This is a genomic window from Sphingomonas panacis (genome assembly GCF_001717955.1).
GTDB classification, from domain to species: Bacteria; Pseudomonadota; Alphaproteobacteria; order Sphingomonadales; family Sphingomonadaceae; genus Sphingomonas; species Sphingomonas panacis.
This window is the reverse complement of the sequence record NZ_CP014168.1, coordinates 340164-455506: the sequence shown is the minus strand read 5'-3', so window position 1 is coordinate 455506 and position 115343 is coordinate 340164. Positions and strand designations below refer to the sequence as shown.

Here is a 115343-nt window from a genome sequence, read left to right as displayed (position 1 = left end):
GACCGACCAGACCGACGAGCACAAATATCGCCCGCTCGAGACGATCCCGCACGGCACGTTCGAAGTGCTCGACAGCCCCTTGAGCGAATATGGCGTGCTCGGCTTCGAATATGGCTATGCGCTGGCCGACCCGAAGACGCTGGTGCTGTGGGAAGCGCAGTTCGGCGATTTCGCCAACGGTGCGCAGATCATGATCGACCAGTTCATCGCGTCGGGCGAGAGCAAGTGGCTTCGCGCCAACGGCCTGGTGATGCTGCTGCCGCACGGCTACGAAGGGCAGGGGCCGGAGCATAGCTCGGCGCGGATCGAGCGGTTCCTCCAGTTGTGCGCGCAGGACAATATCCAGATCGCCAACTGCACCACGCCGGCGAACTATTACCATTTGCTGCGCCGGCAGATGCACCGTCCGTTCCGCAAGCCGTTGGTCGTGTTCACGCCCAAGTCGCTGCTGCGCCACAAGCTTGCGGTGTCGAAGACCGCCGAGTTCCTCGGCGACAGCCACTTCAAGCGGCTGCTGTCCGATCCGTCGGCGCCGGCGGATGCCGATGTCACCCGGCTGGTGCTCTGCACCGGCAAGGTCGCCTATGATCTGATCGAGGCGCGCGACGCGGCCGAGGACAAGAACACCGCGATCGTGCGTGTCGAGCAGCTCTATCCGTTCCCGAGCGAGGCGCTGACCAAGCGGTTCCAGAACCTGCCCAACCTCGAGACGGTGGTGTGGGCGCAGGAAGAGCCGAAGAACAACGGCGCATGGAGCTTCGTCGAGCCGTTCATCGAGGCGAGCCTCGTCGCGGCGGGTGGCCCGGTACAGCGTCCGCGCTACGCCGGCCGCGCGGCGGCGGCGTCGCCGGCGACCGGCCTGATGAAGCGCCATCTCGTCGAGCAGGGTGCGCTCGTCGCCGAGGCGCTCGGCCACAATGTGCGCGGCGAAATCCGTCGCACGCGGAAGACCTGACGCGACTGGCCGCTCCCCTGGGGGGCGGCCTTTCGATGGATGAAGTGCGCACGATACCCCCGGTGCGCGAACTGACCCCGGCCGCAGCCGGGAACGAGGAAGATAGCGATGGCAACCGAAGTCAAAGTCCCCGTTCTGGGCGAATCGATCACCGAAGCGACGTTGGGCGAATGGCTCAAGAAGCCGGGCGAGGCGGTGCAGGCCGATGAGCCGATCGCCAGCCTCGAGACCGACAAGGTCTCGGTCGAAGTGCCGTCGCCGGTCGCCGGCGTGATGGGCGAATGGGCGGTCAAGGTTGGCGACACGGTCGAAGTCGGCGCGATGATCGCGACGATCGAGGCTGGTGACGGCTCGGCCGCCGCCAAGCCTGCCGCTGCACCGGCTGCTGCACCCGCCGCGACCGCTGGCCAGCAGGCGCCCGCGCAGCCGAGCTCGGACACGCCCGCCGCGCTGTCGCCGTCGGTGCGCCGCGCCGTGCTCGAGACGGGGGTCGATCCGTCGAACCTCAAGGGCACCGGCAAGGATGGCCGCCTGACCAAGGACGACGTGCTCGCCGCCAAGCCCGCGCCCGCCGCCGCCGCGCCGGTGCCGGTTGCGCCTTCGGTCGCCGCCGCGACCGGCCGCAAGGAAGAGCGCGTCCGCATGACGCGGCTTCGCCAGACGATCGCCAAGCGCCTCAAGGACGCGCAGAACACCGCCGCGATGCTCACCACCTTCAACGACGTCGACATGACGGCGGTGATCGAGGCGCGTGCCAAGTACAAGGATCTGTTCGAGAAGAAGCATGGCGTCCGGCTGGGCTTCATGGGCTTCTTCACCAAGGCCGCGACGATGGCGCTGAAGGACATCCCCAGCGTCAACGCCTCGATCGAGGGTGACGAGATCGTCTATCACGATTACGCCGATATCTCGGTGGCGGTGTCGGGCCCGGGCGGGCTCGTCGTGCCGGTGATCCGCGATGCCGACCAGATGTCGGTCGCGCAGATCGAGAAGACGATCGGCGATTTCGGCAAGCGCGCCAAGGACGGCACGCTCAAGATGGACGAGATGAAGGGCGGCACCTTCACCATCTCGAACGGCGGCGTGTTCGGCTCGCTGATGTCGACCCCGATCATCAACCCGCCGCAGGCCGCGGTGCTTGGGCTTCACCGCATCGAGGAGCGGCCGGTGGTGCGCGACGGTCAGGTCGTGGTGCGACCGATGATGTACCTCGCGCTCAGCTATGACCATCGCCTGATCGACGGCCGCGAGGCGGTCACGTTCCTCGTCGCGCTGAAGAACGCGATCGAAGACCCGACGCGCATTTTGATCGACCTGTAACTATATATTCCGTGTGCTCCCGCGAAGGCGGGAGCCCAGTCTGGGCTCCCGCCTTCGCGGGAGCACAAAAAGGCGTTAGACAATGGCTGAATTCGACTTTGACGTTCTGGTGATCGGCTCCGGCCCCGGCGGCTATGTCGCGGCGATCCGCGCGGCGCAGCTCGGGCTTCGCACCGCGTGCGTCGAGAGCCGCGAGACGCTGGGTGGTACGTGCCTCAACGTCGGCTGCATCCCGTCCAAGGCGATGCTGCACGCGTCGGAATATTTCGACGCGGCCGCCAATGGCACGATGGCCAAGATGGGCATCAAGGTCACGCCCGAGCTTGATCTGCCGGCGATGCACGCGCAGCGAATCGATGCCGTCACGCAGCTCACCGGCGGGATCGCCTATCTGTTCAAGAAGAACAAGGTGACGTGGCTGAAGGGCCGTGGCGCGTTCGTCGATGCGCATACCGTTCAGGTCGGCGAGCAGACCGTCACCGCCAAGGATATCGTGATCGCCACCGGATCGTCGGTGACGCCGCTGCCGGGTGTCACCGTCGACCAGACGGTCGTGGTCGATTCGACCGGCGCGCTCGAACTCGGCAAGGTGCCCGAGCATATGGTCGTGATCGGCGGCGGCGTGATCGGGCTCGAACTCGGCAGCGTGTGGCGCCGGCTCGGCGCCAAGGTGACGTGCATCGAATATCTCGACCAGATCCTGCCCGGCTTCGACGGCGATATCCGCAAGGAAGCCAACAAGATCTTCAAGAAGCAGGGCATCGAGTTCAAGCTGTCGACCAAGGTGACCGGCGTTTCGGTGAGCGGCGATACCGCCAGCATCACCGTCGAACCCGCTGCCGGTGGCGAGGCCGAGACGATCACCGCCGATTGCGTGCTGGTGGCGATCGGGCGCCGTCCCAACACCGATGGCCTCGCGCTCGACAAGGCCGGGCTTTCGGTCAACGCGCGCGGCCAGATCGACACCGATCACCGCTTCCAGACGACCGTCCCCGGCATCTGGGCGATCGGTGACGTCATCCCCGGCCCGATGCTCGCGCACAAGGCCGAGGACGAAGGTATCGCTGTCGCCGAGAATATCGGCGGGCTGACCGGCATCGTGAACCACAATGTCATCCCAAGCGTGGTCTACACCTGGCCCGAAATCGCCGGCGTCGGGCTGACCGAGGAAGCCGCCAAGGAAAAGGGCGAGATCAAGGTCGGCAAGTTCCCGATGGCGGGCAACAGCCGCGCGAAGACCAACCACGAGCCGGACGGCTTCGTGAAGATCATCGCCGATGCCAAATCGGACCGCGTGATCGGCGTCTGGGCGATCGCCGTCCCGGCCGGCACGATGATCGCGGAAGCCGCGCTCGGCATGGAAATGGGCGCGACCAGCGAGGACATCGCCTACACCTGCCATGCGCATCCGACGCATTCGGAAGCGATCAAGGAGGCGGCGATGGCAGTGCGCGGCAAGGCCATTCACATTTAAGCTGGGCTTAAATGTGAATCCAAAGGCCTTGCCCGGCCGGTGGCGCTTCGGCGCCGGCCGACGCGGGCTTTGCCCGCGGCGCTGACCGATCTCGAGGTTGCCCCGGCGGAGGCCGGTTCTTGGCGGCTGGTTTGCGCCAAACATAGCGGCCCCGGCCTTCGCCGGGGCGACGGGTGGTGGCGCGGTGCCTTGCTCGCGTATAAGCCACACCCCATGCAACCAGCACTTCCCTGGCAGGTCGGATCGATCCTTCCGTGGCTCGATCTGTTCGGCATCGCGGTGTTCGCCAGCACCGGCGCGCTGGCGGCGACTCAGCGCAACCAGACGCTCGTCACTGCGACCTTCTTCGCGCTGATAACGGGTGTGGGTGGCGGATCGGTGCGCGATCTGCTGATCGGCGTGCCGGTGTTCTGGGTGCATGATCCGCTGGTCGCGGGGGTGTGTCTCGGCGTCGCGGTGCTGGTGTGGTGGACGCCGGTGCGGTGGTGGCGGGGCGCGACGCTGGCGTGGCTCGATGCGGTCGGGCTGGCGGCCTATGCGGTGTTCGGCGCGGCCAAGGCGCTCGCGTTCGGGGTGCCGCCGATCCCGGCGGCGCTGATGGGAGTCGTAACCGCCTGCGTCGGCGGGATCATCCGCGATGTGCTGGCGGGCGAGCCGTCGATCCTGATGCGGCCCGAACTGTATGTGACGGCGGCGGCGCTGGCGGCGGGATCGCATGTCGCGCTGGTCGCGCTCGGCGTGCCGCCGACGATGGCGGCGCCGATCGCGGCGATCGCCGGCTTTGCGCTGCGGGCGGCGGCGATCCGGTGGCGGATCGCACTACCGGCGTACGGACGCAGCGACGATCAGGCGACGCCGACGCCGCCCGCCAGATAATCCATCTTGCCGATGCCGACGCCCTTCATGCGCAGCAGCGCATAGGCGGTGGTGACGTGGAAGAAGAAGTTGGGTAGCGCGAAATCGGTGATGTAGCTGGCGCCGGTGAAGGTCAGCTCGGTTTTGGGCAGCTTGAGGATCACCTCGGCATCCTCGCGCCCGTCGAAGCCGGCGGGATCGACGCTCTCGAGATAGGCGACCGTCTTGGCAATCCGCGCGCGCAACTCGGCGAGCGTGGTCTCGTCATCGGCCATCGGCAGCGCCGGAGCATTGCCGACCCGCATCGCGGCGAACTTGGCAGTGTCGCAGGCGATCTGCACCTGGCGGGTGAGCGGCTGCATGTCCTCGATCAGCCGCGCCTCGGCCAAAGACTGCGCGTCGATGCCGCAATCGATCGCCTTGGCGAGCAGGTGATCGAGGTTCTTCAGGCCACGGACGAAGATCGGCACGGACACGCTATAGAGGCTGGGCACGGATCGCTTTTCCCTTCTTCGCGCGCTCCGGGACCGTCCGGCGGCGCCGCGCCGACATGGGCGCGTGCCGCCGGGCCGGCAAGTGCCTATCGCTGGTCGTGGCGCGGGTTTTCGGGGCGTGCGGGGTGAGGCGGCTGCGGCGGGTGTGGCGGGTGCGCCTGCGCACGCTGCGCCAGCGCCTGCTGCCGCGCGGCCTGCGCCTGTTGCTGGGCGGCGGCGTGGGCTTGCGCACGTTGCGCCTGTTGCGCAGCGCGCGCCTGGGCGGCGCGCTGCTCGCCTTGCGCGCGTTGCTGCTCGGCGGCCTGCTGGCGGGCGGCTTGCGCCTGCTGGCGCTGCCGCTGGAGATCGTCGCGACGCTGCTCGACTGCCTGCCGGCGATCGGCCTGTGCCTGTTGCCGCTGCTGCGCCATCGCCTGGTGGCGGGCGGCCTGGGCTTGCTGGCGCGTGATGTCGCGCTGGTGTTCGGTCTGTTGGCGCTCCGCTTGCGCCCGTTGGCTGGCGGCCTCGCGCTGCTGGCGGATCGCCTGCTGGCGGGCTGCGACGGCTTGCTGACGTTGCACCTGGGCCTGCTGCTCCGCCTGCCGGCGCTGGTCGAGACGTGCGCGCTGCTGATCGTCGCGCTGGCGGGCGGCCTGCTGTTCGGCGAAGCGCTGTTGCTGGGCGTGTTGCTCGGCGGCGTGTTGCCGCTGCTGCTGGACGACGATGGCCTGTTGCTGCTGCACGCGCTGTTGCTGCTGGAACTGCGCGTCGCGCGCGAATGCGGCATTGCGTTGCTGGTCGATGCGCGCCTGTTGGCGGAAGGCGGCCTGCTGCGCGTAAAGCTGTGGTGGCGCATCGCGACCGCCCTGCTGTTGCCAGCGATCGAAGCGTTGCGCGGCTTGCGCGCGCCGATCGCGTTCGGCGGCGAGCTCGGCGGCGGCTTCGGCATCGTGGCCGGCGCGATAGGCGCGCCACTGCGCATCGTCCTCGCGCGCGCGGTCCCAAGCGGCGCGCTGGCGGGCGATCTGCTCGCGGCGTTCGGCCCATTGCGCGGCGACGACACCGCGCCGTTCGCGCTGGCCCGCCGCCACATACAAGGCGCGCGCGCGGGCATAATAGCGCGCGGCATCGTCCGCGCGCTGCTGCGCCTGGGCGGCGGCAAGCGCGCGGCCATTCTGATAGACCGTCACGACCCGTCCGTCGGAATAGCCGTAACTGTAATAGGGATCGCGCACGAGATACGGTGCGTCGTCGCCGGGCTGGTAGTAATAATAGCGGTAGCCGTCATCGACCGGCTCGGCATAGGTGCGATAGCCGCCCGCCAGTTCCCAGCCATAGGGCTGGACGCCGCCGTCATAATCGAACGCATAGTCGGGCGGTGCGTCGCCGATCGTGTCGCTGATCCGGTCGGCGCGGTCGATCCAGGCATAGGTGTCCGCCCGCGGCGCCGGCGTGTACGCGATCCGCCGTGTCAACGGCAGCGCGGCGGCGGCGGGGGCGGTGCGGACCGGCGCGGCTGGGCCGCCGACGAGCGGCTGGACCTGCGGCAGCGGGGGCAGCGCCGCGTCGTTGCCGATCGCGACGGCGGTGTTGCCGGTCGCGGCCTGCTCGTTCTGGGCGGCCTGCTGGCCGCACGCGGCGAGCGCCAGCGCGCTGACGGTGATGAACATGGCTCGCGCTCGAAACATCGCTCGTGCTCCTTCGAAGGTCGAAACGGCCTCGCAACGTCGCACAACGCGTCTGAACGCGATCTGGCTTCATCGTTCATGCCGCGTTTGGGTAGAGCGCGCTTTGCTAGGCGCGTATTTTGGACATAGGATCGGGTGATGACTCCTGCACTTTCCGCCCGCGGCGCGTTGCGCACCGCGACAGCGGCGCATCACGACCGGGTCGACGCCGTCTTTTCGCGCGCCGACCTGGCCAACCGCGATCACTATGCCCGCTTCCTGCAAGCGCAGGCGGGGGCGTATTTGCCGGTCGAAGCGGCGCTTGAGCGCGCCGGTGCGGCGCGGCTGGTGCCCGATTGGGAGGCACGCCGCCGCTCGCACCGGCTCCGCGCCGATCTGGCGGCGCTCGGCATCGCCGTGCCCGATGACGGCGCAGACATCGCGTTCGACGACGATGCGGCGGTGCTCGGCGGGGTATATGTGCTGGAAGGGTCTCGGCTGGGCGGGGCGATGCTAGCGCGCGGCGTACCGGCGGCGTTTCCGAAGAGCTTCCTTACTCCAGATCAATCCGCCAGTTGGCGGCATCTGCTAGACCTCCTGGAACATAAGGTAATTGGGCCCGCCGAACGATCGTCGGCGATCGAATCGGCGTCTCGAGTGTTCTTGCTCTTCGAAAGCAACGGGCTACGCTATCTGAGGGCGGACTGAGTGGACGAAAACGAACGGGTCGATCTGACCAATTGCGATCGCGAGCCGATCCATATCCTTGGTGCGATCCAGCCGATCGGCTTCCTGCTCGCGCTCACTGCCGACTGGATCGTCGCGCGGACATCGGCGAACACCGCCGACTTCATCGGTTTCGCGCCCGCCGATCTGATCGGCCGCCCGGTGGCCGAGATCTTCGAGGCGCGCGTCGTCCACGATCTGCGCAATCGCGCCGCGATGCTGCGCGGCGTCGACGCGGTCGAGCGGATGTTCGATTGCGAGATCGTGCGCGGCGGGCGCGGCTTCGACGTGGCGATTCACCTATCGGGCGGGCAGATCGTGATCGAGGCCGAGCCGGCGTCGAGCGAACATGGCGATGCCACCGGCATGGTCCGCTCGATGATCGCGCGGCTCGACCAATGCGCGGATTTCCCCGCGTTCTTCCGCGAAGGCGCGCGCCAGATCCGCGCGTTGACCGGGTTTGACCGGGTGATGGTGTACCGCTTCTCGGCCGACGGCGCGGGCGAAGTGGTGGCGGAGGCGGTGCGCGCCGGCATCGGCCGCTTCCTCGGGCTGCGCTATCCGGCGAGCGACATCCCGGCGCAGGCGCGCGAACTCTACAAGCGCAATCTGCTGCGCATCATCGCCGATGTGAACGCGACGCCGGTGCCGATCGTACCGACCCGCGACGCGGCGGGTGCGCCGCTCGACCTGTCGCTGTCGGTGCTGCGATCGGTGTCGCCGATCCACATCGAATATCTCAAGAACATGGGCGTCGAGGCGTCGATGTCGGTGTCGATCATCGTCGACGGCGCATTGTGGGGGCTGTTCGCCTGCCACCATTATGCGCCGCTATGCCCCTCGTTCGAGCGGCGATCGGTGAGCGAATTGTTCGCGCAGATGTTCGCGATGCGGCTGGAGAGCCGGGAGCGGCAGGCGACGGTCGAATACGAACGGCGCGCGCGCGATATCTCCGATCAGTTGCTCGGCGCGGTCGCGTCGGACGAGACGTTGCTCAAAGACCCCGACTGGCTCGGCGATATCCTGACGCATGCGATTCCCGCAGACGGTGTCGGCGTGTGGATCGCGGGCAACCATGCGTTTTCGGGGACGACGCCGCCGCTCGACGATTTCCGCCGGATCATCCGTGCGCTCAACGGCACCGCGGCGGGCAAGGTCTATGCGACCGACCATATCGCCGGGCTGGTGCCGGGCGCGGAAAGCTTCGCGTTCGATGCGGCGGGGCTGCTGGCGATCCCGATCTCGCGTTCGCCGCGCGATTACGTCGTGCTGTTCCGCTCGGAACTGGTGCGCTCGGTGCGGTGGGCGGGCGACCCGCACAAGCCGGTCGAATACGGCCCCAACGGCCCGCGGCTCACCCCCCGGCGGAGCTTCGAGGAGTGGAAGGAGCATGTCGAGGGGCGTTCGCAGCCCTTCACCGCTTCGGAAATCCGCGTCGCGGAGACGCTGCGGGCGACGCTGATCGAGGTGGTGTTGCGGCTCGCCGACGAAGCCTCGGCCGAGCGGCAGCAGGCGGGCGCTCGGCAGGAATTGCTGATCGCCGAACTCAACCACCGCGTTCGCAATATCCTCGGCGTGATCCGGGGGTTGATCCGGCAGTCGCAGCCGTCCGACGATGCGGTCAAGGATTACGTCAAGATGGTCGACGGGCGAATCCACGCGCTCGCGCGCGCGCACAACCAGATCACCGACGACCATTGGGGGCCGGCGCCGATCCAGGCGCTGATCGATGCCGAAGCCGCCGCCTTCGTCGACGAGTATGAGCGCGTGATTTCGGAAGGGGCGCCGGTGCTGCTCAATCCGCAAGCCTATTCGACGATGGCTTTGGTGATCCACGAACTCGTCACCAACTCGACCAAATACGGCAGCCTGTCGGTGCCCGAAGGACGGGTGCGGATCGACTGGCGTCGCAACGACGACAACGATCTCGTGCTGACCTGGCGGGAAAGCGGCGGGCCGCCGGTGCAGGCGCCGACGCGCAAGGGCTTCGGCACGACGATCATCGACCGGTCGGTGCCCTATGACCTCGGCGGGGCGGCGAAGGTCGTGTACGAATCCGATGGGGTGGAGGCGTTTTTCCGCATCCCGGCGCGGCATGTCTCGCAGGCGAAGAGCGTCGCGGGGCTGGCGATCCGCTATCCGCGCCCGTCGCCCGGCCACCCGCAGCCGCTGCCGCACAAGGTGTTGGCCGGGCTCGACGTGTTGCTGGTCGAGGACAGCCTCATCATCGCGCTCGACGCCGAGGATATCGCGACTCGGCTGGGGGCCGAGACCGTGACGACGGTGGCGACGGTCGAGGGCGCGCTCGACGCGATCGAGCAGCATATGCCGGGCGTGGCGATGCTCGACATCAACCTCGGCGACCGCAACAGCTTCGCGATCGCCGACCGGCTGATGACGCTCGGCGTGCCGTTCGTGTTCGCGACCGGCTATGGCGAGCAGGCGCAACTGCCGGCGGACCATCGCGGGCGGACCGTCGTGCAGAAGCCGTATACGCTGGAGAATGTCGCGCGCGCGCTCGACGCGCTGATCGGCAGCCATCGGGGCGTGGGCGACTAAGCGCCCTCCCTCTCCCGATGGGAGAGGGAGGGTTGTAGCGTACCGATCAGAACGCCGCGCTGACCGAGAACAGCACCTTGCCCGAGGCGATCGACTTGCCGTCCTTGGTGCTGGAGAAGTTCGGCTGGAGGTACAGCGAATCGCGCCACTTGATGTCGGTGCCGACGAAGGCGATGCCGAGCGTGACCGGCGACAGCACATAGTCCGCGCCGACGAGGTAATCGACATAGCTGCCGGTCGGCGTGACGCTGGTGCCGTTGGGGCCGAGGCCGGGGTTGCCGCTCGAATAGCCGACATGGCCCTTCACGGTGAGCGCGGTGCCGGGCACGCCGGCGGCGGCATCGCCCCAGACGTAGAGATTGTCTTCCTTGTCGCCGATCCGGCTTTCGGGGGTGTTGCTCCAATTGCCGAGCGCCTGCTGTTCGGGCGCATAGGCGACGCCGGCGAGCAGCGAGACCGGCCCGAGCGTGTGGCTGAGCTTGACGTAAGGTTCGGCGAAGTCGGTCTTGTCGCTGCCGCCCGGATACATGTACCAGGTGAGGCCGACATCGACGGTGGTGCCGCCGAAGCTGTGCTTGTAGCCGCCGACCACGTCGAGTTCCATGTTGGCGCCGCCGAACTGGCCCCAGCCGGCGAGGTTCGATCCCCACAGCGCCGCGTAAAAGCCGCTCTCATGCGTGGCGGTGAGGCCGCCCTGGATGGCCATCTGCTTGTCGGTCTGCGAGACGCCGCGGAAGCGATAGTCGCTGACCAAGGCGACACTGCCCGAGACGGTGATCGGCTTGGGCGGCGCTTCTTCCTGCGCGAGGGCAGGGGTGGCCGCGCCCAAAGCTACCGTGAGTAGCGAGCCGACGAGCGCGATTGCGTATTTCATTGGAAGACCTTCCCCTTTGTCGGTGAACGTCCCCGCCTGCGCCCGCGCGGTGCGCGCCTCTCGGTTCGTTGACCGGGGCGGCATCCACTGCGGGAGGCTTAAATGTGGCAGGCCAGCTTGGCTCAAGCGTTGCCGGTTCGTGACAAAACGTGTCTGGGGGAGGCGGCCCGCATGGACCACCTCCCCCAGAGTGCTTCCGAAGTTGTGTTCGGAGTGTCGCCTACGCGGCGAGCCGGTGCAGGTGCGCCGAGGAGCCGAGCAGTTCGACCTCGTAGCCACGCTTGCGCTGGCGGCCGAGCCACTCGCGCAGCAGTTCGGCGCAGCTATGATCGATCGCCGGCACGCCGTGGAGTTCGAGCGTCAGCGGCTTGCCTTCGGGCAGTGCGTCGAGCGTCTTGTTGAGCTTCGGCACGCTGAGGAAGGTCGCCGCGCCGTCGAGCCGGACGTGGCTGCGTTCGGCGCTGTGGTTGGTATCGACCTTCAGGTTCAAGCGACGGACATGCGGCGCGAGTTCGATCAGCGAGAGCGCCAGGCCAGCGAGCACGCCGGTCAGCAGATCGGTCGTCACCACCAGCACGAAGGTCGCCGCCCAGATCAGCGCGGGCAGCACGCCGTAGTGCGCGAACAGATGCGTCACATGCTTGAGGCTGATGAGCCGTGCGCCCGTCACCACCAGCACGCCGCCGAGCGCGGCCATCGGGATCTCGCGCAGCAGCCACGGCAGCAGCGCGACGAAACCGAGAATCCAGACGCCGTGCAACACGGTCGACAGCCGCGTGGTCGCGCCGGCCTGAACGTTGGCCGAGCTGCGCACGATCACGCCGGTCATCGGCAGAGCGCCGGCGGCGCCGCACAGCAGGTTGCCGATGCCCTGAGCACGAAGCTCCTTGTTATAGTCGGTGCGGACGCCGTCGTGCATGCGATCGACCGCCGCCGCCGACAGCAACGTCTCGGCGCTGGCGATGAAGGCGATGGCGACCGCGCTGAGCAGGAGCGCCGGGTTGGTCAGCGGGGCGAGGAAGCCGGCGTCGGGCACCGCGACCGCCGCCGCGATCGATTCGGGGACGCTCACGCGCACCACGTTGAGGCTGGCGAGCCATGCGACGAGCGTCGCGCCGACCACGCCGATCAGCGCGCCGGGAACGAGCTTCATCGAGGTCGGGCGGAGTTTCTCCCAGCCGATCATCAGCGCGATGGTGAGCAGGCCGATGCCGAGCGCGATCTCGGTGCCGGCGATGTTGCTCGGATCGAGACCCATCACGCGGCCGGGGACGGCAGCGAGGTTGGCGAGGCCGCTCGACAGCGGCTTGGCGTCGAACAGGGTGTGGAACTGCCCGACCACGATCAGCGCGCCGATGCCGGCGAGCATGCCATGGACCACCGCCGGCGAAATCGCGCGGAACCAGCCGCCGAGCCTGAAGATGCCGGCGGTGAGCTGGAACAGCCCGGCCAGCACGAGGATCGGGCCGAGCGCGGACAGGCCGTGATCGCGCACCAGTTCGAACACGATGACGGCGAGGCCCGCCGCCGGGCCGCTCACCTGGAGCGGCGATCCGGCGAACAGACCGACGACGAGGCCGCCGATGATGCCCGTGACGAGGCCCTTTTCAGGCGGCACGCCCGACGCGATCGCGATGCCCATGCAGAGCGGCATCGCGACGAGAAAGACGACGACCGATGCGGCGATGTCGCGGGTCATCCAGCCCTTGGGCTTATCGGCGGCGGTGGTCATTCCGCTGCCTCAGGCAGAGCGAAGTCGGCGGCGAGCCGCTGGGTGGCGGCATGCGCGATCGGCAGTGGCGAACCTTCGCGCATCGGCACGAAGCGACCGCTCGCGCCGTCGAGGCCGAGCACGAGGCCGGCATGGATATCGACCAGCCAGCCGTGCAGCGAAATCTGGCCACGCGCGACGCCGGCGGCGACCGAGGGATGCGTGCGCAGATGCGCGATCTGCGCGACGACGTTCTCCAGCGCGATCGCATGGACACGCTCGCTTGGCGACAGTTCGGGATAGCCGCCCGACACGACGCTTTCCGCCGCCGCCGAATGCTTCAGCCACGAGGCGACGTTGGGCATCGCATCAAGCCCCTTGGGGTTGGCGACCGCCTTCATCGCGCCGCAGTCCGAATGGCCGCACACGATGATGTCGCGCACGCCGAGCGCCATGACGGCATATTCGACCGTCGCCGACACGCCGCCGAGCATCTCGCCGTAAGGCGGCACGATGTTGCCGGCGTTGCGGCAGACGAACAGGTCGCCCGGATTCGCCTGAAGCACCTGTTCGGGCACGATGCGCGAATCGGCACAGGAGATCATCAGCGCCTTGGGGCTCTGCCCGTCGCGGATCAACTGCGAGAAGAGGGCGCTCTGGTTGGGGAAGACGGTCTTTTCAAAACTGAAAACGCGCCCGATCAATTCGTTCATTGCCGCACTCCTTTTGGAACGCGCACACACGGAGGTGCGCTAGATTTCCAATATACGGAGGCTATCTTGCTGCGACGCAGCGGCGACGTGACAAAGTGTTTCCGGGTGGAAATGGGGGAGTCGTGGTCGCCAAAAAGCAAAAACCCCGGCCGCGCGGGGCGACCGGGGTTTTGTCGAATCTCCAGCTTGCATCGCCGAAGGTTCCGCCGGATCGCTCCGGACTCAAGCCTGATATCCGTCGTTGCCGGACAGCGCAGGAACACAGTGAATATAGCGCACGAGCGGCGATTTTCAATAAGCGATGCCAAGTGCGGATCGTATCGCGTCAAGCACCGCAGTAACATCATCGTGCGAGATCGCGACCTGCACATATTGCCGTGACCCGGTCACCGGATGTCGCGTGTGTGGCAAGTTAAGGCGTGCATAGCCAACCGTCGAGAGCATGTCACACTTGGCCCATCGTGGACCGTCGCCCCACGGCGGGGGAAGCAACAGTTCCAGTTTGTGATGCCACTTCTCTTCAGGGTTCGGCGCTGTGGTCGAGAGTGGAACGATTGTAACAAGATCGCTTCGCCGCTTCAGCTTCGGCGAGATCGTGACAGCAAGCCGGCGCTTGACCATCTCCGGTTCGCGAAAGCCGGTTGAATAGTCGCAAACGACGATAGTGCCGGGCTTGGGATGAAAAGGCAGAGACATTGCCAAAACGTAACGGTTCACCGATTTACGGTAAATCCTCGGACCAAACGCGTTTATTCGGGCCGTTTCAACATGATCGTCGCCGTCAGTCCGCCCTCCGCACGGTTCGCGAGCGTGAGCGTGCCGCCTTCGGCTTCGACCGCGCTCGCGACGATGGCGAGGCCGAGGCCCATGCCCTTGGTGTTGCGCGCGCGCGCTTCGTCGAGGCGGACGAAGGGGGTGAGGACGTCGCGGATCCGCTCCGGCGGGATGCCGGGGCCGTCGTCCTCGACGATGACGCACACGCGCGCGCCGTCGGCTTCGAGCCGCACGCGCGCGCGATCGCCATAATGGAGCGCGTTCTCGATGAGGTTGGCGATCGCGCGGCGCATCGCCGACGCACGGACGCGCAGTTCGAGATGGTCGGGGCCTTCGTAGGTCGCGTCGAGACCGCGGTCGGCGGCATTGTCCACCAGCGTCGCGACCAGCACGGCGAGATCGGCGAGCGCCGGCTTTTCAGGATCGCTCTGCCCGCCGAAGAAGGCGAGCAGCGAGCCGAGCATCTCGCTCATCTCGGCGACATCCTCGGCGAGTTCGGCGCGCAGGGCGGCATCGTCGATGCCTTCGAGCCGCAAGTGCAGCCGTGCGAGCGGGGTGCGCAGATCGTGGCCGACCGCGGCCAGCGCCTGCGTGCGGCTCTCGATCAGTTCGTGGATGCGATCCTGCATTTCGTTGAAGGCGTGGATCAGGCTGCGGATCTCGGCCGAGCCTTCTTCCGCGATCGGCGCGCGCAGGCCGAGGCCGACGTGGTGCGACGCGCGGATTAGCCCGCGCAGCGGCCTGAGCGTCGAGCGGATCAGCAGACCGGCCAGCATGGCGAGCAGGATCGCGGGGAGCAGCGCGCGCAGGATACGGTCGTAGGAGGGATTGAACGCGCTGGTGATGCCGCGCATCTGGAAGGTCATCCAGCTCCCGTCCGCGAGTTGCAGATCGCCGAGTACGGTCGATCCGTCCTGGTGAAGCGCGGGCAGCCGCAGCCGCAGGTTCGAGCGGGCGAGATCCGGCTCCCACGCGAGGATCTGGCCCTGCATGCTGCCGAGCTGCGGGCGGAACGCGCTGGTGTTGGGATCGACCGGACTCCAGCCGATCCGGTAGCGATCGGTTTCCAGTTCGCGCGCGATCCGCACGCGCTGATCGGCCGGCCATTCGTTGAGCAATTTGCGCGAGACGACGAGATGTTCGGCGAGGCGGTTGGCCTCGTCCTCGCGCAGCGACAGTTCGGATGCGCGTTCGTACAGCAAGGTGCTCGCGCCGAATTCGACGACGATCGTCAGCAGCAGGATGACGAGCAGCCGGCCGAGCAGCCCGAGCGAGATGCGCCGCGCGAGGTTCAGGACCGGGTCACCGCAGAGCGCAACATGTAGCCGATGCCGCGTACCGTTACGATCGGTGCGTCCTGCCCGGTCGCCGAGAGCTTGCGGCGCAAGCGGCTGACCAGCACGTCGATGCTGCGATCCGAGCTTTCGCCGAGCCGCGTGCGCGACAATTCGATCAGCCGCTCGCGCGCGATCACGCGTTGCGGCTGGGCGATGAAGGTGGCGAGCAGATCGAACTCCGCGCCGGTCAGCTCGACCGTGGCGCCGCTTTCGGCGCGAAGTTCGCGGCGCGGGAAGTTGACCGTCCAGCCGTCGAAATGCGCTTCGTCCTGACGCTCGACCCCGCCCAGGCTCTCGCTGCCCGAGCGGCGGCGCAGCACCGCGCGCACCCGCGCGATCAGCTCGCGCGTGCCGAACGGCTTGGCGAGATAATCGTCGGCGCCGAGTTCGAGGCCCATCACGCGGTCCTCTTCGCTGCCGCGCGCGCTGACGAAGATGATCGGCACGTCGCTCTTGCGGCGGATCTGGCGGCACAGGTCGATGCCGTTGGTGCCTGGCAACATGATGTCGAGCACAATCAGATCGGCGGGGACGTTGTCGAACGCGATCCACAGTTCGGGCGCGGAGCCGGCGGTGTGGACGGCATAGCCGTTCTCACGCAGCGCGCGCGCGGTGAGGGTGCGCAGCGGCGGGTCGTCTTCGACGAGGATGATGACGGGTTCGCTCACGCGGCGGCGGGTCGTTGAAACGCAAACATGGCGCAAGGTCTAGGCGCAGCGGCGCCTACGATCAACGGCTACGCTGCCGCCGATGCGCAGGGTACGACGCCGGGCAATACTTTGACACGATAGCGAAACCAATCGGAACGGCAGCCGTCACGTTTCAACACGAAGCAGACAGGTGCGGGCAAAGTCGCCGGGCTACCTTGGTATCATGATCTGATATGAGAGGAACGCCCGTGATTTCGATGAAGTTCGCCCTGCTCCCGCTTGCGTTGCTTGCCGCCCCCGTCGCGGCGCAGTCGCTGTCCGACACGCACCAGATGCGCTGGGCGCCCGCCGGCAAGACCACGCCGCTGGTGAGCTATCACCCCAACAAGCGCGGCTGCACGCAAGCCGCCCCGCTGCACCTGTCGGGCAAGACCCCGCACATGAGCGCGACGCCGACGGCATGCGGCGCGACACTCGCCAGCGCTGAGCGCAAGACCGAGATCGCCGCGACGAACTGATCGCGCCGAGCTTCGAAGGTTCGTGAACGCGTCGGCCGCATCAGCGCGCTGGCGCGTTTTGCCGTGCGTCAGGCGTCCGTGCCCTTTTCCAGCAATTCGGGGCGGATGTGAATCGCGATCAGCGACATATGCACTTCGACGAGGAACGAGATCAGCCCGGCGATGAGCAGGATCATCGCGAGGATGAACGACAGCGCGACCGCCGTGCCGATGTGCAGCTTGAGCAGCACCGCGACGAACAGGATCGCGACGACCGCGCAGGTCATCACCGCGCTCGACACGGTGAGCACCAGCGCGCGGTTGATGACGTTGATGCGCCTGTCGAGGATGCGCAATTCCCACACGTGACGATCGTGTTCCGGCCCGGCGGAGCGCGGGTGAAGCGCTTCGAGATCGCGCGCGCGATCGACCACGCGCGACAGCCGCCCGGCGAGCACGTTGAGCAGTGACCCGATGCCCGCCAGCATGAAGATCGGCGAGAGCGAAAGCTGGATCGCCTGCGCGATCGTCTGGATCGCAGGCAGCGTTTGGGGCAGGGAATTCATGGTGCCGCTTTGTGCAAGCCGCGTGCGTTATGTGCAAGCGCGGTTGCACGAAATGGTTTGCCGCGCGCGTTGCCTGTGCCGCTGGACAAGCAGGCGTGCATCCGCCGGTGCGTTCGTATCCAGCCGACCGCCGCCGAACCGACGCCGTCTCGGTTGTGGAAAATATTTCCGTTTCGGACCCGTCTCACCCGCGTCTCTCTTAAAATGGGAGGGTGAGGGAGCGCGATGCAGGGCTCCGGAAGGAAAGATCATGACGAAATGGTATCGTGAAATCGCGCCGATCCGACAGAAGCTGTTCGTGACGTTTTGCGTGATGACCGCGCTGGTAGGACTGGCCGCGCTGACCGCGAGTCTGGCGACATGGTTTGGCGGCATGGCGATGGGGCTGTTGGCCGGCGCGGCGATCGCAATGTTTACCGCCTTTGTCGGCGCATGGTGCCGTGCCGCCATTGCCGATCCCTACGTCATCACTGTCGTGCGCATGGAGGGGCTCGCCGCCGGCGACCTGTCGAGCCCGATCCTGTTTACGGACAACGAAGACTGCGTCGGCCGCCTGACGAAGGCGATGTTCACCTTCCGCGACGCCGCCGTGGCGCAAAACGCCAATGCGACCGAGCAGAAAATGGTGGTGGACACCGTATCGACGCATCTGGCGGAATTGTCGGCGGGCGACCTGATGGCCGCGATCCGTGCCGATTTCCCAACCGAATATATCGCGCTCAAGACCAACTTCAACGATGCGCTCGACAGCTTGCGCGCGCTCATCACCTCGGTCAGCGACAGCGCGGCGATGATCGAAACGGGGTCCGGCGAAATCGCCGACGCCTCGGAGGATCTCGCGCGCCGCACCGAAGGCAACGCCGCCAGCCTGGAACAGACCGCGGCCGCGGTCACGCAGATGGACAGCCGCCTGAAAGCGACCGCCGCTGCGGCGACCAGCACGGTCGAACGCGCCGACCTGGCGATCGAGACGGTGGGCAGCGGACGCGCGATCGCCGCCGAGGCGGTTCAGTCGATGGGGCGCGTGTCCGAAAGCGCCAAGGGCATCGACAGCGTGATCGAGGGACTCGACAAGATCGCGTTCCAGACTCGCGTGCTGGCGATGAACGCCGCGGTCGAGGCGGGACGCGCCGGCGACGCGGGTCGCGGGTTCGCTGTGGTGGCCGATCTTGTCTCGGCGCTGGCGATGCGCGCCGAGGAAGAGGCGAAGCGCGCGCGCGACCAATTGACCGCGACTCAGAACGAGATCGTGGTCGCGGTCAATGCCGTTCAGAAGGTGGACGGAGCGCTGGAGGGCATCTCCGGCGATGTCGGACACGTCCACGAACTGCTGGCGACGATCGCGAGCGACAATCAGGCGCAGTCGGTCGCCATCACGCAGATTTCGGCGGCGATCCATACGATGGATTCATCGACGCAGCAGAATGCCGCGATGGTCGAACAGACGTCGGCCGCAGCGCGCAATTTGACCGGCGAGGTCGGTTCGCTCACCGAGGCGGCGAGCCGGTTCAACATCCACGATACCGGGGATCGCGGCAAGGCGCGCCGCGCAACTGGAGCGGCACATGCCGCAACACCGGGTCGCGCGGCCTGACCGACATCGGCGCGTGATCGCGCTACCATATCGCGAACGGGGCGGGGTCTCGCCCCATTCGGACCAGAAAATCCGTCCACCAAAGATCGCGGGTGCGCAAGTCCGGGGCGGATCGGCGCGCGCGGCGGAAATTCGCCTAACAGTCTGGCTTTCGCTGAAAAAATCCTTGCGGATGGCGCCTATTGGCGTAGCAAAGAGATGGTTCCGCCGGGGGGCAAGTATTTTGCAGCGCAGCGAAAACATCTGTTTTGAGTACATTTTGGTAGAATGCGCCAGAGTATTGACTCTGTGATCGATACCGTCATTCGGCACGGCCTGCTGAACCTGCGGCTATTGCTGATCGCCTCGATCGGCTTCGGGATTGTGGCGCTGCTCGGCGTGCTGCTTTCGGATTACGCTTTGAGCGGGTTCGGCGCCGAGCGTCCGGTTCGCCCGTTGGCGGCGCTCGGGTACATCGCGCTCGCCGCCGCGCTGCTTGTTCCGCCGCGTTTCAACGCGTCGATCGCGGCGATGTTTCTGGCCATTCCGATCCTTATACTCGGTTCATCGATCCTGGGGATCGCGATCACTCCGCCGCTCGCAAGCGGTGGGCGGACAGCCTATCTCGCCTCGCCATATCTCGGGACGCTGGTCTGTCAGGGCATGCTGACCGTAGCCGTGGCGTTCGCCCGTCATCAGGGTCACGTGTTCAGCCGGGTGGCCGCGGGGCTCGCGAGCGTGACGTTCGGCATCTCGGTCATGTCGGGTGTCATCGTCCTGTTCGAGATCGGGCCGCTGGCGAATAATGTCGGCGATTTCCTGCCGTCGCTGCCCGCGACGGCGCAGGCGATCACCCTGTCGGCGGCGGTGCTGGCGTGGGGGGGGTGGCCGAAATGGCCCGACCTTCCCGGGCGCGGGCAGCAGCAGACCAAGATCCTGCAGCGCGCGTTTCCCATCATCCTGCTGTTACCCGCGATCAATGCGCTGGTGGAACTGGAGGCGGACGAGAGAGGGGTGTCGTCTGACATCGTGATCGAGATCATCTCGGCTGGCGTCAACATCGCGGTTCTTGCGGCGCTGATCTTCTGGGCGATGACCCGACTGGCCGCCGAACATGCGGCATTGTGGGAAACGACGAATGCGATGGAATCGGCGCCGATCGCGCTCACGTCCGTCACGGGGGAAATCCTGCATTGGTCGCGCGGGTGTGAAGAACTCTTCGGCTGGACCGCCGGGCAGGTGGTGGGCCGGGACAAGAACACCGTGTTGCGGTCGCGCGGTGTGGGTTCGACCGATCTCACGCCCAACATCGGCGCGGCGATCGAACAGCAGCGCGAGGTGATCGAGCACCGGCGCGATGGCACACCGGTTCACATCCTCGAACGCGCGCGCATCGTCCAGGCCGAAGGGCGCGAGCCGGTGCTCGTGTACAAGATGACCGACATCTCGGCGCGCGTGCAGATGGAAGCCGCGCTCAAGGAAAGCGACGCCAATCTGTTGCTCGCGCTCAACGCACATCAGATCGGAATCTCCGATTGGGATGTCGTTTCGGGCACGGTGGTGGTCGATCCCGGGATGGAGCAAAGGCTGGGGCTTCAGCCGGGAGAATTGTCGAGTCTGTCGGGATGGGCGGCGCGGATTGTGCCCGCGGATTACAGCGGCGTCCGGGCGACGATCGAGGCCGCCGCCGCCAACCATGCCGAACGCTACAATTTCACATACCAGATGAACGTGCCGAACGGCGGACTGCGCTCGCTCGAAGGCTCGGGCCGGCTGGTGTACGATGCGGAAGGAAAGCTCGCCAGGGTCATCGGCATTCATATCGACGTGACCAACCGCAACGAGCGCGAGGCGGCGCTGCTGGCCGAGCAGGAGCAGCTTCGGCTGGTGTTGAAGACCGTGCCGACGGCAATGGTGATTTTCGACGAACGCGGCATCATCAGGGCGTTCAGCGCCTCCGCGGAACGCATGTTCGGCTATACCGCCAAGGATGCGGTGGGCCGCAACGTGGAGATGCTTGCGCCAAACCCCAGTACCGACCCTACCACCTCTTTCATCAGCCGGTATCTGGCGGGCGGGGTGAGCCTCGTCACCAATGGCACGCCGGTTACCTATGCCCGGCACAGCGACGGCAGTGCCGTGCCGATCGCACTCTGGATGGGGGACATGCACGTCGGCGACAAACGGCTCTTCACCGGCTTTGCCGAAGACCTCACCGAGCGGCTGACGTCGGAGGCGCGCCTTGCGAAGATGCGCGATGAATTGCTCCACGCCTCGCGGCTCAGCACGATGGGAGAAATGGCGGCCGGTATCGCCCACGAGCTCAACCAGCCGCTTGCCGCGGCGACCTATTTTCTCGGTGCGGCCGATCTGATCCTCAAGGACGAGGCCAATCGCGAGCAGGGGCGATCGTTGCTGCGGCTCGGCGGCGAACAGGCGCTGCGCGCGGGCGAGATTATCCGGCGCATGCGCGACTTCGCGACGATGGGCAGCATGGAGATGCAGGCGGTTCAGATCGGCACGATCATCGAAGACGCTGTCTCGCTCGCCTTTGTCGGTGACGCACGCTACGAGATCAAGCTCGTCTACGATCTCGACCCGGCGGTCGACACGATTCTGGCCGATCGGGTCCAGATCGGGCAGGTGTTCGTCAACCTGTTGCGCAACGCCATCGAGGAACTGCGCAAATGCCCCCCGGATACCCGCCGGATCACGATCAGCACGCGTGACCAGGACGCGGAGATGATCGAGGTGACCGTGGCGGACAGCGGCCCGGGCCTCGACCGCAAGATGCTCGACGAACTCTATATGCCCTTCGTCTCGACCAAGCGCGACAAGGGCATGGGCCTCGGCCTTTCGATTTGCCGCCGCGTCATCAAGGCGCATGGCGGCACGTTCGAAGCCGTGAACGGCGATGATGGCGGCGCGCTCTTCCGCTTTACCCTCTCGAAAATTCCCGTGATGTCGGAGACCACCGCATGACCACGCGCAGCGTTTATGTCGTTGATGACGACCTGCCCGTTCGCACCGCGCTGCAAAGCCTGTTGTCGACACAGCCCAATCTGATGGTGTTCGGCTATCGGTCCGGCGACGATTTCCTCGCCGAGATCGCAACGCTCGAGCCGGGCTGTATCCTGCTCGACTATGATATGCCTGGCCGGAACGGGCTCAGCGTCCTGCGCGAGATCGGCAGCCTTGCTCCCAAATTCGGTGCGATCATCCTGACGGGCCAGGGCGCCACGTCGATCGCGGTGCAAGCCTGGAAGCTGGGCGCGCTGGATTTCCTCGAAAAGCCGTGCGACCCGGCTGTGCTGCTCGATGTGGTCAACAAGGCCTTCTCGCAGATCGAGCGGGATCAATTGGCGATCTCGTTCGCGGAACATGCGCGCAGCGCGATCGCGAGTCTGTCGGCGCGCGAACGGGATGTCCTCACCGGCCTTATCGACGGGCGGGCGAACAAGGTGATCGCCTATGATCTCAATCTGAGCCCCAGGACGGTCGAGATCTATCGCGCCAACCTGATGGCCAAACTGAACGTGCGCAGCCTGTCCGAAGCGTTGCGCATCGCATTTGCCGCGGGGCTTATTCCGATGAACTGAGGCGCTTGCCACGCTCGGCCTGCCAGAGCTGGACCAGCGCCGGAATCGCCGTACCCGCATCGCGGGGAGCGACCATCACCGTATCATCCGTCTCCGCCAGACCCAGCACCGCGTTGGAGATGATGATGATCCGCCCCGCCCAGCATTGGTTGCGCAGCGTCTCGACCCATTCCGCCAGCGGCGCTTCGATCATCGACTCCTCGATGATCAACAGCGCCGTCGCGCGGATCGCTTCGCCCAGCGTGGGATCGAGGTGATCGACCGTCGAGATCGGCATTTCCCCCGCCATGCCAAGCCGCGCCGCGAGCAAGCTGCGCAGGCCCGGGTCCCTGATTGCGAGGATAAGGTGTGAGTTGGTCCCACTCATCGAAGAAAATCCTTGAGAGCGGCCATAACTCCATATGGCATCCTTATATCGAGCGACGCCGAAAAGGTGGCCTACGGAGTTTTACCTATGGACAGCGCCTGCGGCGCCGAAGCGGTGGCTGGCGCGAGCCGGTTGCGCCGCCCGGCCATGAAGCGTCGAACACCTTCAGATGCCGCCGACGACCAAGGCCGCCGCGCACGAAAAATCGGGGCATTCCGAACGCATAGGTGAACCACGCTCTACAATGACGATATGCACGCGCCCTGAATCCGGGCGTGCGTCGTACATCTGGAGCCACCATGCGCATTTTCGAAAGCACCAAGATCGCCACGAAGATAGTCAGCCTGTTAGCGATGCTGGGGGCGCTCACGATCGCCGTCGCCTGGGTCGGCTCGGACAGGTTACGCAAGAGCGATGCCACCTATTCCGCCCTGGTGAATAATCTCACGGGTCTGGTCAAGCTGACTCAGGTCAATCGCCGCATCGCGGTGATGGACGGTTCGGCCTATCAGACGATGGCCTATGATGGCCAAAGCCGCCAGGCCAAGGCGGCTGCGCTGGCGGAACAGGAAGCCTATGACAGTGCGCTGGTGCGTTTGTCTTTCACTGAAAAGCTCGTTCCGGAGTGGGCCCCGCAGATCGCGAGGTTCCGCAATGCGTTGAAAGCGTTGCACGCCCTGACCCAGGAGGCCGCGAAATACGGCCTTGCAAATCGCAATGACGAGGCGCGGAGGGTTCTCGTAATGGCGGATGCGGTTGCGGCGGATTTTTCGAAAGATCTGACGGCCTTCAACGAAGGCAAAATCGCCAGCTCTGGAGCCACGAGCGATACACTGAGCGCAGATTCGGTAACCACCTCGTGGACCTTGCTGGTCGCAAGCATCGCCGGTGCTGTCTTCGGCATGGCGATCAGTTTTCTGGTCGCGCGGGTTGGCATCATCGCCCCGCTCAACACGCTGCGCGCAACGATGGCGCGACTGGCCTCGGGTGAGAATCGCGTCGAGGTGCCCGGTGTCAGCCGTGGCGACGAGGTTGGCGCGATGGCGCAGACGGTATTGGTGTTTCGTGACGCGGCGATCGCGCAGGAGGCCGCCGCCGCCGCCAAGCTCGAAAGCGATTCACAGCAGCAGGAGGTGGTCGAAATCGTATCGGCCAGCCTCGCGAGCCTGTCCGACGGCGACCTGACCGCCGAGATCGAGCGCGCATTCCCTCGTCAGTTCGAAGAGCTCAAGAGCAACTTCAACACGGCGCTGACCAAATTGCGCGCGTTGATCAGCGGCGTCACCACCAGCGCCGACGGCATCCGCACCGGTTCGCAAGAAATCGCGCAGGCATCCGAAGACCTTGCGCGTCGCACCGAGAGCAATGCCGCGAGCCTTGAGGAAACCAGCGCCGCGCTGGTGCAGATCGATACGCGCCTGAAGGCGACCGCTTTGTCCTCCGGGCAGACGGTGGTCCGCGCCGACCAGGCGATCGCGACGGTCGGCGGCGGTCGTGCCACCGCCGAGGAAGCGGTCGCGGCGATGGGGCGCGTCTCGGACAGCGCCAAGGGCATCGACAGCGTGATCGAAGGTCTCGACAAGATCGCCTTCCAGACGCGGGTGCTGGCGATGAACGCCGCGGTCGAAGCCGGTCGTGCCGGCGATGCGGGGCGTGGCTTCGCGGTTGTCGCCGATCTCGTCTCGGCACTGGCGATGCGCGCCGAGGAAGAGGCCAAGCGCGCGCGCGACCAGTTGACGGTGACGCAGACCGACATCGTCACCGCCGTGGACGCGGTGCAACGGGTGGATGGCGCGCTCGTCAATATTTCGAGCGACGTCGGCGAAGTCCACGCGCTGCTCGGCACGATGGCCGACGACGCCAGCGCGCAATCCTCGGCGATCACGCAGATCAGCGCGGCGATCGGCGCGATGGACCAGTCGACCCAGCAGAATGCCGCGATGGTCGAAGAGACATCGGCGGCGGCGCGTAACCTTACCGCCGAGGTGACCTCGCTTGCTGAGCAGACCGCGATGTTCAAGACCGAAGATGCCGGTCCCGTGCGCCGCGCGTCGTCCGCGCCCGCCCTGTCAGCCCATGCAAGGGGCAAGCAGAAGGCCGCAGCCCCCGCCGTGCCGCGCAACACGCCGCCGGTAATGGCGATGGCCAGCAACGGCGCTTCGGATGACTGGAATGCGTTCTGACGCGCCCTGCGCTCCCAAAGCGTAATTGTAACCGCGTACAAGCATAGAGGAATAGAGAATGGCGATCCACGAAGACGTGCGTTCACGTCTGAAGTTCATGGGTATCGGCGCGCGCGACCAGACGACCCTGGCGGAAATCCAGCCGACGATCGCCGCGCTGATCGGGCGCGCGCTCGATCGCTTTTACACCACCGCGCGCGCGACGCCGGAAACCGCCGCTTTCTTCCGCGACGACGAGCATATGAAGCGGGCGAAGGCGTCGCAGGAAGCGCATTGGCTCAGGATCGCGAGCGGCACGTTCGACGGCGATTTCCATTCGAGTGTCCGCCGGATCGGCGCCGTCCACGCCCGGATCGGGCTTGAGCCGCGCTGGTATGTCGGCGCCTATGCGCTGGTCCTCGAAGAATTGATGCGCGGCGTGGCCAAGCGCTACTCGCCGTGGCGGCGGCTGCTCGCGCTGTTTCGCACGCCCAGCGCGAGCGAAGCGAACATCGCGGTCGTCAAGGCCGCGCTGCTCGATCTCGAAATGTCGATCTCCATCTATTTCGAGCAAAACCAGATCGAACGCGACCAGGCGATCGCGCGCCTCGGCACCGCGTTGCACGCGCTTTCGCAAGGCGATCTGGTTTTCGAACTCGACGCGCTGCCTGCCAATTTCGCCGCGCTGGAGCGCGGGTATAGCGAGACGCTGCAGTCGGTACGCCGCATGATCCTTGCCGTGACCCAAAGCGCGAACGGCATCCGCACCGGATCGCAGGAGATCGCGCAAGCCTCGGAAGATCTCGCGCGGCGCACCGAGAGCAATGCCGCGAGCCTTGAGGAGACCAGCGCGGCGTTGGTGCAGATCGATACACGGTTGCAGGCGACGGCTTTGTCCTCCGGGAGGACCGTCGCGCGCGCCGACCAGGCGATCACCACGGTCGGCGGCGGTCGCGCCACCGCCGACGAAGCGGTGCAGGCGATGGGGCGCGTGTCCGACAGCGCCAAGGGCATCGACAGCGTGATCGAGGGACTCGACAAGATCGCGTTCCAAACGCGGGTGCTGGCGATGAACGCCGCGGTCGAAGCGGGACGTGCCGGCGACGCGGGGCGCGGTTTCGCGGTTGTCGCCGATCTCGTCTCGGCGCTGGCGATGCGCGCCGAGGAAGAGGCCAAGCGCGCGCGCGACCAGCTGACGCTGACGCAGACCGACATCGTTACCGCGGTGCATGCGGTGCAACGCGTGGATGGCGCGCTCGCGAATATTTCGAGCGACGTCGGCGAAGTCCACGCGCTGCTCGGCACGATGGCCGACGACGCCAGCGCGCAATCCTCGGCGATCACGCAGATCAGCGCGGCGATCAGCGCGATGGACCAGTCAACCCAGCAGAATGCCGCAATGGTCGAACAGACGTCTGCGGCGGCGCGCAACCTCACCACCGAGGTGCGCTCGCTGGCTGAACAGGCCGCGTTGTTCAACACCGGGGAGAGCGTTCCCGTGCCGACGGTCGAGCTGGCCGCGCCGCCGCGCAGCGCCGTGCCAAAGGCGCGGAAGACGGCGCCGGCTACGTATCAGCCGCCGGTCAAGGCGCTGCCGGCGATGGCTGGCGGTGACGGCGGTCATGATGACTGGAATGCGTTCTGATCGATGAGGCGCGCACCGCCAATCCACGCGACGCGGGTTGGCGGTGAGCGTTGTGATCCGGCCCCCATCACCTGGACCCAAACAAAACCGCCGCGGCACGTGCGAGTGCCGCGGCGGTTTTGTTTTGGCGAGACGCGGGCGGGGACGGCCTCAACCGGGCAGGCCGGTTCCCGAGAGGCCGTCGATGATGTCGCGGTTGACCGCGATGAGATCGTCGATCGATTCCCGCCCGGCGACGACGTCGCTGGTGAACTGATCGACCCACAAGGCGAGCGAGATGATCCCGGCCCGGGCATCCGCCGGGAGCTGGTTGCCGGCGGTGCCGCAGACCGCCGAAAAGGTGCTCCACACCTCGCGGTTGCGATGCAGTGCCGGCATCAGCGCGGCGCGGACGTGGCCGGCGTCGCGCGCGTGAATCATCTCGCCGGTGACTTCGCACATCAGGCGGCGTTCGGTCTGGCGCGGAGTTTCGATGATGTTGCGGGTGCGCTGATAGGCTGCGAGCGACATGCGGTTTCCTTTGGCTGATTTTCCATTTTAGACGGTTTCGCGTGCGAGCAGCGCCAACCGATCGTCGCGCCTCATCCTATAATGAAAGGCCCGTCGCTTGCGGGCGCTGCATTTGGGGACGACCGCGCATGAACGACACCATTCTGGCCGATGCGCTGCCGACCGCGCTGGACGGCCAGCCCGGTATCACGATCCTGTCGCTCGATTGTTTCGACACGTTGTTGTGGCGCGATACCCATGCGCCGAGCGACGTGTTTCGCGCGCTCGGCAGCCCGGTGCTCCAGCAGCGCATCTGGGCCGAGCAGCGCGCGCGCACCGCCGCGGCGGTGCGCGCGCGACGAAACGAGGTCGGCATCGCCGAGATCTACGCACAGCTTCTGCCCAATGCGACGCCGGCCGAGCGCGCGGCGATGGTCGCGGCCGAGCTTGCCGCCGAGGCGGCGCATTGCTTCGCGTTCCTGCCGACGGTCGAGCTGATGCGCGCGGCGCGCGCACGCGGGCTCGGCATCATCGTGATCAGCGACACCTATCTCGATGCGGCACAGCTCGGCGCGTTGATCTCCGACAGCGCTGGCGCCGACGTGCGCGCGTTGATCGACCGGATTTTCTGTTCGTCCGAATACGGGCTGTCGAAAGGCGAGGGGCTGATCGGCGACGTCATCAAGGAGCTCGGTGTGCGCGCGGACACGGTGCTCCACATCGGCGACAACCGCGCGGCCGATCTGGTCGCCGGCCGCGCGGCGGGGGTGCGCGCGCTGCATCTCAAGCAGTTCACCGCGACCACCGAGCAGCGGCTGCGGCTCGAGGCGGCGACCAGCGCGATGATTCATGCCGGTGCCGCAAGCAACCGCAACAGCCAGCCGCATCGCGCCGCGTTGTCGATCGCCGAGCCGGGGATCGACGACGCCGCCGAACGGCTCGGCTTCACCGCGATCGGCCCGGTGCTGCATGGCTTCGCCCGCTGGCTCGCGCGCGAGGCGGACGCATTGCGAACGGCGAGCGCTGGCCAGGTCCATACCCTGTTCCTCATGCGCGACGGCTATCTTCCGCGTCTCGTCTTCGACGCGATCGAGCCGAACGCGACGACCCATGCGATCGAGATCAGCCGCTTCACCGCCACCGCCGCGTCGTTCGCGACCGAAGCGGACGTGCTGCGCTACCTCGATGCCGAGACCACCACGCCCGCCCGGGTGATTCTCGCGCAATTGCTGTTCGAGCCGCAGGAGATCGCGGTGATGCTGCGTGCGCTGCCCGAGCGGAATAGCCATGCCGCACTCGTGCGGACGATCCGCGCCGGGCCGCGCATGACGCGGGTACTGGCGCGGTCGCGCGCCTGTGCCGAACGCCTGATCGGCTATCTGCGCACCACGATCGCGCCCGCGCCGGGCGATACGCTGATGCTGGTTGACCTTGGCTATAACGGATCGGTGCAGAACCAGATCGATCCGCTGTTGCGCCGCGCGTTGTCGGTCACGGTTGCGGGCCGCTATCTGTTGCTGCGCGAGCAGGATATTTCGGGGTTCGACAAGGCCGGCTTCATCGGCGCCGACAATTACGACGCCAACACGCTCGACGCGATGTGCGGCAATGTCGCGGTGCTCGAACAGGTGTGTACGGCGGCGCAAGGCTCGGTCGTGGATTACACCGCCGATGGCGTGCCGGTGCGCGCGGTCAATGCGATCAAGGGCGGGCAGAGCGCGGTGCGCGACGCGATCCAGCGCGGCGCGGTCCATTTCGCGCAGGTCGCCGATCGTCCGATCGTCCGATCGGCGCCGCCGGCCGATCCTGACGCGCGCCGCAGCGCGGCGGTCGCGACGCTGGCGCGATTGATGTTCCTGCCGATGCCCGAGGAACTCGCCGTGCTCGACAACTTCCAGCACGACGTGAACCTCGGCGTCGGCGACACCGTACCGCTGTTCGACTCCGCGGTGGCGCAGCGTGGCTTGCGCCGGCGCGGCCTGTTCTACATGCGCGGCGAGGAGCGGATGTACCTGCCCGCGGAACTGAATGGCGAGGGGCTTGCGGTCAAGCTGACATTGCTCGCGCACAAGCGCTTCGGGCTGGCGCTGAAATATGCCGATTTCATCGATCGCACGATCACGCTTCCCGTGCTGATAGCCGATGGCCGCACCGTCGAAACCGGGACGGTCACCGCGACGCCGACGCACGATGGCTATTACATCGCGCCGATTCCGATCGACGATTGCCGGTTCTCGATCGGGCTGCAATTCGGGCGGCTGTATGAATGGCTTCAGGTCGAAAGCGCGGTCTTCATGCCGGTCGACCGTTTCCTCAGCGACCAGCAACGCGCCGGACTCGAAGAGGTCGCGGGGGTGCCGACGCTTGAGGGCATGGAGCAGACCGCGGCGCATCTGTATCGCTGCGAGGACGCGGGCGCCTTCATGATGATCCCGCCGCCGCCCCGGCGCGACGCGCGCGCGATGATGCTCGCGGTCGTGTTCCGGCCGATCGCGGCGCGCGCGGACGCCCCGGTGCGGCCTGCGCAGTCCGCCGAGCAGGTACGATGACCGACTTGCTGATCCATTCGATGGCGGAATTCTCCGACCTGATCTTCGCCAGTCTCGAACGCGCCCGTGCGCGCCATATCGTCGAGATCGGTGCCGAGCATGGCGGGATGTCGCATCTGCTCGCCGATTATGCGCGCGCGGTCGAGGGCCATCTCACCAGCATAGACCCAGCGCCGCAGCCCGCTTTCACCGCATGGGCCGCCGCCACGCCGGTCGTGACGCACATCGCCGCGCCCAGCCTCGACGTGATCGACGATGTGCGCGATGTCGATGCGTGGATCATCGACGGCGACCATAATTATTACACGGTCTTCCACGAGCTTCTTGCGATCGATGCGGCCTGCACGCGCGACGGCAAGCCGCTGCTCGCGTTCCTGCACGACGTTAGCTGGCCGACCGGGCGGCGCGACATGTATTATGCGCCCGATCGCATTCCCGCCGCGTTTCGCCACCCGCATGAATTCGGCGCGGGCGCGATGCTCGATCGGGTCGAGCTCGTTCCCGGCCAGGGCTTTCGCGGCGACCGGCACTGGGCGATGGCAAACCGGTCGGGCGGGCCGCGCAACGGCGTGCTGACCGCGGTCGAGGATTACATCGCGCATGTGGGAAGCGCGGGGCGCACGCTCGCTTTCGCGCATATCCCTGCGGTGTTCGGGTTGGGCGTGGTGTTCGATGTCGATGCGGCGTGGAGCGCCGATGTCGCCGCGATCGTGGCGCCGTTCCACGATAACGCGCTGCTTGCCGCGGTCGAGCACAACCGCCTGCGCAATTACCTGAAGGTGATCGAATGGCAGGACCGGGCGGCGCGGGATCGTGCGTTTCGCCAATAGAATGTGTGGGTTGTGACGCCAGGCGGCGCGCTCCTCCTATAAAGTAATATGATCCTCGTCTCGGAAAAGCAAAGCGCGTCATGGTGAACGGTGTCGGATTTCTCCTCATCCTGGGATGCGTGTTCGGCAGCTTCCTGATGTCGGGCGGCAAGATGGCGGTGATCCTCGAGGCGCTGCCGCACGAGTTGATGGCGATCGTCGGCGCCGCGATCGGCGCGTTCGTCGTCGGCAATTCGTTCGCCACGGTCAAGAACGCGGGCAAAGGCATCCTCCGCTCGTTCAAGGGGCCGCGCTGGAAGGACAGCGACTTTCGCGATCTGCTGACGCTGCTGTTCCGGCTGCTCAGTACGTTCAAAAAGGGTGGCGCGACCGGCATCGAGCCGCATCTCGACGATCCCAAATCGAGCAAGCTTTTCGCGCCCTATCCGCGCCTGCTCGCCGACCACCATCTGATCGAGTTCATCTGTGATTATGATCCAACCAAGGCGCAGTTCACGACCTTCATAAACTGGCAGATCCGCGGCGAGTTGCAGAGCCTGCGCTTCCGGGTGATGACCGACCAGCGGCCTTCCGCCAAGAAGGTCGATGCGACGACCGTCTCGCTGCACGCCATCACCACCGGCGACGACGGCGGCGAGGCAAGCCTGGAAGCGATGCTCGAGGACGGTGGCGCACTGGCGCGCACCGAGGCGGGCGCCTCCGACTATCTCGCCCAGGCGGCAGCCGCGTCGCTGATCGAGGCCTATATCGACCAGGAACGCGCCGCCGGCATCGCGCAATTGCGCAAGCGCCCGCGGCCCAAGCGCGCGCTGCGCTCCGAGCCGCTCGATTCCGCCGCCATTGCCGCGCAGGTGCCGCGTGCGCGCGCGCGCGGCCTGTGCCCGATCGAGCTCGAGAAGCTGGAACAGAAGCTTTTGCGAGACAAGGAGATCGTCGAGCGTCGTGTCTTCGATGTGACGACGCTCGATGATCTGGGCACCGATACCGGAGTCACCAAGGAGCGCGTGCGGCAGATTACCAAGCGCGCCGCGCGGAGCATTGCCGAGCTCGCCAGCGCCGACCCGCGCTTCGCGATGATGGCGGACTATCGCCGGCCCAAGGCGCCCGACGCGCGAAGCCGCAACGCGAAGCCGCAGATCGCCGCCACGCAGATCCTGCCGCCGCTCGGCCAACCGCATAACGTGCTTTCGCGACTTGTCGCGATCACGGCGCCGGCCAACGGTACGATGGCGTCGATGCGGCGCGACGAGGAACCGCAGGACGATATCGCGGATGCGATGATCGCCGACGCCAGCCGGACCGACAGCGGCGTGCCCGGCAGCCGGGTGTGGCACTGAGCCGCCGGCGCAAGATCGCCAGTTCGGCAAGATTGAACATCCCGGGCTTATCCCATAACGATCGGGTGGGGCAGATGATGGCGCCCCGCCTCGATGGTGAAGGATAGCATGGCGCGGACTCGATCATCACCATCAGAAGCCAAGCAGGGGCGCGACACCGCCGCCAAGAGGCGCCGGGGCATCCCGGCAGATCCTGCGCCGATCGTGCCCGACCGCTATCGTGCCTTTGTCTTTCCCAATCGCGTTCGCGAGCAGCGCCGCGCCCACGGCCTGCAGAAGCTGATGGCGTTGGGCGAGTGCGTGCCCGACATTCCCTATATCCGCCTGTCCAAGATCGAGCGTGGCGAAGTCGTCGCGCGCGCGGATGAACTGCGGCAGATCGCGCGCGCGCTCGACGTGGCGCCAGCCGATTTGCTGATCGATCTGGCCGACCCGGCTTTCGATATCGCCGCCTGGGCGCTGCCGTTTCAGGATACTAGCGCGATTTCGCCGGAGGAAGAGCGCTTCGCCATTCAACTCGCCGCCGCGTTGCGAGCGCTCCGCAATGCCGATGCGACGCTGACGATTGCCGCGCTCGACAAGGAGTTCGGGTTGCCGCCGGTCATCCTGTCGCGTCTCGAAAACGCGCACAAGACGTTTGATCGCTGGAATGCCGCGACCGTGGCGGCGGTGTGCCGCGTGTTCGGCGTCGCCGACGAGAATGCGTTGCGCGCCAAAGTCGCCGACCAGTATCGCCGCGGTGACCTCGACGCCGCGATCGGGCGGATCGTCGATCCGGCCGACCGCGAGCGGCGCGCGCGCGAGCGCACTGCGGCGCTGTCGGCTGAACTCGCGAGCGTGGCGAAGCCGGTGGGACGCAAAGCCGCCGCGCGCGCGCCGAGGGCCGTGGCGACAGCCGCGCACCCGCCCGAGCCTGCGCACGTGCTGCCCGTGTTCGGCGCGCCGCTGGCGGACGGCTTGATCGCCTTTACCCCCACCGACGCGGTTGTCCCGGCGCCGCGCGATGCCGGTCCGGCGGCGTTTGCCCTGCGCGTGTGCCGTGCCACGCTCGGCCCCGGGCTGCCCGCCAGCGCGGTCGTGGTGGCGGACCCCGATCGCCCGGTGACCGCCGGTGGCCTCGCCGTGGTCCGCGGCGGCGACGGCTACCGGATCGTTACGGTGACCTTCGATCGATGGGGCGCCAGGAAAGGGTATAGCAGCACCCCCGATCTGGAACTGGACCTCGACATATGCTCACCGGCCGACGTCGTCGCGGTCATTGCGGCGGTGTTCGTCTAGGCGGCGCGGGGACGAAGAGCGCGGCTCGGGGCACCATCGGACATTCGACAGGTTGCGGCGCCAGTTGCCTCGCGGCGGGGAAGAGTGTGTTCCAGCGCCTGGCCCGTAGGCTTCTCAAGGCCGGAATACTCTCGCGCAGAAATGGAAAGCAAGGGGGGCGTCAACGCGCCTTCGGCGCCGCTCCGTGGTCAGTATATCAAAAGCGCGCGGTGCCAGTCCATTCGGGTCGTTGTGGACGTGCCGGTGATGGGCCAAATCCGGTCGCACAAGAACCAACGATGGAGAGCGAAGTGTCGGTCCCGAACTCTAATGGCGCTCTGCCGGAAACCCGCATGCGTTTGTACGATTCGCATGCCCATTTGGTTTCTGACGATATCGCGCGCTATCCGCGCAACCCCATCAAGCTTGCCCCGACCGAGAATGTGTCGGGAACGTATACGCCCTTCGGCCCCGGCACCATCGGCAAGCCCGGCGGCATGCATGGCCCTGATCCGATCAACGAAAAGCCGACTGCCGAGCAGATGCATGCCTGGATGGAAGAAGAAAATGTCGTGGGTATCGCGGCCGTGCAGAAAGGGATGATCTACCGCACCGACAATAGCTATATCGTCGATGCCGCCGATATTTTCCCGGATCAGATGCGCGCCGTCATCATCGTCGATCCGCAGGCGCCTGAAACGCCGGGCATGGTACAGGATCTGGCGAAACGCGGAATAGTGGGCATCCGCTTCTTCGGCGTCGGCATCAAGGACAAGAAAAGCTGGTTGAGTGCGCCCGAATCGATCGAGGTCTGGTCGCTTGCCGACCAGCTCGGCTTGGTCGTCGATATCGAAGCACCAGGGGTCGGGGGAGAGATCCTGATCCCCGTGATCGAGGCGATGGCCGATCGCTTCCCCAGCCTACCGATCGTGCTGGACCATCTTTTCATGCCCGTCGTGACCGACGCGGATTTTGGGTTGGGCGAGAACTTCGCCGGCTTTACCAAGCGCGATAACATTTCCGTAAAATTCACCTCGCTCAGCATGGATGTAATCCGTGAACAAGGCATCTCGCCGGAGGAGGTCTTGCGCCGCGCGGTCGATCTCTATGGCCCGGACAAGGTGATGTGGGGTTCCGACATTGGCACTTCGTCTGGCACCTATAAGGAAATGATCGCGCGCGCGATTGCCTCCACCGCGTTGCTGAACGAGGATGAGCGACGCAAAGTTCTGCATGACACCGGACGACGCATCTTCACCGGGTGGCACCGCGACGACTGAAGCTGCGGTTGCCGGTGGCGAGCCAAGTGTCAGCGCACTCGGCTTTCCACCAGCCTTCGCGCGCGCTGCCCTGTAGGTGGTGTCGATAGCGGCGCGAACGTCACGCCGTCCAACGCCGTCAACGCGCCGGATTGAACACAGTGGTCAGAGACCGCCCACGCACAGATACTTGACGTGCAGGAACTCCTCGATGCCAAGGCTCGATCCCTCACGGCCGATGCCGCTGTCCTTCACGCCGCCGAACGGCGCGACCTCACTGGTGATGATGCCTTCGTTGATGCCGACCATCCCCGCCTCCAGAGCGCGCGCGACGCGAAATGTGCGGGCGAGATCGCGCGTGTAGAAATATGCGGCAAGCCCGAATTCGGTGGCATTGGCGGCATCGATGCCGTCCTGTTCGTGCGTGAAGCGGAACAGCGCAGCCAGCGGCCCGAACGTCTCTTCATGCGCGACGAGCATGTCCTTGGTCGCATCGCGGATGACGGTCGGCTCGTAGAACGTGCCGCCCAGCGCGTGCGGCTTGCCGCCGGTCAGCACCACGCCGCCTTTCGCCACCGCATCGGCGACATGCGCCGCGACCTTTGCCACGGCAGCATCGTTGATGAGCGGACCCTGCTGGACATCGGCCGCGAAGCCGTCGCCGACCTTGAGCGCTTTAACCCGCTCGGTGAAACGCGCGGCGAACGCGTCGTAGATGCCGTCCTGGATGTAGAAGCGGTTGGTGCAGACGCAGGTCTGCCCGCTGTTGCGGTATTTCGAGGCGATCGCGCCTTCGACCGCCTTCTCAAGATCGGCATCGTCGAAGACGAGGAACGGCGCGTTGCCGCCAAGTTCCATCGACAGCTTCTTCATCGTCGCGCCCGACTGCTCGTAGAGAAGCTTGCCGACCCGAGTCGAGCCGGTGAAGGTCAGCTTGCGCACCAGCGGACTGGCTGTGAGCGCGCCGCCGATCGCGACTGCATCGCCGGTGACGACGTTGACGACACCGGCGGGGATGCCTGCCTGTTCGGCGAGCACCGCCCACAGCAGCCCGCAATAGGGCGTGAATTCGGACGGCTTGACGACGACGGTGCAGCCCGCCGCAAGCGCCGGCGCAATCTTGCGTGACAGCATAGAGAAGGGAAAGTTCCACGGCGAGATCGCCGCGACCACCCCCACGGGCTCGCGCGTGACGAGGACCTGGCGGCCCGGCCACGGCGAGGGCACGACCGAGCCGTTGATGCGGCGCGCTTCTTCCGCGAACCATTGCACATACTGCGCGCCGAGCAGGATTTCCGCACGGGCTTCCGCCAACGGCTTGCCCTGTTCGAGCGTCAACATCGCCGCGAGCGGCTCGGCGTGCTCGCGGATGACTGCGGCCATGCGGTGCAGTGCGGCGGCGCGCTCGGCCGCGAGCGTCATCGACCAGGTCTTGAACGCGGCTTGTGCGGCATCGATCGCCGCGTTCGTCTCGACAGCGCCCGCCCAGGCGATCGTGCCGATCACCGCGCCCGTCGCCGGGTTGGTGACGTCCAGGGTCTCGCCCGTGTCGGCGGCTCGCCACACGCCACCGATCGCGTTCGTCTCGCGCAGCCAGCCGTCCGCCTTGAGCGTGTCGAGAATGGTATCGGTCATGCGTTCTCCGTGGCACCGAGCGAATAGCCAACTCCGTTCGCTCAGTACGAACGGGCTAAGGCATCTTATTAAGATCTAGGAACCGATCGGCTCCAGATCCAGCCGCACCACGTCGGCGAGATCCGCGCGGACCACGGGATAGCGGGCGAGCACGAGCGGATCGTGGCCGGGTATGATGTGGCGGATCGAACTCGATAGCCGCCGCATCGTATCATAGCCGGCAAGCATGTCGGACACGCTCTCGACCACCGGGAACGGGCGATATTGCTCGAAATTCGCGTAGAAATGCGACGCGTCCGACCCGATCACCACCCAGCCGCGCTTCGTCTTGACGCGCACGATCTGAAGCCCGCGCGTGTGCCCGCCAACGCGGTGGACGCTCAGTCCCGGTTCGATCTCGCTGTCGCCGTCGTGGAAATGCACCCGGCCCGCGAACACCTTGCCGACCATCGATTGCACGTCCTCCACCGCGAAGGAATGGTTGAGGAACGGCTGGCACATGCACCGCCCGGTGCAGAACGCCATCTCGACATCCTGCAAGTGGTACGTCGCTGCGGGGAACAGGTCGCGGTTGCCGGCATGGTCGAAATGCATGTGCGAGATGATGACGTCGCTCACGTTCGCCGGCTCGATGCCGATCGCGCGCAAGCCATCCTCGACCGGACGGACGAGCTGGCGGTTGCGCACGCGGCTGGTGGTCGCGTCGAAGCCCGTATCGACGACATAGGTCTTCTCTGCCCCGACGATCGCCCAGACGAAATAGTCGAGCGCCATCGGTTGATCGTGCGGATCGCCGCCGATGAAATTGGCGGCGGCGTTGCGATCATGATGGCCGTAGCGGACCGCGTAGATTTCGAAGGTCGACTCCATCTCCGGCTCCCGTCACTTGCCGCCGATTTCGACGCCGGCCCATTGTTCGACCACCTTGGCCATCTCGGTAAAGTCCGACGCGCCGCCGAAGCGCGCCTGCGTGATGTTGAGCATGGTGCGCGCGGTGGTGCTCATCATCATCGGTACGCCCATCGCCTCGGCTTCGTCGAGGCACAGCCGCATGTCCTTCAACGACAATTGGGTCGCGAAGCCGAAGTCGAAGGTCCGCGGGAGCACCGCGCGCGGGAATTTGTCGGTCGTGGCGCTGTTGCGGCCGCTGGAGGCGTTGAACACGTCGAGCATCACCTGCGGATCGAGCCCCGCCTTCACCCCCATCGCCATGCCCTCGCAGGTCGCGGCGAGCGCGGCGACCGACAGCGCGTTGTTGACGAGTTTCATCGTCTGGGCCTGGCCGGGGGTCTCGCCGACGTGGAATGTCTTGCCGAACGTCGCGAGCAGCGGCGCCACCTCGTCCCACACCGTTTTCGGGCACGCTACCATCAACGACAGCTTGCCGGCGAGCGCGCCGCCACGCCCGCCGCTCACCGGCGCATCGACCAAGGTGATCCCAGCCTCGCCCAGCGCGTCGGCGACGGCCTTCGACATGCGTGGGCCAGTCGTGGACAAGTCTATGACGATCCTGGGTTTGCCGGGCACCAATGCGAGCGCGACGTCCTGCACGATTTGCGGGGAGGGAAGGCTGATGAAGACGATACCGGCCTGCTCGGCCACCGCCGTAGCCGAATCCGCGCGGCGACCGCCGGCGTCCGTAAACGCGGCGAGCGCGGTCTCGGCCGTGTCGAACGCCACCACGTCATGCCCGGCCGTAACCAGATGCGGCGCCATCGCGCTTCCCATGCTGCCAAGGCCGACGAAGCCCAGCACCGAAGTATCCGTCATGTCGATTTCTCCACCTATCGGGGTCAGCCCCGCGCCAGCCATCCGCCTTCGATGGGAAGGATGGCCCCATTCATATCCTCGCCGACCGGCCCGCACAGCATCAGCAGCACTTCGGCGACGCTATCTTCCTCGATGAAGCGGCCGCTCGGCTGTTTTCCGTCAAGGAAGCGTTGTTCGGCCTCTTCGCGGCTGATGCCTTCGCGCGCTACCGTTTCGTCGATCCGCTCGCCCCAGATCGGCGTGCGTACCGATCCGGGCGTGAGCGCGTGGCACGTCACCCCGCTGCCGGCGGTTTCGAGCGCAATCGCGCGGGTCATGCCCTGAATCGCGGTCTTGGTCGTGACATAGTCGATGCGATTGACCGTCCCGCGCGAGCCGTACACCGAAGTCATGTTAAAGACGCGGCCATAGTTGCGCGCCCGCATCCCCGGCAGAACGAGCTGCGTGGCAAGCAGCGCGGCGGTGAGATTGACCGCGAGCGCGCGATTCCAATCCTCCAGCGCGAGATCGCAGACCGGCGCGAAATGCCGGACCACCGCGTTGTTGACGAGAATGTCGATCGGCGCGCCGTCGCTCGCGCGCGCGACCAAGGTTCGGATCGCGTCGGGGTCGGTCAGGTCGGCCTCAACATAGCGCGCCGCCACGCCGAACTCCGTGGTGATCTGCTGGCGCACGCTCTCGATGTTTTCCGCTGGATCGAGTCCGGTGAGAACGACCGACACCCCCGCCGATGCGAGCGCACGCGCCATCGCCAGACCCAGTCCGCCAACCGACCCGGTGATGAGCGCGCTACGCCCGGCAAGCGAAACCGGCTCACGCATGCGCGGGCGCCATCAGGCCGGTGAGCGCTGACACATTCTCCAGCGTTTCGAGCCGCGCGACCGCATCGATCACCGCGTCCGCCTGCCGCATGTCGAGGACGTTCGTGACGTTCTCGCGGAACTTGCCCTCGATCTCTCCGCGCGACATCGGGTTGGCGGCCGATCCGCGATTATGCTCCTCGATCTCCTCGAAGCGCTGCCCATCCGCCGTTTCGACGATCACCACGCCCTTGAACCGCTCGCTGCCCGGCATCGTCGGATCGACGACGAACTCGACGCGGTCGGCGAGCGCAAGGATGGTCGGGTCGCGCAAGGACGCCGGCGCATACGCGTCCTTACTGATCCGCCCCAGCACGAAGGCTTCGGCGAGCGTATATTGCAGACTGACTCGACCATGCGAGTCGGTCAGCGGCCGGCGTTTCTCGGCGAGCGGCTCGCAGACGATGCCGACGATATAGGCCGCGACCGGGCAGATCACGCGCGCGATGCGCTCGGGTGTCAGCCGCTCGCGCACCCGCAGCCGCAGGGCCGCGTCGATATAGGGGTGGATGACGTGCGCGACGGGGAACGGCTTGAACGAGGCGTTGCGGCTGTCCCACACGCTGCCGAGGTTATCGGTCAGCCGTCCGAACGCCGGCGCGGGCTCCGCCGCCTGCAGATGCGAGGCGAAAAGCCCGAAGCGTCCCTCGAAGACTTCGCCCGGCCCAGTCACGCCAGATTGGCCGAGCACGGCGGCGGTGATGCCGCTTTGCGCCGCCCAGCCGGGGTGAAGGAATTTGGATTGGGTGCCGTCGACCCAGCATTGGATCAGCCCGGCCGCGAAACTGCCGGTGATGCCGGCGGCGGCGACCATCTGCGCCGGCGCGAGCCGCAACAGGCTCGCCGCCAGCCAGCACACCCCAAACGGGGCGAACAGTCCTGACGGATGGAAGCCGCGCTTGTGGAATTGCTGCGGCGTGACGCTGCCGACCCGTGCGCTGATCTCGTTACCGATCGCGACCGCGGTGAGGACGTCGCGGCCGCTCGCCCCGGTCCGCTCACCGAGCGCGAGCGCTGCGGCAACCGCCGGACTGCTCATGTGGACGATCGATTCGTTGTGGGTGTCGTCATATTCGAGCGCCTGCGACAGCGCGCCGTTGATGAAGGCGGCACCGATCGCGCTCGCTCGCCGGGCCGTGCCCCACACCGCCGCCTCGTCGCCAGGATAGAGCGTCGCCGCCTCGCTGACCGACGCGCCGAACGGAGTCCGGCTTCCCGCGATCGACAGGCCGATCACGTCGAGCACGCGGAAGCGTGTGCTCGCCACGACATCCTCCGGCACGTCGGCGAACGTCATGCCGGCCACCCATTCCGATATCGTCTGCGACGCCCCTATCACGAATTCTCCACCTTTTTGAAAATCTAGGTACCGGTATCAAATATCTACGATGCAATAGCTAGGGTGGCAAGCCCCACAATTGGCCGTTCGATCGTCGAACCACGTAGGATTTTGGGATCGATCCCAAAATTCTGCCGGTATGTCTGTCGTGTGGCGCGGCGCCATAGACCGCGGATCACGATTTGCTACACTGTCACAAACAACGAAGGGATCATCGGTGCGAGACGGCAATTCGTCTTCAAGGGGCGGCGGCGGAATCCGCATGCGCGAGGTCGCCAAACTCGCTGGCGTGTCGCGAATGACGGTATCGCGCGCGCTCAACCAGCCCGAGAAGGTCAAGGAAGCGCTTCGCACGCGCGTGCAGGAGGCGGTCGCCGAACTCGGCTACGTTCACAATCACCTCGCGCGCAGCCTGTCGTCGAGCCGCTCTACCGTGATCGGGCTGATCCTGCCGAGCCTCGAAAACTCGATCTTCTCGCAGACGGTAAAGGGCATTTCGGACGTGCTTCGCCCGGCCGGCTTCCAGTTGATGCTGGCGGAAAGCTCGGATGATCCCGAAGAGGAGGAGCGCGTCATCGCCGCGTTCCTCGCGCAGCGTGTCAGCGGTCTCGTGCTGCATTCGACTCGCCATAGCGCCGCCGCGATCAAGATGCTGCGTGGCGCGGCGATTCCCGTCGTCGAGAACGGCGACATGCCCGCCGATCCGGTCGACATGGTGGTGAGCTATTCGAATCGGGGTGCGGCGAAGGCGATGACGTTGCATCTCGCGCGGCTCGGCTATTCGCGGATCGCCTTTGCCGGCCTGGTGCGCAACCCGCGCGCGTCGGAACGGCAAGTGGGATTTCGCGAGGCGATCGAGGAAGCGGGGCTGCCGTTCGATCCGCGCGCGATGGTTGGCGTGTCTCGCGGTTTCGTCGGCGGCGCGGAGGCAATTTCCTATATCGAGCAGAGCCGGCCCGACACCGACGCGCTGTTCTGCGCGGGTGACGTGCTCGCGGCGGGCGCACTGTTCGATTGCGACCGACGCGGCTGGGCGGTGCCGGGGCGGCTCGCGCTGGCGAGCTTCGACGATCTCGACCTGATGCGCTTCGTCAATCCGGCGATCACCGCCTTGCGCTTGCCGCGCTATGAGATCGGCCGCCGAAGCGCGGAGATGCTGCTGGCGCGCCTGCTCGGTCGCGAGCTGCCGCTGCGATCGGTCGATCTCGGCTTCGAAATCCTCCACCGCGCCAGCGCCTGAGCCTCGGCGCGATTGCGCGCCGTCTCGCGCCTCATTATAGGGACCGGTAACAAGGTTTTCGGGGAGAATGCCCGTGTCAATGGCGCATTCGGCGCGTGCGACCGCGTGCAGCCTGGCTTTCATCGCAGCCGGCGTCAGTGCCGCGGGGCGGATCGACTCGCTCGCCGATCTCTGCGGGAATTGTCATCCGGTGCTGTACGCCCATTGCGGTGGTTTCCTCGAAGGGCCGAACTTCGATTCCAACGGGCATTTGTGGAGCGTCGATTACAAGGGCGGCAACATTGTCGAGGTGGCGGGCGGTGCCTGTCGCATTGTCGCCAATACCGGCGGCATGCCCAACGGCTCGCGCTTCCATCCCGATGGCCGGCTGTTCATTGCCGATGCCAGGCGCGGGCTGCTGATCTTCGATCCGCACGATCGATCGATCACCGTTCGCGCCGCCACGGTGGCAGGCAAGCCGATCGTCGGCGCGAACGATCTCGTGTTCGACAAGGCGGGCGGCCTCTATATGACAGTCGTCGCTGGCGCGAGCGCGCTACGCCCCACCGGCATGGTGGTGTATCTCGCACCGGGCGAGCGCGGCGAGCCACAGATTTTAGCGGACGGACTCGCCTTTCCCAACGGCCTGGCGCTGTCTCCGGATGGCACGCGGCTGTACGTCGGCCTCTATGCCGAGAAGACGATCCTCGTCCTTCCGCCTGCCGATCGCGCGCCGCCCTATCTCACGTCCTGGGTGTTCGCGCGCACCGAGAGCGGCGTTGGGCCGGACGGGATGATGGCCGATGTGCGCGGCCGGCTGTGGTGGGCGAATTTCGGCGACGGCACGATCAGCGTGGCCGGCTCGACCGGGCGCGTGATCGGCCGGATCGCATTGTCCGAAGGCGCTGGCCCCGGCACCACCAACATGACCGTCCACGACGGTGCGCTCTACATCACCGAGGCTTCGCACGGCGACATCTGGCGGGTGCCACTCACGGGCGCGGTAACGGCGCCCGCCGGCAGGCGGGCGCCGAGCGGTCACTTGCCCGCGTCGATTTCGGCGAACGCCTCGCGCGCGATGCGCGTCGAATCGAGTCCTGCCGGCACGCCGCAATAGATGGCGACCTGGAGTAGCGCCTCGCGGATCTCGTCGCGCGACAGGCCGTTGGTGAGGGCCGCCTTGACGTGCAGCTTGAGTTCGTTGGGGCGGTTGAGCGCGCTGATCATGCCGATGTTGAGCAAGCTGCGGTCGCGCCGCGACAGCCCGTCGCGGCTCCAGACGTTCCCCCAGCAATATTCGGTCGAAAGCTCCTGCATAGGACGGCTGAAATCGTCGGCATTGGCGAACGAACGGGCGACATATTCCTCGCCGAGCACGTCCTTGCGCAGCGCCAGGCCGCGTTCATATGTTTCGTTGGTCACTTCATACCCTTCCATGATGTGGTGAGGAATCGCGGCGTCCAAGTCACGCCGCGCGCTTGCTCCGCTTACGAGAAACAGGTACCGGTAACAAGAAATTTGAAGACGGAGAGACGCATGAGCCTGAACGGACGGATCGCGCTGGTCACGGGTGGCGCGCGGGGTATCGGACGGGCCATCGCGGTGGCGCTTGCGGACGCGGGCGCGCAGATCGTCATCGTCGATCTGAATGGCGACGATGCTGCCCGCGCCGCGCGCGATATCGGTGCGGACGCCAGCGGCCGCGCTCTCGACGTGTCCGATGCGGCGGCGTGCGAGGCACTCGCCGGCGAGATCGGCCCGGTCGCGATCCTCGTGAACAATGCCGGCATCATCCGCCCCGGCAAGATTATTGATGCGGACGCGGTGGCGAACTGGCAGCGCACGCTGGCGATCAATCTCGGCGGGCCGTTCAATATGTGCCGCGCCTTTCATCGTCAGCTTCGTGAGACGCGAGGGTGCGTCATCAATCTCGCCTCGATCCGCTCGTTCGTTGCGGCGGGCAACGCCGCCGCTTATGCCGCGTCGAAGGGCGGCGTCATGCAGTTTACCAAGGCGCTGGCGGTGGAATGGGGCGACGACGGCATCCGCGTCAACGCGATCGCGCCCGGCTTCGTCGAAACCCCGCTGGTGCCCGACGCGGAAAAGACCGCAGCACGCGAAGCGGCGATCATGTTGCGCACGCCGCTCAAGCGGATCGGCGATCCGGCCGAGGTCGGCGGCGCGGCGGTGTTCCTCGCCTCGGAGGCGGCACGCTTCGTTACCGGCGTAACGCTGCCGGTCGATGGCGGTTATCTCGCGGGCTGAGCTCAGCCGCGGATAGCGGCGATGATCGACTCATATTGCGCCGGGTCGATCGCGACGTCGATCAGCGCCGGGCCGGGGGCCGCCAGCGCCCGCGCGAAGGCGGCGGCGAGATCGGCCTCGTGCGCGACGCGAATGCCGCACCAGCCGAACGCATCCGCTGCCTGCGCGAAATCGGCGGGGGTGAAATCGACGCCCGCCGCCGCCATCTGCCTACGCTTCTGCTTCTCGCCGATCAGCGTCAGCGAGGCGTCGTTGAACACCACCACGATGGGCTTCGATCCCGATTGCACCGCCGTGCCCAGTTCGCCGAGGCACATCATCAGCCCGCCGTCGCCGGTGAACGCAACCGTCGTCCGGCCCGGCTCGGCCAGGCTCGCGGCGATCGCGGCGGGCAGCGCGAACCCCATGGTCGATAACCCGCGCGAGATCAGCGAGCGGTTTGGCTCGGCGGCCCGCCAGAGATGCAGCACCGGTAGCATGTGCGCGCCGGCGTCGATCGTGATGCGGCTATCGGTGGGCAGCGCCGCAATCGCGGCATCGACCAGCCGTGAAGGCGCGATGCCGTCGCCGGTGCTGGCGGTACGCGCCGCCGACCACAACCGGGTCTTGGCGGCGACCAGTTGCTCCGCGCTCCAGCCGGGGGCTGGCATCGCGTCGGCCAGCGCGGCAAGCCCGGCGGGCAGGTCGCCGATCAGCAGCGCGTCGGGTCCGATCAGCATGTGCGCATGCGCATGCTCGCTGAGTTCCACGGTCGGAATATCCGCATAGCGCCACGGCTGCGGCGGGCCTTCTACCGGATCGAAACCATAGAGCAGGATGAGATCGGCGGAGCGCAGGATCGGCTCCTCCGCCACGCCGCCGGCATACAGGCCAAGCCCGAGCGGCTCGTGCTCGGAGACGACACCCTTCGCCTTGTAGGTGGTGAGCGCGGGGCAGCCGGTCGCCGCCACGAACGCGCGCACCGCGTCGCTCGCCGCCGGGGAGCGCGCCTGCAGCCCCGCGATCAGGATCGGCCGCTTCGCCGCCGCGAGCAATCGCCGCGCCACCGCGATCGCATCGTCGTCGGCGCGGCGAGGCGCCGCGATGGGCGGCGCGTCCGGTACCGCGCCGATGGCGCCGCGAATATAAGAGCCGGCGACCTCGAGATACGCCGGCCCCTTGGGATGCGCTTCCATCGCCGCGAGCAGCCGGTCGAGTTCGGCGACTGGCTCGACATCGCGCAGGTTGGAGCCGGCGCGCAGCATCGGCGCGAGGAGCGCGGCCTGATCGACGCGTTGGTGGCTGATATACGCCTGCGCGTCCTCATAGCCATCGGCGATCACCAGCAGCGGGACTCGGTCGAGATCGGCATAGGCCACCCCGTTGGCGACGGCGGCGAGGCCAGGGCCGCGCGTCGTCATGACCACGCCTGGCGTGCCGGTCAGTTCGGCGGTGACGCAGGCCATCATCGCGGCGGCGGTCTCGGTGCGGGTCAGCACGAACTGCATGCCGACGGCTTCGGCGGCGGCGATGAAGTCGAGATTACACTCTCCCCCAGGCAGGCCGAAAATCCGTTCGACCCCGCGTGCTTGCAAGCGCGCCACCAAAGCTTCGGTTACGGTACGGCTCGTCAAGGCACACTTCCCCCATCCGCGCGAGCGGGGCTGCGCGGTCTTTCAAATCAAGATCGTGAAGAGCGGCTTCCCGGCGGCTCAGGCGGCCTGTGCGAGCGTCGGCGCGACGTCTTCGAGCGTCACCCGGCGCAGGTCGCGCGGATAGCGTTTGTCGTCGTAGCGCAGGCCACGGTGCATCGTGACGCGATTGTCCCAGATCACCAGATCATGAACGCTCCACTGATGCGTGTAGACGAACTGGCGCTGCGTCGCGAACTCGGTCAGTTCGCGGATCAGCATCATCGCCTCGGGTGCTTCCCAGCCCTGGATGCGGCCGGCATGCGCCGACAGGTACAAGGCCAGCCGACCCGTTTCCGGCTGCCGCCGGACGAGACGCTGCGGCACCGGCTTGCACCGCGCGATCTCGGCCGCGCTGAACGCGTCGAAGCCGAGTTGCGCGCGCGAGAAGATCAGCGAATGCTCCGCCACCAGATCGCGCACCACCGCCTTGGTCGCTTCGGGCAGATGGTCCCACGCGACGCGCGTATCGACATATTCGGTCTGGCCGCCTTCGGGCGGGATCACGCGCGCCTGCAGCATCGACCAATAGGCTGGCGTCGCCTTGAAGCTGCTGTCGCTATGCCACAGCATGTTGCCGAGGTTGAACATTCGCCGGCGATCGTCCGCCGCCAGGATCTTGCCGTCGGCGCCGAGGTTGGAGATGTCGTTGATCTTCATGTTCGCCAATCGGCGACGTTCCTGGTCCACCAGCGTCGGCGTGTCCTCGATCGTGCCGAACTGCTGCGCGAAGCGCGCCTGCTCCTCATCGGTCAAATCCTGGCCCGGCAACACCAGCACGCCATAGTGATCCATCGCCCTGCGCAGTTCGTCGATCTGTGCGGGCGTGAGCGGTTCGCGCAGGTCGAACCCTTCCGCACGCGCGCCGAAATGCGGGTTGATCGGGGTGAAGCGCAGCGTGGCGTCTTCTTGGGTGGTGAGCGTGCTCGCGGATCGCGCGGACATAATCGTCTCCTGGCCGGGATCGCCCCGATGGGCGGCGTCGCCGGACGATGGGTTTTCGGCCCCGAGCGGATCGGGGATCTTCAGGCGGAGCTTTACGGGTATAACCAGTCGCGCAGCAATCCCTCCGGCCGATCATGATTTGTCATACCGCGATGCCTGCCAGCTATGCACCGCCGCTATTCGCTTCGCGTCTGCACGATGTCGCGACATGATTGTGCGCCGGCTTGGCCGCCCGGTAGGACGGCGGACATATGATGCCCGATGGGAGACACCGATGTCCAAGTTCGATCCAGCCGCGCCGCTGTCGGCGAACCCGCCGCTGGTCGATTCGCACGCGCATATCTGGGGGCCGGGCATGCCCTTCGCGAATCATGCCTGGGCGCGGCCGGCTTATGCCTTTCCGGTCGAAGAGTATCTCGCGCTGCTCGACGCGAATGGTGTGCAATACGGCGTGATCGCGGCGGCGAGCCTGTTCGGCACGTACAACGATTACACGATCCGCGCGCTGCGCCGCTTTCCCCGGTTGCGGGGTACGGCGATCGTTGATCCCGACATCGGCTTCTATGATCTCGAGCGGATGCGCGCGGAGGGCATCGTCGGCATCCGGTTGCAGCTTTTCCACGTCGATCCGCTGCCGGATTTCACCACCGACGCCTATGTCCGGTTGTTCCACCGGCTGCGCGACCTCGGCATGCACGTTCACGTCAATGTCGAGGCGGCGCGGCTGGCGCCGGTGCTCGCCGCGCTCGCGCCGAGCGAGGTCGCCATCGTCATCGATCATTTCGGCTGGCCGGAAGAGCAGTTCGGGCTCGACTGCCCCGGTTTCACGCTCAGCGTCGATGCCTGCCAAAGCGGGCGAGCGTGGGTGAAACTCTCGTCGGGCTTCCGTCGCGCCGATCAGGACGTGCCGCGTGCGCTCGCGCAAGCGTATGTCGAACAGGTCGGTACCGAGCGCCTGTTCTGGGGCAGCGACGCACCGTTCGTCGGGATGGAGGGCAAGGTCGCCTACGCTGACACGATCCGCCAATATGAATATTGGCTCCCCGACGATGCGGTGCGCGCCGCGATTTCGCGCAACACCTACGCTTTCTACTTCGATCGCTAACGGTCAGCCGGCGGGGAAGGTGAGCACGCGGCGGAGCGTCTCACCGAACAGCTTGCGCTTGTCGGCATCGCCGATGCGGTCGCTGTCGAGCAGATAGCGCAGACTGTCGGCATAGCTCAGCCCGCGCCGGCGCGGCCGCGCGCCACGCGGCAGGTCGGCCTGGCGCATCCGCGTATAGTCGCTGCCCCACATCACGCGATCGAACCCGAACGCGTCAAAAAGTTGGTCGAGCTTGGGCCATACATCCGCGAACGGATACGCCTGTTCGGAGAGCAGTGGCGCGCCGCACAGCTTGACGTACACATTGGGATATTTCGCCAGTGCGAGCAGATCCGGGAAGCGCCCCCACGGATCGTCGTTGGGCGGCGAGACCGGGTGCTGACTGACGCCGATATGGTCGATGATGAGCGTCAGGGCGGGGTGGCGCACCGCGACCGCCTCCATTGCCTTGGCCCAGCCGTGAGTCGAGACGAAGATCGGCAGGCCGACCTGCTCGGCGGCGGCGAAGATCGGGTCGAACGCCCCCTCCTCGAACGCGGGGCGCAACGTCGCGTCGCGCCAGTCGCCGACCAGCGCTCGCCCGGCGATCACGCCCGGGAGCGCGCGCACCCGCGCGACGTCGGCGACGAGATCGGGATGCGCATGATCGAACGTCACCACACCCGCGAACCGTTCCGGGTAGAGGTTCCGCGCGGCGGTGATGAACGGCTCCCCGGTCACGGCCAGCGCGATATCGATGCCGGCTGCGTCCATCGCCTCGCGCGCCAGTTCGACATTGATGGCGGCGGCGGCGACGGGATCGATGCCCGGAATCGCGGTTTGCGGCACCGGCTCATGGATTTGCGCGTCGATGATCTCGATCGAGTCGTTGATGGCCATGTGTCTGATCCTCCTCCTTGTCCGGCACACCATTCGTCAGCGCGATCCGGCTCGGACTAGGCAAGCTCTAAAGATACCGGTACCAAAATGCAAAGCGACATATCGAGGAGAGCCGTAATGGACACGACACCCGCGGCGATGCCGCCGGATGCAGGCTGGCAAGTCTGGGAACACGACGATCCGTTCGAGGCCGCGAACACGCGGATCTTCCGTGCGACCGCCTTTACGCCGAGCGAAGAGGAACTGGTGCGGATCGGCTGTCGGGTGCTGCCGGCGAATTGCAATTTCCTCGGCGGCGGCCATGGCGGCTTCATCGCCACGCTGCTCGATATCGCAATGGGCCGCAACGTCCTCGCCGCCACGGGTACCCAGGGTGCACCGACGGTATCGATGACGGTCGATTTCCTGCGCGGCGCGGTCGCCGGCGACTGGCTGGAGAGCCGCGCGCGGCTGCTGCGACGGACGCGACGGCTCGCGTTCAGCGATGCGATCCTCGTCGGCCCCAAGGGTATCGTCGCGCGCGGCAACGGCGTGTTCGCGATTCCGCAGCCCGGCACATGATCGCAAAAAGATATACCGACCCGAAAATTCGTATTTTTTCGTTCACCTGGATTGCGCCAGTCTTAACCCGCCGAACCCCGATGGGGCGCGCATACCGAGCCGGACGGCATCGACCGTTCGCCAAAACACGCTGGCGGCCCTGCCATAGCGCCACATCGAACGATGCGGCTGGGACGGCGCACGCCTGACACACGGGAGAGGGCGATGTTGAAGAAACTTCTGATTGGCACATGCGTGATGGCATTGGCGACGGGTACGGCACACGCCGCCGATGGGGCGCCACAGCAGGAGGCGCCGCAAACGGGTGCGCCTGCCGCGCCGCTCAGCGAGGCGACGCAACAGGACATCATCGTCACGGCATCGAAGCGCGCGCAGAACGTACAGGACGTGCCGGTCGCGGTCACGGCGGTGGCGGAAGAGAAATTCCAGTCGCTCAACATCACCAACACCGCCAACCTCGCGGCGCTCGCGCCAGGCATCGTCTTCGTGCCCGCGCCCAACCCCAACAATCTGCAATTCGTGGTGCGCGGCATCGGCACCTATTCGACCGTCGATACGCTCGAACAGTCGGTCGGCGTGGCGATCGACGGCATTCCGCTCGGGCGAATCGCCGGTGCTATCGTTGATGCGGTCGATGTCGCGCGGGTCGAGGTACTACGCGGGCCGCAAGGCACGCTCTTCGGTAAGAGCGCGACCGCCGGCCTGGTCAGCGTCGTCACCAACAAGGCCAAGCTCGGCCAGACCGAAGCGATCGGTCGTGTGTACTACGGCGAGAACGACGAGTTCCGTGTGCAGGGCACGGTCAACCTCCCGATCGGCGACAAGGTTGCGCTTCGCCTGAGCGCGTGGGATTTCAGCCGCGACGGCTATATCATCGCGCCCAAGCAGGCCGATGGCAATATCGGCGACTTCCACAATTGGGGCGTGCGCGCGCGACTCGCCCTCGAGGTGACGCCGAACTGGCGGATCGATGCCAACGCCGAATATAGCCGCAACACCAACGATGGCGTGCTCCAGACGACGCGCGCCTATATGCCCAACGATTTCATCGCGCTCCCCGGCGCACGCACCATCGCGCAGATCAACGCGAGCATGGGAATCGTGCCGGGGCCGCTCAACAAGGCGGTCGGTTCCGAAGTGCCGATCGGCGGGTTCGTCACGCCCGAATTCTACCATGTCGAATCCAACTGGGATTTCGGCGACGTCACGCTGACGTCGATCACCGGCTATCGCCACATCCGGTCGAGCCAGGTCAGCGAATATGATTACAGCGCGAGCGAGCCGGGCAGCTTCACCACCTATCTGCACTACAAGTCCGATACCGATCAGTTCACCAGCGAGCTTCGCCTCGCAAATGGCAGCGGCAACGCGTTCAAATACACGCTCGGGCTGTTTTATTATAACCTAGACGTCAACAACAGTTCGTTCGAGCAGACCGCGCGCAACGTGCCGAGCTTGCCGGGACCGTACTTCGCCACCGGCCGCTTTCCGGTCTCGACGATGAACACCAAGAACTATGCCGCTTTTGCCGATCTCAATTACGATATCGGCCCGGTGACGCTGATCGGCGGCGCGCGGCTGTCGCACGAGGTGAGCTATGGCACGTTCAACCGCACGCTGCCGCGCGACGGCGCGGCAGCGGAGGGCGGCGCGGACACCAGCATCTACATCCCCGGCCAGACAGTGGCGGGCTATACGCCGTTGTCGGTGGCATCCTCCATCACGTACGACGATTTCTCGTGGCGCGGGGGCGCGCAGTTCAAGGCGAGCAAGGACATCATGTTCTACGCCACCGCGAGCCGCGCCTATAAGGGGCCGGGCTTCAACTTCGCGTCCGATCTGACGCCGGTCATTTTCGCGCAGACCCGTTCGATCGTGAAGCCGGAGATCGCGCATTCCTACGAGATCGGCATGCGTAGCCAGTTCTTCGACCGACAGGTCACGTTCAATCTCACCGGCTATTACGCGCCGTACAAGGATTTCCAGATCACCGCCGCGCTGCCCGGTACCGGCGGCAACGGCCTGAGCTACACGATCATCAACGCCGGCGAGATCGTCGCAAAGGGCATCGAGGCCGAATTCGCGTTCAACCCGCGTGGTGCGCTGCAAGGCTTCTCGCTCAATGGCGACATCACCTGGAACGACACCAAATACACCGATTTCGCCAACGCGCCTTGTTATGCGCTCCAGCCGCGCAACCCGACGCCGACATCGACGCCGGGGGTGTGCGCGCCGCCGTCGGTCGGCTCGACCGCGTCGGTTCAGTCGGTCAACGGGCTGCGCACCGTCGGAAACCCGGAATGGAAGCTCAACGCCTTCGCCGGCTACGATCGGCCTGTCAGCGAGCGGCTCAACGCCTTCGGGCAACTGCATTATTATTATCAGTCGGCGGTGCAATATGGCGTCGGCGCCAATCCGGCGACTCAGGCGCCCGGCTACAATACGGTCGATCTGACACTCGGTATCCGCGCCGACGACAATCGCTGGAAACTCAGCGCGATCGGCAAGAACATCTTCGGGCAACGGTTCGTGTCGCGTCTCGTCACGAACAATCCGGGGCTGGAGCAGGTCGTTCCTTATGAGGCGTTCTCGTCCTGGGGCGCGGCGCTCGACGTGAGATTCTAGGAGGGGAAGTTGAAGCGCATGGCGATACCAGAAGGCCCTGTAGGGGCCGCCGCGACCGGTTCGAACACCGATGCGCTGAACGCCTGGACGGCGGCCTTCGCCGCCGCGTTCAACGCCGCCGATGCCGACGGTGTCGGGGCGCTGTTCGCGGACGACGAAAGCTACTGGCGCGATCTCGTCGCAATCTCGTGGAACATCGTCACCGTCGAAGGGCGGAGCGGCGTCGCCGCGCTGGTGGGCGCGCAGGCGGCGAAGATCGGGCCGGTCACAATCGGTGCGGTCAGGGTCGAATCCGCCACCGCGCAGCAGCTCGACGGCTGGTTTGATTTCACCACACGCGACCTTCGTGGCCGCGCCTATGTCCGGCTGCGCGATGGCGCCTGCTGGACCTTGCTGACGGCGGCGCAGGCGCTCACCGAATTCGAGGAGCCGGCCGGCCGCAGCCGGATCGAGGGGGCGATCCACAAGGCCACCAAGGCGCGCCGGACCTGGACCGACGAGCGCGATGCGACCGCCGCCACGCTCGGCCATTCGGTGCAGCCGTACTGCCTCATCATCGGCGGCGGCCAAGGCGGCCTCGCGCTCGGCGCGCGACTCAAGCGGCTCGACGTGCCGACGCTGATCATCGACGCGCTGGAGCGGCCCGGCGATTCGTGGCGCAGCCGCTACAAGTCGCTGTGCCTGCACGATCCGGTCTGGATCGATCACCTGCCGTACCTGCCGTTTCCCGATCACTGGCCGGTTTATACCCCCAAGGACAAGATGGGCGATTGGCTGGAAGCCTATGCCAAGGTGATGGAACTCGACATCTGGAGTTCCACGACCTGTCGTGGCGCGAGCTACGACGCGCAGGCGCGCTGCTGGACGGTGATCGTCGAGCGCGGCGGCGAGACGATCACGCTGCGCCCGCGCCAGCTCGTTCTCGCCACCGGCCTCTCGGGAATCAAGACCGTGCCGGCGATACCGGGCGCGGAAACCTTCCAGGGCACGCAGTTCCATTCGAGCGATCATCCCGGCGGTGCCGCGTTCGCGGGCAAGCGTTGCGTCGTGATCGGCGCCAACAATTCCGCGCACGATATCGCCGCCGATCTGTGGGAGAATGGTGCCGACGTCACCATGATCCAGCGCTCGCCGACGACCGTCATCAAGGCGACCGCGCTGCGTCGGCTTCAGGATGCCGGCTATTATTCGGAACACGCGGTCGAATCCGGCCTCTCCACCGAAGATGCCGATCTGCTCGTCAACTCGATGCCGTTCCGCGCGCGCGAGCCGCAGGACCAGCGCACCTGCCTCGCCATCCAGGATGCCGATGCGCCAGTCTACGATCGGCTGCGCGCACGCGGCTTCCTGCTCGATTTCGCCGAGGACGATACCGGCATCGCCGGCAAATATCCGCGCCGCGCCTCGGGCTATTATATCGATGTCGGCGCGTCCGACCTGATCGCCGACGGCGAGATCAAGTTGCGCAGCGGCGTGGGCGTCGCCGGGATCGAGGGCAATGCCGTCATTCTGTCGAGCGGCGAGCGGCTGCCCGCCGACGTCATCGTTTATGCGACCGGCTACGGCCCGATGAACGGCTGGGCGGAGATGCTGATATCGAAGGAAGTCGCCGACCGGATCGGCCCCTGCTGGGGCCTTGGTTCGGCCACGGCGATGGACCCCGGCCCTTGGGAGGGCGAGTTGCGCAACATGTGGAAGCCCACTGCACAGGAGGGATTGTGGTTCCACGGCGGCAACCTCGCCCAGTCGCGGTTCCATTCGCTTCACCTGGCGCTCCAGCTAAAAGCGCGGATGGAGGGCATTGCGATGCCGGTGTTCCACGCGCCGACGATCGAGCGCGCGCCGCTCAAGCCGGCAAGGGCGCTGGAAACGACCGCATGACCGCCGTCGCCATGGCGGCGAACGTGGTCCCGGCGGGCATCGTCGCGCCGCCGCGCGAGGAACGGCCGGACAGCCCCTACGCCTGGTACGTGCTGTTCGTGCTGGTCGTCGTGTACACGTTCAATGCGATGGATCGCACGATCCTGTCGATCCTCGCGGAGGACATCAAACATACCTTCGCGATGTCTGACAGCCAGCTCGGCTTCCTCCACGGCACCGCGTTCGGCGTGTTCTACGCGCTGTTCGGCTATCCGATGGGGCGGCTGATAGACCGCTGGCGGCGCACCAAGCTGCTCGCGATCGGGCTGGCGATGTGGTCGGCGATGACGGTGATCTGCGGCCTCTCGGCGAACATGGTCCAGCTCGTCGGCTCGCGCATCGGCGTCGGCATTGGCGAGGCGACCGCGAGTCCGGCCGGGTTTTCGCTCACCTCCGACTGGTTCACCAAAAAACGCCGCGCGACCGCGCTCGGCCTTTTCATCGGCGGGCTGTATCTCGGCCAAGGCCTCGCGCTCGCGGTCGGCGGGACGGTCGCGAGCCGTTGGCAGGCGGCGTTTCCGGGCGAGAAGCCGTTCGGCCTGCTCGGCTGGCAGGTCGCGTTCGTCGGTGTCGGCCTGCCCGGGCTGCTGCTCGCGGTCTGGGTATGGACCTTGCGCGAACCACGCCGGGGGCTGAGCGACGGAATCACCCGGCCGGCCGAGACCAATATCTGGCCGCGCTTCTTTGGCGATGTCGCCAGCGTCATCCCGCCGCTGACGCTGCTCCAGGCGGCGCGTTCGGGGCGCGGGCCGTTGCTGTGGAACCTCACGGTCGCGCTGCTCGCCACCGCCTGCGCGGTTCTGTTGACCCGCCTGACCGGCGACGCGATGCAATGGTGGACGATCGCGGTCGGGTATTACGCCGCTTTTTCCTCCGCGCAGTCGATGAAGCACCGCGACAAGCCCACGTTCGCACTCACCTGGGGCACGCCGACCTTCCTGATGGCGATGATCGGCTTCGGCAGCGTGTCGATGGTCAACATCATCATGGGCTTCTGGGTCGCGCCGCTGGCGCTGCGCGGCATGGCGGTCGACAAGGCGTCGATCGGGCTGATCCTCGGTGCGACCACCGCCATCGCCGGTGTGCTGGGCGTGATCGTCGGCGGCAAACTCTCCGACATGCTGCTCAAGTACAGCCAGCGGGGCCGCATCTGGGTGGGCATCGGCGCGACGGTCCTGCCCGCGCCGTTCATCCTCGTCATGTGCCACACGCACACGCCCTGGCTGTTCTTCCTGTGCAACGCGCCGGTCGCGTTCCTCGGCAATTGCTGGCTTGCGGCGGGCGCAGCGACGATCCAGGAGCTTGTCCTGCCGCGGATGCGCGGCACCGCCACCACCACCTATTTCCTCGCCTCGACAATGATCGGCTCGGGGCTGGGTCCGTACCTCGTCGGCAAGATCTCCGCGCTGACCGGAGATCTCGCCACCGGCGTTCAATGCGGGTTGATCGCGGTGCCGATCGCGACGCTTGCGCTGTGGCTGTGCGCGCGCGGCGTGGAAGCGGCCGAAGCGACCAAGTGGCAGCGCGCTCATGCGGCGGGTGAGCCTGCGTGAATGCCGAAAGCGGCCTGATCGCGCCGGCGGCGGCGCGACCGCCGCGCAACTACCGGATCATCGCCGTGGTCGCCGCGCTCGCGCTGACGATGGAGACGATCGACGCCACCGCGCTGGTCTCGGCACTCCCGACGATCGCGCGCGATTTCGGGGTTCCGGCCACCAACCTGAGCGCGCTTATCACCGCCTATCTGCTGTCGCTCGCGATCTTTATCCCGCTGAGCGGTCGGCTCGCCGACCGGTTCGGATCCCGAACCGTGTTCCAGGCGGCGATCCTTTTGTTCATGGCAAGTTCGCTGGTCTGCGCCGCCGCGCCGTCGATCGACGGGATGATCGCGGCGCGCTTCGTTCAGGGCATGGCGGGCGCGATGATGAACCCGATCGCCCGGCTGGTCGTGTTGCGCTCGGCGCCGCGCCACCAGATGGTCTCGGCCAATTCGTGGCTGATCCTGCCTTCGACTCTCGGCCCCATCCTCGGACCGCCGCTGGGCGGGTTCCTCGTCACTTATGTCGGCTGGCGCTGGATCTTCTACATCAACCTGCCGATCGGGCTCGCCGCCGTGATGCTGGTGTCGCTGCTGTTCGATCAGCACCGCGCGCCACACCGGGCGCGGCTGGATCTCGCCGGGTTCATGCTGTCGAGTCTGTCGATCGCGTTGCTGCTGTTCGGCCTGCAAGCGGCGACGCGTGATGGCGAAGCCGCGCTTGCTGCGATGCTGCTGCTGGTGGGCGCCACGTTCGGCGCGGCCTATTTGCGTCACGCCCGCACGCGTGAACATCCGATTCTCGACATGCGGTTGCTCGGCCTGCGCCAGTTCCGCCTGTCGCTGGTGGGTGGATCGCTGACCCGCATCACGCAGGGCGCGCAGCCGTATCTGTTGCCACTGATGTTCCAGCTCGGCTTCGGCATGAGCGCGGCGGCGGCGGGCACGATCGTGCTCGCCACCGCGGCCGGGGCGCTCGTCACCAAGCTGTTCGCAGCGCCGGTGCTCAAGCGCGCGGGGTTCCGCACCGCGCTGCTCGTCAACGGCGTACTTGCGAGCGCCGGTTACGCGGCGGCCGGGCTGTTCCGGCCGGGTTGGCCGTGGGGGTCGATGGTGGCGATCCTGTTCGTGAGCGGGGTCGCCATGTCGTTCCAGTTCTCGGCGTACAACGTCCTCGTCTATGAGGAGATACCGCCCGAACGGATGAGCGCGGCAACCAGCTTCCACACCACCTTCCAGCAATTGCTGCTCTCGGTCGGCGTAAGCCTCGCCGCCGTCGTGCTGCATGGCGCGATGACGGCGGGGGGGCGGCGCATCCCCGCATTCGGCGATTTCACGATAGCATTCGCGGTTGTTTGCGCGATCTCGGCTACGGCGACCGTGGTCAACTGGCGCTTCCCGTCCGGCGCGGGCGCGAAGATCGGTGGGCGCGATGCTTGAACCCGTCCACCGGCCGCTCGCCGGCATCCGCGTCGTCGATTTTTCGACGCTCATTCCAGGCCCGATCGCCACGCTTCTGCTCGCCGAGGCGGGTGCCACCGTTATCAAGATCGAGCGTAAGGGCGATGGCGACGATCTACGCGGTTTCGCGCCCCGGCTCGGCGGGGATAGCTGGCAGTTCGCGATGCTCAATCGCGGCAAGCAAAGCCTGTTCCTCGACCTGAAGGCACCTGCCGACCGCGATACCGCGCTTGCGTTGATCGACGGCGCGGATATCGTCGTCGAGCAATTTCGGCCCGGCGTGATGGCGCGGCTCGGGCTCGGTTATGAGGCGGTTGCCGAGCGCAACCCGCGCATCATCTATTGCTCGATCACCGGCTACGGCCAGAGCGGTGTGCGCGCGCAGAAAGCCGGACACGACATCAACTATCTCGCCGAGGCGGGCGTGTTGTCGCTGGTCGCCGACGCCGCCGGCAGGCCGATGCTGCCCCCGGTCGCGATGGCTGATCTGGGTGGCGGCACCTATCCCGCGCTGCTCAACATCCTGCTCGCGCTGATCGAGCGCGGCGCGAGCGGGCGGGGGCGGCATCTCGATATCGCGATGGCCGACAACGTCTTCCCGTTGCTGTCCTGGGCGCTGGCGGCGACCGCTGCGGGCGCGCCGCCGCAACCGTCGCAAAGCCTCATCACCGGCGCGTCGCCGCGCTACGCGATCTACCCGACCCGCGATGGCCGGCACATCGCCGCCGCGCCGCTCGAAGACAAATTCTGGCGCACCTTCTGCGCTCTGGTCGGCATCGCCGAGGACGCCGACACCGAAGCGGTCGGCGCGGCGATGCGCGCGCGCGACGCCGCCGAATGGCTGGCGGTGTTCGCGCGCCATGACGTCTGTTGCTCGCTGGTCCGTTCGGTCGAGGAAGCGATGGTCGACCCCGATTTCGCGGCGCGCGGCGTGTTCGATCATATCGTCGAGTCGCCGGCCGGTGAGGTGCCGGCGCTGCCGACCCCGCTGGTGGCGGCGTTCCGCGATCCTGAGGCGAGCCGCCCGATGCCGGTCAGGACGTCCACCCCGTAACCGGCACCGCATCCAACTCGACCCCGCCCAGCGCGGCGACGCGCGCCGTCAGCATATACCCGCCGATCAGCACCAGCATCTCAAACAGCAAGGGAATCCCGAACGCAGCGCGCGCCGCCGCCAGCGTCGCGTCGCTCGGCGATACATCACGCACCACTTCGGTCACGAAATCGGTCAGCGTGCGCTCGTCGGGGGTCAACGCGGACAGGTCGCCGGTGCGCATCGCGTCGGCCTGCGCCGGCGTAACCCCCGCCGTCTCGGCGATCCTCAGGTGATGGAACAGCTCGTATTCGGAGTTGGACAGATAGGCGACGCGCAGGATCAGCAGCTCGCGCAGCCGCGCGTCGAGCGTCGCCTCGTACACCGTCGCGCGCCCGAGTCGACGCTGCGCCGACCAGAGCGGATCGGGCGCGTGCATCGCCATCCTCGATACGTTGAGGACACGCCCCGACGCACCGCTCAGCACCTCGCGCTTTTCGGCGGAGAGCGTGTCGGGGTCGGGGTAGGGGATGCGCGTCATCAGGGTCTCCACGGCGGCGGGCAGGTGATCTGGTGGTCGCTCATCACTTCGATAAGCGTCGGGCGGTGCTCGGCCAGCGCGGCGCGCAGCGCCGGACGCAGATCGGCAGGCTTCTCGACATGATAGGTTTTGAGCCCGAACCCTTTGGCCACGCGTGTGTAAGACACTGGCGAGAAGCGCCAGTTCTCGTCGAGCGCGGCGCTTTCCCGCCACACCGGTCGTTCCTGGCTGAAGCCCTGATTGTTGTTGACGATCGTGACGGTGTTGATCCCGTAGCGCATCGCGGTTTCCATCTCGGCGAAATGGTAGAGGAAAGCGCCGTCGCCGTTGAAGCACACCACTGGTCGGTCCGGCTGCGCGCATTTCGCGCCCAGCGCCGCCGGATACGACCAGCCGAGCGAGCCCGCCGCGCGCAGCAGCCCTTGCCCCGGTCGGTCGAGATAGAGGTTGCGCGCCGCCCAGGTGCCCGAATGGCCGGTATCGACCACCACCAGCGCGCCTTCGGGCAAGCTCTCCGAAAGGTCGCGGCACAGCCGTTGTGGCGCGATCGGCAGCGCATCGGATCGCTCGTCGGCCTCGGCCATTATGCGCCACTGGAGTTTGAGAGCTGCGATGCGATCGTGCCAGGCGCTCCGATTGGTGGTGCGCGCCACGTCCGCGAGCTGGTCAAGCACCGTCGCCGGATCGCCGGCAAGGCCGACATCGAGCGGGAAATTCCGACCCAGTTCACGCGGATCGATGTCGATCTGGATCGTGGGCGTGCCGGGACGCGCCACGTTCCAGTCACTCGTCGCCATACTGCCCGTGGTCGAGCCGGCGAACACGATCAGGTCAGCTTCGGCGACGGCCATGTTGGCGGTGTCGCGGGCGTAATTGCCGGTCACGCCGGCGTTGAGCGGATGCGCGTCGGGCAACGCCGCCTTGGCGTCGAGTGAGGTGGCCAGCGGGAGCTGCCAACGCTCGACGAAGCGGGCGAGCGCCGCCTCGGCGCGGCCGGCGCGGACGCCCGATCCGGCGATGACGATCGGACGGCGCGCGTGCGCGATCCGGTCGGCGGCGCGGGAGACGTCGGCCGCATCGGCCGGGAACCGCAGCGCCGGGGCGATGGCGAAGCGCGGATCAGGGCGGTGGATCGACACCGCCTCACCGTCGAGCACTCCGCCGGTGAAGCCGCCCAGTTCCAGATGCACCGGCCCCGGCGTGCCGGTGGTCGCCGCGCGCATCGCTTGGTTGAGCAGGTCGGGCAGGCGATGCGCCGCATCGACGCGGGCGGAAAACTTGGTCAGCCCAGCATAGATCGGGCGCTGATCGATCTCCTGATAGGTGTTGCGGTCACGCGTTTCGGTCGATCCACCGCCGGTCAACGCGAGCACCGGCGAACGCGCCATCAGCGCATCGAGCAGCCCGGCGGCGAGGTTGGCCGCGCCGATCGCCTGCGCGCCGCACACCCCCAGCCGGCCCGATGCCCGCGCATAGCCGTCGGCCATATAAGCGGCGGCTTTCTCGGAGTGCGTCGCCACCGGCTGCACGCCGAGCGCCGGCATCGCCTTGATCGCCGGCGGCAACAAGAGCGGCATGTGGAAGAAGTGCGTGACGCCGCACACGGCGAAACTCTCGGCGAGATAGCGCTGGCCGGAGCTGTGCGCGGCCTGGCTGGATGCTGCGTACAGACCTAGTCCTCCAGCCGCATCACCGCGCGGGCGCCCGACACGGGTTGATCGTTGCCGATTCGAACCGCGCTCATTCGGCGAGCGCGGCGCGCGTGTCGCCGATCAACGCCTTGGCGGCGTTGGCGAACAGCGATGTGTCGGCGCTGATCATGCAATAGGAATAGCCCACCTGCTTGCAGCGCAGCGCATCCGCTGGAGTCTGCACGGCGGTGCCGCAGGGAATGCCGCGCGCGTTGGCGGCGGCGAGCACCTTGGTCTCCAGCGCGCGCAGCGTCGGGTGTGAACCGGGCAGGCCGGAGCTGAGCGCGAGATCGCCGAAGCCGATGAACACGCCGTTAAGCGCGGGCGCCGCCAGGATCGCATCGATCGCTTCGAGCGAACCGATGTCCTCGAGCTGCACTGCGCGCAGCACATGCTCGCGGCCATGCGCGAGATAGTCGGCGGCGCTGTCCAACCCCCAGCGCGCGGCACGCGAGGTATAGCCCATGCCGCGATGCCCCATCGGCGGAAACGCCATGGACGCGGTCGCTTCGGCAGCCTGTTCTGGCGTCTCGACGCGTGGCACGAGAATGCCGTCAGCACCCGCGTCGAGAATGCGCTGAATCGCGCTGCCGCTGCGATCGGGCGCCCGGATCAGCGCGGACATGCCGCTCGCCTGCGCGTGCGCGATCGCGCTGTATGCGCTCTGGAAACTGTGCGGAGCATGCTCCATGTCGATCACCGCGAAGTCGAAGCCGACATGGCCGAGCAGCTCGACGGTTTCCAGCGCCGCGATCTTGGCCCAGGTACCGACGAGGAACTCGCCGCCGCGCAGACGATCTATCATAGGTTTTCTCACGCGTCGCTCTCCTAAGTTCCGTTCATTTTCAAATGCGGCCATCGTCTGGATAGACCGTTTAGATACTCTTTAGCAACGGCATAACAATGTTGCGCCGGCCTATCATAACGATAGAACATCGTCGTTAAGACGATCAGTATCGAAGATGTACTTGAAGAGCGTTGATCTGTTCTTCATTATGTCTTTCGCGGCATCGCTTTGCGGTGCCGTCGCGCGCGGCCACATTGGTCGTGCCGCGTCCGGGCCGCCAATACGAAAGCGGCATGTAGAATAAGGAGAGGACATAGCCGCTTCGGGCGCGGCCGCACCGCCCGATCCGTTTCGCGCGCGCTTGCGCGCCACAGTCACGCCATCAAGGATCACACCATGTCTCCCGAAGAAAAGATCATCCTGACTCAAGTTCTCCTCGCGAACGCGACCGATTATTGGTATGAGGTCGATCACAATTACGGCCTCGGCGCCTCAGAATATTTCCTTGAGAACGCCACCTTCGCGAGCTGGCAGGGCAAGGCCGCGATCCACGATTTCTACGTCTGGCGCAAATCGCGCGGCGATCGGCTCGCCAGGCACTTGATCTCCAACTTCCGTGCGCAGTTCGAAACGCCAAGGCTCGCGCACACCAACAACGTGATGTGCCTCTACGCCGCGGACGGCGTCGCGCCCTTGCCCTCGGCCGCGCCAATCCAGATCGCGGAGCAGGAGGATGTCGTCGTGCTGTGCGACGATGGCCGCTGGCGCTTCCAGTCGCGCACGTTCACCAATCTCTTCACCGGCGACACCCCGACGACGGTGCCTCCCGCCGACTGGTTCGAAAAACATGGCCAGGCCAAGCCATAATGACGACGGGCGGCCTGCACGGGCCGCCCGCCTCCTTTAAAACTTCACGTCGAGCGCGAGAGCCCAGGACGACTGGGCTTCGTAGGGGATGATCTGCACCAGCCCCGGATTGCTCGTCACCGCGCGCACCGTGTACATCTGGTCGAGGATGTTCTTGCCGATCACGCTCAGCTTCCAGCGGTCGTCGCGGTCGCGAATGCCGACCGAGAGATCGACCGTGTCATAGCCACCGACCAACGTACCCGGATTGGCGCCCACGCCATATTGGATCGACGTCTGGTGGAACCAGTGCGTGCGCAGGAACGCACTCAGCCCATCCGTGACGGGGTGCTCGTAGCCACCGAACAGGTTGATCTGCCATTCCGGCGACCCCACCGTGCGCTGCCCGTTGACCGATTGCTTGGTCGCGCCGCTGCCGATCGCGATCGGCGCGCAGATGCCCGGCGTGTCGGTCGGCGCGGCGGCGACCGTCTGACCGCTGAAGCACGGCGCATTGGCGAAATCGGTGTATTTGGTGTCGTTATAGGCGAAATTGCCGTCGAGCGAAAAGCCGTGCAGCGCTCCGCGCGGATGCCAACTGAAATCCCCCTCGACACCCTTGGCGACGATCTGCCCGGCGTTGATGATCGTATAGGTGAGTCCGCCGAGCGCATTGGGAATGCCCGCGGTGATCTGGAAATTGTCGAACGGCGAGCGATACGCCGAGGCGTTGAGCGTCAGCGTGTGGTCGAACAATTGCGCGCGCACGCCGACTTCGTAGGAATGCGCGATCTCCTGCTTCACCACCGCGTTGTTGAGCGCGAAGGTCGACGCGGTGAGATCGTTCGAGAAGTTGAACCCCGGCCCCTTGTAGGCCCGGCTGGCGGTGACATAGGCCATGACGTCCGACGTGACGTGATATTGCCCGCCGACCTTCCAAGAGAAATCGGTGTATTTGACCGAGGTCGCGACGAAATACGGCGGGAAGCCCACTGCGGTCGAGCCCGGGAGAAAGATCGAGAGATCCTGCCCGTTTGCACCGGCGGCATATTGCGGACTGACCCGGTTGAACGTGCCCGTGCTTTCCTCGCGCGATAGCCGCGCACCGGCGAGCAGGTTGAACTTGCCGAGCCGCAGGTTGGTATCCGCAAATGCTGCGTAGTTCTTGGTGTTCATCGTTACCTGGATCTGCCGACCGCGCGCGTAATAAGGCGGCGGGAAGGTGGGTACGTTGAGCGTGTCCTGTTCGATCGAACTCTGCGGCACGTTCAGATCGTAGTAGAACAGCCCGAGCGTATATTGAAACTTCTGGTTTCCGGCGTTGGCGAGCCGCAGTTCCTGCGTCAATTGCGTGGTGGTCGACCGGTAATTCTGATACGTGCGATAGCTGTTCGCCTGGCTCGCGCTGTAATCGTAATCGGCGATCTGGTCCGACTTTACCCGGCGATAGGCGGTCAGCGACGTCAGCGTCACCGCACCAAGATCCAGATTGCCTTCGAACTGATAGAATTGCGGCTTCACATGCCCGCCAATTCCTTGAAGCTCGACCCCGATGGTACGGTTGTTCGGGCCGGGCACGATCCCCATGCTCGCGTTGATCTGCGCGATCGTCGGCCCACCCTTGTACGACAGGAAATCGTTGGCGAGATACGAGCGCGTCGTCGTGGTCGTGCCGTCGTTCCAATTGCTCGAAATCTCCGCCGACGCGTCGAACCGCAAGGTCGGCGTCGCCTGCCACGCGAGCCGTGCGCGCACGCCCATGTTGTGGAAGTCGCCGATATTGCCGTCGGGCTGTTTCGGCGCGTTGAGATAGCCATCGCGGCTGAAATCCCAGCCGCTGACGCGCAGCGCGAGCACGTCCTGGATCAGCGGCACGTTGACCGTTCCCTGTACGCGCAATTCCTCATTCTCGCCGTACAGCGCGCGGCCGGTGAAGGAGGTGGTGTGCAAATTGGGCTTGTTGTTGACGATGCTGATGAGACCGGCGGTCGCGCTCTTGCCGAACAGCGTGCCCTGTGGCCCGCGCAACACCTCGATCCGGGAGATGTCGACCGCATCGACCACAGCGCCCGCGACGCGGCCGAGCGGCACGCCATCGATCGCGACGCCGACCGATTGTTCGAGCGTGTCGGCGAACGCGAAGGTGCCGACGCCGCGGACGACGAACTGGACGACGTTGGGGTTGGGGGCGGGGACGAAGACGATGCCGGGCGCCACTGCCGAGATGTTGGCGGTGCTCGTGACGTTGAGCGTCTGCAAACGCTCCTCGCTCACCGCCGTCACCGAGATCGGCACGTTCTGCAAATTCTGCTCGCGCTTGGCGGCGGTGACGATAATGTCCTGCACGCCGCCCTGATCGGCGGCCGGTGCGGGTGTGGGTGTGGGCGCCGCGACTGGCGGCGCAGGCTGCTGTTGGGCCTGAGCGGCGAACGGCACGATCACGCCGAGCGACACCCCGGCCAGCAAAAGATTACGCATAAACCTCCCCTGTCGGCAGGACGTGATCCGTCCGCCTGATTCTGGAATGTGACGACTGCGGCCGTCCTATGGGCCGCTGCCCATCACCTGACCTGATGGGCTATTCGAGCGGCGAAGTTGAATGCTGATTGGCACACCGCGATTGCCGCAGAGCATACTGGAAGTGCCCTGCCTGCCTCATCCGCGATCCTCGACCGGCCGCGCCATCACCCGCGCTGGCGCGCCGTCACCGTTGACGATCGGCAATGCCGCGACCTGGAACTCCACGCGCCGCCCCGCGAGCGCTGCATGGCCGGTGAGATGTTCGCAGATCAGGATGCCGCGCGAGAGCAGCGCGCGGTGGACCGGCCAATCGAAGCCGGGCTGGCGAAGGTGATAAACCAGGTCGGGCGTCGCGAAATCGCAGGCGAGCAGCTTGATCCGCCGCTCGACCAGCCACGCCGCCGCTTCGACATCGAGGCTCGGGTGGCGCTCATAGTCGGGCGTGCCGAAGCGGGCCGCCCAACCGGTATCGAGCGCGAGCATGTCGCCGGCGCGCAGCAGCGGTCGGCACGCCGCCAGCACATCGGCGCCGATCACCTGATCGGGTTCGGCCTCGATCCGCCACACCACGCCCGCCCCCCGCAACCGATCGAGCGGAATCGCGGCCATGTCGGGCGACTGGGCGAAATAGTGCAGCGGCGCGTCCACATGCGTGCCGCTATGCGCGACCATGCGGATTTCGGTGACGTTGAACGGATCGTCGGGGAGCGACCGTAGCCGCTGGAAGCTCGGCTTGGGGAAGATCGAGGCGCAGGGCATCTCGGCGCTGACCGGATAGGTCAGGTCGATCCAGTCGCCGGTGGGCACGACCGGAGCGGGCGGCGGAAGCTCGATCCAGCCGAGCCATCCGTCCGCCGCCTTGGGGCATTGATCGCACATTGGGCGCCCTTTACAGGTTGATCGCGTCGCGGCCCTTCAGGCCCAGCATCTGCCGCGCTTCGGCGGGCGTCGCGATTTCGAGGCCGAGTTCCTCAAGGATACGGCGGATCTTGAGCACCTGCTCGGCGTTGGTGCTGGCGAGCTGGCCACGCGAGATGAAAAGGCTGTCCTCCAGTCCGACCCGCACGCTCGATCCCATCAGCGCGCCCATCGTGCAGACCGGCATCTGGTGGCGGCCGGCGCCGAACAGCGACCAGATATACTCCTTGCCGAACAGCCGGTCGGCGGTCTGGCGCATATAGAAGATGCTGTCCGGGTCGGCGCTCAGCCCGCCGGTCACGCCGAGCACCGACTGGATGAGCAGCGGCCCCTTCAGCAGCCCGCGATCGACGAAATGCGCGATGGTGTAGAGATGGCCGATCTCATAGCATTCCATCTCGAAGCGCGTGCCGCCGGGCGCGAGCGCCTCGATGATCTCGCGGATGTCGCGGAAGGTGTTTTTCGACACCAGATCCTCGGTCGCCTCAAGGAACGGGCGCTCCCAATCGTGCTGGAAATCGTATTTGTCGGCGAGCTGGAACAGGCCGGGATTGATGCAGCCCATGTTGAGCGAGCACAGTTCGGGGCTGATCGCCACCGGGGCCTGGAGTCGCTCGGCGATGGTCATGCCGGGGCCGCCGCCGGTGGTGATGTTGATGATCGCGTCGGTCGCCGCGTGGATCTGCGGCAGGAACTGCCGGAACACATCGACCGAGGGCGTGGGGCGCCCATTCTGCGGGTCCCGCGCGTGGAGGTGGAGGATCGCCGCGCCCGCCTTCGCCGCCGCGATCGAATGGTCGGCGATCTGCTGGGGCGTGATCGGCAGGAATTGCGACATCGAGGGAGTATGCATGCTGCCGGTGACGGCGCAGCTTATGATGACCTTGTTCATGATCTCTCCGATGTCGCTTTGTCTTGTTTAGGTACCGGTATCAAATATCGCACGCATTGCAATCGCAGGCGTGACGATCAGGTCTGCACCGCGAACGGGTCGCGATCCTCTTCCGAAAGGTTTATCATCACGTTTTTGGTGGTCAGGAATTCCATCAACCCCTCCTGGCCGCGTTCGCGCCCGACGCCGCTCTCCTTGACGCCGCCGAACGGCGTCTGCGCGGCAACCGCGCGGTAGGTGTTGACCCACACCATCCCGGCCTTGAGCGCCGCCGAGACGCGGTGCATGCGGTTGAGGTTCTGAGTCCAGATGCCCGAAGCCAGCCCGAAGCGCGTATCGTTGGCGACGCGGATCGCCTCGTCTTCGTCATCGAACGGAATGATCGACAATACGGGGCCGAAAATCTCCTCGCGTGCCAGCGGCATAGCATTGTCGACGTCGGCGAAGATCGTCGGCTGGACGAACAGCCCATGCTTCAGGTCACCGGCGGTTGCCGCCGCGCCACCCGCAACGAGCCGCGCGCCGTCGTGCTTCGCCGAGTCGATGAACGACAGGATACGCTCGAATTGCGGGCGGTTGGCGGCAGTGCCCATCTCCGTGGTGAGGTCGAGTGGATTGCCGAGCCGGATTCTGCCCGCCCGCTCGGCCAGCGCGGCGACGATGCCGGGATAGACCGAGCGTTGCACCAGCAGGCGCGATCCGGCGATGCAGGTCTGCCCGGTTGCCGCGAAGATGCCCGCCAGCGCGCCGACCGTGGCTTTGGCGATATCCGCATCCTCGAAGATGATGTTGGGCGATTTGCCGCCGAGCTCGAGCACCACCGGCGTCAGCGTGCGGCCGGCGGCGGCCGCGATCTCGCGCCCGCCGTGCCCGCTGCCGGTGAAGCTGATCTTGTCGAGTCCGCCGCCGCTCACCAGCGCCTGCCCGGTTCGCACGTCGCCCGTCACGACGTTGAACACGCCCGGCGGGAAGCCCGCTTCCTCGACCAGCCGCGCGAACTCCAGAGTCGTCACCGAGGCATGTTCGGACGGTTTGGCCACCACGCAATTGCCGGCGGCGAGTGCGGCGGGCAGCTTGTTGCCGAGCAGCGCGATCGGCGAGTTCCACGCGGTAATGAGCCCAATCACGCCGAGCGGCTCCAGCGTCGCGTAGTCGAACACGTCGCGGCGATCGAGCGGGATCACCTTGCCCCACAGCTTGTCGGCATAGCCGGCGAAGAAACGGATCGTGCGCGCGACGAAGCGCATCTGGCTGCGCGTCTCGCGCACGATCTTGCCGTTGTCGGTCGATTCGAGCGTCCCCATCCGATCGGCGTCGCGCTCGAGCAGGTCGGCGAGGCGGTGCATCAACTGCGCCCGCTCAAGTCCCGACGTGCGCGACCAATTCGTCTCGAAGGCCTCGCGCGCGGCGGCGACGGCGCGTGCCACGTCGCGCGCGTCGGCTTGCGCGATCATCGCCCAGGGCTGCTGGTTGAACGGATTATAGGTGGCGAAGACCTCCCCGGATTCGGGCGCGATCCATTCGCCGCCGATATAGAGCCGGTGCGTGGGAATGGTGCCGGACACGGGAGCCTCTCTCGTAGGCCGTCGCGCGGCCGGTTGGTCGCGGCTGTAAAGCGTACCGGGCACGATGCCTGCCAATACCGTTTCCCCGCCCGGTATATCCTCAGCGCATCGTGAGGGGCAAAATCATATTGGTCTTGCAATGCCCGGGCGTCCTAGCTGCGTGTCATCAGGATCGATCGTGGAGAGAGACATGGCTGGCTCGCACAGCGCGCTGGATGGCGATTACGACTTCATCGTGGTGGGGGCGGGATCGGCCGGGTGCGCGGTGGCGGCGCGTCTGTCGGAGGATGGCCGCGAGCGTGTGCTGCTGATCGAGGCCGGTCCGCGCGACACCAGCATCAACATTCACATTCCGCTGATGGTGGTGAATCTCCTCAAAGACCCGGCGCACACCTGGCCGTTGGTGACCGAGCCACAAGCCGCGCTCAACGATCGCACCCAGCTCTGGACGCGCGGGCGCATGCTCGGCGGATCGAGTTCGCTCAACGGTTGCGTTTATGTGCGCGGCGACCCCGGCGAGTTCGATTCGTGGGCGGAGATGGGCCTGCCCGGCTGGGGCTGGGCGGATATGCTGCCCTATTTCAAACGGATGGAGAGCTACCGCCCGGGCGATCCGGCGACCCGCGGGCGTGACGGGCCGATCGGCGTCACCAGCCTCAAGAATTTCGACGCGCTCGCCGATGCCTATGTCACCGCGAGCGGGGAAGCCGGCTTCGACATCATCGAGGATTACAACGACGGCCATTACGAGGGCACCGCCTATCTGCAATATTCGACCAAACGCGGCTTTCGGTCGTCGGCGGCGGTGGGGTATCTCAAGCCCGCGCGCAACCGCGCCAACCTCACGGTGCTGACTGACGTGCTCGTCACGCGCGTCGTCATCGAGGACGGCGTTGCGACTGGCGTCGAGCTCCGTGAGGACGGTACGCTGCGCCGAGTCGCCGCGCGCAAGGAAGTGATCCTGTCGGCCGGGCCGGTCCATTCGCCCGCTCTGCTCGAACATTCGGGCATCGGTCAGGCGGAGCGGCTGCGCGATCTCGGAATCGCCGTGGTGCGCGACCTGCCCGGCGTCGGCGAGAACCTCAGCGACCATCCCAACACCCGGCTGACGTTCGAATGCACCAAGCCGATCACGATCAACGATGCGCTCCAGCGGCCGACCGTCAAGGTCAGGGAGGGGCTGAAGTTCGCGCTGTTCGGCAAGGGACTGTTGTCGATCTGCTCGGCGGTCGCGCACACCGTCATGCGCTCATCGCCCGATGAGCCGCGCCCCGATCTCAAGCTCCAGCTCCAGCCGTTTTCGGGCAAGGACCGTTACGCGCGCCGCCCGCAGGACGGGCTTGACGCGCATTCGGGCTTCACGATCGGGGTGATGGGGCTGCGCCCGCGTGCGCGCGGCTGGACTCACATCCGCTCGCGCGACGCCGCCGAGCATCCCAGGATCGATCCCAAATATCTCGACGATCCGCATGACGCACAGGTGCTGCTCGCCGGCATCAAGGCGGTGCGTCGCATCGCGTCCTTCCCGGCGATGCAACGCATGATCGTGCGCGAGACCCGTCCCGGCGCGGAGACCGCCACCGACGCCGAGATCCTCGACTATATCCGCGAGACCACGCAGACGACGTGGCACATCGTCGGCAGTTGCAAGGCCGGCACCGACGACATGGCGGTTGTCGATCCCGAACTGCGCGTGCGCGGCGTCAGCGGGCTGCGCGTGATCGACTCCTCGATCTTCCCGACCATCCCTTCGTCCAATACCAACGCTCCGACCATCGCGCTCGGCGAACGCGGCGCGGAACTGGTGCTGCGGAGCTGGCGCAACACCGAAAAGGCCGCCGCCTGATGCCTATCGACCGGATCGAGATCTTCGTCACGCAATTGCCGGGCCGCTTGCAGCGCACCTTTTCGAGCGGCAGCTACGACACCGGCCCGCCCGAGCAGCTGCTCGGCAAGCCCGTACTGGTCAAGATCCACGCCGACGGCGTCGTCGGCGTGGCGCAGGTGCGGCCGATCAGCCCGGGCCATTTTGTTGCCGATACGGTGCATAGCGTCGTCGCCGCGATCCGCGACATCTACGGCCCGCTGTTGATCGGCCGCCGGCTCGCTGATTTCGAAGCCAACGACGTGCTGATGTCTTCGCGCCTCGCCGGCAATCCGGCGGCGCGCGCTGTACTCGACATCGCGCTGCACGATGCGCTCGGCAAGGCGCTCGGCGTACCCGTTCATGATCTGATTGGTGGGCGTTCGAACGACGTGATCCCGCTCGAATGGTCGGTCAGCCTGTATGACGACGCCCAGCGCATCGTCGATGATGCGCGCCGCGCGACTGATGAGTTCGGCATCCGCGTGCTGTGCATCAAGGCGGCGGGCCGCGAGGGCTGGCGCAAGGACGTCAGCAATTTCGCCGCGGTGCGCGCGGCGGTCGGCCCCGACGTGGTGATCGGCGTCGATCCCAACACCGGCTGGAGCGTGGCCGAATCGGTCCTCGCGCTCGATGCGATGCGCGACATGCATGTCGGCTATTGCGAGCAGCCGGTCGAACGGCGCAATCTGCGCGGTCTCGCGGCGATCCGCGCGCAGGCACGGGGCGTGCCGATCATGGCCGACGAAAGCCTGTTCACCGTGCAGGATGCCGCCGCGCTTGCGCACGAAGGCGCGGTCGATGTGTTCTGCATCAAGCTCTACAAGGTGGGCGGTCTCACGCCCGCGCGACGCATGCTGGCGATCGCCGATGCGTTCGATATCGGCATCAACTGCGGCGGGCTCGCGGTCGCGTCGCAGTTCGAGGCGGCGGCGGCGGCGCATTTCTGCGCAGCGGTCCCCGCAGGGCGGACCTTCGGCGCAGCCGAGTTCGTGTTCGGGGCAGGGGTGATGGGGCCGGACCCGCTGGTCGCGGACGGCGGCTTCACCATCATCGATGGCGCGGTGCGCGTGCCGACCGCGCCCGGCCTCGGACTGACGCTCGACGAGGATGCGCTGAAACGGATGACGCTGCTGCACGTCGAAGTGGCGGCATAGCGCGGCGGCCGGCGCGGCGCGTAACGTCGCTCTCGCATCCGTTCGTCCCGAGCGAAGCGCAGGTGTCTCGACTGCGCTCGGCACGAACGGCTTCAATGTGCCCAGAACACGACGGGATTCCGGCTTTCACTCGCGCGAATTCTGGTAGCTCTGCACCGTCTGCCGCACAACGCCCGGCGTAAGCTGTGGCGCGACTGCCTTGATGAATTCGAGCAGGAATGGGCGCAGATAGGTGTTCGAGCGCAGCACGATCTGCACCGTGCTCGGCAAGAGCAGGTCGCCGAGGCCGCGCGTAGCGATGCCGGTGTCATGCTCGGGATCGAACGCCATCGTCGCGAGGATCGCGATGCCGAGTCCCAGTGCGACATAGGTCTTGCAGACGTCGGCATCGATGCCGCTCATGATGATCTTGGGCTCGACTCCAGCATCGGCGAACGCCTTCATCACCTTCCATCGGCCGCTGTAGCGCGTGTCGTATGTGATGATCGGGTATTTGGCGACTTCCGCCAGCGTCAGGTCGGGCACGGTCAGGATCGGGTGGCCGATCTGCGCGACGATGACGCGCCGGATTTCGAAACAGTCGAGCTTCACGAGGTTGGGAAACTGGCGCACCGTCTCGGTGCCGATCGCGAGATCGACTTCGCCGGCCTCGACCATCTGGCAGATTTCTTCCGGGTCGCCCTGGCGCAACACCAGCTTCACGTCCGGGTAGCGCTTGACGAACTGCTCGACCACCGGGGGTAGCGTGTAACGCGCCTGGAAATGCGTCGTGCCGATCGTGAAGACGCCGCTGTTGCCGGAGTTCATGTCGCTCTTCAGCCGCTTCAGCGCGGCGACATCGGTCGCGATCCGCTGCGCGATCGCGAACACCACTTCGCCGGGTTCGGTCAGGCCGATGATGCGGTTGCGCGTGCGGATAAAGATTTCGAAGCCGAGTTCGAGTTCGAGGAGCTGGATCTGGCGGCTGACGCCGGGCTGTGAGGTGTTGAGCGCGTCGGCCGCCGCCGACAGATGATTGCCGTGGCGGACGATCTCGACAACGTATCGAAGTTGTTGGAGCTTCACCGTTTTTGCATCCTCACCATGTTTTCATTGCATGCTAGGATGCCGTAATATTTCGTGTAAGTATAGCCAGCTTCGGTACAACACCTCTCGTTCGCAGCTTGAAACGACCGGTTAGCGTTGAAAACGCGGGGAAATCCCGTTTTCGGCGACGATGGCGCGCGGCTGCTGCCCGTAGCGAGATGGGGATGCCATTGTCCGAAGAGAGTTCATACGACGTCATCGTCGTGGGTGGGGGTAACGCGGCCCTGTGTGCGGCGCTCAGCGCGTCGGACGCCGGCGCGCGCGTGCTGGTGTTGGAGCGTTCGCCGGTCGAGGAGCGCGGTGGCAACACCTCGTACACCGACGGGCTGATGCGTACCGTTTACGACGGCGCGGACGATATCCGCGCCTTCTGCCCAGATCTCACCGACGCGGAATGCGAGGTCAGCGATTTCGGATCGTACACCGAAGGCAAGTTCTTCGAGGATATGGGCGAGATCACTCAATATCGCACCGATCCCGAACTCTGCGATCTTCTCGTCACGCGCAGCCGCGACACGATCCTGTGGATGCGCGATCAGGGTGTGCGTTTCTTCCCCAATTTCGGGCGGCAGGCTTACCGGGTCGAGGGACGCTTCAAATTCTGGGGCGGTGCCACCATCGCGGTGCAGGCCGGCGGCCCAGGTCTGGTCGATGCATTGTACCGTGCCGCCGGCAAGCGCGGCGTCGAGGTGATCTATGATGCCTGGGTGCGCGACCTGATCCGCACCGAAGCCGGGGTCACCGGCGTCCGCGTCATCATCGACGGCGAACTGCGTGAGCTTTCGGCGAGCGCGGTGGTGCTGGCGTGCGGCGGGTTCGAGGCAAATACCGAGTGGCGCGCGCGCTATCTCGGGCCGGGTTGGGATCTCGCGAAGGTGCGCGGCTCGCGCTACAACACCGGCGACGGCCTCCAGATGGCGCTTGATGCCGGTGCGCAGGCGTTTGGGCATTGGTCGGGCTGTCACGCGGTCTCATGGGAACGCAACGCGCTCGATTTCGGCGATCTCGCGCTCACCCCGCAATATCAGCGGCATAGCTACCCGCTATGTGTGATGGTCAATCGCGATGGCCGGCGCTTCGTCGACGAGGGCGCCGACTTCCGCAACTACACCTATGCCAAATACGGGCAGGCGGTGCTGGCGCAGCCGGGGCAGGTCGCGTGGCAGGTCTATGATTCCAAGGTGTCGCACCTGCTGCGCGACGAATATCGCACCCGCAACGTCACCAAGGTGCGCGCCGACACGCTCGAGGAGTTGGCCGACAAGATCGGCGAAATCGACAAGGTGCAGTTCCTCGCGACGGTCGCGGAGTTCAACGCCTCGATCAACACCGATGCGGCGTTCGATCCCAACGTCAAGGACGGGCGCAGCGCCATCAGCACCGGCGTACCGCGCAGCAACTGGGCGAGCGCGATCGATACCGGACCGTTTGAAGCCTATGCCGTCACTTGCGGCGTCACCTTCACCTTCGGCGGGGTCAAGATCTCGACCGAGGACGGCGCGGTCGTCAACACCAACGGCCAGCCGATCCCCGGGCTGTTCGCGGCCGGCGAGATGGTCGGCGGGATTTTCTACTTCAACTACCCCGGCGCGAGCGGGCTCACCAGCGGCGCGGTGTTCGGCCGCCTCGCCGGCACCGGCGCCGCCGCCTTCGCGGCGGCTGCGACGTCGGCTGTGGCCCTTCAGGCCTGATCTTCTCCTTTTTTAAAGAGGCTCTTCGATGAACGCTCCGACCGAATTCGTCGTTCCCGGCGCCACGCGCGACATCGCCGCGTTCGCCGCCGATCTGCAATATGGCGACATCCCCGACGACCTGATCCTCAACGCGAAACAGTGCATTCGCGACAGTCTGGCCTGTGGCGTGTTCGGCGCGCCGACGCCGTGGGTGCAGGCGGTGGCGCGCACCATTACGCTGCTCGGCCAGAAACCGACGGCGAGCGCATGGGGCATGAAGCTCAAGGTCGATCCGCTCGGTGCCGCCTTCATCAACGGCACCGCCGCGCAGGGTTATGAACTCGACGATTGCCACGACCAGTCGATGTCGCATTACGGGGCGGGCGTGGTCCCGGCGGTGGTCGCCTGTTCGGAAGGCGCGTTCGGCGCGTTCGACGGCAAGGACATGATCCGCGCCACCGTAGCCGGCTACGAACTCGGCACACGGATCGGCAACATCGTCAGCCCCTCGGCCTTCCACCGCGGCTTCCACCCGTGCGGCCTCACCTCCACGTTCGGCTCGGCGGCGGCGATCGCCAAGCTGCTCGATCTCGATACCGATCACTATGTCAGCGCGCTCGGTCTGGCCGGTTCGCAGGCGGCGGGGCTGATGGCGGCGCAGTTCGGCGCGATGGCGAAGCGGTTCCACTCGGGCAAGGCCTCGCAGAACGGCATCATCGCCGCTTTGTGCGCGCGCGAGGGGCTGACCGGCGTGCGCGACGTGCTGGAGGCGCCGTATGGCGGCTTCTGCTCGACCTACTCGTCCGAATACGACCTGAGCTTCGCCACCAACGGCCTCGGCACCGATTGGGAGATGCGCCGCAACGGCTTCAAGCGCTATTCCTCGCTGGCCAGCAGCCAGACCTCGGTCGATGCGCTCCGCGCCATCCGCGAACAGCACGGCATCCGCGGCGAGGATGTCGCCAAGGTCCGCGTCGGCACGACCGATATGGTCTATGTCCATTGCGGCTGGCCCTATGTGCCCAATGGCGAGACGATCAGCGCGCAGATGAACCTACCCTACACCGGCGCGGTGACATTGCTGTACGGCAACGCCTTCATCGACGAATATACCGATGACAAATTGGTCGATCCCAAGATCATCGATCTCGCCAATCGCATCGAAGTCTACGTCGATCCCGAACTCGACGCGCGCGAGAAGCACCAGATGCGCGCGGTGCGAGTCACCGTCACGATGAACGACGGCACCGAGCATTTTCACGAACAGACCTATCGCAGCGGCCATTGGCGCAACCCGATGTCGGAGGAGGCGCTGCGCGACAAGTTCCGCGATCTCGCCGGCCGCGCGCTGCTGCCCGAGGCGGTGCGCGAGATCGAGGAGATCATCGACAATCTCGAAAACGAGACCCAACCCGCGCAACGCCTCGGCGCCGCGCTGCAAAAGGTGCGCTGAGCCATGACCGCAACGCTGTCCCAAGCCTTCGCGACCTACGCGATCGACCTCAAGCGCGAGGCGATCCCTGCCGCCGTGCGTGAGGCCGCGCTGTGGCACATCGTCGACTCGGTCGGCGTCTGCGTCGCCGGCGCCAACCCGAAGGAGGAAAGCGGTGCCGCCGCGCAGAAGCTCGCCAAGGTCTGGCGCGGCGGCGAGGGGGCGACATTGTTCGGCTTGAACGCCAAGGCGCGGCCCGAACTGGCGGCGCTGCTCAACGGATCGCTCGCGCAGGCGCTGGAGATGGACGACAAGCACGGTTCGTCACTGGCGCGGCCGGGCTCGACCGTGGTGCCGGCGGTACTCGCGTTCGGCGAGGCGCACGGCGCCACGCTCGCCGACGTGATCGACGCCACCGTGGTCGGCTATGAGGTGATGATCCGCCTCGGTTTCGTCGCCGGCGACCGCTTCCTCGAACGCGGCTATCACACCTCGTCGCTGATCGGGTCGTTCGGTGTCGCGGTCGCGATCGGCCGGCTGGCGGGCGCGACCCCCGCGCAGATCGCCGACGCGCTCGGCATCTGCGGCACCTTCGCGAGCGGCATCCAGGAATCGACCCGTACCGGATCGACCGCCAAGATCCTTCACGGCGGCTGGGGCGCACATGCCGGCATCCTCGCCACCGACATCGCGGTGGCGGGCATCACCGGCCCCGACACGGTGTTCGAGGGCAAGTTCGGCTTCTTCGAGACGCATCTGACGCCGATCACGGGTACGCTCGATTTCGCCAAGGCGGGCGATTCGCTCGGCAGCCGCTGGTACATCCCGGAGACCGCGTACAAGCCCTATCCGTGCTGCCAGCTCCTCCACGCCTTCATCGAGGCGGCCAAACAGGTGCTCGCTGATTTCGCGCGCGACGGCGTCAGCATCGATCAGATCACCGCGATTTCGTGCGAACTCGCCGAGCCCGGCCTGACGCTCGTCACTCAGCCGCGCGATCGCAAGAAAGCGCCCAGCACCCCTCACGAGGCGCGCTTCAGCCTGTTCTTCGGGGTTGCGGCGGCGCTGGTCGATGGCGACGTCGGGCTGGAGACCTTCCTGCCCGAGCGGCTCAACGACCCGAAAATATTGCGGCTCGCGCAGCGCGTCGAGGCGGCGGTCGATCCGCTCTCCGATTATCCGCAGCATTGCCCGGCGCGGCTCACCGTCGAGGCGGCGGGCCGCAGCTATTTCAAGCACGTGCCCTATCACCCCGGCTCGCCCGAAGCGGCGTTGTCGCGAGACGATGTGCTCGACAAGTTCGAGCGCAACACGCGCTGGTATTTCGGTGAGGGAGCCCGCGAAGCCGGCGCGGCGATGGGCGCCGAGGCCGAGGATCAGCCGGTCGCGGCTTTGGTCGCGCGTGTCGCTTCGGGCACACCGCGGATGCTGAGCGCGTCGTGAGCACGCTGGGCGCAACGCCGCGCTACGATCGGCTGCTGATCGGCGGCGAATGGGTCGCGCCGCATTCGCAGCACGCGATCCGCAGCATCGACCCCTCGACCGAGGAGGTTTGGATCGAAGTCGCGACCGCGGACGACCACGACGTCGATGCCGCCGTCGCGGCGGCGCGCGCGGCGCTGCGTGGCGCATGGGGCAAGACTACACCGACCGCGCGCGGCGCATTGCTCGCGCGCTTCGCGGATCTCGTCCGCCGCGACGCCGCCGCGCTCGCCGAGATCGAGAGCCGCGACAATGGCAAGCCGCTGCGCGACACGCTCGGCGAGGTTCAGCGTGCCGCCGATTGGCTGACCTTCTTCGCGGGCGCGGCCGACAAGTTCAACGGCCTGCAAATTCCCTACCGCCCAGACGCGCTCGCGTATACGCGCAACGAACCGGTCGGCGTGGTCGCGGCGATCTTGCCGTGGAACTCGCCGATTTCGCTCGCGAGCTGGAAGCTCGGCCCCGCGCTCGCCACCGGCAACGCGGTCATCCTCAAGCCCGCCGAACAGACCCCGGCGAGCATGGTCGCGCTCGCCGCGCTCGCGCACGAAGCGGGCTTTCCGGCGGGCGTCGTCGCCGCGCTGCCCGGCGACGGCAGCGTCGGCGCGGCGCTCGCCGGGCATCGCGGCGTCGACAAGGTCTCCTTCACCGGCTCGCACGCGACGGCACAGCGCATCATGCAGGCGGCGAGCGTCAACCTGAAGCGCTGCTCGTTCGAATGCGGCGGCAAGTCGCCGTATATCGTCTTCGCCGATGCCGATCTCGACAAGGCGCTGTCGGTGGCGGTTCACAGTGCGTTCCGCTCGACTGGCCAGTCGTGCTCGGCCGCGTCTCGCATGTTCGTCGAGCGACCGGTGTACGATCGTTTCGCCGGGATGCTGGCCGAGCGCGCCGCGCGCATCCGCGTCGGCGGCGCGCTCGATCCCAAGACACACATCGGCCCGCACACGTCGGCCGAGCAGCGTGACAAGACCGAACGCTATATCGCGCTTGGCCGGGAGAGCGGGGCGCGGCTGCTGACCGGCGGCGCGCGCCCGGACGGGCTGGAGCGCGGCTATTTCGTCTCTCCGACGGTGTTCGCCGACGTCGATAACCGCTCGCAGCTCGCGCAGGAGGAAGTGTTCGGTCCTGTCGTCGCGGTGATGCCGTTCGAGAACGAGGACGAGGCGGTCGCGCTCGCCAACGACAGCGATTACGGGCTGGTCGGCGGACTATGGACCTCGGACGTCACGCGCGCGCACCGCGTCTCGGCGCGGATCGAGACCGGGCTGGTGTCGGTAAACACCTTCCGCCCGGTCCATTTCATGCTGCCCTATGGCGGCTACAAGCTCAGCGGCATCGGTCGCGAGAACGGCTTCGATGCGATGCGCGAATTCGTCGAGACCAAGACGGTCGTGATCGACCTGTCCAGCGAGACCCCGCCCGATCCCTTCGCGGATTGAGCGGGGCGGTGGCGCGCTATTGCGCGACCACGCCGCCGTCGATCGAGATGATCGCCCCCGTCACATAGGACGAGGCGTTCGAGGCGAGCCACACCACAGCGCCGCCCATCTCCTCGGGCTGCGCGATCCGGTCCATCGGCACCTTGGCTGGCGAGGATTGCACGATGGTCTGCCGACCGGCGCGCATCGTGTGGAGCAGGCCCGTATCGACTGGCCCTGGCGCGATCGCGTTGACGCGGATGTTCTGCGGACCGAGTTCGAGCGCGGCGGAACGCGTCAGCCCGGCGACGGCATGCTTGCTGGCCGCATAAAGCGAGACGAAGCCAAGTCCGGTCAGTGCCGCAGTCGAGGCGAGATTGATGATCGAGCCGCTGCCGCCCTTCAGCATATGCGGCACCTGATACTTCATGCCCAGCCACGCACCGCGCACGTTGATCGCGAACAATGTGTCGAAATCCTTCGCGTCGAGATCTTGCAAAGGGCCGGCCGGGCCGGGGATGCCGGCATTGTTCATCGCGATATCGAGCCCGCCGAGCCGCCCCACCGCCGTCTCGACCCCGGCGGCGACCTGGTCCTCCACGGTGACGTCGATCGGGACATAGCTGACCTCCGTCCCACTCGCCGCCGCGATCTCGCGCGCGAGCGAGTCGCCTTTGGCCGCATCCAGCCCGGCGATGACGAGATCGGCCCCCGCTATCGCGAGCGCGCGTGCGCAGGCCAGACCGATTCCGGAATCCGCGCCGATCACGAGCGCCTTGCGGCCAGTCAGCGAAAAGCTTGCGTCGGTCACTATGTTCTCTCCTTATGGTGGCCGCGTTTCCGGTCTTGGAACTCGTTCCTCGCGACTCCTAAACCGTCTCGTAAATCCACGGCTCGGGACGTGGCAAGAAAAGAGACGTGACGAAACCAATCGATATACTGGGTTTCGATGCGACATACCAAAAGGTCGTCGGCAAGGCGTCAGTATATACGCGGGGAGGGTCGGATTTTGTCAGATATCCATAGGAAATTGAAAGCTCAGGTGGAAGCGTCCGGTGGGCCGTATCCCATGCCGACCTCGTCGAGCCGCATTCCCTATCCGTCGATCGATGATCTTTCGCCGGCCAAACATGATCGTATCTTCGATCCGTCGCGAAACGTCTTGCTCAACGTGTCGCGCATGGCTCTGCACGCCAGTGACGGATTGTGGGGCGCGCAGGCTGCGCTCGGTCGGGCGACGATTGACGCCGATCTCGATTCCCGGCTGCGCGAGATGGTGATCCTGCGCGTCGCGCATTTGCAGAATTCCGAATACGAGCTGTTCCATCATCGCTCGATCGCCCGCCATCTCGGCGTCGGCGAGGCCGAGATGGCGGCGATCGAGGGCGAAGACCACGCCGCGCTCTTGCCCGCCGAACGCGCGTTGATCGCGTTCGTCAGCGCCGTCGTGCGCGATGTCTCGCCGGACGACGCGACGCTCGCGGCGATGCGGTCGCACTATGACGACCGGTTTCTGTTCGACATCGTCGTGGTGATCGGCAGCTACATGCTCACCGCACGGCTTGCCGCCGTCGGTGGCGTAGCAATCGAGGACCAGCCGGTCGCGGGCTGGTGACGACATACAACCGAGGGAGGCGAGCTAGACCCGAGATGCAAGACGCACTTTTCGATACCCACGCCCATCTGATCGCCGACGATCCCGTCGCCTATCCGCCGTCGCCGATGCGCGGCACCACCGCAGTCACCAAGATGACCTATACCGCCACAGCCGAATGGCTGATCGGCCAGATGGACGCGCTGGGCGTCGCGCAGGCGTGCATCGTCCAGCGCGGCCATGTCTATGGCTATGACAACAGCTACATCATCGATTCGGGCAAGCGCTTCCCCGACCGGTTCGTACCGGTCGTCATCCTCGACGCCCAGAACCCGGCGACTCCCGCGATTCTGACCAGGATGGTCAGGGAAGACGGCGTGCGCGGTGTCCGTTTCGCGCAGACCTTGTTCGAAGATTACAGCACCGGCTGGATGAACTCGCCGACCGCGATGGACTGCTGGCGCACGGCGGCGGACCTCGACATCCCGGTCGCGATCATCTTCTACCGGTTGCATCTGCCGTGGGCGCTGCCCGCGCTGAAATTCATTGCCCAGCAAGTGCCGACGCTTCGCATCATCATCGATCACGTCGGCACCGCGCACACCGCCTCGACCCCGGAGATGCGCAAATATGTCGCGGCGGGCTTCGATCCGACGCTGCCGGGCGCGCCCGATTACGGGATAGACACCACCATCGCCATGTTCGATGCGATGCCGCAGGTGCATTTCAAAATCACCGAAATCGTGCTCGATCGACTGGCCGACCAGCGCCTCGAACCCGCCACGTTCGTGCGGTTGCTCGCCGACCGGTTCGGCGCGGAGCGGCTGATGTGGGGTTCCGATCTCGGCCAGAGCGAGAAGAGCTACGACGTCAAGGCGGCGATGGCGCGCGATGCCGCCACCGCGCTGAGCGCCGACGAGCGGCACCAGTTTTTCCACGGCACGGCGGCAAGGATCTACAAACGATGAGCGGCATGGTAATCGAGCCCGCCCTGGGCAGGATCAGCGCGGTCGAGGCCGCCGTCGGCGGTGTCCTCGATGATCTGCGCACGGTGCGCGCGCGCTTCGTCGCGCCGCTGCTGCTCGGCTTCATCATGCTGTTCGATTCGTGGGACAGTGTGGCGATCGCCTATGTCATGCCTTCGCTGGTCGCAGAGTGGCATCTCACACCAGTGGCGATGGGATCGCTGATGTCGGCGGGCTATGCCGGCCAGTTCGTCGGCGCGATCCTGCTCGGCATCCTCGCCGAGCGCTTCGGCCGAATGCCGGTGTTCCTCGTCTCGATGGCGATCATGTGCCTGCTGGCGATCGGGTGTGCGCTCAGCCCCGATTACCACACCTTGTTCGTGCTGCGCTTCCTCCAGGGCATCATGATCGGCGGCGCGCTGCCGGTCTCGATCACCTATATCAACGAACTCGCACCGACGCGCATTCGCGGGCGGTACTTCGCGACCTTCCAGTTCATCTGCATGTCGGGCTATGCCGCCGCCTCGCTGTCGAGCACCTATGTCATTCCGCATCTCGGTTGGCGCTGGCTGTTCGGGCTGGGCGCGACGCCGCTCGTGCTGCTCCCGTTGGTGGTGCTGCTGCTCCCGGAATCGCCCCGCTGGCTCGCGCGGATCGGCCGCATCGCCGATGCCAATCGTGCGCTGGTCAAGCTCGGCGGCGCGCCCGTTACGGTCGCGGCCGCAGGGGAGAAAGCCGCGATCCTGCCGCCGCTCAAGGTCGCGCCGACCCGGATGACGTCGCTGTTCGGCGGCGAATATCGCAATCGCACGCTTATCATCATCGGGCTGTGGTTCTTCACCGCCTTCGCCAATTTCGGGCTGACGACCTGGGTGCCGTCGATCTACGTGACGGTGTTCCATATCCCCGTCGCCGAGGCGCTGCGCTATTCGGCGACCGCGAGCACCCTGTTCCTGTTCGTGGCCCCGACGATCGCGGTGGTGATCGATCATGTCGGCCGCCGCCCGCTCGCACTTGGCGGCACCCTGGTGGCGTCGATCGCGCTTCTCGGCCTCGCGATCTACCCGCCCGACGCGCGGCTGCTGCTCGTCGGGATGGTCATCACCGGCCAGGTCGCGATCTCGATCGGCTCGGTGGTGGTTTGGCCGTATACTGCGGAAAACTACCCGACGCGCCTACGCGCGCTCGGCCTCGGCGCCGCCAGTTCGACCGCGCGCGGCGCTTCGATGCTGACTCCGCTCGCGGTCGGCGGCATCCTCGGCAGCGGCGGATCGGTCTCGATCGTGTTCGCGGTGTTCGGCTGCTGCGCGCTCGCCGCCTTCACGCTCTGGCTCACGGCGACCCGCGAGACCGCCCGCAAGAGCCTCGACGACCTGTAAGGGCGGGACAACGAAAACCGGGCGCCGCTGCGGCGGCGCCCGGTTTTTCGTGTCTGTCCTACACTGCGCGTCGCCTGCTATGTTCGGTGGCGCTCTTCCGTTCGTGGCGGTCCACTCTGTCTTGACCGTGGTCTACGTGGACAACCTTAACGATGTTCAGGGCGCGGGATACTCGTCGGCATTGAGCACCCAGCCGGGCTGTTTCGAAAAATCTGCGCGCGGCGGCGAGAAGATATCGACGAGCTGATTGCGCCCCGCCGAATGCCACGTCGATGTATGGATCACCTGCGCCGGGATGACCGTCACCGAAGGCGAGTCCACCTCGGCATGCACGTCGTCGCGCCAGTCGTTCATATCGACCGACCACGGCCAGCGCATATGGTGCGCCCACTGCCCCTCCAGCGCGAGCGAGCATTGCTCGAAATCGTCATGATGGTGCGGCGAAACCTTGGTCGCATCGCGCGGCCCGGTCTGTGCCGACGGGATGTTGACCATCATGTTGGTGCTGCGCCAGATTCGCCCGAACCGTCCGGGCTGTGGCGCCACGTCGAGCGAATAGACGCGGATGCGGAACCCGCCCACCGGCGCCGGCCAATCGACCAGCGGCGGGATGTTGGTGTGCTGTTCGGCATAGCCCGCCGCATTGGCGCACCGTGCGACGAGATCGTCCGACCGCGTGGTGAAGATGCGCACGATCGTGCCGCCTTCGGGCAGCACGATCCGGCTGTCGCCGGGCGGGATGATCGCCAGCGCATAGCCCGGCATGGTCTCGCGCTGATCGCTCGCGGAAAGCTCAGCCGGCGTGTCCGCATATGGGATCAGCAGCATGAACTCGTCGACTTGTCCCGTGCGCTCGAACACCGCGCCGGGCTTCGCTTCGCTATAGGCGATGATGAAGTTCTGCCCGCGCGTATACCAGGTTCGCCCGTTGGCATCGTCCTCCGCGGGCGACTCCTTGTAGAACAGGCCGTATTCGGCATCGAACAGGCGGCTTGCGGCCGGCTTCGCTGCGGCCGCAGGGGCCAAAGCGGAACGGAGATCGGTCTTGTCGTACACGCGCTCACTCCTTCGTGACTGATGCAGGTCTGCCCGTTTTCGCGCCGCGATCACAATATCGTTAGGTGCGGGCACGATACCGAAATGTTGGACCGGCGGATCAGAAGTTCGCCCGCACGCCGACCTTGAATGCGCGTCCGATCGGATCGAACAGCAGCGGATTGCCGAACAGCCGGAGCGTCGAGGGCGGGTCGGAATCAATGACGTTGTTGACCACGAAATAGACCTGCATCTTCGACTTGGCCGGCCCTGCGATGTTGAAGCGCGCAGAGAAGTCCAGGTAAAAGCGTGCGGCGATGAAATTGTCGCTGATGCTGTTCGACAGCGCGGGGCGGTAGCCAGTCTGGCCGGGGCCGATCTTGGTCGGATCGAGCAGCCCGCGCGGAATGTAACGCCCTTCCGCCGTCACGCCGAACGTGTCCTGCGAGTAGGACAGCACGGTGTTGGCGCGCCAGCGCGGTACGCCGAGCAGGTTCTGGATCGAGCCGGGATTGCCGGTCCAGTTCGAGAATTCCTGTTTGGTGCCCGCCGCATCGATCGTCGTGAGGTGATCGACGTAATTGGCGTTGAGGCTTAGATTGACTCGGCCTTTGCCCACGTCGATCCGGTAGTCGGCGGACAATTCGTATCCGGCTGCGTTGAGCGTGCTGAGGTTCTGATAGGATGAGGTCACGGCCGTGATGAGGCCGGTCGGTCCATCCCGCGTGACGAACTGGCAAAGCGACGTGTTGCCGCTTGCGCAGAGGTTGATTGTCGCCTGCGCGGCGAGGATGTCGATCGCTTGGCGAATCTTGATGTTGTAATAGTCGAGCGACAGCGAGAAGCGCGGCAGGAAGTGCGGCTGGAACACGCCGCCGGCTGTGAAGGTCGATGCCTTTTCCAGCTTCAGTTTGGGGTTGCCGCTGGTGATGACGTTCATGAAATAGGTCGAGCGGTTGGTAGGGTCGGTCAGCGGTAGCCCGCTCAGCGACGACAACGGGCTGAGTTCGGCGGGCGCGGGCGCGCGGATGTCTTCCGAGCGGGTAACGCGGAACAGGAATTGCGCGTCGGGGCGATAGACCACGCCGACCTTCCACGTCGGTGCCGAGCCGGTGATGCTGTAATTGGTGTAGCGGAACGCGCCATCGACATCGAGCGATTTGCCGAGCGGTGAATCCTTGAGCAGCGGCAAATTCGCCTCGACATACCCTTCGGCGACGTTCTGCCCGCCGGCCGGCAGCGCGACGGCATAGTTCTGAATAAAGCCGATCGATTGGGAGATTGGATCGGCATCGCCGCGATAGGTGAAGCGGCGGAACTCACCGCCCACCGCCAGCGCGACCGGCCCTGCCCATGTATCGAACAGGCTGCCCCGGACGTTGAGCGCCGCGTCGTGCTGCTCGAACCGGCGCGACTGCCATGCGTCGGGCATCGTATAGGCGATGGCCGCAGCCGAGGGCTGGTTGATGCCGAAGAAATTGACCGGCGCGCAGCCGTTGGTGGGATTGGTAAGTGTGGAGCGGCACACGATGTTGCCGCCCGGCCCCACCACAGCATCCACCGCCTGCGACCAGCGCGTGGCGACACGGTTGCGCAGCAGCTTCACATAGCCGTCGGTGCGGCCGTAGTCGTAATGGCCGTCCCATTTCCAGGTCCCGAAGATCGTGCCGTTCAGCCCGACCATCACGCGGTACGTCTTGTTGTCGCTGGTGCCGATCTGCTGTGCGCCATATTCGGAACTCAGCCGGCTGACCGGAATGCTGGTCACGCCGGCTGCGACCATCGCCGCGCGCGTCGCGGCGGGCAGATATGCGTTGTCGATCGCGATCGACTTGCTGAAATCATATGGGTCGGCACCGGCGACCGGCCCGCCCTGTACACTGGCGAAGGAGAGTTCGAGCACGGCGTTCAGATCCGGCGTGATCTCGAAATCGCTGTGGCTGAATGCTGAGAAATGTTGGTTTGGCGACGATAACGGGACGTTGCCGATAATATACGCGGCGTCGATCACCGGGTCGCCGCCGATCATCAGCGTGCCGCCCACCGGATTGCCGAACTGGAACGGGACCGGTTGTCCCGCTGCGTTGAACTGCGTGCCTTTCAACGGTCCAGACGGGATCAGGCCGCCTTTGGTGAGAACGAACACCGCGTTCGGCGATACGATCGTCGCGGGTTGGCCGTTGCCCGGCCAGCCTGGGTTCGACACGTAATTCTCATGCCGGCGGCCCCAGTCGCGATCCTCGATATCACCCACGCCATATTCCTTGGCGAATTCGAGACCGAGCACGGTATGTCCGCGACCTCCAGCGAAGTCGGTGCCGCCGGCGATGGCGGCGTAGAAATTGCGCCCGTCCCCCTGCTGGCTGATCCCGCTGTTGATATCGGCCTTGATGCCCTTCAACTTCGTGTCGAGGATGATGTTGACCACACCCGCCACCGCATCCGCGCCGTAGGCGGCGGAGGCACCGCCCGTCACGACTTCACTGCGCGAGACCAACAGCGAGGGGATCGCATTGAGATCGATCGTGCCGAGATCGCTGCTCGGCGTGAAACGTCGACCGTCGACGAGAGTCAGCGTGCGCGTGGGACCGAGCCCGCGCAGATCGAGCGTGCGCGCGGCGACGCTCGCCTGAACGCGAAACAAATTGGCGGTGGGTGAGGTGGCGGCGCGGAAGGCGGGGAGTTGGTTGAGGCCGTCGGCGACATTCGAGATGCCGAGATCGGCGAGCCGCTCCGCACCGATCACATTGACCGGCGTTGGCGACGTGTAGCTCGACCGGCCGAGGCGCGAGCCGGTGACGATGATGTCTTTGCCTGGCGACGCCTCGGGTTCAGCCGAGGCGACCTGGCCCGCGCCCTCGCTCACCGCTGGCGGCGTTTCTCCCGATGGCTGCGCGAGCGGCGCGGCGGTCTGCGCGAGTGCCGTCGAAGCGCACAACATGCAGGCCAGCGCCATCGTGGAGCCGGATGCGTGGCGCAAAAGTGCGAGCTTGGTGATCCCCATGTCGATCCTCCCCGGAATGCGAGTGCGAGTCGCCTTCTTCGTAGGCGATCTTCAACTTTCCGATTGGGACCGGTAACTTTATGCTGAATTTGTGTCAATGGTCGTGATGGGATTTTGCCCACCACACCCGTTGCCGTGTTTGACGTGTGCGTTGGCGTGCAAACGCGGCCCGCCTGAGGGAAAGTGGCGCGGAGATCCTACGCAGTTGGCCAAATGGCCTCCATTATGATGCCTGAGAGATATGATGCAGGCCGAAATTCTATCGACGTCTTATGCTCGTTGTGAATGCCCCACTTGCACTCTCATTGCATCGGAATGTAGATACCGGTCACAATTTGAGAGGATCGCACGGCGTCGCCGCAGCGGGATTGGGAGAGCGATGAAACTTTTGCGTGTTGGACCGCAAGGTGCGGAAAAGCCGGCCGTGCTGGATAGTGCGGGCAAGCTGCGAGACTTGTCGGGGCATGCCCGCGATATCGATGGCGAAACCCTGTCGCCCGCCGGCCTCGCCGCGCTCGCCGCGATCGATGTCGCTTCGTTGCCGGTGATCGAAGGCATGCCACGCATCGGCGCCTGCATCGCGCGGCCGGTCAACTTCCTCTGCATCGGGCTCAACTATGCGGATCACGCCGCCGAGTCCGGCGTGCCGCTTCCCAAGGAACCCATCATGTTCCTCAAATCGCTTGGTGCGATCTGCGGGCCGAACGACGATGTGCTGATCCCGCGCGGCTCGACCAAGACCGATTGGGAAGTGGAACTCGGCGTCGTGATCGGGACGAAGGCGAGCTACATCTCCGAGGCCGAGGCGATGGACCATGTCGCTGGTTATTGCGTCGTCAACGACGTCAGCGAACGCGCGTTTCAGGTCGAACGCGAAGGCACCTGGGACAAGGGCAAGGGTTGCGATACGTTCGGCCCGATCGGACCCTGGCTCGTCACCGCCGACGAGGTGGGTGATCCGCAGAACTTGCAGATGTGGTGTGATGTCGATGAGGTGCGCATGCAGAACGGCAACACTCGCACCATGATCTTCGACGTCCGCGCGGTCGTCTCGTATGCGAGCCAGTTCATGACGCTCTATCCGGGTGACATCATCGCCACCGGCACGCCCCCCGGCGTCGCGTTCGGCATGAAGCCGGAGCCGCGCTATCTGAGAGCGGGACAGGCAATGCGCGCCGGCATCGCCGGGCTTGGCGAGCAGAGCCAGCGGCTGGTGGCGGCATGACGCTCGATCCCTCCAGAGTCGCGGTGATCGCGGGGGTCGGCGAAACACCGGTCGGGCGGCTGCCCGACACCAATTCGATCGAACTGCATGTGCAGGCGGCCAAGGCGGCGATCGACGACGCCGGGATCGACAAGGGGCTGATCGACGGCTTGCTGACCTCGGGGGCGTTCCTCGACGATAATATCCGCCATCACATCATCATCGCCGAAAATCTCGGCATTTATCGCAAGACCTTGTGCGACACGCTGCGTACCGGCGGACAAAGCTGGTGCCACGGCCTGCAAATGGCGCAATGGGCGATTCAGGCGGGCCGGTGCCGCGCCGTCCTGTTGGTCGGTGGCGATACGTTGCTGAGTTCGATCCCGACCGGCAAGGGCCTCGGTGCCTATACCGATTACGGCGCGCATTCGATGGAGTTCGAGACTCCGTTCGGGGTGCATGTTCCCGGCTTCTACGCGTTGCTCGCCGCACGGCACATGCACGAGTTCGGAACGACGTCGGAACAACTCGCGGCAATCGCGGTCGCGTGCCGCAAACATGCCTCGCTTAACCCGGCGGCGCAGAAACGCGATCCGATCACCATCGAAGATGTGCTCGCGTCTCGGATGGTGGCGACGCCGTTGCACCTGCTCGATTGTTCGCTGATCTCCGATGGCGGCCATGCGGTGCTGGTCACGTCGCTCGAAGTGGCGCGCGATCTGAAGCCGACCCCGATCCGGCTCGCCGGACTTGGTCAGGCGCAATCTTATTATCACATGGGCCATCTCGCGAAGGCGGTCGGCGCCCCTCCCGAGATCGCGCGCACGCACGACCTGACGCATACCGTGCAAACGCTCGCGGCGGAGCAGGCGTTCGGAGAGGCCGGCGTAACTCCGGCCGATGTCGACGTGGCCGAGCTTTACGACAGCTTCACGATCACCGCGTTGTTGCAGCTCGAGGATCTCGGCTTCTGCAAGAAGGGCGAAGCCGGCGCGTTCGCCGAAGGTGGGCGGCTCGAACTGGGGGGCGGATTGCCGATCAACACGCACGGCGGCATGCTCTCCTATGCACATCCCGGCGCGACCGGCGGCATGGCGCATATCGTCGAGGCGGTCCGCCAGCTTCGCGGCGAATGCGGCCCGCGCCAAGTCGCCGACTGCGAGGTCGCGGTCGCGACCAACGTCAGCGCGGTCAGCTCCACGCATTCGGTCGCCGTTCTGACCCGTTGAGGATATCCTATGTCCCGGACCTTTCCCCGCCCGACCAAGATTTCGGCACCGTTCTGGGCCGCATGTCACGATCGTGTCTTCCAGATGCAGCGTTGCGGCGCTTGCACGCGCTTCGTGTGGTTCCCGATGTACATCTGCCCGCACTGCGCGAGCACCGACCTGCACTGGACCGCTTTGAGCGGTGACGGCACGGTCTATTCGCGCAGCCTCGTGATCGATCCGGTCAGTGCGGCATCGGCACCGCCCGGCCCCTTGCTGGTCGCCCTGATCGAGCTCGACGAGGGGCCGGTGATGATGAGCAATGTAATCGGCGACGGAGCCGAGGATGTCGTGATCGGCGATCGGGTGCGCGTGGTGTTCCAGCAGGTCAGCGACGATGTCACCTTGCCGGTGTTCGAACGCGTGAACGCGGAGTCGTAACGATGCGGAAGATCGAAACCGTGCGCCTGCATGAGGAGTGTCTTGGCGAGGCGATCGACGCCGCTGCCGAGCGCTGGGGCGATGCGATCGGCTGGGTGTTCGAGGACCGCGCCGTTTCGTTCGCGGAAATGCGTGCGGGCACCGATGCGGCGGCATTGGCGCTGATCGCAGATGGCGTGGAAGAAGGAGACGTCGTCGCGCTCTGGATGCCCAATCGCCTCGAATTTGCACAGGTGCAGTTCGCCTGTGCGAAGATCGGCGCGATTGCCGTAGCGATCAACACGCGCTTTCGTGATTTCGAGGTCGCGCACATGTTGCGCGAATGCGAGGCAACCGTCGTCGTCATGGTCGAGCGCTTCCTCAAGCACGATTACGTCGCCTTGCTCGATGAGATCGGCGCCAACCCCGCCGACCCTGCTGCCGGCCAGTTCCCACGGTTGCGTACCATCGTCAGCATCTCGGACGATCCCGATCCGCGGCTCACCGCCTGGGCAAATTTTCTCGCAGGGCAGGCTGCCGTGTCAGCCGACGCGCTCGAACAGCGCACGCGAAGGCGGCGCCACGACGAACCGATCCTGATCCAATATACCTCGGGCACGACCGCCGCGCCGAAGGGCGCGCTGCTCAACCATCGCTACGTCCTAAACGTCGGCAACGAGCTGTTCGCGAACATGGGGGTGGGTGAGGGCGATCCGGTGCTCAACACGCAGCCGTTCTACCATATCGGCGGGTCGTGTGGCGCGCTGCCGACGCCCCTGACGCTCGGTTGCCGCATGGTGATCCCCGAATTTTACGACGCCGAACGCGTGATGCAATTGATCGAACGCGAACGCTGCATCGCGCGCACCGGCTTCGCGGCGATGTACATCATGGAGATGGCGCATCCGAGCTTCGGCACATATGATCTCAGCAGCGTGCAATCGGGCTGGTGCAGCGGCACGCAGGAAATGCTCGAAAAGGTGCGCGAGGCGATGGGCATACCCGGGCTGATGCTGACCTACAGCTCGACTGAAGTCGGCGGCACGGCAAGCCGCGCGACCGATAGCTGGGAGCAACGCTCGACCTCCGCCGGGCGTCCGCTCGTCGGGACCGAACTCAAAATCATCGATCCCGAGACCGGAGAAACGCTGCCGCCCGAGACGCAGGGCGAAATCCTGATGCGCGGCTGGTGGCAGATGAACGGCTATCTCAAGCAGCCCGAACAAACCGCCAAGGCACTCGATGCCGAAGGCTGGTCGCACACCGGTGACCGTGGTTTCGTAGATAAGCAGGGATGCCTGCATTTCGTCGGACGCTACAAGGACATGCTCAAGGTGGGCGGCGAGAATGTGTCGGCCGAAGAGGTCGAGGGGTTCTTGCTGACCCATTCCGCCATCAAGCAAGTCGCCGTGATCGGCGTGCCCGACGCCCGGCTCGACGAAGTGCCGATGGCGATCGTCGAACTCGCCGAGGGCGAGAGCCTGTCCGCAGAAGATTTGATCGCCTATTGCGCGAGCCGAATGGCCAATTTCCGTGTGCCGCGCCATGTCCGTTTCATCACGGACTGGCCGATGACCGGCAGCGGGAAGATCATGAAGCCAAAGCTGCGCGAAGAGTATGCGGCGGAGATGGCGCTTTGACCGTGCGCGCTTCGCCGACGGATATTCTCGACGGACTGCTCGCGCAGCTCGGTCTGCCGATTGACGCCGGCGGCGGGCAGGTCGCGATCGACGGCGACGACCCGATCGTCGACAGCCGGCACAGGCCTGCTGCCGCCGCCGCCGCTGCGCTGGCCGCGCAAGGGTTGGGCGTCGCCGCGATCTGGAAAGCGCGTTCGGGGCAGGGGCAGGACGTTCGCGTCGAGGCGCGCCGTGCGGCGGTGCCGGGGTTGCAGACGATCAACTTCATGCGCCAGAACGGCCACGCGCACGATCTCTTTCCGCGCTCGACCAAGTCGTTCACCGACTTCTTTCGTACCAAGGATGGCAAGCAGATCTATTTGCTGCGCACCACCCTCTATGTCGAAAATTTGATCGGCACGCTCGAACTGCTCGGCTGTTCCTACGAAGCCGAGTCGATGGCGCGCGCGGTCGCCAGATGGGATGCGCTCGAGCTTGAGGAAGCGCTGGCCGAGCGGCGGCTGATCGGCGTAATCGCCCGCCCGCGCGACGAATGGCTCGCGCATCCGCAAGGCCAGTGGCTGGCGGCGCGGCCCCCGGTCGAGATCGAGAAGATCGGGGATAGCGCACCCGAGCCGCTGTTGCCCGCCGCGCGTCCGCTCGCCGGCGTGCGCGTGCTCGATTTCACGCATATCCTAGCCGGGCCGGTAACGGCGCGAATGCTGGCGGAGCAGGGGGCGGATACGCTTCACGTCTCGGCGCAGCATCAGATGGACCCGATGCGGCTCGCGATCGACACCGGCGCGGGCAAACGATCGACGCATCTCGATATCGACCATCCCGGTGATCTCGCGACGCTGCGCAGGCTCGCCGACGAGGCCGATATCTTCACGCAATCCTGGCGGCCGGGCAGTCTCGACAGGCACGGGCTGTCGGCCGAAGCCCTGGCCGAGCGTCGTCCCGGCATCATCTACGTTTCGGTCAGCGCCTACGGGTCCGGCGGCCCGTGGGCGACGCGCGCGGGGTACGAGCCGGTCGGGCAGGCGGCGTGCGGGCTGGTGCTCGACGAGGGTTCGGCCGACAAGCCCAAGCTCGCCGTCACGGGCACGCTCAACGATTATCTCGCCGCCTATCTCGGTTCGGCGGGGGTGATGGCGGCGCTGCTGCGGCGCGCGCGTGAAGGCGGCAGCTATCATGTCAAAGTGTCGCTTACCCGCACCTCGATGTGGATACAGGAGCTTGGCCGGCTGCCCGAGGCGGAATGGCCCGAACGCCACATCCCGATGCTCGCGCGCGACAGCGATCTGATGACGATCCAAAGTCCGTTCGGCGCGGTCACGATCCCGGCGCCGATCACGCGATACTCGGTGACACCGGGCTATTTCGACCGCCCGCCCGAGCCGTTCGGCGCGTCACTGCCCGGCTGGCTGCCGCAAGCGCGCGGATGAGCCGATGCGGCGCCTGACGATCAGCTTCGACAACGGCCCGACGCCTGGTGACACAGAAAAGGTGCTCGATGCGCTGGCTTCGCGCGATGTGCTGGCGAGCTTCTTCGTGGTCGGCGACGAAATGGCGAAGCCAGGCGCGCGCGAGACGCTGGAGCGAGTGCATGCGGCTGGCCATTGGCTGTGCAACCACACGCTGACTCACGGCGCGCCGCTGGGGCGAGACGAGGATGCCGCGCGGGTCGCGCGCGAGATCGGTATGGCGCAAGACCTGCTCGGCCCGCTCTCGCATCCAGACCGCTTCTTCCGGCCCAACGGCGAAGGCCATTTCGGCAAGCACCTGCTTAGCGCGGCGGCGGTCGCCTATCTGGCTGCGGGCGGCTACACGGTCGTGACGTGGAACAATGTGCCGGGTGACTGGATCGAACCGCGCGATGCATGGCCGGACCGTGCGCTGGCGACGATGGAAAACCAAGCCTGGTCGTTGCTTGTCATCCACGATTTTTTGGTGGGTCCGATGGCCGATACGCTCACTCGCTTTATCGATACGGCGCGCGCACGCGGGTTCGAGATTGTGCAGGATTTTCCGCCGAGCTGCACGCCGATGGTCCGCGGCACCTGCGGCGCACATATCGTCGACGTTGCGATGATCGAAGCTGCACCATGACGCGGACCATCGATCCTGATTCGCAGGCGATCCTAGACTTCATCATCGCATCGGGGCGGCCGCCGATTGCCGAGGCGGGGCTGGAAGCGGCGCGCGCCGGGATGCGTGCCTCGCGTCTGCTGTTCGGCGCGCTCCCGCCGCCGACGCGAAACCGCGATGTCGCTGCGTCCGGACCCGCCGGAGCGATCCCGATCCGGCTTTACCGTCCGCTCGACGCGCCCGTCGAGCGACCGCTGCCCTTGCTCGTCTATTTTCACGGCGGCGGCTGGGTGCTCGGCGATATCGAGACGGGTGACGCGTTGTGCGCCACGCTTGCGCAATCGGTCGGGATCGCGGTGGCGGCGGTGGACTACCGGCTCGCGCCGGAATTCCCGTTTCCCGCCGGGCTCGAAGATTGCTTCGCGGCGCTCGACTGGCTGACGGCGCAGGCCGGCGATCTCGGGATTTCCGCGGCTCGCGTTGCGGTCGCAGGGGATTCTGCGGGCGGCAATCTGGCAGCGGTCTGCGCCCTGCGCGCGCGTGACCGGGGCGAGCCGCTGTGTGCGCAAATCCTGCTCTATCCCGTCACGGACCTCACGATGACGAGCGACTCATACCAGCGCAACGCAAGCGGTTACATGCTGACGGCTGAGACGATGCGCTGGTTTCGTGACCAGTATCTCGGCGACGCCAATGCGTTGGACTGGCGGGTCTCGCCCCTCCACGCCGAACGGCTCGACGATGTCGCCCCGGCGTTGATCGTGACTAGCGGGTTAGATCCACTGTGCGACGAGGGCGCGGCCTATGCCGCCCGGCTGGTCACGGCAGGAGTGCAGGTGCGGTATCTGCCGTATCCGCGCCAGCTCCACGGTTTCGCGTTGTGGGGCAAAACCGTGCGCGACGCGGCAGCGGTGCTGGCGCAGGTCGCGGACGAACTGCGCCAGCGGCTGCTGTAGTCGGGATTCAGTCCGGCTCCCCGGCTGCGCTCGCGCGCTGCCACTTGGTCGTTTCGGCACGCTCGACGCCGCGTGCGCACAGGAACAGGCACGTCGCGGCGATCGGTACGGCGACGAGGCCCGACATGATACCGACCGCGAGACTTCCCTGGATCGCCGAGATCTTGCCGACGAGGTATGGCCCCAGTCCCGAACCGATCATGGTACTCGCCAGGAAATAGGTGGTGGTCGCCGTGCCGCGCATGCGCGGGAGCACCAGCTCCTGAATCGTCGCAGCGCCCGCGGCGAGCCAACAATTCCCGAGGAAGGCGACTGGGATGTTGCAGCCGTAGAAGACCCAGGGATCGTGCGTGTTGCACATCACGATGATGAACGGCGCGGGCAACAACGACGAACCGATCCCCACCCACAGCCGCCCTGCCTGACTGAAGCGCAGCATCATGTCGGACAGGCGCCCGCCGCTGATGACGCCGGCCACGCCGCAGATCGCGGTGGTCGCGCCGAGGATCAGGCCGGTGGTGCCCTTGTCGATCGCAAAGCTGCGCAAGGAGAGCGGCGCCACCCAGAAGGAAACGACGATGTTGACCATCGAAACCGCACCGAAGCCAACCATCGCCAGCACAAAGGTCGGCGTGCCCCAAGTCAATGCGAACGTCGGGCGATCACGGTGGTACATCGACTGAGCGGAGGAGAAAGCCGCGTAATAGCCGAAGCCGATGACAGCCCATTGCATCACGTCACCGGTGAGTTGGATCAAGAACCAGGCGGTGCCGCCGGCAGTCGCCGCGGCCACGAGGTTGTACGCCAGCGCCCGCATGCCACACCGCGCGGCTTGTACCAGCGTCAGTGGCGGGATGACGCTGGCGACGTCGTTTGCGAATTTGCTCCAGATCCGCGTTTCTCCGGGCCTCACCACATCGTCGGAAAGCCCGCGGCGCGGCTCGCGCAGCGTCCATACCCAGACGGCGAGCAGTATCCCGGGCAGGCCCACCGCGAGGAACGCCGCCTGCCAGCCGAGCAGACCAAATGGCCGCTGCTGCGGAAACGCCAGTTCCCATCGCAGCGCGATCGCGCCGCCAATCGCCAGTGCGATGCCAGCGCCGAGATAAAGGCCGCCGATGAACAGGCCGAGCGCGGTCGCGCGCCGCTTCTTGGTGAACCAGTCCGATGTCAGCGAGAAACCGGCTGGACTCGCCGTCGCTTCGCCGATGCCGACACCCATGCGCGAGACGACGAGTTGGGTGACCGAACTCGAGAGACCGCAGACCACGGTCATCACCGACCACAGCGCCAAGCCAATCGCGAGCAGCTTGGTGCGCCGCCAGCGATCGATCAGCCGGCCCATCGGATAACCGAACAACGCATAGAACACACCGAACGCGGTACCGTGCAGGAAGCCAAGCTGGCTGTCGGGCATATGGAACGTGCGCTTGATGTCTTCGGCGAGGATCGACAGGATCGATCGATCCATCGCGTTAAACATGTAGACCAGGATCAGGACGGCCAGAGCGTACCACGCGTAGGGGCTGTCGGGGCGGTCGGTCGCCGAATCGCCGGCCGGCGCTGGGACTGTCGCCGCTGGCGTCATATTGTTCATGTCATCCGCTCCCGTATCGTGAGCGTCGCCGCCGACGCTCATTTTGGTCGCGCCTCTACTTGGGAGCGATCCCAGACAGACTTTATAAGGTGACGATCGCACTTTGGAAGCATGCTGCGCTTTTCGGGGCAGAGTTCTCGCATTTTGTGGGCAGAATCCCACCGGTATAGTCTCGGTAGACCTTGCATTATCGCGTCTCCATCCAATGTTTTCTTGTTGTTACCGGTATCTCTATGCGCTAATACAATCCTGTGGTTCGCGCATAGGCGCGCGCCGTTAATGAGCAGCCGCGCGCCGGGACGTGTCTTTCCGGGAAGCCGGCGCGAGAACCGGAGAGGCGCATGGCATCGAACGCGAGCATCCCACATTGCATCGAACGGGTTCGCCCGTGCGCGGGGAACAGCGCATGACCGTCGCTCCGCAATTCGATGTCGCCACCGATTGGGAGCGCCTTCCCGCGCATCTTCACCACCGCGATGTCGCGGGCGTGGGGGTGGATTCGCAAGACCGCGTCTATCTCTACACCCGCTACGACAAGCAGGTGCTCGTCTACGAGCGCGACGGCACGTTCGTGAAGGTGTGGGGGCAGGATGTCTTCACCGCCGCGCACGGGCTGACGGTCGGACCGGACGACCGCGTCTATTGCGTCGATATGGGCGATCACACCGTTCGCGCCTTCGATACCGACGGCACGCTGCTGATGACGCTCGGGATTCCGGGGCAGCCATCCGATACCGGCTTCGATCCAAAGGCCGCCTGGGCCGTCCATTCCTGCGAATGCGTGCTGCACGGCGCGGGGCCATTCAACCGCTGCACCAACCTCGCGGTTGCGCCGAACGGCGATCTTTATGTGTCGGATGGATATGGCAATTGCCGGGTCCATCACTTCACGCACGATGGCGAACTCATTCGCTCGTGGGGCGAGCCGGGATCGGGGCCGGGACAATTCTACCTGCCGCACGGCATAACCGTCGCACCCGATGGCCGCGTGCTGGTCGCCGACCGCGAGAATGATCGCATCCAGATTTTCGATCCCGCCGGCGCGTATCTGTCCGAATGGAACAACGTCAATCGACCGTGCGATCTGAAGGTCGGCAAGGATGGCCTCGTCTATGTCGCCGAGTTGTGGCGGCCACAGGGCAAGAAATCGTTCGTTCATGGCACCGCTGCCGAGGATCAGCCGGGGCGCGTGACGATCCTGACGCTCGACGGCGAACTGGTCGATCGCTGGGGCGGCGTGTCCGAAGGACGCGAACAGCCCGGCAATTTTATCGCGCCGCACGCCATCGCGATCGATTCGCACGGTGACGTCTACGTCGCTGAAGTAACCTACACTTTCGCAATCACGCCCGGCTGGGTCGGGCCGGAGCATGCCGGACATCAACTGCAGAAGTTCGTCCGTCGTCCCGATTCCAATGCATCTTGAGAAAGGCCGGAACATGAAACGCTCGACCGATCATATCCTGACGACGCACGGCGGCAATCTGCCGCGCCCCGCTGCCTTCGAGCTGCTGCTCGCCGATCCGGTCGGTAACGCGGAAGAGCTGGAGCGCGGGCTTCCCGACGCGGTCCAATATGTAATCGACAAGCAGATCGCATGCGGTGTCGATATCCTCAACGATGGCGAATATGTGAAGGCGGCGGTGGCCTATGCGGGGTATATCCGCTCGCGCGTGTCGGGCTGGGAAGACCTGCCGATAGATGCCAATATCCCACCCAAACGCGCCGGCGTTGGTGAGCGCGACCGCCGCGACTTTCCAGGCTTCTACGAATCCGGCCTTTGGCTCTCCGGCGCGGGCGGCCCGGTGCGCCCCGGCTTCTTCAAACCTGGCGCGCCGGCCGTGCCGACGCGGGAGCGCGTCTGCACCGCTCCCATCACCTATATCGGCCAGCGTGCGATCGCGCAGGATATCGAGGCGTTGCAGCGTGGCATTGCGGGTAAGCCGGACGTTGAAGGCTTCATCGCCGCGCTCGGGCCGCTCAGCGCCGGAGCCGGCGCGCGCAACGCGCATTATGCCGACGAGCGCGATTACATGATGGCCGTCGCGGACGCGATGCGCGAGGAATACAAGGCGATTACCGATGCCGGGCTGATCGTACAGATCGACGAACCCGAATTCGCGACGAGTTGGATGTTCTATCCCGATTGGAGCGTCGACGAGTATCGGCGCTGGCTCGAATTCGCCGTCGAGGTCATCAACCATGGCCTGCGCGATCTGCCGCAGGAGCAGATCCGTTTCCACATGTGCTGGGGCAGTGGCCACCGTCCGCACGTTCACGACATCGAGTTCCGCCATATCGCCGATCTGCTGCTCAAGGTGAACGCGCAGGCCTATTCGTTCGAGGCGAGCAACGTCCGGCACGGTCACGAATGGCGCGTGTGGGAAGATCTCAAGCTGCCCGATGGCAAGATCCTCGTCCCCGGCGTGGTCGGGCATGCGACCGATCTGGTCGAGCATCCCGAACTCGTCGCCGAGCGGCTGCTCAACTTCGCATCTTTGGTCGGGATGGAGAACGTGCAAGCGGGCACCGATTGCGGGATCGGCTCGCGTGTCGGCCATGAGGAGATCGTCTGGGCGAAGCTCAAGGCGATGTCCGACGGCGCTGCGCTCGCCACCCGGCGCCTAAAGGGGAAATAACGTTCAGCGCAGGGCGGGTGCCGTGAACAGCACCCGTCCGCAATGTTCGCAGGCGATATCCTCATCGGGAAGTGGGCGGGGATGCTCGGCGGACGCCTCGACGCGGCTTACGCAGCAGGCGCAGCCCGCTGGCCCAGTCGCCGCGTCGAGCCGCGCGAGCATCGCCTCACTCCACGGTGCATGGCAGAATGGGCAAGCTGGTCCTTCTTCGCGCATGTCGCTCCCTTTTCATCTGAGCGCGACGGGCCGGCAAGGCCCGTCGCGCGTTGGCGTCAGAACTTGAAATCGAGTGCGGCGCCGAACGTCCGCAACGCCTCATACGGCACGGTCTGGCCGATGCCGGGGTTGGCAATGGCGATGCGTCCCACATAGGATTGGTTGAACAGGTTGCGGACGTAGAGCGAGAGCGTCCAGTTGCGATCGGCCTTGCCGAAACCGGCGGTCAGATCGACCAGGCTATAGGCTTTCTGAACGGTCGCGGGGTTGTTGCCGACCGCGAACTGAGTGTCGTCGTTGAAGACGTAATGAAGCTGCCCAAATGCCCGGAAGTTGTCGCCGACCGCATGGTCGTAAAGCGCGGTGACGTTCGCCTGCCATGGCGGCGCGCCGACCGCCTGCAGCCCGGAGACATTCTGTTGCGACACCGTGCTGCCGAGCGCGATCGGCGAGCAGATGCCCGGCGTCATGGTCGGCGTCACCGACTGGACCTGCCCGACGAAGCATGGCGCGTTCTTGAAGTCGGTATATTTGGTGGCGTTGAAGACAACGCTGCCGTCGAGCCGGAAGCCGCGAAGCACTGCATCCGGCGCATAGGAGAATTCCAGCTCGACCCCCTTCGCCGTCAGCTTGTTGGCGTTGACGGTGGTGTAAGTCGCGGGAACGGTCGGCAGCAACGCCGTCACCTGGAAATTGGTGTAGGGCGCGTAGAAGCCGGTCAGGTTCAGCGTCAACTGCCGATCGAAGAATTGCGAGCGCACACCAATCTCGTAGGAATGCGCGATTTCCGCTTTGACGATGCCCTGATTGAGCGCGAATTGCGCCGGCGTGAGTGTCGAGACGTAGTTGAACCCGGGCCCCTTGTAGGCGCGGCTGGCAGTGCCGTAGATCATGATGTCCTTGGCGGGCCGGACCTGTAGACCGACGCGGTAGGAGAAATCCTGAAAGATGCGTTCTGGATTGGTGACATCGAGCGGTCCGTTGAGGATCGCCGTCGGTTTAGGAAATTCGAGTGACTTGGATCGGACATAACTGCCGCTCGTCCCTTCGTGCGAATAGCGGCCGCCGGCGATGAAGCGAACCGGGCCGACATCGTAGCTCACGTCGCCGAACGCGGCGTAGGTTCGGGTGCGGACGTTGAAGAGATTGTCGGCTGCCGTGAACGGAGCGACGAAGCGCAAATTCTGCCCGTTCTGATGCGATTTGATGTTGAACGCATAATAGAACAGCCCCAGCGTATATTGAAGCCGGTGCTGCCCGGTGCTCGCCAGACGCAGCTCACCGGTGGTTTGCCTCAAATAGGAGAAGTAATGCGAGATGCTCGGCTGCGGGATCTTGCGACTGTCGGTGTAATCGAAATCGAACAGATTGTTCTGGAACGTATCCACGTACCCGAAAATGCCTGTTAGGCTTGCCGGACCGAGATCGAGCACTGATTTCGCGACTGCGCGCGCCTGGTGAATCAGCCCTGGTTCGGGCTGCTCCTTGGCGCTGGTGATGTTTTTCGGCCCGGCGATGACGCCTTGTGCGATGTCGAAGGGCTGGATCGTGTCGGTCGGCAGATAGGCGCGGGTGGTTACGACGGCGCCGTTGTTGTGATTGTTGTCATATTCGCCGGTCAGGTCGATCCGCCAATTCGGGGTGAACAGGATGGCGACCTTCGCGCGAACGCCCTGATTGTGAAACCCGCCGAGCGCGCCATCGGGTTGGAGCGGCGCCTGGAGATAGCCATCGCGAGAAAAATCCCACGCCGAAAGCCGAACTGCCAGGCGCTGATCGACCAGCGGGATGTTGACCGTGCCCTGAAAACGCCGCTCGTCATAGGAGCCGAAAAACGCCCGGCCCGAAACGCTCTGCGTGAAGTTCGCATCGTTGAAGGCGACGTCGATGACGCCAGCCGTAGCGTTCTTGCCGAAGATCGTGCCCTGTGGTCCACGCAACACCTGGACTTGCGAAACATCGACCGTGTCGGTCAGGGATCCGACGAGACGCGCCAGTGGAATGCCATCGACCTGCACGCCGACCGATTGTTCGAGGCTGTCGTTGAACGCGAACGTGCCGACGCCGCGGATGACGAATTGAGTTGCTTGCGGCGAAGGGGGTTGGAGGAAGTTTAGGCTTGGCGCCACGCTCATCAACTCGGCGATTGAGACGATGTTGAGCGCCTTCAGCCGCTCTTGCGACACTGCGGTGACGGCGACCGGAGTTTCCTGCAAACGCTGCTCGCGCTTGTTCGCGGTAACGATGATGTCTTTGATGGTATCATCCCGAACCCGCTCCTGCACGACACTTGGCGACGGAACGGCGATCTGCTCGGCATAGCCGGGAGTAGCAATAAATACGGACAGAGCTACGCCGCTGCCCAACGAAAGAATCGCTTTCATGGCACTCTCCCAATATATGTATTTTGTTTTGTGTAATGCTTACGGGTGTCGTCTTGGGTAAGAGGATATAATTAGCTTCCGAGATGATATTTTCTGGAAATTAAGTAAACTTCGTCGTTGAACCAAAGTCCCTTGTGGCGACGCAGCGCATCGCGGGTGACATCGAGATATTTGGTGTCCGTCATCGCGCGCGAGAGCCGGGCGTCGTCGATCTGGCCGACGTAGGTCGCGGCGTTCCAGGTCGCCCACAATGTCGAACTGCCGATGTCGTTCTGCCCGTCGATCTCGTCGGGCAGTGTGTGGATGTCGTACCGGAACACCGCGTTCGCATCGGACAGTTTGTGGAAGTGAAAGTCGCGCGACGTGCCACCCAAATCGGCGCGCACCGCCTGCATCAACGCGGTGCGGCCGGTATCGAAGGGGTTTTCGCCGGGCCAGACCGCCCGAAGGATCTCCATGCCGGGATCCTGCCCGTGCGAATGGACGCCCATCAGCTTGCCGCCTGCACGCAGGCTGCGCACCAGCGGGGCGACTACCCGGCGGCTCTTGAAATCCAGCGGCGCACGGGCGCGATAAGGTTGCGACAACAACACGAAATCGAAATCGGCCCTGGCCGCGCCGCGCTGCGGCAGAACAGCGTCGAGCGGGAAGCGATTGTCCTTGCGGTGGATCACCAGCACAACTGGAGTGCGGTAGACCGGCTTGCCGGTTCGGACGCTGACGCGAGCCTGCCAATGCTGCGACAGGAATGGCGTCAGTGCGCCGAGTTGCTCCTCGAAGTCGCCCGCCGTGGTTCCCTCCAGCGCCACCTCGCGCCACACCATCGCGCTCGCCGCTTCGGCGGTGTCGGGCGCCAGCCACGGCGCTTCGCAATAGCGCAGGTTCGTCATCACCAACACCGTGGCGGGATGCTCCTGCAGACGATCGGGCATCTTCTCGAGCGCCAGTCGCACATTCTCCATGCTGATCTCTTTGGCGACGACGTAGAATGGCAACCATGGGTAATGTCGGTGCGCGCCGCGCAGCAGGCGGGCGAGGGCAGTGCCGTCGCCTGCGCCGCCATCAAACAGGCGCAAGGCTGGCGGTAACGGACTGGTGCCGGCCAGTTCCTTGATCGCGCGATCCGCGATGATCTGCTTTTCCGACGACGTGTTAACGAACATCAGATATTTCTGGCGATTGTCGTAGAAGCGAAAGCCTTGCTCCGGCGCGCCGGGGTTGCCGAATGGGTTTTGCAACGCCGCGCGCAGCGCTATCTCAGAACTGCCTTCGCGTTCCGCGATAAAGCGGTGAACGCGCTCGACCGTCTTCAAGGTGACACGTCCGCCCTGTTGTAGCCGTGTGACGAACTTCCCGTCGTTGACCGCCTGCCGGCCGAAGGTCGTCTGCGCGATATTCAGGCGTCGGCAGGCGCTGTCTATCTGGTTGAGCAAAATGTCCGAATTCATGCTCATCGCACCACGCTGCCGCGAAACGGCGGTCCTCCGGCGAAACGATCGGTCCAATGCTGGCCCATGCTATCCTCTCCCGGGCGCACGCTTTTTGCGCACGCCTCATGGGACCGGTACCACTTCCGAGGCCGAAAACAACCTGCCCACGCGCACCGACGCCTTCCGGTGGAAGGCCGTATGCGCGCGGGGACAGGCGCTGGCTCGGTCATGCCGCGCCAGCGCGATCCTTGCGCCCGAACGCGCGGCCGGCAAGGGCGAAGCGCAGCCCCGACGGCAGAAGCCGCGTGATATCGGCCTGCGGGCGTGCGCCGAGATGGCCGATCACCTCGCCTGCAAGTGCGCTACCCAACCGCCCGCTGGCTTCCAACGACAGGCCGTGCGTCAGTCCGCAAAGCACGCCCGCCGCATAAAGGTCGCCGGCGCCGGTGGTATCGACCACTGTCGGGACCGGAACTGCGGGCACGCGGACCAGCCCGTCCGCGTCGATCAGCAGCGATCCGTCCGCGCCGAGCGTGACCGCGACGACCGCGCAGTCCGCCGCGGCCAGCCGCGCCGCCGCAGTCACGTCGATCGTGTCGTAGAGCGCGGCGATCTCCTCGGCATTGGCGAACAGAATGTCGATATGTTCGGCGATGAAGTTGCGGAACTCGTCGCGGTGACGGTGAACGCAGAAGCTGTCGGACAAGGACAAAGCGACCTTGCGCCGTGCGGCACGCGCTATGCCGGCGGCCTTGCGGAACGCTGCCTTCGCCAGCGGCAGATCGAACAGATAGCCTTCGAGATAAGTGATCGCCGCGGTCTCGATCTGTGCGGGATCGATATCGTCGGGGGTCAGTTCTACACACGCGCCCAGAAACGTGTTCATCGTGCGCTGACCGTCTTCGGTGACGAGTACCAGGCACCGGGCGGTGGCGGGGCCGTCGGGCACGGCCGGAGTATCGAACCGCACGCCGGTCGCCGCGAGATCGTGTCGGAAGACCCGCCCGAGCGAGTCGTCGCGAACCTTGCCGATATAGCCGGCCCGTACGCCGAGTGCGGTCAGCCCGGCGACCGTGTTGGCGGCCGATCCGCCGGATGTCTGCGTGCCGCTTCCCATCGCCTCGTAAAGCGTGTGAGCGGTGGTTTCGTCGATCAGCGCCATCGCGCCTTTGGCCATGCCATGCGCCGCGAGAAAAGCCTCGTCCGTCCGCGCGATGACATCGACTATGGCGTTGCCAACCGCCATTACGTCAAGTTGCATATCCGTCATCGGGCGGCTCCTCAGCTCTGATCGAAAACGACGGTGGTGTGGCCGTTCGGAATGATGCGGTGTTCCGCGTGCCACCGCACCGCCCGCGCCAGCACTGACGCCTCGATATCGCGGCCAACAGCGATCAGGTCGGTCGGCGACATCAGATGGCTGACGCGCGCGACGCCCTGTTCGATGATCGGGCCTTCGTCGAGATCGGCAGTCACGTAATGCGCGGTCGCGCCGATCAGCTTCACGCCGCGCGCATGGGCTTGATGATAGGGTTTGGCGCCCTTGAAGCTCGGCAGATAGCTGTGATGGATGTTGATGATCTCGCCCGGCATGTCTTGGCAGAAGCGATCAGAGAGCACCTGCATGTAGCGGGCGAGCACCACGGTCTCGCAGCGCAGATCTGCGATGACGGTACGCAATTTCTCTTCGGAGGTCTGCTTGGTCGCGGCTGTGACGGGGATGTGGATGAAGCGTATGCCGGCCGCATCGACCAGCGGCTTCAGGTCGATATGGTTGGACACGACGGCCGGAATCTCGATCGGCAACGCGTCTATCGACCGCCGATAAAGCAGATCGTTGAGGCAATGCCCAAACCGCGAGACCATCAGCAGAACCCGCCGCCGCACGCTCGCATCCGCCAGCGTGGCGCGCATGTCATAGCGCTCCCGGATCTTCTCAAACCCCTGGCGCAGGTCGTCGGCGGTCCGGCCGAGCTCGCTGTCGAACACGATCCGCATGAAGAAGCGCCCCGACAGCGCATCGTCGAACTGCTGCGATTCGACGATGTTGCAGCCGCTTTCGGCCAGATAGCTGGCCACCGCCGCGACGATGCCGCGTTGGTTGGGACACGACAGGGCCAGGATGGCGCGGATGGTGCCCGGCATCGCTCAATCCTCCACGCCAAAGCCGGCATGGGCCGAGCGCAATATGATCCGCCCGTCCGCGACGGCGCTCGCCCAGCGCGCGGTGCGCTCCAGCCCACCAAACGGAAAGAAGTGCGGGCGCAGCGGACCGAAACGACCGATGGCATCGGTCATGACCAGTTCGCGAATGACCGCGTCGGGAGCGCTTTCGACGAGCAGCCGCCCGATCGACGCGCCGTTGCGCATCAGCGCGCGCGACGAGGCGCCAATACCACACAATCGCGCATAGCGCATCAGCGTGCGGATTCCGGCCGGCCCCGCCAGCCCAAGCAGCACCTCGCGATCGGCGAAACGCTCGCGAAAACGGTCGAGCCAGTCGACGATCGGCTGCGCGGCGAACGCGAATTGCGTGACGACGAAGCTGCGCAGGCCTGCATCCTCGGCGACCGCGATCTTGGTTTCTAGCGCGTGTTCCATCACGGCGGCGGAAATGGTTGGATGCGGTTCGGGATAGGCGCCGAAGCCGATCTCGGTAAAGCCGAACCGCGCGGGCCGGGTACGCGCAAGCAGTTCGAGCGCCGAGCCGAACTCGCCGGCGGGCGTGGGGAGTTCGCCGCCGACGAAAAACAGACTCCGGACATCGGCTTCGTCGCGCAGCCGCCGATACAGCAGTTCGACCGTATCGACGGACACAAGGCGCCGCGCGGCGAGATGCGGCACGGGTTCGAGACCCAACCCACGCAGGCGGCGTGCGGCGGCGACGCAATCGTCCCCGGCGTCGCCCGCGATAGAGGGGATCATCACGGTCGTGCCGGGGGCGAGCAGACCGCGCCCCGCCACAAGTGCGACATCATCGCGCGCCATCGCCTCGATCGAGGCGGAGCGGACGAACTGTGCGATCGCGTCAATCACCGTCTGCGATGCGACTGCGCCCAGCACCCGGCTGTCGAAAGGAGAGAGGACCGTCACGTGCGCCTCAGAACGCGGCTTTGAGTGCGTCGACGAGATCGAGTTTTTCCCAAGTGAAGAAGCCACCTTCCGGCTCGCGGCCGAAATGCCCATAGGCGGCGCTTTTCTGGTAAATCGGCGCGTTGAGTTGGAGATGCTCGCGTATTCCCTTCGGCGTCAGGCGGACGAGACGTGGCAGCAGCGCTTCGAGCGCGTCTTCGCTCACCCCATCTGCGCCGGTGCCGTGCAGATCGACATAGACCGACAGCGGTTCGGCGACGCCGATCGCGTAGGAAAGCTGGATCGTGCAGCGCTTCGCGAGACCTGCGGCGACCACGTTCTTGGCAAGATAGCGCGAGACATAGGCGGCCGAGCGATCGACCTTGGTGGGATCCTTGCCGCTGAACGCACCGCCGCCGTGCGGTGCCGCACCGCCGTAGGTGTCGACGATGATCTTGCGCCCGGTCAGGCCCGCGTCTCCGTCCGGTCCGCCAATTTCGAATAGGCCGGTCGGGTTGACGTAGATCGCCTCATCGGCCGGCAGCCATCCTTTTGGCAACGTTTCCGCGAACACGCCTTTCACGTAGTCACGCAGTCGCGCCTGACCCTCCTCGTTCGAGCAATCCGCCGAATGCTGAGTCGAGACCACCAGTGCCGTCGCGCGCACCGGTACGCCGTTCTCATATTGTAGCGTGACCTGGCTTTTGGCATCCGGCTCGAGAAAAGGGGCTGCGCCGGAGTGCCGATCGGCGGCCATCCGCTCTAGAATCTTGTGGCTGTAGTAAAGCGTGGCGGGCATAAAGCCCGGCGTCTCGTCGGTCGCATAGCCGAACATGATGCCCTGGTCGCCCGCGCCCTCGTCCTTGTTCGCGGCTTCATCGACGCCGCGAGCGATATGCGCCGACTGGCCGTGCAGCTTGTTGGTGAAGGCCAAGGTCTGCCAGTGAAAGCCGGATTGTTCATAGCCGATCCGCTTGACGGTGGCGCGCACTGTACTCTCGATCTCTTCAAGCGCACCGTCAGCCCAGCCGGCTTCCTCCTCGAACACGCCTTTGCAGCGGATCTCGCCAGCGACGACGACGGTGTTGGTGGTGGTCAGCGTCTCGCAGGCAATGCGCGCATAAGGATCTTTTGACAGGAACAGGTCGACTATCGCATCGCTGATCTGGTCCGAAACCTTGTCGGGATGGCCTTCGGACACCGACTCCGAGGTGAAGAGATACGTCTGGCGCGCCATGTGCGCTCCTTTCCAGGTAAAAAAGAGATCGGTCAGCCGCGCGCGAGGCGCGTGATGACGTAGCTTTCGTCGTTGAACCAGAGTTCGCCATTCTTGCGCAGCACAGCGCGCGTCGCGTCGAGATAGCCGGGATTGCCCATCGCCTCAGCCAACCGCTCGTCTTCGATCTGCGCGACATAGAGCATTTTTCGATCAAAAAGCATCATATCCGCAGTGAGCGAAGTAATTTTTGCACTCTGCCGGGGTGAATTCGTCGATAGATTGACCGATAATGCGCCAGAGTTCATCAACCGTTCTGGCGGCGGCTTTGCGTAGCAAGGTCTTGAGTTTCGAGAAGGCGTTCTCGATCGGATTGAAATCGGGCGAATACGGCGGAAGAAACAAGAGCGTGGCGCCGGCGGCCTCGACGGCCTTACGCACCTCATCGCCCTTGTGAGCGGGCAGATTGTCGAGAATGACGACGTCGCCACGGTGGAGCGTGGGCACAAGCACCTGCTGGGTATAGGCGAGAAACCATTCGCCGGTCATCGGTCCGTCAAGCACCATCGGCGCGGTCATCCCCAAAGTCGTTAGGGCGCCGACGAATGTGGTGGTCTTCCAATGGCCGTGGGGGATGGAGGCACGTAGGCGTTCGCCTCGCGGCGCACGTCCATGCAGACGGGCCATCTTCGTATTGGCCGAGGTTTCGTCGATGAACACCAGCGTGTGCGGATCGAGATCGGGCTGACCCTCGAACCAGGCCTCGCGCCGTATCAAGACGTCGGGGCGATCCTGCTCGGTCGCATGCCCGGACTTTTTTTAAGCGTGATCTGCCGCCGCTCGAAAAAGCGCCACAGGCCTGCCACGCTCACCGCTATCCCTTGCCCGGCAAGCGAGTTCCGCAGATCCACAAGTGTGATGTCCGGTGTTCTGGCCAGTTCTCCCAGGATCGTATCGGCATGGCCCTCGATCCGCTTCGATCGGCGGTCGCCCCCTTGTCGCTGCGGGGCGACGTCATCTCTGGCCTTCGAAAGCGCATGCCACCGGATGGCGCTCGACGCGCTGATGCCGAACCGCTTCGCAGCCTGCCGGCACGACGCGCCAGCCTCGATCGCCGCGATTACCCGCTTGCGTAGATCAACCGACAACGCCCTGGGCATGTATCAACCTCCTTGATCGGAGGTCGCACTGAATCAGATCGCAACGGCTTTGGGAATCGCCCGCGATTCAATCAGGTCGATTTATGCTCTAGGTCGCGGCATTCCAGGCAGCGAGCAGCGTGGACGTGCCGATTGAAGCACTGTCGCTGTCGATCTCGTCCGGCAGCGTGTGCATCTCGTACCGGAACAGCGCTTCGCTATTGGGCAACGGATCGAACCGGAACTGTTCGGCGAGATCGCCAAGCGCGGTACGCGTCGTCTCGATTAGAGTCCGCCGGGACGTCGTGAACGGGTCCTCGTTGGGCCAGACCTTCTGGATGATCTCCAGCCCGGGATCATTGCCGGCGGAATGGATGCCGAGCAACCGTCCGCCGGGGCGCAGCGCTTTCGCGAGCGGTGCCAACACGCGGCTCGCCTTGAACTCGGTTTTCGCGCGAAGCCGGAAGGGTTGGCTGGCGAGGATCAGATCGAAGTCGGCGCGGGGGCTGTTCTGTCGCGGGATTATCTCGTCGAGCATGAACCCACAATCTTCCCGGTAGAGAATCAGCGCGGCCGGCGTTTCCGGAATCATGCTGCCGGTTTTGGCGCTAACCTTTGTGCGCCAAGTTTCTGCCAGGAATGGCTGAAGCTCTAGGATCTGTCGTTCGAACTCGGCGGTCGTGTCGCCTTTCAGCGCGACCGTCTTCCACACCATGCCAGCGCGGGCGTCGGGTTTAGCCGGGGATAGCCACGGCGCCTCGGCATAGGAGATGTTGGTGATCGCCAGTACCGTCTCAGGGTGTTCGAGGAAGCGATCGGGCATCTTGTCGAGTGTCAACCGCACGTCTTCGAGGCTGATTTCCTTGCCGGCGATGTAGAAGGGGAAGCGCGGGTAGCGCTGATGCATCGAGCGCATCACGCGTGCCAACACCGTGCCGTCGCCCATACCGGCATCGAAGAAGCGCACGGCCGGTGGGGCGGGCTGAAGCCGGTCGAGTTCCCGTGCGGTTCTTTCGGCCACTACCCACTTCTCTGAGCAGGTGTTGACAAACATCAGGTATTTCTGGCGATTGTCATAGAAGCGGAAGTTCTTGTCGGAAGATATCCCGGTCGGTTCGGTGATGCCAGGCCGGTTAACGGCGGATGATATGGGCGGACGATCTACAGCCCTATCTATTATATCGGCAGTCGTCATGCGCGCCTCTCCAAAACGTGAAGGCGACCTTTGTGGTCGCTCTATTCCGGAAGTGTCGACCTGACATCGCCATCTTCGCGGCGCCCAATGTCGGCGCGGGCGGCAGGATCGGTAAACCACATTCCGTCCCACGAAATACGACGGGAAGAACCCCACTGGATTACGATGGGAGGCAAACTATGTTGTCGTGGAGCTTGATGTGCTTCGCTACGAGCCCGGCAGCGCCGCGCCGTGTCAACTGTACGGATGTTTCTATCTAAGTCGTTCTGAGCGCTTATTTCGTGAAGCGGACCGTCCGCTGATACGAACGCGCGCCGATTACGACCCCGGCTGCGCAGCGGTAAATGAACCGCCATTCGATGCTCGTCGATGATATTCAACCGACCGATCTAGCCCATTGCGGTCCAAAAACGAAAGGCAGCAATGTTCAAGATGGTCGGCAAAGCAGAGCCGACGGACGGGGATTTGCTGATCCCAAAACAAAAAGACCTTATGATCTGTCTCGCAAAATGTAATCACCGGACAATCACGGGAGTTGAGAAATTACCTTTTTATCGTGGTGCCTTAGCGTAAATAAGGCGGAAAATCGCGCTTTTTCGGGTCAACGGCGCCTGTAGGTCATATACCAGACCTCATGCCCCTGCCGGCGCGCCTTGCGTTCGTAGCGGGTTTCGGGCCAGTCGGCTGGGCGCTCCAGGAAGTCGCGCGCGGTTTGGGCCAGCCAGGTGAAGTCGCGGCGCTGGTTCATCACCATCATTGCCCAGCGGCAATAGGTCGGGTCGTCGGTGCCGAGGCGGAATTCGCCGCCGGGCTTGAGCTTGGCGGCGATCAGGTCGAGCGGGCCGTGGTTGACCATGCGGCGCTTGGCGTGGCGCGCTTTGCGCCACGGATCGGGGTGGAGCAGATAGAGCCGGTCGAGCGAGCCGTCAGGCAGCCGTTCGACGACTTCGAGCGCATCGCCCATGTGCAGCCGCACGTTCTCCAGCGCGCCGTCGCGGATGTGGTTTAACGCGCCGACCACGCCGTTGAGGAATGGCTCGCAGCCGATGAAGCCGTGGCTGGGGCGCATTGCCGCTTGCCCGGCGAGATGCTCGCCGGCGCCGAAGCCGATCTCCAGTTCGAGCGGGCGGTCTTCGCCGAACAGGGTGCGCGCGTCGACCGGGCCGGTTTCGGGAACGCTGACGCGCGGCAGCAAATCCTCGACCAGCGCGGACTGGCCCTGCCGCAGCTTGTGGCCCTGACGGCGCCCGTAGAGGCGGCGGATGGTGGTTGGGTCGTTCATGATCGCGCGGCGATAGCGAAGCCGTCGCGATCCGTCACCCTTTCGGAGTGGAGACATTCGCCGGGCCATCCGTTCCCCGCGATACAACAGGGAAGGACGGATTTTGGCGGAAGAGGCAGGCGGGGTCGACGATCTCAAGGCGGCGAACGCGAAGGAATTGCACCGGGCAATCCGCGAGGAGGGCGAGGACGAGCTTCGCCGTCCGCTCGCGTCGCTGTTCTGGTCGGGCATCGCCGCGGGGCTGGCGATCAACGCCTCGCTGCTGGCGGAGGGCGTGCTGTACCAGAAACTGCCGGGGGGCGCGTGGCGCGATCTGGTGGTGGCGATGGGCTATCCGGTCGGCTTCCTGATCGTGATTCTCGGCCGGATGCAATTGTTCACCGAAAGCACGATCACCGCCGTGCTGCCGCTTGTGAGTGATCCCACGCGCGAATCGCTGGTGCGCACGCTCCGGCTGTGGGGCGTGGTGCTCGGCGCCAATCTGATCGGCACCGCGATGGGCGCGGCGGTGATCGCGTTCGGCGGGCTCGGCTCGGCGGGCGCGCACGATGCGATGATCGCGGTCGCACTGCCGATCCTTGAGCATTCGCCGTTCGCGACGCTGGTCAATGCGGTGCCGGCGGGGTTCCTGATCGCGATCCTCGCCTGGTCCTTGCCCAATGCGCGCGAACAATCCTTCCTCGTCATCTTCGCGGTGACATGGGTGGTGGCGATCGGCGGCTTTTCGCATTCGGTGGTCGGATCGAGCGAGGCGTTTCTGCTGTTCTATACCGGCCACGCCGATGTGGTGCGCGCGGTGTTCGGGCTGATCGTGCCGGCAGTGGTGGGCAACCTGATCGGCGGCGCAGGCATCTTCGCGCTGCTCGCGCACGGGCAGGTGCGCGGCGAAATGACCGAGGAAACGCGCCGCCAACGCCGCGATGCGCGCCGGCAGCGGCGGCTGGAGCGGCGGGCGGCGTCCGGCGCCAAGGTTATTTGAGGCTGTCGCTGTTCACCTGGACGTTATGCTTTTTGCCCCATGTGGTGGCGCGAGAGGCATAGGGTTCGCTGTTGACGATGGCGAAGGCCTGATCGGGCGGCGGCAGACGGTCGCGGCCTGCATAGGCTGTCGTCACCGCAACATCGTTCAAGGTCAACGACCAGACTGCGGCGTTCCCCTCCTTGTCCTTGCCCAGAAGGGCCGTGATCGGATCGGGACTGACCCAGATGCCGCGCCCGGCGTCGGAGAGAGCGACGAGATACTGGTCGCTTGAATCGCGCGGCCGATAGACGCCTTGTGCCGCCAGCGACGGATAGGTCGCGGCGTCGCGACACCAAACGGACGGTGCCAGGGGCGGCGTATCCTTGGTCTTTTCGGCTGCCTCGCGGCCGACGCTGGCGAGCAGTCCGGCGGACAGGCTCGACATCATTGCGTTCTCCCCCTTCACCGCCTTCGCGGCGCCGTTCAGCGCAAGCGGCGCGGTGCAATCGGCGATCGGCTCGGCGGCGGGCTGGGCGGTGATCTTCCGGGGCCAGCCCAGCGCGTCGATCGCGCCGCGCAGTCGCGCGTCGATCGCGTCCGCTTCGATCGTCGTCGAGGAGTAGCGCAGTTCGACATACCAGTCGGGGCCGAGCGGGAAAAAGGCGATCGCGGTGCTGCGATACGGCCCGTGCGCGGGGCGATAGCTGGCGATCAGTCCGCTCGCCGTGGTTTGGCCCGGCGGCGTGAAGGCCGCGGCGGGTTTGGCGACGGTCAGCCCGCCATAGGTGTCGCGATGCTCCACGACGCGCGCGACGCGATCGAACCAGACCGGCACAGAGCCGGTAACGTTGCGAAACACAAAGACGGTGATGTCCTCGCTCGAATTCGACGTGCCGAAATTGAAGGCTTCGTCGAGATGGTCGGGCGCGAGGGCGTCAGCGGAGAAACGCGGCAAACCGTCAAGCGTGGCCGGGAGCACCAAGCCGGACGGCGCGTGCCGATACGGCTTGTCGGCGGGGATGGCGAGCGCCGGGGGCTGCCCCTGCGCCGAAGCGAGCAGCGGAGTCGCGATGCTGAAGACCGGCAGCAATGCCACAATACGACGCATGAAAAAGCCCCCCGGAAACCCTGTCCCGGGAGGCTAATCCATTCACGCGAAAAGCGAAACGGCGTTACGCCACCGCCGCCTTAAGCGCGTCGACCAGATCGGTCTTTTCCCAGGTGAAGCTGTCGCCTTCGGGCTTGCGGCCGAAGTGACCGTAAGCGGCGGTCTTCTGGTAGATCGGCGCGTTGAGCTGGAGGTGTTCGCGGATGCCCTTGGGCGTCAGGCGCACCAGCTTGGGCAGCACTTCCTCGATCTTCGCTTCGGAAACCGTGCCGGTGCCGTGCAGATCGACATAGAGCGACAGCGGCTCGGCGATGCCGATCGCGTAGGAGAGCTGGATCGTGCAGCGGCGGGCAAGGCCAGCGGCGACGACGTTCTTCGCCATATAGCGCGCGACATAGGCGGCCGAGCGATCGACCTTGGTGGGATCCTTGCCGCTGAATGCGCCGCCGCCGTGCGGGCTGGCGCCGCCATAGGTGTCGACGATGATCTTGCGCCCCGTCAGGCCGGCGTCGCCGTCGGGGCCGCCGATTTCGAAGCGGCCGGTCGGGTTGACGTAGATCTTGGTCTCGTCGGTGATGAAGCCTTTCGGCAGCACTTCATGGAACACGCCGACGACATAGTCGCGCAGTTCCTGATATTTGGCCGCGTCACTGCCTTCACCGCCATCGTCGAAATAGCCCGGCGCGTGCTGCGTCGAGACGACGAGCGCGGTCGCGCGTACCGGCACTTCGTTTTCGTACTGGAGAGTCACCTGGCTCTTGGCGTCGGGCTCGAGGAACGGAACGACCTTGTTGTGGCGGTCCGAAGCGAGCTTTTCGAGGATGCGGTGCGAGTAATAGAGCGTCGCGGGCAGCAGATCGGGGGTCTCGTCGGTCGCGTAGCCGAACATGATGCCCTGATCGCCGGCGCCTTCGTCCTTGTTGCCGCTCTCATCGACGCCCTGCGCGATGTGCGCGGACTGGCCGTGCAGGTTGTTCTCGAAGCGGAAGGTCTCCCAGTGGAAGCCGTCCTGCTCGTAGCCGATCCGCTTCACCGTCGCGCGGACGGCGGCCTCGATCTCTTCCTGCGCGCCCGGCGCCCAGGCGCCGTTCTCATAGACGCCCTTGCAGCGGATCTCGCCGGCGAGGACGACCAACTGCGTGGTGGTCAGCGTCTCGCAAGCGATGCGCGCATAGGGGTCTTTCGACAGGAACAGATCGACCACCGCGTCCGAAATCTGGTCGGCGACCTTGTCGGGATGACCTTCCGAGACCGATTCGGAGGTGAACAGGAACGAAGCACGCATCAATCTTGCCCTTTGCTGGCGCGGTCCCGGACCCCGGAACGGCGATATAAAGCTTTCCTTATATGACCACCTAGCGGCGCGACCAGCGGAAGGCAACGGCCAACAGCAGCATCGCGGCAGCGACGAGCGCGGCCATCCAGTTGCCGAGCTTGGCGAACAAGGTTGGCGCGAGCGGCGGCGGCAACGGCGCCTCGACCGCGCCGCGCGTGTTCCATGGGATCGACGCGAGCACGCGGCCGTGCGCGTCGATGATCGCGGACACGCCGGTCGGCGTCGCGCGCAGCACCGGCAGGCCTTCCTCGATCGCGCGCAGGCGGGCCTGCGCGAGGTTCTGCTCGGGGCCGGAGCGGCTGTACCAGCTATCGTTCGACGGGTTGAAGATAAAGTCGGGGCGATGCTTGGGGTCGACGACATTCCCCGAGAAGATGATCTCGTAGCAGATCTGGAACCCGGCCTTGCCGAAATGGGGCAGCGTGAGCGTGCGCGGGCGCGTGCCGGGCGCGAAATCGATATCGCCGGGCACCAGGCGGGACAGGCCGATCGCCGACATCAGCGGGCGTGCGGGGAGGTATTCGCCCCACGGCACCAGATGCGCCTTGTCGTAGCGGCCGATCAGCCGCGCGCGCGCATCGATCGCGAAGATCGAATTGCCGGCGCTGACGAGCTTCTCGGCCGCGTCGAATTCGAGCGCCTGACCGCCAGTGAGCAGCACGTCGTTCGGCCCGAGCGGCGCGGCGATCACCGCGCGGACGTCGGCTGGATCGGCGAGGTAGTTATATTGTGGCGGATACCCATCCTCGACGTTGAAGCGCAAAGCGCCCTCGGGCCACAGGATCAGCCGCGGGGCAGCGCCGGGCGTGCCGCCGAGCGTCTGGAGCGCGCGCAGATTGGCTTGAGGGTAATCGTCGCGGGGGCGCTGTTCCTGGTCGAGATCGGGCTGGACGATGCGGACCCGGGGAGCGGTCGATTCCGTCGGAGCGGACGAATCGTCGACCTGCCAGTCATACGCCAGAGATGAGCCCGCCCCGATCAAACCAAAGATTATGGCACGTCGAATCGCGACCGCTCTTGAACGCTCCACCGACAGGATGAAAACGCCGGCAAGCCATATGCTGATCCCAGATACTGCATAGGTGCCCAGCAACGGCAGCAGTAACATTGCCGGTGGAAACCCGGATCCCACGTAGATTTCGGCAAGCGGGTTCCACGGATAGCCGGTCAGCAGCGTGCCGCGCAGATATTCGGTGACGATCCAGGCGGCGGCGAACACCAGCACATAGGCCGCATCCGGCTGCGCGCGGCGGAAGCGCCACGCCACGCCCGCCGCCAGCATCGGGTAGATCGCCAGGAACAGCGCGAGCAGGAACGGCGCGACCGGCCCCAGCCAGTGCGGCACGGCATCCTGATAGGAGAAAGCCTCAGCGATCCAGATGTTGCCGAAGGTGAAATGCGCGACTCCGAACAGCCACCCGCGCCACAGCGCGGCACGGATCGTTGGGGCGGCGTGGACCAGCCACAGCCATGCCGCGAAGCACGCGAGCGTCACTGGCCACCACCCCCATGGTGCGAAGCCCAGCACCGCGAGGCCACCAAGCAGGAGGCAGGGCAGGGCAGGGCGGCGCACCACGATGCTTGCGAAGGTGTTGGTCACGACTCATCCACTTCGTCATGCGGGACGTGTTCCGGCATCCACCCGGCCGCAAGAGCCGGGCAGGTGCCTATGCGGAACGGTGGACCGCGGAACAAGGCTCTCCTGAGTTTCGTCGAAGGATCGGGGTGACGGATCATGGCGAGTCGCGCTATCCTTTCAACCATGCCTCGCCCGTTCCATCTCGCCTTTCCCGTCCATGATCTCGCCGCCGCGCGCGCCTTTTATGGCGATACGCTGGGCTGTGCGGAGGGCCGCAGCGCGGCGACGTGGATCGACTTCGATCTGTTCGGCCATCAGATCGTCGCGCATCTCGACCCCGCCGCGAAGCCGGTCGCTGTGGCCAATCCGGTCGATGGGCATGACGTGCCGGTGCCGCATTTCGGCGTGGTGCTGACGATGGCGGACTGGCAGGCGCTTGCCGAGCGGCTGCGCGCGGCGGGGACTCGATTCGGCATCGAGCCGCACCTCCGCTTCGTCGGCCAGCCCGGCGAGCAGGCGACGATGTTCTTTTGCGATCCCAGCGGCAACGCTTTGGAGTTCAAGGCGTTCGCAGACGATGAAATGATCTTCGCGAAGTAGCGCATCTCCATTCGTCCCGAGCGAACGCAAGGGACCGACCCAGAGCACAGGCGTCTCGACTTCGCTCGACACGAACGGTTTGAAAGAAACATATGGCCGACCCGATCACGATGGACATTCCGCACAAGCACACGCGCGCGATCGTGCGTGCGCGGCTGGAGGAGGGGATGCAAAAGGCTGCGACGATGCTGCCGGGCAGCACCGTCACCGAACATCGCTGGGATGGCGACTCGCTGCACTTCACGATCGTCGCGATGGGGCAGCGCGTTGCGAGTCGAGTCGATCTGTTCGATGATCGCGTCCATGCGGTGGTCGATCTGCCGCCACTTCTGCGGCTGTTCGCCGACAAGATTCGCGCGAAACTGGCCAAAGAGGGGCCGAAGCTGCTGGCCTGAGCCAACAAGAGGTTGAAAACCGCAGTGAGCGCGTGTAGGGCGCTCGCCTTGCGGCGCGGGCCATGCCTCGCGACGACCGATTTCTATTGATCCGGAGTTTGAGCGTTTTATGCAAATCATCGTTCGCGACAATAACGTCGACCAGGCGCTGCGCGCCCTGAAGAAGAAGCTGCAGCGCGAAGGCGTTTATCGTGAGATGAAGCTGCGCCGCCACTACGAGAAGCCCAGCGAGAAGCGCGCTCGCGAGCGCGCCGCCGCCATCCGCCGTGCTCGCAAGCTCGAGCGCAAGCGCCTGGAGCGTGACGGCGCCCGGTAATCGGGTGACGGGGGCGGTGACGCTCCCGTCCGTCATATCGTAACGACCTGATTCGGCGCGCGCGCCGGGTGTTTCCGGGGGCTGCCCATGTCGATCACCGCCGTACCCATGAAGCCGATCCGCCGCAGCGTGCTGGTCTATGTGTGGATCGGCGTCGCGCTGGCGCTGGTCGCGGCGGCGGCGCTCGCCATGCAGGCACCCGCCGACCCGGTGACGGGCTTCCTCGCCAAGAACCGTCATGCCAAGGGCGTGGTGGAGACGCCGTCTGGCCTCCAGTACAAGGTACTGTCGCCCGGCCAGGGCGACGCGAAGCCGACCGACGCCGACGTCGCGCTCGTCAATTACGAGGGCAAGCTGCTCGACGGCACCACCTTCGACAAGTCGCAGCAGCCGACGCCGATGCCCGTGACGGGCGTCGTGCCGGGCTTCAGCGAGGCGCTGAAGCTGATGCCCAAGGGCTCGAAATACCAGTTCTGGATCAAGCCG

97 protein-coding genes and 1 pseudogene (2 of these 98 cut by a window edge) are annotated in these 115343 nt (G+C 65.7%); 51 read left to right on the top strand and 47 right to left on the bottom strand.

Annotated elements, in window-relative coordinates:
* The 4 genes from J0A91_RS01990 to J0A91_RS01975 all read left to right on the top strand — a co-directional run.
* Positions 1-955 carry the final stretch of a 2-oxoglutarate dehydrogenase E1 component gene (locus J0A91_RS01990; RefSeq protein ID WP_069206944.1) on the top strand. The gene continues 1982 nt to the left of window position 1, outside the view, so the window shows 955 of its 2937 coding nt (coding positions 1983-2937); its start codon lies beyond the left edge, outside the window; its stop codon occupies positions 953-955.
* A 108-nt stretch (positions 956-1063) separates the two neighbouring features.
* Positions 1064-2275, top strand: coding sequence for a 2-oxoglutarate dehydrogenase complex dihydrolipoyllysine-residue succinyltransferase (gene odhB, locus J0A91_RS01985; protein WP_069203509.1), 1212 nt, complete (start codon positions 1064-1066; stop codon positions 2273-2275).
* A gap of 82 nt (positions 2276-2357) precedes the next feature.
* The gene (lpdA, locus tag J0A91_RS01980) at positions 2358-3749 is read left to right on the top strand and encodes a dihydrolipoyl dehydrogenase (RefSeq protein WP_069203508.1); all 1392 of its coding nucleotides are present in this window, start codon (positions 2358-2360) and stop codon (positions 3747-3749) included.
* A gap of 213 nt (positions 3750-3962) precedes the next feature.
* On the top strand, positions 3963-4625 hold the full coding sequence (locus J0A91_RS01975) for a trimeric intracellular cation channel family protein (RefSeq protein WP_069206943.1): 663 nt from the start codon (positions 3963-3965) through the stop codon (positions 4623-4625).
* Here J0A91_RS01975 and J0A91_RS24745 read toward each other — a convergent pair.
* Both J0A91_RS24745 and J0A91_RS24740 read right to left on the bottom strand, forming a co-directional pair.
* Complete coding sequence (locus J0A91_RS24745) at positions 4595-5098, bottom strand: DUF1993 domain-containing protein (RefSeq protein ID WP_069203507.1); 504 nt, start codon at positions 5096-5098, stop codon at positions 4595-4597. The genes J0A91_RS01975 and J0A91_RS24745 overlap by 31 nt on opposite strands.
* An 86-nt stretch (positions 5099-5184) precedes the next feature.
* Positions 5185-6747, bottom strand: a complete 1563-nt coding sequence (locus tag J0A91_RS24740; RefSeq protein ID WP_069203506.1) for a hypothetical protein — start codon at positions 6745-6747, stop codon at positions 5185-5187.
* Positions 6748-6903: 156 nt separating this feature from the next.
* Between J0A91_RS24740 and J0A91_RS01965 the strand changes: the two genes are divergently transcribed.
* Together J0A91_RS01965 and J0A91_RS01960 are read left to right on the top strand one after the other, a co-directional pair.
* Positions 6904-7452, top strand: coding sequence for a biliverdin-producing heme oxygenase (locus tag J0A91_RS01965; protein ID WP_069203505.1), 549 nt, complete (start codon positions 6904-6906; stop codon positions 7450-7452).
* A complete protein-coding gene (locus J0A91_RS01960; RefSeq protein WP_069203504.1) occupies positions 7453-10029 on the top strand; it encodes an HWE histidine kinase domain-containing protein in 2577 nt (858 codons plus the stop codon). It begins immediately after the preceding gene.
* Between the two features lie 46 nt (positions 10030-10075).
* On the opposite strand, the gene J0A91_RS01955 is transcribed toward J0A91_RS01960, so the two are convergent.
* The 6 genes from J0A91_RS01955 to J0A91_RS01930 form a co-directional block, all read right to left on the bottom strand.
* Positions 10076-10903, bottom strand: coding sequence for a TorF family putative porin (locus tag J0A91_RS01955; RefSeq protein WP_069203503.1), 828 nt, complete (start codon positions 10901-10903; stop codon positions 10076-10078).
* A gap of 220 nt (positions 10904-11123) precedes the next feature.
* Positions 11124-12635, bottom strand: coding sequence for a SulP family inorganic anion transporter (locus J0A91_RS01950; protein WP_069203502.1), 1512 nt, complete (start codon positions 12633-12635; stop codon positions 11124-11126).
* Positions 12632-13327, bottom strand: coding sequence for a carbonic anhydrase (locus tag J0A91_RS01945; RefSeq protein ID WP_069203501.1), 696 nt, complete (start codon positions 13325-13327; stop codon positions 12632-12634). Before J0A91_RS01945 ends, J0A91_RS01950 begins: the two co-directional genes overlap by 4 nt.
* Before the next feature lie 291 nt (positions 13328-13618).
* Positions 13619-14044 carry a type II toxin-antitoxin system PemK/MazF family toxin gene (locus J0A91_RS01940; protein ID WP_150126799.1) on the bottom strand — a complete coding sequence of 142 codons (426 nt, stop codon included), beginning with the start codon at positions 14042-14044 and terminating at the stop codon, positions 13619-13621.
* A gap of 32 nt (positions 14045-14076) precedes the next feature.
* Complete coding sequence (locus J0A91_RS01935) at positions 14077-15396, bottom strand: ATP-binding protein (protein WP_069206942.1); 1320 nt, start codon at positions 15394-15396, stop codon at positions 14077-14079.
* Positions 15393-16106, bottom strand: a complete 714-nt coding sequence (locus J0A91_RS01930) for a response regulator transcription factor (RefSeq protein ID WP_069203499.1) — start codon at positions 16104-16106, stop codon at positions 15393-15395. The genes J0A91_RS01935 and J0A91_RS01930 overlap by 4 nt, the downstream gene beginning before the upstream one ends.
* A gap of 230 nt (positions 16107-16336) precedes the next feature.
* Here J0A91_RS01930 and J0A91_RS01925 point away from each other — a divergent pair, with 230 nt between their 5' ends.
* Positions 16337-16606, top strand: a complete 270-nt coding sequence (locus J0A91_RS01925; protein ID WP_150126798.1) for a hypothetical protein — start codon at positions 16337-16339, stop codon at positions 16604-16606.
* Between the two features lie 68 nt (positions 16607-16674).
* Here the strand turns inward: J0A91_RS01925 and J0A91_RS01920 are convergent, their stop codons facing one another.
* Positions 16675-17151, bottom strand: a complete 477-nt coding sequence (locus tag J0A91_RS01920; RefSeq protein WP_069203497.1) for a DUF2721 domain-containing protein — start codon at positions 17149-17151, stop codon at positions 16675-16677.
* Positions 17152-17401: 250 nt separating this feature from the next.
* Here J0A91_RS01920 and J0A91_RS01915 point away from each other — a divergent pair, with 250 nt between their 5' ends.
* From J0A91_RS01915 to J0A91_RS01905, 3 genes are all read left to right on the top strand, one after another.
* Positions 17402-18745, top strand: a complete 1344-nt coding sequence (locus J0A91_RS01915; RefSeq protein ID WP_069203496.1) for a methyl-accepting chemotaxis protein — start codon at positions 17402-17404, stop codon at positions 18743-18745.
* Between the two features lie 288 nt (positions 18746-19033).
* The gene (locus J0A91_RS01910; RefSeq protein WP_069203495.1) at positions 19034-21706 is read left to right on the top strand and encodes a PAS domain S-box protein; all 2673 of its coding nucleotides are present in this window, start codon (positions 19034-19036) and stop codon (positions 21704-21706) included.
* Positions 21703-22323 (top strand): response regulator transcription factor, encoded by a 621-nt coding sequence (locus J0A91_RS01905; protein ID WP_069203494.1) that lies wholly within the window; start codon positions 21703-21705, stop codon positions 22321-22323. The genes J0A91_RS01910 and J0A91_RS01905 overlap by 4 nt, the downstream gene beginning before the upstream one ends.
* On the opposite strand, the gene J0A91_RS01900 is transcribed toward J0A91_RS01905, so the two are convergent.
* Positions 22307-22690, bottom strand: a complete 384-nt coding sequence (locus J0A91_RS01900; protein ID WP_069203493.1) for a hypothetical protein — start codon at positions 22688-22690, stop codon at positions 22307-22309. The genes J0A91_RS01905 and J0A91_RS01900 overlap by 17 nt on opposite strands.
* Before the next feature lie 299 nt (positions 22691-22989).
* Here J0A91_RS01900 and J0A91_RS01895 point away from each other — a divergent pair, with 299 nt between their 5' ends.
* Together J0A91_RS01895 and J0A91_RS01890 are read left to right on the top strand one after the other, a co-directional pair.
* Complete coding sequence (locus J0A91_RS01895; RefSeq protein ID WP_069203492.1) at positions 22990-24873, top strand: methyl-accepting chemotaxis protein; 1884 nt, start codon at positions 22990-22992, stop codon at positions 24871-24873.
* A 58-nt stretch (positions 24874-24931) separates the two neighbouring features.
* Positions 24932-26497 carry a methyl-accepting chemotaxis protein gene (locus J0A91_RS01890; protein ID WP_069203491.1) on the top strand — a complete coding sequence of 522 codons (1566 nt, stop codon included), beginning with the start codon at positions 24932-24934 and terminating at the stop codon, positions 26495-26497.
* A 150-nt stretch (positions 26498-26647) separates the two neighbouring features.
* Here J0A91_RS01890 and J0A91_RS01885 read toward each other — a convergent pair whose 3' ends face one another.
* Complete coding sequence (locus tag J0A91_RS01885) at positions 26648-27007, bottom strand: flagellar biosynthesis regulator FlaF (RefSeq protein ID WP_069203490.1); 360 nt, start codon at positions 27005-27007, stop codon at positions 26648-26650.
* 128 nt (positions 27008-27135) lie between these two features.
* Between J0A91_RS01885 and J0A91_RS01880 the strand changes: the two genes are divergently transcribed.
* The 5 genes and pseudogenes from J0A91_RS01880 (at position 27136) to J0A91_RS01855 (ending at position 34239) form a co-directional block, all read left to right on the top strand.
* The gene (locus tag J0A91_RS01880) at positions 27136-29535 is read left to right on the top strand and encodes an HAD family hydrolase (protein WP_069203489.1); all 2400 of its coding nucleotides are present in this window, start codon (positions 27136-27138) and stop codon (positions 29533-29535) included.
* Entirely contained in the window at positions 29532-30365 is an 834-nt protein-coding gene (locus J0A91_RS01875; protein ID WP_069203488.1) for a class I SAM-dependent methyltransferase, read from the top strand. The genes J0A91_RS01880 and J0A91_RS01875 overlap by 4 nt, the downstream gene beginning before the upstream one ends.
* An 80-nt stretch (positions 30366-30445) precedes the next feature.
* Positions 30446-31507: pseudogene (locus tag J0A91_RS24735) on the top strand (motility-associated protein); the annotation flags it as partial.
* A gap of 303 nt (positions 31508-31810) precedes the next feature.
* Entirely contained in the window at positions 31811-32980 is a 1170-nt protein-coding gene (locus tag J0A91_RS01860) for a helix-turn-helix domain-containing protein (protein WP_069206941.1), read from the top strand.
* A gap of 278 nt (positions 32981-33258) precedes the next feature.
* On the top strand, positions 33259-34239 hold the full coding sequence (locus J0A91_RS01855; RefSeq protein ID WP_206364966.1) for an amidohydrolase family protein: 981 nt from the start codon (positions 33259-33261) through the stop codon (positions 34237-34239).
* Between the two features lie 144 nt (positions 34240-34383).
* Here the strand turns inward: J0A91_RS01855 and J0A91_RS01850 are convergent, their stop codons facing one another.
* The 5 genes from J0A91_RS01850 to J0A91_RS01830 all read right to left on the bottom strand — a co-directional run bounded on the left by J0A91_RS01850 (position 34384) and on the right by J0A91_RS01830 (position 39822).
* Positions 34384-35853, bottom strand: coding sequence for an NAD-dependent succinate-semialdehyde dehydrogenase (locus J0A91_RS01850; RefSeq protein WP_069203485.1), 1470 nt, complete (start codon positions 35851-35853; stop codon positions 34384-34386).
* Between the two features lie 75 nt (positions 35854-35928).
* Positions 35929-36723, bottom strand: a complete 795-nt coding sequence (locus J0A91_RS01845; protein WP_069203484.1) for an N-acyl homoserine lactonase family protein — start codon at positions 36721-36723, stop codon at positions 35929-35931.
* Between the two features lie 12 nt (positions 36724-36735).
* A complete protein-coding gene (locus tag J0A91_RS01840; RefSeq protein ID WP_069206940.1) occupies positions 36736-37623 on the bottom strand; it encodes an NAD(P)-dependent oxidoreductase in 888 nt (295 codons plus the stop codon).
* A gap of 23 nt (positions 37624-37646) precedes the next feature.
* Complete coding sequence (locus tag J0A91_RS01835; protein WP_069203483.1) at positions 37647-38444, bottom strand: SDR family NAD(P)-dependent oxidoreductase; 798 nt, start codon at positions 38442-38444, stop codon at positions 37647-37649.
* A complete protein-coding gene (locus tag J0A91_RS01830; protein WP_169833067.1) occupies positions 38437-39822 on the bottom strand; it encodes an MmgE/PrpD family protein in 1386 nt (461 codons plus the stop codon). Before J0A91_RS01830 ends, J0A91_RS01835 begins: the two co-directional genes overlap by 8 nt.
* 262 nt (positions 39823-40084) lie before the next feature.
* Here J0A91_RS01830 and J0A91_RS01825 point away from each other — a divergent pair, with 262 nt between their 5' ends.
* Together J0A91_RS01825 and J0A91_RS01820 are read left to right on the top strand one after the other, a co-directional pair.
* Entirely contained in the window at positions 40085-41062 is a 978-nt protein-coding gene (locus tag J0A91_RS01825) for a LacI family DNA-binding transcriptional regulator (protein ID WP_069203481.1), read from the top strand.
* Positions 41063-41141: 79 nt separating this feature from the next.
* A complete protein-coding gene (locus tag J0A91_RS01820; RefSeq protein WP_069203480.1) occupies positions 41142-42158 on the top strand; it encodes an SMP-30/gluconolactonase/LRE family protein in 1017 nt (338 codons plus the stop codon).
* Here J0A91_RS01820 and J0A91_RS01815 read toward each other — a convergent pair.
* The gene (locus J0A91_RS01815) at positions 42080-42463 is read right to left on the bottom strand and encodes a carboxymuconolactone decarboxylase family protein (RefSeq protein WP_069206939.1); all 384 of its coding nucleotides are present in this window, start codon (positions 42461-42463) and stop codon (positions 42080-42082) included. The genes J0A91_RS01820 and J0A91_RS01815 overlap by 79 nt on opposite strands.
* A 114-nt stretch (positions 42464-42577) precedes the next feature.
* Here J0A91_RS01815 and J0A91_RS01810 point away from each other — a divergent pair, with 114 nt between their 5' ends.
* Positions 42578-43306: an SDR family NAD(P)-dependent oxidoreductase gene (locus J0A91_RS01810; RefSeq protein ID WP_069203479.1), complete on the top strand. Its 729-nt coding sequence runs from the start codon at positions 42578-42580 to the stop codon at positions 43304-43306.
* Positions 43307-43308: 2 nt separating this feature from the next.
* Here J0A91_RS01810 and J0A91_RS01805 read toward each other — a convergent pair whose 3' ends face one another.
* A complete protein-coding gene (locus tag J0A91_RS01805; RefSeq protein ID WP_083224447.1) occupies positions 43309-44919 on the bottom strand; it encodes a thiamine pyrophosphate-binding protein in 1611 nt (536 codons plus the stop codon).
* A gap of 78 nt (positions 44920-44997) precedes the next feature.
* The gene (locus J0A91_RS01800; protein ID WP_083224446.1) at positions 44998-45921 is read right to left on the bottom strand and encodes a TauD/TfdA dioxygenase family protein; all 924 of its coding nucleotides are present in this window, start codon (positions 45919-45921) and stop codon (positions 44998-45000) included.
* A gap of 274 nt (positions 45922-46195) precedes the next feature.
* Between J0A91_RS01800 and J0A91_RS01795 the strand changes: the two genes are divergently transcribed.
* Positions 46196-47026, top strand: coding sequence for an amidohydrolase family protein (locus tag J0A91_RS01795; protein ID WP_069203477.1), 831 nt, complete (start codon positions 46196-46198; stop codon positions 47024-47026).
* 3 nt (positions 47027-47029) lie between these two features.
* On the opposite strand, the gene J0A91_RS01790 is transcribed toward J0A91_RS01795, so the two are convergent.
* Complete coding sequence (locus J0A91_RS01790) at positions 47030-47905, bottom strand: amidohydrolase family protein (protein WP_069203476.1); 876 nt, start codon at positions 47903-47905, stop codon at positions 47030-47032.
* 117 nt (positions 47906-48022) lie between these two features.
* Here J0A91_RS01790 and J0A91_RS01785 point away from each other — a divergent pair, with 117 nt between their 5' ends.
* The 6 genes from J0A91_RS01785 (at position 48023) to J0A91_RS01760 (ending at position 57063) form a co-directional block, all read left to right on the top strand.
* A complete protein-coding gene (locus tag J0A91_RS01785) occupies positions 48023-48466 on the top strand; it encodes a PaaI family thioesterase (protein WP_069203475.1) in 444 nt (147 codons plus the stop codon).
* A 204-nt stretch (positions 48467-48670) separates the two neighbouring features.
* On the top strand, positions 48671-51091 hold the full coding sequence (locus tag J0A91_RS01780; RefSeq protein ID WP_169833065.1) for a TonB-dependent receptor: 2421 nt from the start codon (positions 48671-48673) through the stop codon (positions 51089-51091).
* A gap of 18 nt (positions 51092-51109) precedes the next feature.
* Positions 51110-52972 carry a flavin-containing monooxygenase gene (locus tag J0A91_RS01775; RefSeq protein WP_083224442.1) on the top strand — a complete coding sequence of 621 codons (1863 nt, stop codon included), beginning with the start codon at positions 51110-51112 and terminating at the stop codon, positions 52970-52972.
* Positions 52969-54564 carry a spinster family MFS transporter gene (locus J0A91_RS01770; protein WP_083224441.1) on the top strand — a complete coding sequence of 532 codons (1596 nt, stop codon included), beginning with the start codon at positions 52969-52971 and terminating at the stop codon, positions 54562-54564. The genes J0A91_RS01775 and J0A91_RS01770 overlap by 4 nt, the downstream gene beginning before the upstream one ends.
* On the top strand, positions 54561-55988 hold the full coding sequence (locus J0A91_RS01765; protein ID WP_206364965.1) for a DHA2 family efflux MFS transporter permease subunit: 1428 nt from the start codon (positions 54561-54563) through the stop codon (positions 55986-55988). The genes J0A91_RS01770 and J0A91_RS01765 overlap by 4 nt, the downstream gene beginning before the upstream one ends.
* Positions 55981-57063: a CaiB/BaiF CoA transferase family protein gene (locus J0A91_RS01760; RefSeq protein ID WP_069206934.1), complete on the top strand. Its 1083-nt coding sequence runs from the start codon at positions 55981-55983 to the stop codon at positions 57061-57063. The genes J0A91_RS01765 and J0A91_RS01760 overlap by 8 nt, the downstream gene beginning before the upstream one ends.
* On the opposite strand, the gene J0A91_RS01755 is transcribed toward J0A91_RS01760, so the two are convergent.
* The 4 genes from J0A91_RS01755 to J0A91_RS01740 all read right to left on the bottom strand — a co-directional run bounded on the left by J0A91_RS01755 (position 57044) and on the right by J0A91_RS01740 (position 60454).
* Entirely contained in the window at positions 57044-57583 is a 540-nt protein-coding gene (locus tag J0A91_RS01755; protein WP_069203473.1) for a carboxymuconolactone decarboxylase family protein, read from the bottom strand. The two genes, J0A91_RS01760 and J0A91_RS01755, sit on opposite strands and share 20 nt — an antisense overlap.
* A complete protein-coding gene (locus J0A91_RS01750) occupies positions 57583-59187 on the bottom strand; it encodes a thiamine pyrophosphate-binding protein (protein ID WP_083224440.1) in 1605 nt (534 codons plus the stop codon). Before J0A91_RS01750 ends, J0A91_RS01755 begins: the two co-directional genes overlap by 1 nt.
* Positions 59188-59323: 136 nt before the next feature.
* Positions 59324-60079 (bottom strand): HpcH/HpaI aldolase family protein, encoded by a 756-nt coding sequence (locus tag J0A91_RS01745; RefSeq protein ID WP_069203471.1) that lies wholly within the window; start codon positions 60077-60079, stop codon positions 59324-59326.
* Between the two features lie 114 nt (positions 60080-60193).
* Positions 60194-60454: a hypothetical protein gene (locus J0A91_RS01740; protein WP_150126797.1), complete on the bottom strand. Its 261-nt coding sequence runs from the start codon at positions 60452-60454 to the stop codon at positions 60194-60196.
* A gap of 3 nt (positions 60455-60457) precedes the next feature.
* On the opposite strand from J0A91_RS01740, the gene J0A91_RS01735 reads away from it, so the two are divergent.
* Positions 60458-60928 carry a hypothetical protein gene (locus tag J0A91_RS01735; RefSeq protein ID WP_069203470.1) on the top strand — a complete coding sequence of 157 codons (471 nt, stop codon included), beginning with the start codon at positions 60458-60460 and terminating at the stop codon, positions 60926-60928.
* Positions 60929-60964: 36 nt separating this feature from the next.
* On the opposite strand, the gene J0A91_RS01730 is transcribed toward J0A91_RS01735, so the two are convergent.
* The 4 genes from J0A91_RS01730 to J0A91_RS01715 form a co-directional block, all read right to left on the bottom strand.
* Entirely contained in the window at positions 60965-63385 is a 2421-nt protein-coding gene (locus J0A91_RS01730) for a TonB-dependent receptor (RefSeq protein WP_069203469.1), read from the bottom strand.
* Positions 63386-63562: 177 nt separating this feature from the next.
* Positions 63563-64306, bottom strand: a complete 744-nt coding sequence (locus tag J0A91_RS01725; RefSeq protein ID WP_069203468.1) for a cyclase family protein — start codon at positions 64304-64306, stop codon at positions 63563-63565.
* 10 nt (positions 64307-64316) lie between these two features.
* Positions 64317-65237, bottom strand: coding sequence for a 3,5-dioxohexanoate:acetyl-CoA acetone transferase (kce, locus tag J0A91_RS01720; RefSeq protein ID WP_069203467.1), 921 nt, complete (start codon positions 65235-65237; stop codon positions 64317-64319).
* 77 nt (positions 65238-65314) lie between these two features.
* On the bottom strand, positions 65315-66802 hold the full coding sequence (locus J0A91_RS01715) for an aldehyde dehydrogenase (RefSeq protein WP_206364964.1): 1488 nt from the start codon (positions 66800-66802) through the stop codon (positions 65315-65317).
* Positions 66803-66992: 190 nt separating this feature from the next.
* On the opposite strand from J0A91_RS01715, the gene J0A91_RS01710 reads away from it, so the two are divergent.
* A complete protein-coding gene (locus J0A91_RS01710) occupies positions 66993-68648 on the top strand; it encodes a GMC family oxidoreductase (RefSeq protein ID WP_069203466.1) in 1656 nt (551 codons plus the stop codon).
* Positions 68648-69823, top strand: coding sequence for a mandelate racemase/muconate lactonizing enzyme family protein (locus J0A91_RS01705; protein ID WP_069203465.1), 1176 nt, complete (start codon positions 68648-68650; stop codon positions 69821-69823). The genes J0A91_RS01710 and J0A91_RS01705 overlap by 1 nt, the downstream gene beginning before the upstream one ends.
* Before the next feature lie 126 nt (positions 69824-69949).
* Here J0A91_RS01705 and J0A91_RS01700 read toward each other — a convergent pair whose 3' ends face one another.
* Positions 69950-70888 carry a LysR substrate-binding domain-containing protein gene (locus tag J0A91_RS01700; protein WP_069203464.1) on the bottom strand — a complete coding sequence of 313 codons (939 nt, stop codon included), beginning with the start codon at positions 70886-70888 and terminating at the stop codon, positions 69950-69952.
* A 185-nt stretch (positions 70889-71073) separates the two neighbouring features.
* Between J0A91_RS01700 and tcuA the strand changes: the two genes are divergently transcribed.
* The 4 genes from tcuA to J0A91_RS01680 are packed head-to-tail and all read left to right on the top strand — an operon-like array spanning position 71074 to position 76938.
* Entirely contained in the window at positions 71074-72600 is a 1527-nt protein-coding gene (tcuA, locus tag J0A91_RS01695; protein WP_069206932.1) for an FAD-dependent tricarballylate dehydrogenase TcuA, read from the top strand.
* 28 nt (positions 72601-72628) lie between these two features.
* Positions 72629-74035, top strand: a complete 1407-nt coding sequence (locus J0A91_RS01690) for an MmgE/PrpD family protein (protein ID WP_069203463.1) — start codon at positions 72629-72631, stop codon at positions 74033-74035.
* 3 nt (positions 74036-74038) lie between these two features.
* Entirely contained in the window at positions 74039-75457 is a 1419-nt protein-coding gene (locus J0A91_RS01685) for an MmgE/PrpD family protein (RefSeq protein WP_069203462.1), read from the top strand.
* On the top strand, positions 75454-76938 hold the full coding sequence (locus J0A91_RS01680; protein WP_069203461.1) for an aldehyde dehydrogenase family protein: 1485 nt from the start codon (positions 75454-75456) through the stop codon (positions 76936-76938). Before J0A91_RS01685 ends, J0A91_RS01680 begins: the two co-directional genes overlap by 4 nt.
* 16 nt (positions 76939-76954) lie before the next feature.
* On the opposite strand, the gene J0A91_RS01675 is transcribed toward J0A91_RS01680, so the two are convergent.
* Positions 76955-77728, bottom strand: a complete 774-nt coding sequence (locus J0A91_RS01675) for an SDR family NAD(P)-dependent oxidoreductase (protein WP_069203460.1) — start codon at positions 77726-77728, stop codon at positions 76955-76957.
* Between the two features lie 258 nt (positions 77729-77986).
* Between J0A91_RS01675 and J0A91_RS01670 the strand changes: the two genes are divergently transcribed.
* The 3 genes from J0A91_RS01670 to J0A91_RS01660 are packed head-to-tail and all read left to right on the top strand — an operon-like array spanning position 77987 to position 80855.
* A complete protein-coding gene (locus J0A91_RS01670) occupies positions 77987-78532 on the top strand; it encodes a carboxymuconolactone decarboxylase family protein (RefSeq protein WP_069203459.1) in 546 nt (181 codons plus the stop codon).
* 35 nt (positions 78533-78567) lie between these two features.
* On the top strand, positions 78568-79479 hold the full coding sequence (locus J0A91_RS01665) for an amidohydrolase family protein (RefSeq protein ID WP_069203458.1): 912 nt from the start codon (positions 78568-78570) through the stop codon (positions 79477-79479).
* Positions 79476-80855 carry an MFS transporter gene (locus tag J0A91_RS01660; protein WP_069203457.1) on the top strand — a complete coding sequence of 460 codons (1380 nt, stop codon included), beginning with the start codon at positions 79476-79478 and terminating at the stop codon, positions 80853-80855. Before J0A91_RS01665 ends, J0A91_RS01660 begins: the two co-directional genes overlap by 4 nt.
* A 156-nt stretch (positions 80856-81011) precedes the next feature.
* On the opposite strand, the gene J0A91_RS01655 is transcribed toward J0A91_RS01660, so the two are convergent.
* Complete coding sequence (locus J0A91_RS01655) at positions 81012-81911, bottom strand: cupin domain-containing protein (RefSeq protein WP_069203456.1); 900 nt, start codon at positions 81909-81911, stop codon at positions 81012-81014.
* Between the two features lie 100 nt (positions 81912-82011).
* Positions 82012-84894 carry a TonB-dependent receptor domain-containing protein gene (locus tag J0A91_RS01650; RefSeq protein ID WP_069203455.1) on the bottom strand — a complete coding sequence of 961 codons (2883 nt, stop codon included), beginning with the start codon at positions 84892-84894 and terminating at the stop codon, positions 82012-82014.
* Between the two features lie 379 nt (positions 84895-85273).
* On the opposite strand from J0A91_RS01650, the gene J0A91_RS01645 reads away from it, so the two are divergent.
* From J0A91_RS01645 to J0A91_RS01615, 7 genes are read left to right on the top strand one after another with little or no spacing between them, the layout of a single operon-like run.
* A complete protein-coding gene (locus tag J0A91_RS01645) occupies positions 85274-86119 on the top strand; it encodes a fumarylacetoacetate hydrolase family protein (RefSeq protein ID WP_069203454.1) in 846 nt (281 codons plus the stop codon).
* Positions 86116-87327, top strand: coding sequence for a thiolase family protein (locus J0A91_RS01640; protein ID WP_069203453.1), 1212 nt, complete (start codon positions 86116-86118; stop codon positions 87325-87327). Before J0A91_RS01645 ends, J0A91_RS01640 begins: the two co-directional genes overlap by 4 nt.
* A gap of 9 nt (positions 87328-87336) precedes the next feature.
* Positions 87337-87747, top strand: coding sequence for a Zn-ribbon domain-containing OB-fold protein (locus tag J0A91_RS01635; protein ID WP_069203452.1), 411 nt, complete (start codon positions 87337-87339; stop codon positions 87745-87747).
* A 2-nt stretch (positions 87748-87749) separates the two neighbouring features.
* Positions 87750-89366, top strand: coding sequence for an AMP-binding protein (locus J0A91_RS01630; RefSeq protein ID WP_069203451.1), 1617 nt, complete (start codon positions 87750-87752; stop codon positions 89364-89366).
* A gap of 2 nt (positions 89367-89368) precedes the next feature.
* Complete coding sequence (locus tag J0A91_RS01625; RefSeq protein WP_069206931.1) at positions 89369-90793, top strand: CoA transferase; 1425 nt, start codon at positions 89369-89371, stop codon at positions 90791-90793.
* A 4-nt stretch (positions 90794-90797) separates the two neighbouring features.
* Entirely contained in the window at positions 90798-91457 is a 660-nt protein-coding gene (locus J0A91_RS01620) for a polysaccharide deacetylase family protein (RefSeq protein WP_069203450.1), read from the top strand.
* Positions 91454-92392, top strand: a complete 939-nt coding sequence (locus J0A91_RS01615) for an alpha/beta hydrolase (protein WP_069203449.1) — start codon at positions 91454-91456, stop codon at positions 92390-92392. Before J0A91_RS01620 ends, J0A91_RS01615 begins: the two co-directional genes overlap by 4 nt.
* Positions 92393-92399: 7 nt before the next feature.
* Here J0A91_RS01615 and J0A91_RS01610 read toward each other — a convergent pair whose 3' ends face one another.
* On the bottom strand, positions 92400-93989 hold the full coding sequence (locus tag J0A91_RS01610) for a spinster family MFS transporter (RefSeq protein ID WP_240502166.1): 1590 nt from the start codon (positions 93987-93989) through the stop codon (positions 92400-92402).
* A 406-nt stretch (positions 93990-94395) separates the two neighbouring features.
* Here J0A91_RS01610 and J0A91_RS01605 point away from each other — a divergent pair, with 406 nt between their 5' ends.
* Together J0A91_RS01605 and J0A91_RS01600 are read left to right on the top strand one after the other, a co-directional pair.
* On the top strand, positions 94396-95415 hold the full coding sequence (locus tag J0A91_RS01605; RefSeq protein WP_069203448.1) for a peptidyl-alpha-hydroxyglycine alpha-amidating lyase family protein: 1020 nt from the start codon (positions 94396-94398) through the stop codon (positions 95413-95415).
* Positions 95416-95428: 13 nt separating this feature from the next.
* Complete coding sequence (locus J0A91_RS01600) at positions 95429-96628, top strand: cobalamin-independent methionine synthase II family protein (protein ID WP_069203447.1); 1200 nt, start codon at positions 95429-95431, stop codon at positions 96626-96628.
* A 3-nt stretch (positions 96629-96631) separates the two neighbouring features.
* On the opposite strand, the gene J0A91_RS01595 is transcribed toward J0A91_RS01600, so the two are convergent.
* The 11 genes from J0A91_RS01595 to trmB all read right to left on the bottom strand — a co-directional run bounded on the left by J0A91_RS01595 (position 96632) and on the right by trmB (position 108562).
* The gene (locus tag J0A91_RS01595) at positions 96632-96844 is read right to left on the bottom strand and encodes a hypothetical protein (RefSeq protein WP_150126795.1); all 213 of its coding nucleotides are present in this window, start codon (positions 96842-96844) and stop codon (positions 96632-96634) included.
* A gap of 56 nt (positions 96845-96900) precedes the next feature.
* Entirely contained in the window at positions 96901-99228 is a 2328-nt protein-coding gene (locus tag J0A91_RS01590) for a TonB-dependent receptor (RefSeq protein WP_083224435.1), read from the bottom strand.
* A 71-nt stretch (positions 99229-99299) separates the two neighbouring features.
* The gene (locus tag J0A91_RS01585) at positions 99300-100682 is read right to left on the bottom strand and encodes a hypothetical protein (protein WP_206364963.1); all 1383 of its coding nucleotides are present in this window, start codon (positions 100680-100682) and stop codon (positions 99300-99302) included.
* A gap of 202 nt (positions 100683-100884) precedes the next feature.
* Positions 100885-101928: an adenosine kinase gene (locus J0A91_RS01580; protein ID WP_083224434.1), complete on the bottom strand. Its 1044-nt coding sequence runs from the start codon at positions 101926-101928 to the stop codon at positions 100885-100887.
* 11 nt (positions 101929-101939) lie between these two features.
* Positions 101940-102803, bottom strand: a complete 864-nt coding sequence (gene purU, locus J0A91_RS01575; RefSeq protein ID WP_069203445.1) for a formyltetrahydrofolate deformylase — start codon at positions 102801-102803, stop codon at positions 101940-101942.
* 3 nt (positions 102804-102806) lie between these two features.
* Positions 102807-103751, bottom strand: a complete 945-nt coding sequence (locus J0A91_RS01570; RefSeq protein WP_069203444.1) for a methylenetetrahydrofolate reductase — start codon at positions 103749-103751, stop codon at positions 102807-102809.
* Positions 103752-103758: 7 nt separating this feature from the next.
* Positions 103759-104967, bottom strand: coding sequence for a methionine adenosyltransferase (gene metK, locus J0A91_RS01565; protein ID WP_069203443.1), 1209 nt, complete (start codon positions 104965-104967; stop codon positions 103759-103761).
* Between the two features lie 32 nt (positions 104968-104999).
* Positions 105000-105152, bottom strand: coding sequence for a hypothetical protein (locus tag J0A91_RS01560; protein WP_169833064.1), 153 nt, complete (start codon positions 105150-105152; stop codon positions 105000-105002).
* A 7-nt stretch (positions 105153-105159) separates the two neighbouring features.
* Positions 105160-106106, bottom strand: a protein-coding gene (locus J0A91_RS01555) for an IS630 family transposase (protein ID WP_150126793.1) whose coding sequence is annotated in 2 segments (ribosomal slippage) — positions 105160-105767 and positions 105767-106106 — 948 coding nt in all. Because the reading frame shifts where the segments join, the coding sequence is not laid out codon by codon here.
* An 88-nt stretch (positions 106107-106194) separates the two neighbouring features.
* The gene (locus J0A91_RS01550; protein WP_150126792.1) at positions 106195-107280 is read right to left on the bottom strand and encodes a hypothetical protein; all 1086 of its coding nucleotides are present in this window, start codon (positions 107278-107280) and stop codon (positions 106195-106197) included.
* 601 nt (positions 107281-107881) lie between these two features.
* On the bottom strand, positions 107882-108562 hold the full coding sequence (gene trmB, locus J0A91_RS01545; RefSeq protein WP_069203439.1) for a tRNA (guanosine(46)-N7)-methyltransferase TrmB: 681 nt from the start codon (positions 108560-108562) through the stop codon (positions 107882-107884).
* A gap of 103 nt (positions 108563-108665) precedes the next feature.
* Between trmB and J0A91_RS01540 the strand changes: the two genes are divergently transcribed.
* Positions 108666-109541 (top strand): formate/nitrite transporter family protein, encoded by an 876-nt coding sequence (locus tag J0A91_RS01540; protein ID WP_069203438.1) that lies wholly within the window; start codon positions 108666-108668, stop codon positions 109539-109541.
* Here the strand turns inward: J0A91_RS01540 and J0A91_RS01535 are convergent.
* The 3 genes from J0A91_RS01535 to lnt form a co-directional block, all read right to left on the bottom strand.
* Positions 109534-110631 (bottom strand): hypothetical protein, encoded by a 1098-nt coding sequence (locus J0A91_RS01535; RefSeq protein WP_150126791.1) that lies wholly within the window; start codon positions 110629-110631, stop codon positions 109534-109536. The genes J0A91_RS01540 and J0A91_RS01535 overlap by 8 nt on opposite strands.
* Positions 110632-110695: 64 nt before the next feature.
* Complete coding sequence (gene metK, locus J0A91_RS01530; RefSeq protein ID WP_069203436.1) at positions 110696-111916, bottom strand: methionine adenosyltransferase; 1221 nt, start codon at positions 111914-111916, stop codon at positions 110696-110698.
* Between the two features lie 70 nt (positions 111917-111986).
* Positions 111987-113543: an apolipoprotein N-acyltransferase gene (gene lnt, locus J0A91_RS01525; protein WP_069206927.1), complete on the bottom strand. Its 1557-nt coding sequence runs from the start codon at positions 113541-113543 to the stop codon at positions 111987-111989.
* Positions 113544-113729: 186 nt separating this feature from the next.
* On the opposite strand from lnt, the gene J0A91_RS01520 reads away from it, so the two are divergent.
* The 4 genes from J0A91_RS01520 to J0A91_RS01505 form a co-directional block, all read left to right on the top strand.
* Positions 113730-114146, top strand: coding sequence for a VOC family protein (locus tag J0A91_RS01520; RefSeq protein WP_069203435.1), 417 nt, complete (start codon positions 113730-113732; stop codon positions 114144-114146).
* A 92-nt stretch (positions 114147-114238) separates the two neighbouring features.
* Positions 114239-114541 carry a polyhydroxyalkanoic acid system family protein gene (locus J0A91_RS01515; protein ID WP_069203434.1) on the top strand — a complete coding sequence of 101 codons (303 nt, stop codon included), beginning with the start codon at positions 114239-114241 and terminating at the stop codon, positions 114539-114541.
* Positions 114542-114650: 109 nt separating this feature from the next.
* A complete protein-coding gene (rpsU, locus tag J0A91_RS01510) occupies positions 114651-114857 on the top strand; it encodes a 30S ribosomal protein S21 (RefSeq protein WP_069203433.1) in 207 nt (68 codons plus the stop codon).
* A gap of 87 nt (positions 114858-114944) precedes the next feature.
* Positions 114945-115343 carry the 5' portion of an FKBP-type peptidyl-prolyl cis-trans isomerase gene (locus J0A91_RS01505; RefSeq protein WP_069203432.1) on the top strand. 207 nt of this gene lie beyond the right edge of the window, so 399 of the gene's 606 nt are visible here — the first part of the coding sequence; its start codon is at positions 114945-114947; its stop codon lies off the right edge, out of view.

Bases quoted from the DNA above. Each gene is read 5' to 3' on its own strand.
- odhB (WP_069203509.1), top strand. From the start codon at position 1,064: ATGGCAACCGAAGTCAAAGTCCCCGTTCTGGGCGAATCGATCACCGAA.
- lpdA (WP_069203508.1), top strand. From the start codon at position 2,358: ATGGCTGAATTCGACTTTGACGTTCTGGTGATCGGCTCCGGCCCCGGC.
- J0A91_RS01975 (WP_069206943.1), top strand. From the start codon at position 3,963: ATGCAACCAGCACTTCCCTGGCAGGTCGGATCGATCCTTCCGTGGCTC.
- J0A91_RS24740 (WP_069203506.1), bottom strand. From the start codon at position 6,747: ATGTTCATCACCGTCAGCGCGCTGGCGCTCGCCGCGTGCGGCCAGCAG.
- J0A91_RS01965 (WP_069203505.1), top strand. From the start codon at position 6,904: ATGACTCCTGCACTTTCCGCCCGCGGCGCGTTGCGCACCGCGACAGCG.
- J0A91_RS01955 (WP_069203503.1), bottom strand. From the start codon at position 10,903: ATGAAATACGCAATCGCGCTCGTCGGCTCGCTACTCACGGTAGCTTTG.
- J0A91_RS01950 (WP_069203502.1), bottom strand. From the start codon at position 12,635: ATGACCACCGCCGCCGATAAGCCCAAGGGCTGGATGACCCGCGACATC.
- J0A91_RS01945 (WP_069203501.1), bottom strand. From the start codon at position 13,327: ATGAACGAATTGATCGGGCGCGTTTTCAGTTTTGAAAAGACCGTCTTC.
- J0A91_RS01920 (WP_069203497.1), bottom strand. From the start codon at position 17,151: ATGAATTCCCTGCCCCAAACGCTGCCTGCGATCCAGACGATCGCGCAG.
- J0A91_RS01915 (WP_069203496.1), top strand. From the start codon at position 17,402: ATGACGAAATGGTATCGTGAAATCGCGCCGATCCGACAGAAGCTGTTC.
- J0A91_RS01905 (WP_069203494.1), top strand. From the start codon at position 21,703: ATGACCACGCGCAGCGTTTATGTCGTTGATGACGACCTGCCCGTTCGC.
- J0A91_RS01900 (WP_069203493.1), bottom strand. From the start codon at position 22,690: ATGAGTGGGACCAACTCACACCTTATCCTCGCAATCAGGGACCCGGGC.
- J0A91_RS01895 (WP_069203492.1), top strand. From the start codon at position 22,990: ATGCGCATTTTCGAAAGCACCAAGATCGCCACGAAGATAGTCAGCCTG.
- J0A91_RS01890 (WP_069203491.1), top strand. From the start codon at position 24,932: ATGGCGATCCACGAAGACGTGCGTTCACGTCTGAAGTTCATGGGTATC.
- J0A91_RS01885 (WP_069203490.1), bottom strand. From the start codon at position 27,007: ATGTCGCTCGCAGCCTATCAGCGCACCCGCAACATCATCGAAACTCCG.
- J0A91_RS01880 (WP_069203489.1), top strand. From the start codon at position 27,136: ATGAACGACACCATTCTGGCCGATGCGCTGCCGACCGCGCTGGACGGC.
- J0A91_RS01875 (WP_069203488.1), top strand. From the start codon at position 29,532: ATGACCGACTTGCTGATCCATTCGATGGCGGAATTCTCCGACCTGATC.
- J0A91_RS01860 (WP_069206941.1), top strand. From the start codon at position 31,811: ATGGCGCGGACTCGATCATCACCATCAGAAGCCAAGCAGGGGCGCGAC.
- J0A91_RS01855 (WP_206364966.1), top strand. From the start codon at position 33,259: ATGGAGAGCGAAGTGTCGGTCCCGAACTCTAATGGCGCTCTGCCGGAA.
- J0A91_RS01850 (WP_069203485.1), bottom strand. From the start codon at position 35,853: ATGACCGATACCATTCTCGACACGCTCAAGGCGGACGGCTGGCTGCGC.
- J0A91_RS01845 (WP_069203484.1), bottom strand. From the start codon at position 36,723: ATGGAGTCGACCTTCGAAATCTACGCGGTCCGCTACGGCCATCATGAT.
- J0A91_RS01840 (WP_069206940.1), bottom strand. From the start codon at position 37,623: ATGACGGATACTTCGGTGCTGGGCTTCGTCGGCCTTGGCAGCATGGGA.
- J0A91_RS01835 (WP_069203483.1), bottom strand. From the start codon at position 38,444: ATGCGTGAGCCGGTTTCGCTTGCCGGGCGTAGCGCGCTCATCACCGGG.
- J0A91_RS01825 (WP_069203481.1), top strand. From the start codon at position 40,085: ATGCGCGAGGTCGCCAAACTCGCTGGCGTGTCGCGAATGACGGTATCG.
- J0A91_RS01820 (WP_069203480.1), top strand. From the start codon at position 41,142: ATGGCGCATTCGGCGCGTGCGACCGCGTGCAGCCTGGCTTTCATCGCA.
- J0A91_RS01810 (WP_069203479.1), top strand. From the start codon at position 42,578: ATGAGCCTGAACGGACGGATCGCGCTGGTCACGGGTGGCGCGCGGGGT.
- J0A91_RS01800 (WP_083224446.1), bottom strand. From the start codon at position 45,921: ATGTCCGCGCGATCCGCGAGCACGCTCACCACCCAAGAAGACGCCACG.
- J0A91_RS01795 (WP_069203477.1), top strand. From the start codon at position 46,196: ATGTCCAAGTTCGATCCAGCCGCGCCGCTGTCGGCGAACCCGCCGCTG.
- J0A91_RS01790 (WP_069203476.1), bottom strand. From the start codon at position 47,905: ATGGCCATCAACGACTCGATCGAGATCATCGACGCGCAAATCCATGAG.
- J0A91_RS01785 (WP_069203475.1), top strand. From the start codon at position 48,023: ATGGACACGACACCCGCGGCGATGCCGCCGGATGCAGGCTGGCAAGTC.
- J0A91_RS01780 (WP_169833065.1), top strand. From the start codon at position 48,671: ATGTTGAAGAAACTTCTGATTGGCACATGCGTGATGGCATTGGCGACG.
- J0A91_RS01775 (WP_083224442.1), top strand. From the start codon at position 51,110: ATGGCGATACCAGAAGGCCCTGTAGGGGCCGCCGCGACCGGTTCGAAC.
- J0A91_RS01770 (WP_083224441.1), top strand. From the start codon at position 52,969: ATGACCGCCGTCGCCATGGCGGCGAACGTGGTCCCGGCGGGCATCGTC.
- J0A91_RS01760 (WP_069206934.1), top strand. From the start codon at position 55,981: ATGCTTGAACCCGTCCACCGGCCGCTCGCCGGCATCCGCGTCGTCGAT.
- J0A91_RS01755 (WP_069203473.1), bottom strand. From the start codon at position 57,583: ATGACGCGCATCCCCTACCCCGACCCCGACACGCTCTCCGCCGAAAAG.
- J0A91_RS01745 (WP_069203471.1), bottom strand. From the start codon at position 60,079: ATGATAGATCGTCTGCGCGGCGGCGAGTTCCTCGTCGGTACCTGGGCC.
- J0A91_RS01735 (WP_069203470.1), top strand. From the start codon at position 60,458: ATGTCTCCCGAAGAAAAGATCATCCTGACTCAAGTTCTCCTCGCGAAC.
- J0A91_RS01730 (WP_069203469.1), bottom strand. From the start codon at position 63,385: ATGCGTAATCTTTTGCTGGCCGGGGTGTCGCTCGGCGTGATCGTGCCG.
- J0A91_RS01725 (WP_069203468.1), bottom strand. From the start codon at position 64,306: ATGTGCGATCAATGCCCCAAGGCGGCGGACGGATGGCTCGGCTGGATC.
- kce (WP_069203467.1), bottom strand. From the start codon at position 65,237: ATGAACAAGGTCATCATAAGCTGCGCCGTCACCGGCAGCATGCATACT.
- J0A91_RS01710 (WP_069203466.1), top strand. From the start codon at position 66,993: ATGGCTGGCTCGCACAGCGCGCTGGATGGCGATTACGACTTCATCGTG.
- J0A91_RS01705 (WP_069203465.1), top strand. From the start codon at position 68,648: ATGCCTATCGACCGGATCGAGATCTTCGTCACGCAATTGCCGGGCCGC.
- tcuA (WP_069206932.1), top strand. From the start codon at position 71,074: ATGCCATTGTCCGAAGAGAGTTCATACGACGTCATCGTCGTGGGTGGG.
- J0A91_RS01690 (WP_069203463.1), top strand. From the start codon at position 72,629: ATGAACGCTCCGACCGAATTCGTCGTTCCCGGCGCCACGCGCGACATC.
- J0A91_RS01685 (WP_069203462.1), top strand. From the start codon at position 74,039: ATGACCGCAACGCTGTCCCAAGCCTTCGCGACCTACGCGATCGACCTC.
- J0A91_RS01670 (WP_069203459.1), top strand. From the start codon at position 77,987: ATGCCGACCTCGTCGAGCCGCATTCCCTATCCGTCGATCGATGATCTT.
- J0A91_RS01665 (WP_069203458.1), top strand. From the start codon at position 78,568: ATGCAAGACGCACTTTTCGATACCCACGCCCATCTGATCGCCGACGAT.
- J0A91_RS01660 (WP_069203457.1), top strand. From the start codon at position 79,476: ATGAGCGGCATGGTAATCGAGCCCGCCCTGGGCAGGATCAGCGCGGTC.
- J0A91_RS01650 (WP_069203455.1), bottom strand. From the start codon at position 84,894: ATGGGGATCACCAAGCTCGCACTTTTGCGCCACGCATCCGGCTCCACG.
- J0A91_RS01645 (WP_069203454.1), top strand. From the start codon at position 85,274: ATGAAACTTTTGCGTGTTGGACCGCAAGGTGCGGAAAAGCCGGCCGTG.
- J0A91_RS01640 (WP_069203453.1), top strand. From the start codon at position 86,116: ATGACGCTCGATCCCTCCAGAGTCGCGGTGATCGCGGGGGTCGGCGAA.
- J0A91_RS01635 (WP_069203452.1), top strand. From the start codon at position 87,337: ATGTCCCGGACCTTTCCCCGCCCGACCAAGATTTCGGCACCGTTCTGG.
- J0A91_RS01630 (WP_069203451.1), top strand. From the start codon at position 87,750: ATGCGGAAGATCGAAACCGTGCGCCTGCATGAGGAGTGTCTTGGCGAG.
- J0A91_RS01620 (WP_069203450.1), top strand. From the start codon at position 90,798: ATGCGGCGCCTGACGATCAGCTTCGACAACGGCCCGACGCCTGGTGAC.
- J0A91_RS01615 (WP_069203449.1), top strand. From the start codon at position 91,454: ATGACGCGGACCATCGATCCTGATTCGCAGGCGATCCTAGACTTCATC.
- J0A91_RS01610 (WP_240502166.1), bottom strand. From the start codon at position 93,989: ATGAACAATATGACGCCAGCGGCGACAGTCCCAGCGCCGGCCGGCGAT.
- J0A91_RS01605 (WP_069203448.1), top strand. From the start codon at position 94,396: ATGACCGTCGCTCCGCAATTCGATGTCGCCACCGATTGGGAGCGCCTT.
- J0A91_RS01600 (WP_069203447.1), top strand. From the start codon at position 95,429: ATGAAACGCTCGACCGATCATATCCTGACGACGCACGGCGGCAATCTG.
- J0A91_RS01595 (WP_150126795.1), bottom strand. From the start codon at position 96,844: ATGCGCGAAGAAGGACCAGCTTGCCCATTCTGCCATGCACCGTGGAGT.
- J0A91_RS01590 (WP_083224435.1), bottom strand. From the start codon at position 99,228: ATGAAAGCGATTCTTTCGTTGGGCAGCGGCGTAGCTCTGTCCGTATTT.
- J0A91_RS01585 (WP_206364963.1), bottom strand. From the start codon at position 100,682: ATGAGCATGAATTCGGACATTTTGCTCAACCAGATAGACAGCGCCTGC.
- J0A91_RS01580 (WP_083224434.1), bottom strand. From the start codon at position 101,928: ATGACGGATATGCAACTTGACGTAATGGCGGTTGGCAACGCCATAGTC.
- purU (WP_069203445.1), bottom strand. From the start codon at position 102,803: ATGCCGGGCACCATCCGCGCCATCCTGGCCCTGTCGTGTCCCAACCAA.
- metK (WP_069203443.1), bottom strand. From the start codon at position 104,967: ATGGCGCGCCAGACGTATCTCTTCACCTCGGAGTCGGTGTCCGAAGGC.
- J0A91_RS01560 (WP_169833064.1), bottom strand. From the start codon at position 105,152: ATGCTCTATGTCGCGCAGATCGAAGACGAGCGGTTGGCTGAGGCGATG.
- J0A91_RS01550 (WP_150126792.1), bottom strand. From the start codon at position 107,280: ATGACGACTGCCGATATAATAGATAGGGCTGTAGATCGTCCGCCCATA.
- trmB (WP_069203439.1), bottom strand. From the start codon at position 108,562: ATGAACGACCCAACCACCATCCGCCGCCTCTACGGGCGCCGTCAGGGC.
- J0A91_RS01535 (WP_150126791.1), bottom strand. From the start codon at position 110,631: ATGCGTCGTATTGTGGCATTGCTGCCGGTCTTCAGCATCGCGACTCCG.
- metK (WP_069203436.1), bottom strand. From the start codon at position 111,916: ATGCGTGCTTCGTTCCTGTTCACCTCCGAATCGGTCTCGGAAGGTCAT.
- J0A91_RS01520 (WP_069203435.1), top strand. From the start codon at position 113,730: ATGCCTCGCCCGTTCCATCTCGCCTTTCCCGTCCATGATCTCGCCGCC.
- J0A91_RS01515 (WP_069203434.1), top strand. From the start codon at position 114,239: ATGGCCGACCCGATCACGATGGACATTCCGCACAAGCACACGCGCGCG.
- rpsU (WP_069203433.1), top strand. From the start codon at position 114,651: ATGCAAATCATCGTTCGCGACAATAACGTCGACCAGGCGCTGCGCGCC.